Genomic DNA, 114,043 nt, shown 5'->3' on the forward strand with positions numbered 1-114,043 from the left:
TCGGCAGCCAGAAGCTGGACAGCGCGCAGCCGTTCATCACCGAGACCAACCACGGTGTGCTCAGCTACATGGTGATCAGCAACCAGAAGTTCTGGAACAGCATGCCGTACCCGGTGCGCACCCAGCTGGAAAGCATCATCGAAGAGGTCACCGTCGAGGTGAACAAGGACGCCGAGGCGCTGAACCAGAAGGAACGTGACCATGTGGTGGCCAACGGCAAGGCGCGCATCATCGCCCTGACGCCGGCCGAGCGAGATGCCTGGCGCGCCGCCATGCAGCCGCTGTGGAAGCAGTTCGAAGGCGAGATCGGCACCGATGTGCTGCGCGCCGCCCAGGTGGTGAACCGCAAGCACTGATCTGCGGCAGGCTTGTGGCGATCTCGCGGGATAGCCACAAGCCTTGCGGGTGTTTCTTCGCGCGCCAATACGGGAAAATAGGCCGGTTCTTGAAAAGGGAGCGGACGATGACCGCCAGCGAAGAGAAGTTCACCCGCCAGACCCTGGTGGAAGTGCAGACGCTCACCCCGAGCCTGTTCACACTGCGCACCACCCGCGACAGCGGCTACCGCTTCCGCGCCGGGCAGTTCGCCCGCCTGGGCGTGTACAAGCCCAGCGGCAGCATCGTCTGGCGCGCCTACTCGATGGTCTCCGCGCCCCACGACGACTTCCTCGAGTTCTTCTCCATCGTCGTTCCCGGCGGCGAGTTCACCAGCGAGCTCAGCCGACTGCGCGTGGGCGACCAATTGCTGGTGGACCGTCAGGCTTTCGGTTTTCTCACCATCGACCGCTTCCCCGATGGCCGCGATCTCTGGCTGCTGTCCACCGGCACCGGCCTGGCGCCTTTCCTGTCGATCCTGCAGGACTTCGAAGTGTGGGAGCGCTTCGAGACCATCAAGCTGGTCTATAGCGCTCGCGAGGAGAAGGAACTGGCCTACCGCGACCTGATCGCCAGCTTCGGCGCGATGGAGCACCTGGCCGAACATATCCACAAGCTGCAGTTCATCCCGGTGGTCACCCGCGAGCAGGTGCCCGGCTGCCTGAACGCGCGGATCACCACGCTGATCGAGAACGGCGAGCTGGAACGCGCCGCCGGGCTGGAACTCACCCCGGAACATTCGCGGGTGATGCTCTGCGGCAACCCGCAGATGATCGAGGACACCCGCGCCGTGCTGAAGGCCCGTGGCATGAGCCTGGCGCTGACGCGCAAGCCCGGCCAGATCGCCGTGGAAAACTATTGGTAAGTGTCGCTCGATAGATTTTGAAAAAATTGTCCGCTTAGGGCGCCCGGCCTTTGCCCTTAGGATAGGCGTCCGTTTCCCCTTTTTCGGACCTCGATGGACAGTCAAAGTACGAAGCCGACCCCGGTGCCTACCCCCGTAGAGCCCGTGATCGGCGAACCTCCCCCGGCACCCGCGCTCGCGGATGCTGCTTCCCGGCCTGCCATGGCGCGCACCCAGCGAGGTGAGTCGGCATGGAATGGCTGATGGACCCCACGGCCTGGCTTGGCCTGCTCACCCTGATCCTGCTCGAGCTGGTGCTCGGCATCGATAACCTGGTCTTCATCGCGATCCTCGCGGACAAGCTGCCACCGCACCTGCGCGACCGCGCGCGGCTGATCGGCCTGTCGCTGGCGCTGCTGATGCGCCTGGGCCTGCTGGCGAGCATTTCCTGGCTGGTCACGCTCACCGAGCCGTTGATCGAGGTGCTCGGCAAGAGCTTCTCCGGCCGCGACCTGATCATGCTGTTCGGCGGCCTGTTCCTGCTGTTCAAGGCGACCCTGGAGCTGCATGAGCGGCTGGAAGGCCGTGTGCACACTTCCAATGGCAAGCGCGTCTATGCCGCCTTCTGGCCGGTAGTGGCGCAGATCGTGGTGCTGGACGCGGTGTTCTCCCTCGACGCGGTGATCACCGCCGTGGGCATGGTCGACCAGCTGGAAGTGATGATGATCGCGGTCATCTTCTCCATCGGCCTGATGATGGTCGCCAGCAAGCCGCTGACGCGCTTCGTCAACGAACACCCGACAGTGATCATGCTGTGCCTGGGCTTCCTGTTGATGATCGGCTTCAACTTGACCGCCGAAGGCCTGGGCTTCCACATCCCGAAAGGCTACCTGTACGCCGCCATCGGTTTCAGCCTGCTGATCGAGATGGCCAACCAACTGGTGCGCTGGAAGCGCCAGAAGAGCCAGCGCGGTCAGCGCGGCCTGCGCCAGCGCACCGCCCACGCCGTGCTGCGCCTGATGGGCGGCAAGGTGGATGCCGACGAGGTGGGCGAGGAAATTGCCGACCTGGTGGGCCCGGACGATGGCACCGACGCGCCGTTCGACCGCCGCGAGCGGGTGATGATCAGCGGCGTGCTGGGGTTGGCCGAGCGTCCGGTGAAGGCCGTGATGATCGACCGCCAGCGCGTGCATCGCGTAGACGTCGCCGACAGCCCGGAGAACATCCGTCGCGCGCTGCTGGAGTCGCCGTACTCGCGCCTGCTGGTGATCCGCGAAGGCAACATCGACGAGCCGCTGGGCTATGTGCACAAGAAGGAGCTGTTCTCTGCCCTGCTGCAGGGCCGCGAGCTGGACATCCTGCCGCTGCTGCGCGAGCCGCTGAGCCTGCCGGACAGCAGCACAGTGCTGGGCGCACTGGAACAGATGCGCGAGGCCTCGACCCACCTGGCCTTCGTGGTCAACGAGTTCGGCGGCTTCGAAGGCATGCTGAGCATGACTGACGTGCTGGAAGCCATCGCCGGCGAGCTGCCCGATGCCAGCGAAGTCTCCGGCACCGACATCGAGGCGGATGCCGCCGGTTACCGGGTGGACGGTGCGGTGACGCTGAGCGCGCTGGCCGAACGAGTCGGCTTCCACGCCCGCCCGACGGCGGAATACCAGACCCTCGGCGGTCTGGCGCTCAAGCACCTTGGCCGTTTGCCGGCCAAGGGCGACACGCTGGAGCTGGGCGGCTGGCGCCTGGAAGTGACGGACGTCAGCGAGCGGCGCATCGGCCGCGTGCTGCTGACGCCGCCAGCCTGACCCGGCTGATGATCAGCGATCTGCTCAGGGAGCGCGGTTGTTCTGCTGCTTGAGCAGGTCGCGGATCTCGGTCAGCAGGGTTTCCTCGGGGGTCGGCACCGGCGGAGCGCTTGGCTCAACGGCTTCTTCGCGCTTGAGGCGGTTGATCGCCTTGATGCCCATGAAGATGGCGAAGGCGACGATGATGAAGTCCAGGCAGGTCTGAAGGAACTTGCCGTAGGCCAGGACCACCGCAGGCACATCGCCCTCGGCGGCCTTGAGCGTGATCGCCAGGTCGGAGAAGTCCACGCCGCCGATCAGCAGGCCGATGGGCGGCATGATCACGTCGCCGACGAAGGACGAGACGATCTTGCCGAAGGCGGCGCCGATGATGATACCCACGGCCATGTCGACCACGTTGCCCTTGACGGCGAAGGCCTTGAATTCGCTAAGCAGACTCATGCACAGACTCCTTGTTACGCAATAGAGGGGGACAGGCGCAGTTTAGCGGCCTGTCGTCGTCTGAACACCCCGGAGGTGTCCAATTCACACCGTATGACCGGCGGCGCTGGGCGGGTTCACAACCTGGTCTAGGCTTACCGGGCAACCCATCCACGCCCACGCACCCACAGAAGGAGGCCCGCCATGCCGCTCGAGCATCATCCGCTGTCCCGCGAATTTCCCGAGCAGAAGGCCCTGATGACCCGCCTGCACGGGAAAGACGCCAATTTCACCCGCATGGCCGCCAGCTATGAGGAGCTGGACAAGAAGATCTATGACATCGAGGACGGCCGCGAAGCGATGGACGACCTCGCCCTCAACTCCCTCAAGCTGCAACGCGTGACTCTGAAGGACGAGATTGCCGACCTGCTCAAGCGATCCGGTTGAGCTTGACCAGAGTCAAGGGTGTTGGGCGGAGCGAGGCGTAGGCTCCTGTCATCCTTTTCCAACCGGTGCCACCGCCATGCGTAAATCCATTTCGTCCTCTGGCAAGTCCGTCACCAAACCCTCCAAGCGTAACGTCGAAGCCCTGCGAGCCCAGGAGCGGCTGGTGCGCATGAAGTTGCAGTACGAATTGCTGGACCAGCGCATCGGGCGTGTGGAGGAGGGCATCGAACGCCCCGACTGCACCCTGGCCTCGCTGCTGATGCGTCGCGAGAGCCTCAAGCACGACATGGAAAGCCAGTACCGCCGCCTGGCGGGCTGAAGCGCTCCGCCCGATTGGCTTATGATGCGGGCTTTGTCTTTGACGGAGTCCGCCCATGGCCAAGGCCAAGCGCATGTACGGCTGCACCGAGTGCGGCGCCACCTATCCCAAATGGGCCGGGCAATGCCCTGACTGCGGCGCCTGGAACACGCTGGTCGAGACCGTCATCGACACCACGCCCACCGGTGGCTCCGGCAGCAGTAACTCCGGCCGTGGCGGTTGGGCCGGCCAGCAGGCCAACATCAAGACCCTCGCCGAAGTCAGCGTCGAGGAAATGCCGCGCTTTTCCACTGCCTCGGCGGAACTGGACCGTGCCCTTGGCGGCGGCCTGGTCGACGGCTCGGTGGTGCTGATCGGCGGCGACCCCGGTATCGGCAAGTCCACCATCCTTCTGCAAACCCTCTGCAACATCGCCACGCGCCTGCCGGCGCTCTATGTCACCGGCGAGGAATCCCAGCAGCAGGTCGCCATGCGCGCCCGCCGCCTGGGCCTGCCCGAAGACAAGCTCAAGGTCATGACCGAGACCTGCATCGAGACCATCATCGCCACGGCGCGCCAGGAGCAGCCCAAAGTGATGGTGATCGATTCGATTCAGACCATCTTCACCGAACAGCTGCAATCCGCGCCCGGCGGCGTCGCCCAGGTGCGCGAGAGCGCGGCCCTTCTGGTGCGCTTCGCCAAGCAGAGCGGCACGGCAATCTTCCTGGTCGGCCACGTCACCAAGGAAGGCTCGCTGGCTGGCCCGCGCGTGCTGGAACACATGGTCGACACCGTGCTGTATTTCGAGGGCGAATCCGACGGCCGCCTGCGCCTGCTGAGGGCGGTGAAGAATCGCTTTGGCGCGGTGAACGAGTTGGGCGTTTTCGCCATGACCGACCGCGGGCTGAAGGAAGTGTCCAACCCTTCGGCGATTTTCCTGACCCGCGCCCAGGAATCGGTGCCGGGCAGCGTGGTCATGGCCACCTGGGAAGGTTCGCGGCCAATGCTGGTGGAGGTACAGGCGCTGGTCGACACCAGCCACCTGGCCAACCCGCGCCGGGTGACCCTGGGCCTGGACCAGAACCGCCTGGCCATGCTGCTGGCGGTCCTGCACCGGCACGGCGGTATCCCGACCTACGACCAGGACGTGTTCCTCAACGTGGTCGGCGGGGTTAAGGTGCTGGAAACGGCATCGGACCTGGCGCTGATGGCGGCGGTGATGTCCAGCCTGCGCAACCGGCCGCTGGATCACCAGTTGCTGGTGTTCGGCGAGGTCGGTCTGTCCGGCGAGGTGCGCCCGGTACCCAGTGGTCAGGAGCGTCTGAAGGAAGCCGCCAAGCACGGCTTCAAGCGCGCCATCGTGCCCAAGGGCAACGCGCCGAAGGAGTCACCACCCGGCCTGCAGGTAGTCGCTGTAACGCGCCTGGAGCAGGCACTGGATGCGTTGTTCGAATAGATTCGCTTCAGCGTTGGTGATAGGCGATCGCGGACAAAGTCCGCTCCTACGAAAATTCCAACCTTGGTGTAGGAGCGGACTCCGTCCGCGATCGCGCGACGTTGGCACGGTCGTTCAATGCTCGCTGAGCAACGTCAACTCACGCTCCAACAGCGATTCGTCCCCCAGGTTCAGCTCCACCAGGCGGCGCAGGTGGCTGATGGAGTCCAGGTCGATATGCCGGCAATTGAAGCCCAGCAGGCCCTCGCGCTCCCAGGCGAGGTCGGCCTCCATATAGACGTTGACGTCGAAACCCAGGTAGATGCGTACCTGCACAGGTTCCTGCGCAACGATGTTCCAGTGTTCCGGGCGTTGCACCAGCAGCCCCTGGAGGGACAGGTCCAGCAGCGTCACCTTCCAGCGCAGGTCGCCCTGGCTGATCTCGGTGCCGGCGTCGAAGGCGATGCGCTGGAAGCGCCGGCGCTCGTCGTGATCGTCAGTCATGTCGTGGCTCTCCGGCCGTTTCTGCTTCGCCTCACTATAGACGCAAGCCCTTACTGACGCGTCGTACACCAATTGCTGACGTTTCGTCCGTCAGACGCCGCCCGCGCGGGTTTGACAGTCAGCGCACCCTCGCCAAAGCTCCATGTGCGTTTAACCACTACAACTGCGGAGTGCAGAGCATGGACAATAAACTCATCAAGGGTCTGATCTTTGGGGTTATCAGCGTTGCCAGCCTGGCAGCGCACGCGGACGAAGCCGGCCAGAGCGGCAAGGGTTGCGGCTGGGGCAACATGGTCTTCGACGGTCAACGAGGCCTGTTCCCGCACCTGCTGGCCACCACCACCAACGGCACCTCGGGTAACGCCACCTTCGGCCTGACCTCCGGTACCAACGGTTGCGACGCCAGCCAGCGCATCACTTACGGCGGCCGCTCGATCTTCGCCATGAACGGCATGCTCGACAACATCGCCGAGAACATGGCGCAGGGGCATGGCGAGGCACTGGATGCCTACGCTGTGCTACTGGGCATCCCGGCACAGGATCGCGCGCACTTCGCTCAAGTCACCCAGCAGCATTTCGGGGAGATCTTCGCTTCCAAGGACGCCACCGGCGAGCAGGTGCTGAACAACACCCTGGCGGTGATGAGCCGCGATCAGGTACTGGCGCAGTACGCCAAGCAACCGGCCTGATCCCTCCGTGCACCACCCAAGGCCCGCCTTTCGGCGGGTCTTTTCATTTCCTGACTCCAGGGTCGGAACGCGTTGACCTCCGGCAATAAGCGCGTAACCGCTCTAGACTAAGGTCGTATGAATGGGTCGCTGGAAAAGACTAGAATTTTTCTGCGAATTCTCGCCTTCAAACTGTCGGAAGCCTCGCTATGAACAATAACAACAGCCTGCTACGTCACCTCGCCTGGCTGGCGGTGGCGATAGTCGGTGCATTTGCCTTGGGAGTCGTGGCACTACGTCGCGGCGAAGCCATCAACGCACTGTGGATCGTCGTCGCGGCGGTTGCCATTTACCTGGTCGCCTACCGCTACTACAGCCTGTTCATCGCCACCAAGGTGATGCAGCTGGACGCCAATCGAGCGACCCCAGCGGTCCTCAACAACGACGGCCTGGACTACGTCCCGACCAACAAGCACATCCTCTTCGGTCACCACTTCGCTGCCATCGCCGGCGCCGGCCCGCTGGTCGGCCCCGTACTGGCCGCGCAGATGGGCTACCTGCCCGGCACGCTCTGGCTGATCGCCGGCGTGGTGCTGGCCGGCGCCGTGCAGGATTTCATGGTTCTGTTCATCTCCAGCCGCCGCAACGGGCGTTCGCTGGGTGAGCTGGTCCGTGAGGAAATGGGGCAGGTGGCGGGGACCATCGCTCTGTTCGGCGCGTTCCTGATCATGATCATCATCCTCGCGGTGCTCGCGCTGATCGTGGTGAAGGCCCTGGCCGAAAGCCCGTGGGGCATGTTCACCGTGCTGGCGACCATCCCGATCGCGCTGTTCATGGGCGTGTACATGCGCTACATCCGCCCGGGCCGCATCGGCGAGATCTCGGTGGTGGGCATCGTGCTGCTGCTGGGCTCCATCTGGCTCGGTGGCCAGATTGCCGCCAGCCCCGAGTGGGCCCCGGTGTTCACCTTCCATGGCGTGCAGATCGTCTGGATGCTGATCGCTTACGGCGCCATCGCCTCGGTGCTGCCGGTCTGGCTGCTGCTGGCGCCACGTGACTACCTGTCGACCTTCCTCAAGATCGGCACCATCATCGCCCTGGCCATCGGCATCGTGATCGTCTCGCCGGAGCTGAAGATGCCGGCCCTGACCCAGTTCACCGACGGCACCGGCCCGGTGTGGAAGGGCGGCCTGTTCCCGTTCCTGTTCATCACCATCGCCTGTGGCGCCGTGTCCGGCTTCCACGCGCTGATCTCCTCGGGCACCACGCCCAAGCTGCTCAACCGTGAGCCTGACGCCCGCTACATCGGCTACGGCGGCATGCTGATGGAATCCTTCGTGGCCATCATGGCGATGGTCGCCGCCTCGGTCATCGAGCCGGGCATCTACTTCGCCATGAACAGCCCGCCGGCCGTGGTCGGCACCGACGTCACCGCGGTGGCTGCGACCGTCAGCAGCTGGGGCTTCACCATCACTCCGGAAGTGCTGGCCCAGACCGCCAAGGACATCGGCGAGACCACCATCCTGGCCCGTGCCGGTGGTGCGCCGACCCTCGCCGTGGGCATCGCGCACATCCTTCACCAGGTGCTGCCGGGTGAGAACACCATGGCCTTCTGGTACCACTTCGCGATCCTCTTCGAGGCGCTGTTCATCCTCACCGCGGTGGACGCCGGCACCCGTGCCGGGCGCTTCATGCTGCAGGACCTGCTGGGCAACTTCGTCCCGGCACTGAAGAAGACCGAATCCTGGACCGCCAATATCGTCGGCACCGGCGGCTGCGTCGCGCTGTGGGGCTGGCTGCTGTACCAGGGCGTGGTCGATCCGCTGGGTGGCATCAACACGCTGTGGCCGCTGTTCGGCATCTCCAACCAGATGCTCGCCGGTATCGCGCTGATGCTCGCCACCGTTGTGCTGATCAAGATGAAGCGCCAGCAGTACGTCTGGGTGACCGCGCTGCCGGCCGCCTGGCTGCTGATCTGTACCACCACCGCCGGCCTGATCAAGCTGTTCGACAGCAACCCGGCCGTGGGCTTCATCGCCCTGGGCAAGAAGTACTCCGCCGGCCTGGACGCCGGGCAGATCATCGCCCCGGCCAAGGACATCGGCCAGATGCAGCACGTGATGATGAACGCCTACATCAACGCCGGCCTCACCGTGCTGTTCCTGCTGGTGGTGTTCAGCGTGCTGGTGTACGCCATCAAGGTAGGCGCCAGCGCCTGGACCAAGAAGGAGCGCACCGACAAGGAAGCCCCGTTCCAGCCGATCCCGGACGCGTAACGGAGGTTACATGTTCAACGACCTCAGCCGCATGGGTAAGTATCTCGGGCAGGCCGCGCGCATGCTGGTCGGCATGCCCGATTACGACACCTACGTTCAGCACATGCAGAACAAGCACCCGGACAAGACTCCGATGACCTATGAGGAGTTCTTCCGCGAGCGCCAGGAAGCGCGCTACGGCGGCGGCAAGGGAAGGCCGATCCGCTGCTGCTGATCGCACGGATGGGTGTATAACGGACGGGCCGCGAGCGATCGCGGCCCGTTTTCTTTTCCGATTGCCTGGATGTTCCCATGACCGATTCCGCAAGCGTGCCGCAGATTCCGGTGACTGTTCTCACCGGTTTCCTCGGGGCCGGCAAGACCACCCTGCTCAAGTACATCCTCAAGGCCGAGCACGGCCTGAAGATCGCCGTGATCGAGAACGAATTCAGCGAGACGCCCATCGACGCTCAATTGCTCGGTAACGATGCAGTGCAGGTGACGACGCTGTCCAACGGCTGCGTCTGCTGCACCATCAATAGCGACCTCGAGCGTGCGCTCTATGTCCTGCTGGAGCGACGCGACAACGGCGAGCTGGATTTCGACCGCCTGGTGATCGAGTGTACCGGCCTGGCCGACCCGGCGCCGGTAGCGCAGACCTTCTTCGTCGACGAGACCCTGCGCGAGCGCTACCTGCTCGACGGCATCATCACCCTGGTGGACGCCGCCAACGCCGACCGTCACCTGCAGGAAGCCATCGCCCAGGCCCAGGTGGGCTTCGGCGACCGCATCCTGGTGAGCAAGCGCGACCTAGTGTCGCCGGAGCAATACGACGCCCTGGTCGAGCGCCTGCAGCGCATCAATCGGCGCGCCGAAATCCACGCGGTGGAGCACGGCGCCATCGAACTGGAACGCCTGCTCGACGTTCGCGGTTTCAACCTCAACGCCGACGTTGGCCTGCGCCCGTTGCTGCGCCCGGTGCGCCCGACGGCGGATACCACCGACCGCATCACCACCCTGGTGCTGCGCAGCGGCAACCCGCTGGATATCGAACGCCTGAGCGAGTTCATGGACGACCTGCTGCAATGGCACGGCAACTCGCTGCTGCGCTACAAGGGCGTGCTGAACATCGCCGGCGAGGAGCGCCGCCTGGTGTTCCAGGGCGTGCTGCGGCTCTATGGGTTCGACTGGGACACCGAGTGGAAGGGCAACGAGCAGCGCGAGAGTGTGATTGTCTTCATCGGTGACAACCTGCCCGAAGAGGAAATCCGCCGGGGCTTCGATCGCATCACGGGCGGCCCGACTGCCTGAATGAAAACGCCCGGCTAATGCCGGGCGTTTTGTTTGGCTCCTCGTAGGAGCGAGCTTGCTCGCGAACCAGCGCCCCGGCTGCCTCCAATTTCCAATGCTCGCGCCGTACAGTCCCCTCTCCCTTCAGGGGGAGGGCCAGGGAGGGGGAAAGGAGTCGAGGCCCTGGGGGACAGGCTTGCCCTGCAGCCCTCTCTCCAACCCTCTCCCTGAAGGGAGAGGGGGCCGCCCGGTGCGGTGACGGGCTTCGGCGTCAGCTGGGAGCTTCTGTTCGCGAGCAAGCTCGCTCCTACACAAAAGCGGCATGGCGTTGCTCAGCCACCAATCAGATGCTTGAGCGGGTGATAGTCCGCCTTCAGGTTCCCCGCCGCCTTGATGATCGCCTGCTCGATGGCGTTCAGGTGCATGCAGGTCAGCTCGATGGCCGCCGCCTGGTTGCCTGCTTCGATGTACTCGATCAACTTCTGGTGCTCGTTGCCGCGGCAGGTTTCGTGCTGGTCGTCGTCCAGGGTGGTGGCGTAGAGCGAGGCGCGCTCGATCAGCTTGCGGAAGAAATCCAGCAGCACCGGATTGTGCAGCGCTGCCGCGAGCTTGAGATGGAACTCGCCGAGCAGATGGACGAATCGCGCATGGTCGTGGTCATGGGTCGCCTCTTCCAGAGCCACGTGGTCACGCAGGTCCTGGATGATCGCGCTGTCCGCGCGCCGGCAGAGTTCGCTGACGATGCCGATCTCGATCAGCCGCCGCGTTTCGAACAGCGAGCGGATTTCCTCGTCGCTGGGTAACGACACCCACGCACCCTTGTTGAGCGCGCTGGACACCAGCCCATCCGCTTCCAGATGTTTCAGCGCCGCGCGCACCGAAGTGCGGCTGACCTTGAACAAATCCGCCAATGCCGCCTCGCCGAGCTTCATGCCCGGGCGCAGGCTGCGCTTGCTGATCGCCTCGTAAACCCCTTGGTAGACGCGTTCCACCGTGGATTCGGGGTGCTTCTCCGTCATGAGCGACTCCGCCTCTTGCTTGACCCTTCAAAGGATGCCGCAAAACCGTCCGTGCAAAACCAGTTGCAGAAGAAAAATACATCAGCTATTTCTAGATTGCATTCAAATATTGCATACAAAAACAAGAGGAATGCACCAAAATGAATCACTCGTCGTCAGTCGAGGTGCGTCGGGTCAGCAAGCGCTACACCGATGATCCCAACGTCGCTCCCGCCCTCAACGAAGTGTCGGTCGACATCGCCCACAACGAATTCTTCACCCTGCTGGGGCCGTCCGGCTGCGGCAAGACCACGCTGTTGCGCAGCATTGCCGGGTTCGAGAACGTCACCTCCGGCGACATCCTCGTCGGCGGCGAACGGGTCAACGACCTGCCTCCCTACCGCCGCCGCATCAACACGGTGTTCCAGAGCTACGCCCTGTTCCCGCACATGTCGGTGAGCGAGAACATCGCCTTCGGCCTGGAGATGCAGGGCCTGCAGCGCTCGGAGATTCCGAAGCGGGTGAAGGAAATGCTCGCGCTGGTGCAGATGGAACACCTCGCTCGACGCAAGCCTGCCGAGCTGTCCGGCGGCCAGCAGCAACGCGTGGCGTTGGCCCGCGCGCTGGCGCCCAAGCCATCAGTGCTGCTGCTCGATGAACCGCTGTCCGCGCTGGACCTGAAGCTGCGCAAGGAAATGCAGGTCGAGCTCAAGCGTGTGCAGGAAGAGGCGGGCATCACCTTCATCTTCGTCACCCACGACCAGGAAGAAGCGCTGACCCTGTCCGACCGCATCGCCGTGATGTCTCATGGCAACATCATGCAGATCGGCACGCCCAACGAGATCTATGAACGCCCGACGCATCGCTTCGTCGCGCAGTTCATCGGTGACATCAATTTCCTCCCCGGGCAGATGCGCCAGGGCGGCTTCCACCCCAACGCCATGGCCGCAGAGATTCCCTGTGAGCTACCGGCAGGTCTGAGCAGCGCCAGCGTGCAACTGGCCTTCCGCCCGGAGCGCTCCAAGCTGGTCGACCCGTCGCAGCCCCACCACCTGCGCGCGGTGATCGAGACGGTGATGTACGTCGGCACCGCCACGCTTTACCGCTGCCGCCTGCCCGACGCCTCGCAGATCACCCTGCGCGAGAGCAACGAGGGCGGCCGCGCCCGCGACGTCGGCGAGGCCGTGGCGGTGCACCTGCCGCCGCAGGCCTGCCTGCTGATGGAGGCCTGAGATGAAGGAGTCGCCCACCACCCGCCGCCTGTTGCTGCTCAGCCCGGTGGCGCTGACGCTGCTCGGTCTGATCGCCATACCGCTGGCGATCATGGGCTACATCAGCCTGCTGCCGCGCAACCTCTACGGCGGCGTCGACTGGCACGCCGACTGGCAGATCCAGAGCTACGTGCAGCTGTTCTTCCAGGAAGACTTCGACGGCAACCTGGAGCTCAACTGGGTCTACGCCCAGGCACTCCTGCGCTCGCTGTTCCAGGCCGGCGGCACCACGCTGCTGTGCTTCCTCTTCGGCTTCCCGGTGGCGCTGTGGATGACCAGCCTAAGCGAGCGTTCGCGCAACCTCATGGTGCTGCTGATCACCATCCCGTTCTGGACCAACCTGCTGATCCGCAACTACGCCTGGCTGATCATCCTGCGCGAGCACGGCTGGATCGCGCAGACGGTCAACGCGCTGTTCCCCCAGGCCGGCGGCATCACCCTGCTGTACAACGACTTCGCGGTCTGCGTCGGCCTGGTCTACAGCTTCCTGCCGTTCATGATCCTGCCGATCTACTCGACCCTGGAGAAGCTCGACTGGCGCCTGGTCGAGGCCGCCTACGACCTCGGCGCCAACCGCTGGAAGGCACTGCGCCGGGTGATCCTGCCGCTGTCCATGCCCGGTGTGATCGCCGGCTCGCTGCTGGTGTTCGTGCCAAGCCTGGGCGCCTTCATCACCCCCGCCATCCTCGGCGGCGGCAAGACGCTGATGATCGGCAACCTGATCCAGCAGCAGTTCGGCACCGCGCGCAACTGGCCGCTGGGCGGTTCGCTGTCGTTCCTGTTGCTGGCGATCATGCTGCTCGCGCTGATCGCGTTCGCCCTCTATAGCCGCCGCGCCGCCAAGGCCGTCCACCTGGGAGCTTGCGCATGATCGCCCAGCACCTGAAGAAACTCCCCGGCACCCGCGAGACCAGCCTGCTGGTGCTGGCTTACCTGTACCTGCCGATCTTCGTGTTGATCGCCTACAGCTTCAACGCTAACCGTTCGGCCACGGTGTGGACCGAATTCTCCTTCGCCTGGTACGGCAAGATCGTCGCCAACCCGTCGATCCAGGCGGCGGCGTTCAACTCGCTGGTGGTGGCGGGCTTCGCTACCGTGCTGTCCACGGCGATCGCCCTGGCGGCGGCGCTGGCGACCTCGCGGCCGTTCTACGGGCGGCGGATGGTGGAGGGCGGGATCAACCTGCCGCTGATCCTGCCGGAGATCGTCATCGCGGTGGCCACGCTGCTGCTGTTCATGTCGCTGGGCATCAAGCTCGGCCTGATGACGGTGATCGTCGCCCACGTCGGCTTCTGCATTCCCTTCGCCTACCTGCCGATCCGCGCGCGCCTGAACGACCTCGACAAGAGCTTGCTGGAAGCCGCCGGCGATTTGTATGCCAGCCCCTACCAGGTGTTCCGCCGGGTGACGCTGCCGCTGTTGTGGCCGGCGGTGCTGTCCGGCGCGGTGCTGGCGTTCGTGGTCAGCCTCGACGACTTCATCATGACCTTCTTCGTCGCCGGCCCCGGTTCGACGACGCTGCCGGTCTACATCTTCTCGGCCATCAAGGCCGGGGTGACGCCCGAGATCAATGCCATCTCGACCCTCATGCTGGTGATTTCCATCGTCCTCGTGGTGCTGTCGTACTGGCTCGGCCAGCGCGGCAAACCGGACGCTTGATAACGACTGCCGACCCTGACCTTTAGCTTTTCGGAGAGCCCTATGAAGTTGAATGCCCTGCGTCACGGCCTTGCCGGTTTGTCCCTCGCCCTGCTGGCCGCGGGCGTCGCCCAGGCCGAGGAGCCCAAGCAGCTGTTCTTCTACAACTGGACCGACTACTACCCGGTGGAACTGCTGGCCAAGTTCGAGAAGGAGACCGGCATCAAGGTCACCATGGACGGCTACGACAGCAACGAAACCCTGCTGGCGAAACTGCAGGCCGGCGGTGCGGCATACGACGTGATCGTGCCGTCGCATTCGATCATGCAGACGCTGATCAACCAGGACCTATTGCTGGAAATCGACACGCCCAAGCTGGCCAACTTCCAGTTCGTCAAACCAGCCTTCCGCGATCCCGCATTCGACCCTGGCCGCAAGTACTCGGCGCCCTACCTGTGGGGCACCACCGGCTTCTCCTACGACAGCGCGCGGGTGCCGGGCGGCAAGCTGGATGACTCGTGGAAGGAGTTCTTCGAGCCGCGTCCGGAGCTGCAAGGGCAGGTCGCCGCGCTCGACACGCCGAGCAGTCTGATCAACGCCGCCGCGCACTACCTGAATGTCGACGAGTGCACCGAGAACCCGCAGGACGCGAAGAAGATTCTCGAGCTGCTGCAGAAGCAGAAACCCTTCCTGAAGATGTACAGCTCGGACAACACCGTGGACCGCATGGCCTCCGGCGAAGTCGTGCTGATGCAGAACTGGAACGGCTCCACCGCGCGCGCCACGTTGCAGAAGAGCACCATCGAGTACGTCTACCCGCGCGAAGGCGTGGCGTCCTTCCAGGACAACTTCGCCGTGCCGAAAAGCGCGCCGCACCCGGAGAACGCCAAGGTCTTCATCAACTGGATGATGAAACCGGAAAACGCCGCCGCAGTGACCAACGCCATCGCCTATTCCAACGGCATCCAGGCCGACCAGTTGCTCGACGCCAAGTGGAAGGTCATGGACGCCATCAACATGCCCGAGGAATACGCACAGCGCCTGCGCCTGGAAAAGGAATGCAGCAACAAGTCCCGCGAGCTGCAGGACCGCATCTGGTCCAAGCTCAAGGGCTGACGTTTTTCGTAGGAGCGAGCTTGCTCGCGAACCGCTTGATGCCGGCGTCAGGGCGGAATCCGTTCGCGAGCAAGCTCGCTCCTACAGGTTTGAACCCGGAGCACGCGTCGACGAGCTCATTGGCGGATAACCGCAAGTGGTTATCCGCCCTACGTTTTCAACAAGATCGAGGTCCCCATGACCGACAGCTACTGGCTGCGCAACATCCGTCCGGCGGGCAACGCCGCGGAAGACTTCCTCATTCATGATGGCCGTATCGCCGAGCGCCGCCCGGCGAGCGGTTCCGACATCCAGCCGGGCGAGATTGACGGCGCCGGCCAATTGCTCGTGCCGCCGCTGGTGGAAAGCCACTGCCACCTGGACAAGACCCTCTGGGGCCAACCCTGGCGCCCCAACAGCGCCGGCCCCACGCTCAAGGACTACATCGCCAACGAGCGCCGCGTGCTGCGCGAGATCGAAGCACCGATCTCCGAGCGTGCCGGCGCGCTGCTGGAGCAGTGCATCGCCCGTGGTTCGCTGACCTTCCGCTGCCACGTCGACATCGACCCCGAACTGGGCCTGCGCCACGTCGTCGCCATGCAGGCGCTGCGCGAGCGTTACGCCGACCTGATCGACATGGAGTTCGTGGTCTTTCCGCAGACCGGCCTGGTCAGCCGCCCTGGCACCGCCGAGCTGATGCGCGAGGCCATGCAGCTGGGTGTTGAAAATGTCGGCGGGCTCGATCCTTGCGGCATCGACGACGATCCCATCGCCCAGCTGGATATCGTCTTCGCCCTGGCCGTGGAATTCGGTCGCGGAGTGGACATCCACCTGCACGACAAGGGCGAACTCGGTCTCTGGCAGATCGCCCGTATCGCCGATTACACCGAGCATCACGGCCTGCAAGGCAAGGTCATGATCAGCCACGCCTACTGCCTGGGCATGGCGCCCTGGGAGCAGGTCGAGCCGCTCGCCGAGCGACTCTCCGAGTTGGGCATTTCACTGATGAGCTCCGCCCCGGCCGATACGCCGGTGCCGCCGTTCCTCGCCCTGCGCGAAGCCGGTGTGAACCTGTGCCTGGGCAGCGACGGCATCCGTGATGCCTGGTCGCCCATGGGTAATGGCGACATGCTCGAACGCGCCATGCTGCTGGCCTTCCGTTTCGACCTGTGCAAGGACGAAGACCTTGCCGCCGCGTTTGGCGCCGCCACCGTCAACGGCGCCCGCGCTCTGGGTCGCGAGCCTGCGCGCATTGAAGTCGGCGCGCCGGCAGACTTCCTCCTGCTGCCGGTCGAGACTGTCGGTGAAGCCGTGGTCGCGCGCCCGGCGCAGCGCCAGGTATTCAAGGCTGGCAGGCTGATCGCCGAGCACGGTCGCCTCGTGGAGTCGCGTTTGTGAGTGCTCCACGCATCGGCCTGAAAGCCAGCTTCGTGGTCGGCTTCGATGGCAGCCAGCATGTGCTGTGGCGCCACGGCGAAGTGGTGTTCGAAGGCGGGAAAGTCCTGTTTGTCGGGCGCGGCTTTCCGGGCGACGTCAGTCAGTGGATCGACTATGGCCACGCGTTGATCGGGCCCGGTTTCATCGATCTGGATGCGCTCGGCGACCTCGACTCCACCGTGCTCACCCTGGACAACGGCGCGGAGTGGAACATGGGCCGCGTCTGGTCCGAGGACTATCTGCGCGCTGGTCCGAGCGAGTGCTACAGCCCGGACGAAGAGCTGTTCAAGTACCGCTATGCCTTCACCCAGCTGATTCGCAACGGCATCACCACCGCCATGCCTATCACCTCGATGTACTACCGGCGCTGGGCCGAGTACTACGACGAATTCGCCGGGGTCGCTGCGCTTTCCGGCGAGCTCGGTCTACGCACCTATCTCGGCCCCTGCTACATGAGCGGCATGACCTATGCCCGCGCCGATGGCAGCCCCGCACAGCACTGGGACGAAGCTGCCGGCCTTTCCGGACTGCAGGAAGCCGAGCGCTTCTTCCGTGACTTCGACGGTGCCCACGACGGTCTGGTGCGCGGTGCGCTGTTGCCGGACCGCATCGAAACCTGCACACCCGCGCTGCTGGAGCGCACCGCCGCCGTACAGCGCGAACTGAACGCACCCCTGCGCCTGCACTGCTGCCAGTCGCGCTACGAAGTGGAGCTGGTGCGCCGCCTGCGCGACACGTCCTCGCTGCAGTTGCTCGACCGCTATGGCCTGCTCAACCCGCGCAGCGTGCTGCCGCACGGCATCCTGCATAGCGGCGAACACGAACTGCAGCGCCTCGCCGATACCGGCGCGAGCCTCGTACATTGCCCCGTTGTGTTCGCTCGCGAAGGCGATGCGCTGGACTCCTTCGGCGCTTACCGCGCACGCGGTATCAACCTCGCCATGGGCACCGACACCTTCCCGGCGGACATGCTCGACAACCTGCGCCAGGGCCTGAACATCGCGCGGGTGAAGGAGGGCGATGCCGAGCACACGCGCATGCTCGATCTCTACAACGCCGCGACACTCGGCGGCGCCCAGGCGCTGGGCCGCGATGATCTTGGCCGCCTCGCCGTCGGCGCCCGCGCAGACATCACGGTGTTCCGCCTCGGTGCATTCCACCAGGGGCCATTCTTCGATCCGCTGAAGAACCTGTTCACCGCCGGCCGCGGCGACGACTGCATTGCCAGTTTCATCGACGGCCGCAGCGTCATGCAGGACGGCCAAGTGATCGGTGCCGACTACGCCGACCTGCAACGCCGCGCTGACGCACTGTTCCAGAAGCAGATGCAGCACCACGCCGAGCGCGCTTTCGGCAACTCTCCGTGGCGCACGCTGTTCCATTCCGCGATTCCCTTTGCCGACTCGTACAGTGCCGATGCACCGCTGCTCGACGCGCACGCACCGTCGGCCTACTGAAGGACCACCCCATGCTCAGCTTCGACTTCCAGCAGCTGTCCGCCCGCGAGAAATACAAGATCCTCATCGGCAGCGTGGTGCCGCGCCCCATTGCCCTGGTCACTACCATCGACGCCGAAGGCCGCGCCAACGCCGCGCCCTTCAGCTTCTTCAATGCGCTCTCGGCCGACCCGCCGATCCTCGCCCTGGGCGTGGAGAACTACAGCGACCTGAGCCCGAAGGACACCACGCTGAACATCCGTAACAACCAGGAATTCACCGTGAACATCGTCTCCGACGCGCTGGTGGAAGCCATGAACGTCTGCGCCGTGCCGTTCGAGCCGGGCTTCGACGAACTGGTCGCCGCCGGCCTCACCGCCATCCCCGGCACCCGCGTCGGCTGCCCGCGCATCGGCGAGGCGCCGGTGGCGCTGGAGTGCCGGCGGATGATGGCGCTGTCCATCGGCCAGTCGCGGGAAATCATCCTTGGCGAAGTGCTGATGGCCCACGTGCGCGACGACCTGATTGACCCGGCGACGCTCTACATCGACCAACTCGGCCTCGACGCCATCGGCCGCATGGGCGGGCACGGCTATGCGCGCACACGGGAGTATTTCGACCTGCCGACGCGTTCGCTGAAGCAATGGATGGAGCAGAAAGGTGGTGGTGAGCGCCAATGGTCGGGAGGAAAAGTTCAGGCCTGACATTTCCTTGCGGGCACGCTGGGAATTCAGGGGTGTGGCTGGATGCCGCACACATTCGATGAGGTAACTGAGCCTTAAGGTTTCATTAAATTTCAGTAAATTCGTTGATATTGATCTTATCTTTCTGGTTTTCTGGCGATCATCGGTGAACGACAGATTCCCCGAAAACGTGCTTCCAAGGCTGAATTATGCGCTTCATGAAATATTTGCCGACGAACGCACAGTAATTTTCCCTACCTGTGAGCGTTTTCCGCAGCTTATCATTGTGCCATCAGTGGGAATTTTCCTACTTTTCCATCGTTATTTTGATGCTTCACGAAACTGTCACATTGATGTGGCGCGCTTCGCTGTTTTCGGGACGTAAGGGACTGCTTGACTGAAAACCCCCCTCCGCCTACGCCTGGTCGTCAACACCTGGGCGCCTCTCGAATCGGTTTAGCAAAATGGTGATCAGCAGCTTTGTTGCGGATCGTCATGCACGAGCTTTTGCCACCTTGTTCCTGTCTTGTCCGTCCGGCCTCCCGGGGGGCGTCCGCAAGCTTGGGTACAGGCCAGGGCAACAAGCAGAGGTACATCTGCTTTGGCATTTGCAGAAGGATTTCGGCGCGTTTTGCGCTGAGGAAAATGGGGTGTCTCCGCCAATCTGCTGAGGGTCGTGCGGGAAACTTTGCCTTGAGTTCGACAACTCCGGAGCGCGCGAATGCGCTTTCTACTGGAGCGGGATCGCTCGGCCTTGAAAAAGTGTGAGGGTGTGTTGTGCGTTTGCAGCTAGGGGGAGGAAACGATATCTGGTCCGCTATCCAGATATCGGTAGAGCGAGCGCGCCTCGGACTGAAGTCCGAGTCGACAAGGACGCGCCTGGGCTTCGCCTGGTGGCTGATCGAGCCGCTGATCCTTCTCGTGATCTATTACACCGTGTTCGGCCATCTGCTGCGTATCCAGGTGGAGAACTTCGCCGTGTTCCTGATCATCGGCGTCACGTTCTGGACCTGGTTCAACAAGAGCGTGATGAACTGCACCGATGCCATCTACGAGAAGAAACACATTCTCGAGCATTGCAGGGTCGACCCGCTGATATTCCCGCTGACCTCGATCTTCAAGGATCTGGTCAAGGAGTCGCTGGTGGTCGCTCTGCTCCTGGGGCTGCTGTGCGCCATCGGCTTTACGCCGTCCTGGTTGTGGTTGTACCTGCCGCTGATCATGTTCGTGCAGATGATCATCACGGCCGGCTGCGGCGTCTTCGTCGCGGGCCTGACGCCATTCCTGCCGGATGTGCGCATCCTGATTTCCTCCGGGCTGCAGTTCCTGATGTTCGGATCGGGTGTGTTCTATTCCAAGGACAACATCCCGCCGCAGTTCCATCTCCTGCTGGATCTCAATCCGCTGGCGCTGCTGCTTTCGCAGTATCGCGAGGTGCTGATGTACGGTCGCGCGCCCGTCCTCGGGGATATCTTCGCTCTCTTCTGCGGCGCGCTGGCGCTGTTCGTGCTGGCCGTCCTGTTCGTTGCCGGCAACCGCAATTCCTATGCCATGGCGTTGAGCAAATGACCGAGGTTGCCGCACTGACAGTCGACTGCCTGTCGCTGAACTTCCGCAACGGCCTGCGCCTGTTTTCCCGTCGCCAGACCATGGTGCTGCAGGACATCTCCTTCTCGGTCGCGCGTGGCGAGACCTTTGGCGTGGTGGGCGGCAATGGCGCCGGCAAGAGCACCCTGCTGCGCGTACTGGCGGGAATCTACCAGCCGACGCATGGGCGCCTGGTTTCCTCGGTTGCGAGCGTCTCGCTGCTCAACCTGCAGCTGGGTTTCGACGACAACCTGGACGCGCGCGACAACATCGTGCTCAGCGGCATGCTGATGGGCATGAGCCGCAGACGCATGCGCGAGCTGACCGCCGAGATTCTCGACTACGCCGAACTGGGCGGCTCGGCCGGGCTGCCGGTGCGCAGTTATTCCACGGGGATGCGTGCCCGCCTGGGCTTCGCCATTTCCAAGTATTCGCGTCCCGACGTGATCCTGCTGGACGAGGTCCTGAGCGTCGGTGACGGGCATTTCCGCGAAAAGGCCGAGGCCACCATGCGCGAGATGCTTCAGGGCAATCAGACCGTGGTGTTCGTATCCCACGATTCAGGCCGTATCAGAGAGATGTGCAGTCGAGTGTGCTGGTTGAAGGACGGGCGCGTGCAGATGCTCGGCCCGGCCAACGAAGTCATGGACGCATACGACGAATTCATCCTGCGCAAGTGAAGGAAAAGCAGATGCTCAACATAGTAGTTCCTATGGCCGGCGCCGGTAGCCGTTTCGCGGTCGCAGGATACAAGGATCCCAAGCCGCTGATTCCGGTGCATGGCGTGCCGATGATCAAGGTGGTGATCGACAACCTCACGCCGGCTTGCGAGCACCGCTTCATCTTTATCTGCCAGGCGGCGCACGTAGAAGCCTATGGTCTGCAGGAGAAGCTGCAGGCCTGGGCGCCGGGCTGCGCCATCGTCGAGCTCGACGGCCTCACCGAAGGCGCCGCCTGCACGGTGTACGCCGCCAAGGAACTGATCAACGCCGATGACCCGGTGATGATCGCCAACAGCGACCAGTACGTGGACATCGACATCAATGACTACCTGCGCTCCATGGAAGAGCAGCAGGCGGACGGCCTGATCATGACGATGAAGGCGGATGACCCGAAATGGTCCTTCGTCGGCTTCGACGAGGCGGGTCGCATCGACCGTGTCATCGAGAAGGAAGTGATTTCCGACGAAGCCACCGTGGGCATCTACAACTTCCGCAGCGGCCGCGAGCTGATCGCCGCGATCGAATCCATGTTCGACAAGAACCTGCGGGTGAACGGCGAATTCTACGTAGCGCCGGCCTACAACGAGATGATCGGCGACGACGCCCGCGTCGTGCACTACAGCATCGGTTCCGAAGGCGCTGGCATGTATGGCCTGGGCATTCCCGCGGACCTCGACCTGTTCCTTGGCCTGTCGGTCAGCCAGACAGCCACGGCGGGTCGCTGATCATGCAGATCATCAGTCATCGCGGTTACTGGCTGGAGCGGTCCGAGCGCAACCTCAAGGTCGCCTTCGATCGCTCCTTCGACCTGGGATTCGGCACCGAGACCGACGTGCGCGACGTCGCTGGCCGGCTCGTCATTTCCCATGACATGCCCAACGGCGAAGAGATGTCCCTGGACGACCTGCTGCGGATCATGGCCGGGCGCAACCTGCCGCTGGCGATGAACATCAAGGCCGATGGCCTCTGCGAGCCGCTCAAGGCGATGTTCGAGGCCCACGGCCATAGCAACTGGTTCGTATTCGACATGGCGGTGCCGGACATGCGCAGCTACCTCACCAGCGGCGTCTGCACCTATACGCGTCTGAGCGAGGTCGAGCCGGTCCCCGCGTGGCTGAAAGAATCCGATGGCATCTGGCTGGATAGCTTCGGCCGCGAGTGGTACTCGCGAGACCAGCTGGCCGAGTTGCTGGCCGGTGGCAAGCAAGTCTGCGTCGTCTCCTCCGAGTTGCATGGTCGCGAGCAACTGCCGCTGTGGCAGCTGCTGGCCGAATTCCAGGGTGCTGCGAATCTGACGCTGTGTACCGATCTGCCCGAATCCGCTCGCTCTTTCTTCAAGGAATGAACTCATGATCAAAGCTGTGATTTTCGACATGGATGGTGTGCTGATCGAAGCGAAGGATTGGCACTACGAGGCTTTGAACAAGGCGCTCAACCTGTTTGGCCACACCATCAGCCGTCATGACCACCTGACCACCTACGACGGGCTGCCGACCTCGCGCAAGCTCAACATGCTCAGCGTCGAGCATGACCTGCCGGTGGAACTGCACAACTTCATCAACGAGATGAAGCAGGCGTACACGATGGAAATCGTCTACTCGCAGTGCAAGCCCACCTTCAATCACCAGTACGCCCTGTCCTCGCTGAAGAACCGTGGCTACAAGCTGGCCGTGGCTTCCAACTCCATCCGCAACACCGTCGAGGTGATGATGGACAAGGCCCGCCTGGACCAGTACCTGGACCTGAAGCTGTCCAACGAGGACGTCAAGAGTCCCAAGCCCGCACCGGACATCTACACCAAGGCTATCCAATCCTTCGGCCTGTCGCCCGATGAGTGCCTGATCGTCGAGGACAACGAGAACGGCATTCGTGCCGCTCGCGCTTCGGGAGCCCATGTGCTGGTCGTCGAGGACGTGGCCGACGTCAACCTGGACAACATCACCCGCCGCATCGAGCAGATCGAAGCACAGCGGCAAGAGCGGCTGGAGGCCTGATCATGCGTAAACTGAACATCGTACTGCTCGCCGGTGGCGAAGGTGCCTCGGTGAAGGCCGAAAGCAGCTACCCCGATTACCTCTCCGAGCGTGACGGCATTCCTCTGATCCAGCACCTGGTGGAGAACTGCCTCGCCCTTGAGCCCGCGCGCATCATCTGCATGCTGCCCAAGGACGACGTCAGCAAGTACCACCTGCGCAACATGCTGCAGCAGATGACCCCGGTCGCCTCCGTACAGGCTGTCCAGGCACTGACCATGGGTGCGGCCTGCACCGCGCTGCTGGCAGCGGAAAGCATCGACAACGATGACGAGCTGCTGATCATCAACTGCAACGAGCTGCTCGACGGTTCGCTTCGCGACATCATCGGCGGCTTCCGCAACGACCAGTGCGACGCTGGCGTGGTGGTCTTCAAGTCCCTGCACCCGCGTTATTCCTTCGTGCGCATGAATGCCGAGGGCTACGTCACCGAGGCAGCCGAGAAGAACCCGATCAGCAACCACGCGGTGGCGGGTCTGTACTGGTTCGACCGTGGCGCGGTGTTCGTCGAGGCGGTGAAGGAAATGATCCGCAAGGACGCCAAGGTGAATGATGTCTTCTACATCGCTCCGGCGCTCAATGAGCTGGTGCTGCTGCACAAGAAGATCGGCACCTTCCGTGTCGAGCCCAGCCAGTACCATCCGCTGAAGAACACCCATCAGCTGCACGCGTTCGAAACAGTAGGTGCCCGATGAATTCCGCCAACCTGAAGGACATGGTCAAGGGCTGGTTCGTCGGTGGTTTCACCCCCACGGCATTCAGTACCCAGGCCTGCGAAGTCGCGGTCAAGCCCTATCAGGAGGGTGATGCCGAGGCCGCGCATTACCACAAGATCGCCACCGAGGTGACCCTGGTGCTCTCCGGTGAAGTGGAAATGTGCGGCAAGACCTGGGGCGCCGGCGAGATCATCGTACTGGAGCCGGGCGATATCACCGCCTTCAAGGCGCTTTCCGATGCCGTCACCGTAGTGGTGAAGATTCCTGGTGCACTGAACGACAAGTATCTCGTAGAAGCATGAAGACGATTCAGCTCCAACATGACGCGAAGCTGGGCTATCTGCTGCCCAAGCAGCTTCGCGCCATTCCCGCCGATCTGGACGTTACGCAAGACTGCCAGCAGTTGATCTCCTTCCGGGCTTTCAAGGACCGCAGCCCGAACGTCACGGTCAAGAAGGTGCATGCCGCGAAACGGCCGCTGGATATCTATGGGGCTGGCTCGTATTGCTTCTATGGGCTGCAGAGCGACTCGCCACTGGCGCCATTGCTGTTATGGGATGCGGCGCATTTCCTGGAGGTCGGGAAGACCCTGACGCTGGTCGAGGATGTGCCGCAGGAAAGCTATCTGGATCGCGATTACTTCACTGGGGCGCTGACCTGCGTCGAGCGCAGCCCGACCCGTGTCACCTACCGGAAAGTGGCCCGGTTGCCGGCAGAGGCCGATGATGACCTCGATAGCTGGACCTTTGGCCTGCCGGTCGGCCCGGAAGATGCCACCGTGCTCAACGCCGTCGTGCAGCGCATTCTCGAACTGGATATCCCTAACAAGGAAATCCTGCTCTGCGGTACACCCGGCAAGAACTTCCGCTACTTCGATCAAGTGCGCATCGTCGGTGAGGACATTACCGCGCCTCCCGTGCAGATCTGCAAAAAGAAGAATCGCCTGGCCCAGGAGGCTCGCTACAACAACCTGGTGATCCTGCACGACCGCGTGTTCCTGCCCAGTCATTTCGGCGAGATGGTTCGTCGCTTCGGCCCCCGTTATCCGCTGATGACGCTGCAGAGCCTGTTCTTCGATAACCGCGTCTGCCTGTACCCGCGTCGCTATTCCGATCTGGGCATGTCAGTGAGTGAAATGGGCGGCGGCATCAAAGGTCTGCATCGCACCAGTCAGAGCGCCGTCACTGTCGCACCGTCCACCTTCACCGAACTCGAGCGCTCGGGCTTCTGCTTCGCCAATCCGATCCGCTACAACAACGATATTTCCTACCCTACCGGCAGCCTCTATATCTGTCGCAAGGAGGTTTGGAAGTGTTGCCCACTCGATGAGTCGCTGTTGTGGGTCGAGTACGAAGATATCGAGCACGGCATCCGCAGTTCGAAACTCGGTGTTCCCACTCGCGTGAATCCGTATGGCATCACGCAGACGGTGACCTCGCGAGCAGTACTGGGATCCACGGCTTTCATCGAGACTGCCAATGGTTCGATCAAGTCTGCATCGCCCAACAATCTTTCGCTGTTGCCGAAGAAGCCCCTGCTGCGCATGACCACCGCCGCCGCACTGGCCAGGCTTCAGCAATTCGCCAGCAAGTACGTTACTGACGAAACGGCTGCCGCTATTCCCACCGGGCTGAAGGAAATCAAAGCGCGGCGCTGGGTCGGACTGATCAGTACGCTGATACGGCATTCGTCGTTCCGTAATGACTTGGCTTCGGTCAGGCAGTTCATCATTGATTTCGAAAAGCTGGTGCTGCTCGATCAGTTACCGGACGGCCTGCGCTTGGAGTATGAACAGCGGTTCCTCAAGGACCCTGCAGATGCCAAGCACAACTTCATCGTCGATTGCTGGCCTATCCGCAGCATGATCAAGCAGCGCACGGTGCAGACCTGGTTCTTCGAGAGCCCGCAGGAGTACTTCCACAATCGCTCCCTGTCTCTGCCGGGGGTGTTGTTGTCCGCCTTGTCGCTGTACCGGAACAACGGGAAGTTCTTCTACTTCACCAGCTTCAGGGAGTGCTTGCGCAGCATCCACAACTCGACGCCCTTTGATCGTTATGCCAGGACCGAACCGTGAACGTATTTGTAGTCGCTCGTGACGCTGGTCCGACGAATACCCGTGAGCTGGTGCAGATGCTGGACGCCATCCAGACGGAAAGTGCAGCCAGAAGCAGCATCGTTGCCGTGGACAGCTTCTACAACCTGCCGGTTGCCTCGGGGAGCGAGGGCGAATGCAGGGCCTTCCAGCTGGATGACTTCGTGCATGCGAAGGGCAGCATCACCGATGGCAAGGTCATTCTCGACACCAACCGAATTGCCGAACAGGTCGGTTCTGCCGATCAGGGCTGGCTGGTTGTCGACTTCGGTCAGCACCGACTTGAGACCGGCCAGGACTTCATCGCCAAGCTGGCGGCCTGCTTCTACATGTTGCCGCCAGCGCAGCAGCGGAAGCTGGCCTTCAGGGTCGCGCGCGTGCAGCTGCCGCTTTATCTGCGGGCCAGCAACGCGGCGTTTAATGTTCTGCCCGAAACACGAGGGGAGTCGTCTGGCTCGCTGCAGACCAACATGCTGTTCCTTTCTGCGGGCACCGAGAAATTCGTCGAGCGCCTTCCGCTGTTCAAGTTGCCCTTCGCGATGGTGCGTGCACTGGCAAGATTCGCCATGCGTCGACTCAGCAGGCGAAACGGGATCTAAGCGAGTACAGAAATGGAAAATATAGGACGCAGATCATTCGTTTCCGGGCTGTTGATTCTTTCCGGTGGACTTGCGGGCCACGCGATCACCAAGGTCGTGAGCAATGCCGATGCCCGTCGCTTCGATCCGCATAATTTCGTCCTGAGAAACCAGCATCTGAATCTTCAGCTTGTTTCCCAGGAGATGTTGCTCAAGATCCTTTCGCGAAAAGTCACCGAGGCCGATCGCATGGCGCTGATGGGGCAACTGATCAACCCCAACCGTCATCTCTTCGTTGCTGACGCCGCATCACGCCAGCACGGTGTTCCCGGCTTCTTCCGAGTTTCAGAATAAACATGTTTGTCGATACCCTGATCATCGGTAATGGTTTCGCTGGCCGCGCAGTTGCCAGCGAACTGGATGGCGACGTGCTGATTGTCGAGCGCGGCGAGAAGTTCAATATTTTCGAACGGCGCCAGGCCTTCGATCAGCGTTTGAAGCGGGAGGGGGTTGATCGCCATTTCGCCAAGATTCGTGATGCGTATGCCTCGGCCCTTCCGTTCAACAAGCCCGAAAAGATCGGCAAGGACTGTTGGTCGGAGTACATCCTGGTCGATGGAGGCTGCTCGAATCACTGGGGTGGCTTGAGCTTCCGGCTCAGCGAGAACGTCTTTGCCGACCGCGCAGGTGTTTTCGCCTGGCCGTTCAGCATGGCTGAGATGAAACCCTTCTATGACAAGGCCGAGGGACTGCTGCGCATCTGCGCCGACCCGCAGGACCCCGACGGGCGTAATGCACGTGCGGCCATCAAGGGCGTCAGCAAATGGCGGAAGGAACTCGAACCGTACTTCCCCGCCGCCTACATCGGCGCTCAGTCGCACAACCTCACCGGAGATAACTCCAATGGCCAGGGTTCCTGCATGGGGGCCGGGGATTGCGAGCTTTGTCCGATGGACGCCAAGACTCGGTCCCTGCATCTGCGCACCGATACCCGTGTACTCAATGGGGTAATGGTCGACTCCCTGCGCTTCGAGAATGGCAAGGCTGTGGAGGCGTTGTGCACGACGGAGTCGGGGCCGCTCAGCATCGGCTTCAATCGCTTGGTCGTGGCTGCCCATGGTGTCGAATCGATGAAGCTGCTGCTGCGCAGCAATTTGCCGGAGAGTACCCCGGCGCATCTGATGGGGCACCACTATCAGGATCACGCGATTGCCCAGGTCACCTGCATCCTGCCGGGGTCGACATTGCCTTACCACGAGCTCAGCACGGCTGCGCAGATTGTCATTCCGGAGTTGTCGGGCGAGCTTGAGGGGGTCGAGTACACCACCTTGGGGTTGATGACACCGGTAGGTGATTGGGCCCTGAGCAATGCGATTGATCTGGAAAAGATCAACCAATGGGAGCTGGAGGGAGCCATTCGTGGTGTCGGATCGACGCTGGCGCTCTTCATCCTGCTGGAAATTCCGCCGGAGTGGGATGTCGCCATTGGTTACAAGGACGGCAAGATCTCGCTCGATAGCTCGGCCTATCACCGCAAGAAGGGCGTGTATGACCGGGTCGTGGAGGAGATCTATACCAAGATCGCGGCCGCCGGAGCCATCCCGCTCAAGTCGGGGGAGACAAGGCATTACAACAACTGGTTTGGCACCCACCATCTGGTCGGGACGCTCGGCATGGGCAACGGGCCGCGTACCGTGGTCGATCCCGAGTTCAAGTTGCGCGGTGCGGACAATGTGTATGTCGTCGGCTCGGCGGTGTTCCCCCGTTGCGGTTCGCGCAACCCCACGGTCACTGTCGTTGCGCTGAGCTTGATGCTGGCTGACAAGCTCAACGGGAAAGTATGAGTATCACCTCCCGGCAACTGACCGTTCTGCTCCAGGGGCCGTTGTCCGACCGCGGGGTGGATATTGCTGGGCGCGCCATCGAGTCGGTGCGCCGTTGCCTGCCCGAAGCACAGGTCGTGTTGTCGACGACCGATCTGGGCCATCGGTCGGCCTACGACGGCGTAGTGTTCGTTGCTGATGGCTCTGCTTCGCACTTCGATGATGTCAATGGCAACGTCAATAACGTCAACAAGCTGATCTCGACCATGACCAATGGTCTGAAGCTGGTCGAGCGCGACTATTGCCTGAAGTTGCGAACGGACCATGTGATGCATAGCGACGCTGTGCTGTCGCGCATGGGGAATGGAGCCGACGCTGAGTTGTTCGACGAGCGCATCGGGGTTTCCAACCTTTTCCTGCGCAACCCCTGCAAGGTGCCCTACCTGTTCCATCTGACCGACACCGTACAGTTCGGGCGCACGCAGGATCTTCGCAAACTCTGGGATGTCAGCCAGCTGTCGGAGAGTTTCGTTCTCAGAGCGGCGGGGCCGCGGACCAACCCGCTAGGGACATTCCAGGGCTACACCTCTTTCCGACTCTTGCCGGAACAGGCGCTGTTTCTGCACTTTGCCCAGCGCAATGGCCTCGATCTCGATCTGGAGCATATCTCCCATACCAGCTTCCGGTTGTTCAGCGCCTGGGAAGATCTGCTGGTGGACAATTTCGAGCTCCACGACTGGCAGAACCTCGGCATCGAACCACCTGGCCGCTTTCTCAGCGCCCCCTACATTCCAGGCTCGGTGATGACTGAAGAGGACCAGCAGGTGTTGCGCACGCAACGCTCCTCGCTGCAGAAGGCGCTTCGTTACTCGGACCTGCTGATCAACAAGTATCTTCTGTGCTGGTTTCGTCCGCGCTGGCTGGTATCGGTTGCGTCGCTCCTGCTTTTTTCGCTTTCGTCCGGAGCGGCGCGTGCGGTCAGGGACTTCTATCGCCGCGTGAATGGTGCGGGGCGGGCGTGATGTTTTTCGGTTCGGGAAGCGCTCATCCCCCTTGCGCGTCGGCAGTCGTGCAGCAGCCATCCTGTGCAAGCGGGATGGGATCGCGATGAAGGTCCTGCATTTCTACAAGACCTTCGGTCTCGAACAATACGGCGGTGTCGAAATGTTCATTCGACACCTGACCCACGCCACCGCGATCCAGGGCTGCCAGAATACTGTGCTGTCGCTCGCGAAAGAGCCGATGAAGCCGGTTACAACATCCAGTTTCCGTCTGGTCCAGGCCAGGCAGGATCTGCATATCGCGTCGACTGGATTTTCCTGGTCCTCGCTGGGCGCGTTTGCGCGCCTGGCTGAGCAGGCCGATGTCATTCACTACCATTTCCCATGGCCTTTCATGGATCTCGTCCACCTCCTCAAGGGGCTGGGCAAGCCGAGCGTGGTGACCTACCACTCCGACATCGTCCGGCAGAAGGTGCTGTTGCAGCTCTATCGTCCGCTGATGCGGGCCTTCCTGGGGCGGGTGGATTCGATTGCGGCCACCAGCCCTAATTACCTGGAGAGCTCCTCCGTTCTGAAGCGCTACGAGGACAAGGCCTGTGCGATTCCCATCGGACTGGAGCAGGACCTTTATCCACGCCCGGACGTCACCGAGGTCGCTCGATTGCACCGCCAGTTCGGCGAGCGCTTTTTCCTCTTCGTGGGCGTGCTGCGCTACTACAAGGGCCTGCACTACCTGCTCGAAGCGATGAGGTCAGCTCCCTGGCCACTGCTGATCGTCGGTGCCGGACCGATGGAGCAGGAACTCATGCAGATGGCCAAAGAGCAAGGTCTGCAAAACGTGCATTTCCTGGGGCAGGTCAGCGAGCAGGCGAAGATCGACTTGATGTGGGCCTGCTACAGCGTGATCTTCCCCTCGCACCTGCGCTCCGAAGCTTTTGGCATCGGCTTGCTCGAAGGCGCGATGATGGGCAAACCGCTGATTTGCAGCGAGATCGGTACCGGAACCAGCTTCATCAATCAGCATGAGGAAACTGGAATCGTCGTGCCGCCAGCGGATGCCGCCGCATTGCGCCATGCCATGCAAACGCTGTGGGACGACCCTGCTCTAGCGGAGCGCTATGGACGTGCCGCACGGGAACGGTTCCTGAGCACCTTCACCGCCAGGGGGATGGGGGAGGCTTATAGCCAGCTCTATACCCGGGTGGCTGGCTGACAGGCTGACCGAAAGAAAAACGCCCGGCATCCTGCCGGGCGTTTTCATTTCACTCCAACACTTACTGCTGATGCAGCTTCCACGCATCCCCGTGGGGTGCGGTGCCCTTGTCGTAGGGGCGGAACAGGGTCATGTAGGCCAGGCCCAGCACGATCACGATGCCGCCCACCAGGATGATCCCGTAGTTCAGGTACCAGGGCGCATCCGGCGTGCGCGGCCAGGACATGTTGATGATCGCCAGCACGCCGTAGGTCAGCGCCAGGATGTTCACGATCCAGCCCCAGTTGCCCAGGGTGAAGGCACCGCTCGGCTTCCAGCCACGCAGGCGGGCGAACAGGGCGCCGCCGACGATCATCTGGAACGACAGGTAGATGCCGATGGCGGCGAAGCTCACCACCATGGCGATGGCATTCTGCAGATAGAAGCCGGCACAGACGATCACGCTGGGGATCACGCCGCAGGCGATCAGCGCCGCGACCGGCACGTGGGTGTTGGGCGACAGCCGCTTGAGCAGGCCGCTGCCCATCACCATTTCGTCGCGGGCGTAGGAGTAGAGCAGGCGGCTGGCGGCGGCCTGCAGGCTGAGCACGCAGGAGACGAAGGAGACGATGATCACGGCCATCACCAGGCGCGCACCGGTCACGCCGAAGGCGTTATCGAGGATGGTGGTCATCGGGTCCTTGTCGGCGCCGGAGATCACTGCCTGCATGTCCGGTACCGCGAGGATAAGTGCCAGGGCGGCGAAGATGGCTGCGCCGCCGCCGATCCAGATGGTCATGCGCATGGCCTTGGGAATGCGCCGGCTGGGGTTCGGGGTTTCCTCGGCGACGTCACCGCAGGCCTCGAAGCCGTAGTAGAGGAACATCCCCGCCAGCGAGGCGGTGAGGAAGGCCGGCCAGTAGCTGCCGTCGATGCGGATGTCGAAGGTGTTGAACAGCACCGAGAACGGCTGGTGACGCTCGAAGATCAGCAGGTAGGTGCCGATCACCAGCGCACCGAGCAGCTCGCAGATGAAGCCAAACATTGCCACGCGGGCCAGCAGCTTGGTGCCGGACAGGTTGAGCAGGGTGGCGATCACCGTCAGCGCCAGGGCGACGAAGGTGTTGGTCACCGGTGTCGACTCGAAGCCGAGCAGGGTGGCGATGTACGGCCCGGCGCCCAGGGCCACGGCGGCGATGGTCACGCACAGCGACACCGAGTAGATCCAGCCAACCATCCACGCCCAGCGCTTGCCCACCAGGCGCCGTGCCCAGGGATAGACGCCGCCGGAGATGGGGAATTGCGAGACGACTTCGCAGAAGATCAGGCACACCAGCATCTGCCCGATGCCCACCAGCAGGTAGGACCAGAACATCGGAGGTCCGCCGGCGGCCAGGCACAGGCCGAACAGGGTGTACACGCCGACCACCGGCGAGAGGTAGGTGAAGCCCAGGGCGAAGTTCTGCCAGAGGGTCATGCTGCGTTCGAAATTGGAGGTGTAGCCCAGCGCGCGGAGTTGCTCCGCGTCGCGGTCCAGGGCGGCGCCTGGCTGGATCGAGCTGTTCATCGTGGATGTCCTGTTTGAGGTTTTCGCGTCGGCAGCCAATCGGGTGCAACGGAAAGCGTTGTTGTTATTGTTCGGCACGCGGCATCGGCCGCGCGCCGTCTTGCTCCAAACCTCTCGTGCTGCGGATCGCGTTACAGCTTGATCCAGGTCGCCTTCAGCTCGGTGTACTTGTCGAAGGCGTGCAGCGACTTGTCACGCCCGTTGCCCGACTGCTTGAAGCCGCCGAAAGGCGCGGTCATGTCACCGCCGTCGTACATGTTCACCCACACGCTGCCGGCGCGCAGGGCACGGGCGGTGAGGTGGGCCTTGGAGATGTCGCGGGTCCACACTGCCGCTGCCAGCCCGTACGGGGTGTCGTTGGCGATGCGGATGGCTTCCTCGGTGTCCTCGAACTCGATGACCGAGAGTACCGGGCCGAAGATTTCCTCGCGGGCGATCTTCATCGCGTTGCTCACGCCGTCGAACAGAGTCGGCTCGACGTAGGTGCCACCGGTTTCCTCCAGCACGCGTTTGCCGCCGGTGAGAATCTTCGCGCCTTCGTCCTGGCCGGCCTGGATGTAGCCCAGCACCTGCTCCAGTTGGCGACTATCGACCAGGGCGCCGACGTTGGTTTCCGGGTCCAGCGGGTGGCCGGCTTTCCAGCCTTTGAGCGCCTCGACCACCAGCGGCAGGAATTTCGCCTTGATCGACTTCTGCACCAGCAGGCGTGAGCCGGCGGTGCACACTTCGCCCTGGTTGAAGGCGATGGCGGCGGCAGCAGCTTCGGCGGCGGCCTGCAGGTCCGAAGCGTCCTCGAAGACGATGTTCGGGCTCTTGCCGCCGGCTTCCAGCCAGACGCGCTTCATGTTCGATTCGCCGGCATAGACCATCAGCTGCTTGGCGATCTTGGTGGAACCGGTGAACACCGCGGTATCGACGTCCATGTGCAGAGCCAGGGCTTTGCCGACGGTGTGGCCGTAACCGGGCAGCACGTTCAGCACGCCGGCCGGCAGGCCCGCGTCAATGGCCAGCTGGGCGATGCGGATGGCGGTGAGCGGCGAGCGCTCCGACGGCTTGAGGATCACCGAGTTGCCGGTGGCCAGGGCCGGGCCAAGTTTCCAGGCGGCCATCATCAGCGGGAAATTCCACGGCACGATGGCGGCGACCACACCCACCGGCTCGCGGGTGACCAGGCCGAGTTGGTCGTGGGAGGTGGCGGCCACTTCGTCGTAGACCTTGTCGATGGCCTCGCCGCTCCAGCGCAGGGAGTCGGCGGCGCCTGGCAGGTCGACGTTCAGCGAGTCGCCGATCGGCTTGCCCATGTCCAGGGTTTCCAGCAGCGCCAGCTCCTCGGCGTGCTCTTCAAGCAGGGCGGCGAAGCGGATCATCACGGCCTTGCGGGTAGCCGGCGCTTCACGCGACCAGACGCCGGAGTCAAAGGTGGCGCGGGCGCTCTGCACGGCACGCTCGGCATCGGCTTCATCGCAGCTGGCAACCTTGGCCAGCAGACGGCCGTCCACCGGGCTGATGCAATCGAAAGTGTCGCCGGAGACGGCGGCGAGGTACTCGCCCTGGATGAAGGCGCGGCCCTCGATCTTCAGGGTCTTGGCGCGGGCTTCCCATTCGGCGCGGGTTGGCTGGCTCATGCGTATCGCTCCTCGTTCTTGCTGTTGTTGGCGGGGGACGGCTGGTGGGCCGTCTCTGGCAAATACATTTGAAACCATATCTTAAGATTTTGCGGTTGCCAATACGGGTCGAAAAACGAGCGTTTCAGAGCGCTTTTCGTAGCGAAATACCTTGCTGAAAGTGCGGAAAGCGATTTAAAAATATGGAGACATAGTTTTGAGCGAAGCTGCTGTCAGCCTGCAGATAGACTTCGTCATCACCGCCAGAACAGGAACTTTTCGCGCAGGAAGCGTCCGCCACGAGCGCCCCCTCGCACTGCCGCCTATGAACGAATTCAGGAAAGTCCGCCCCGCCAGCTTCATGCGCCTGCGCCAGGAAGGGCGCACCGAGGAAGTCGCGCGCCGTCTGGTGGAGATGGTCGATCTCGGCCTCTACGCCGAGGGCGAGCAACTCCCCAGCGAAAGCGAGTTGGCCATGCAGTTCGGCGTCGCCACCGTGACCCTGCGCGATGCACTGGCGGAGCTGCGCGAGCGCGGCGTGATCGAGACCCGCCGCGGGCGCAACGGCGGCAGCTTCGTCTGCTCACCGCAGCACACTTCGGAAGAGGCGCTGCTCGGTCAACTGCGCCAGATGAGTGCACTGGAGCTGCGCGACCTGGGTGACGAACACGTCGCGATCGCCGGCGCCGCTGCGCGCTTGGCTGCCCAGCGCTCCACGTCGGACGAGCAGGCGCGCATCGCCCAGTACCTCGATGCGCTGGCCAGCGCCACCACGCGTCAGGAACAGCGCCGCGCCGATGCGCGCTTCCACATCGAGATTGCTGTCGCCGCCCAGTCTGTGCGGCTCACCCACGCGGAGACGCGCCTGCAGGCAGAAATTGGCGAATGGCTGTGGTTGGCGGTGGAAGGCTTTCCGGGAGCCGCGACCATCGAGCAGGAACACCGCGCCATTCTCGAAGCCATCAGCGCTGGCGATTCGAATCTCGCCGGTGCTTTGGCGGAGGCCCATGTCACCCGTGGCATCAAGCGCCTGATCTACCTGCGGCTTAGCCTGTTGGCAGACGACGGCTGAGTGGCACAGCGCTTGCTGTCTTCCCGGCGGGTGCATTCGAGCGTGTGCAGTGATTCACCGAGCAGATACAAAGGGCCGCTCTGGCCCGAGCGATAACAAGAACAGTGAGGCCACCGGTCATGTCCAGCGAACAACCCACGGATGAACTCCAGTGCTGCGCCCAGCGTATCGACGCTTCCATCCGTAACGTTTTCCAGCGTCTCGACGAGCTGGCCGGCGAGGTCGTGGCGATCTGGCGCGAGCTGGCCGAGGAGGGCAGGCGGCCGTCGTCGAAGGATCTCGGCGCACTGCGTCCGCGCATCCAGCATGACCTCACCGATGACGGTACGCGCCTGCACGGCACTGGCGTGGTCATCGAGCCGGGCGAGCTGGCCGACCAGGATATGTACCTGGAATGGTGGTACCACGGCCGTGGCGACAAGGTTGTTCCCATGAGCCTGAACTTCAACCGGCGCAGCGAAAGCTTCTACAACTACCTCAACATGCCGTGGTTCTCCCGGCCGCGCGCCAGCGGCCAGCCCTCGGTGGTCGGGCCCTTCGTCGACCTCTACGGCACCGACCTCTACATCCTCGCCTTCTCCGTACCGATCCAGGTGGATGGCCGCTTCATCGGCGTCGCCGCCGCGGATATTGCCCTGCATGAGTTCGAAGGCGTACTGCTGGGCAGCCTGATGCAGATGGGGCACGAGGCCCTGGTGGTCAACGGCGAGGGGCGCGTGGTCGCCGCCAACACCGCCAACTGGTTCACCGGCGACCTCGCTCGGCGCACGCTGGGGCGCGATGCGCAGGGGCGCGAACAGGAGCTGGCAGCGTCCTTCTCGCACTGGGCGGTCATTGAACGACCGCTGAACCGTCGCCTGGCTGGTGCGGCCTGAGGCTGCCAAACGCCGCGCAATTGGCTAGGCTAGGGCGGTTCCCAACCTGACGGAAACCGCCATGAGCCAGTCGCTCGACACACTGCCCGACTTCGAACCGCTGAGTGCCGTGGATGCTCGCGTACTCGGATGCCTGATCGAAAAGCAGCTCACCACTCCCGAAGCCTACCCGCTCACCCTCAATGCCCTGGTCACTGCCTGCAACCAGAAGACCAGCCGCGACCCGGTGATGAACCTGACTCCCGGCCAGGTCGGCCAATCCCTGCGCCACCTCGAAGGCCGCGAGATGACCCGCCTGGTGATGGGCAGTCGTGCGGACCGCTGGGAGCAGCGGCTGGACAAGGCGCTGGAACTGGTCAAGCCGCAGGTTATCCTGCTCGGCCTGCTGTTCCTGCGCGGTCCGCAGACGCTCAACGAACTGCTCACTCGCAGCCAGCGCATGCATGACTTCGACGACACCGAGGAAGTCCGCCACCAGCTCGAACGGCTCGCCGGCCGCGGCATGGCCATGCAGCTGGAACGCCTGGGTGGTCAGCGCGAAGACCGTTATATGCATTTGCTGGGCACCGAGGAAGACCGCGAGGCCGCCATCGCCGCCACCGGCAGCCGTGCCTCTGGAGAGCGCAGCGACGGCGGTGGTCATGACGAAGGGCGACTGGTCGAGCTGGAAGGCCGTATTGCGGCTCTCGAAGAGCGTCTCGCCCTGCTGGAGCTGGGCGTCTCGCGCGACTGATGCGATGCACCGCGCAGGTGGACCCAGGTCAATCTGCGCGACGCTAATCCAGCGTTAAGATTTGCCGCCGATAGTTAGGCTTGACCCTTGCTGCACCCGGAGCTTTCTCATGAGTCATAAACCTTCCCAGGCCCAGCTGAATGCAGTGCTTAGCCAGCTCACGGAAAGCGACTTCAAATCCATCAGCGATCTGAGCGGGCCGCGCGAAGCCAATCTCTTCGCCATACGTGAACTGTTTCGCCAGGGGCTGATCAAGGGTGTGCTGATTGACGACCCGTTCGGTGCCGAAGACAATGATGGCCCATTGCTGTGCAATGCCGAACGGTTGCGTCTGCGGAAGCCTTGTGCCCAAACGGTAGGGGAAGAGCATGCCGAGTTGCTGATGCCGCGGCTGGGGCTCCTCACGCTCTAGGCAAATCGGGGGCAAGAAAAAAGGCGCTGGGCTCGAGGCTCAGCGCCTTTTTCTTTGGACTTGGTGGAGCCGGGGGGATTTGAACCCGTTTTTTACCCTGGTCTTTAATGGTGTTCCTTGGCCTGTGCTAAGGAATCCAGCAAGTATAGAAAGGTGTTCCGGCCATTAGCAGCTATTAGTGGCAAGTGATTTCGACATTTTTTCGACTCCCAGAGCAGGACAATCTTGCGGGGCTGAGTGCACGGGCGTCTTGATCGCATCAGGTGCCTCCTTCGCAATTGTAGGCGTCCTCGCACCGTACATAGAGGGATCGATCAGGGCCATCTTAGCACTCCAGCATGTGCGAATGACGGTCAATTGCATTTGAGCTCAATCGTCTTTAGCGGTGAGTGGCTAAGTGCCATTGCCTAGGGTGACCTGTTGCGGTACCTTCTTGCAACCATCAGTTTATTGAACTTAATTGCAAACGGATTTCATATGTTTGATGACTACGAATTTAAGGATACCGATTCTCGAATTAAAGTAAAGTTCTCGCAAAAGCGAGACGAGCCAATGTACCCCTGGGAAATTGCATCATTTCTTAATAAGTTCAATACGGTATATTATAAATTTGAGCTTTTAAATTCGATTTGCTCGGCACTGATTCATGGAATAAAGCCTGAGGATATTTTTATCTTTGATCACTCGCTGCCTTTGTATCAGAGGTATTCCGAGATGGATCTAATTAGTGAGCCTCAAGCAGCAAAGCTTTTCTATCCGATTGGCCTTCCGACCCCTCTTGTACCTAGTGTCAAGGTATATGAGTTCAATTGCCTTTATCGTATCTTCAAGGATTTAAACTCATTATTAAAAAGGAAGCATGTTCAGCCTTTAAGGCTTTCTACTTTAAGCTTCCTGTATGAAGAGCTTCAAAGCTTTGGTTTAAATGTTGCCGAGCAGCAACTAATATCTCGGGTCCTCGGGCAGGCGGAAAAGAGCCATGAAGCTGCTCTTAAGAGAAATGAAAAGAAAGAAAAGATATCTCAGGAAGATATTGATAAGGCGCTCGGTCGTTATTGGAAATATAAGGGTCAAATATTCTCCGATGTTGAGGCAATAGAAAAGCTGAGTGGTGAGCAGCTTGTCGATTTGATTACAACGGGCGGAAGAGAAAGCAGGCGCCTAACCAAAGTTACTTTATCTTTCTTTGAGCACTTTGAGAAGACAACCCGCCCTCTCGTTTGCGCTAGGGTGGGTGATAATAAATTCAGGGTCTTGGGTAGATCTCTAATTAATAAGTTAGAGCAGACAGGTCTTGAATTAAAAGAAATAAAAAGAAATAGTCCTCTAGCAGCCTTCTTTGAAGGTGGCGTGGCGATATATCAGGCAATTCAGCAGGAGCGGCGAGCAAAAGAGATTCATGAAGTCGAAATGAAGCTAAAACATACTGAATTAGAGTTGGCGGAAGCTAAGCTTCAAGCGCAAAAGATGGAGAATTTAGGTCTGGAGCTAAAGGTTGTTGAGCAGCTTGAGGATATAGTTAAGAAAACGGACATTATAGCGGTTAGGCAGCTGCCTCCTTCATTTGTTCAGCTTCAATTAATAAAGGCTTACGGGATCCAGCATTCTAATGCAAGTAATGTCCTGCATAACCAAGGTCTTACATTGGATGGCGAGTCTATAAAGGTTGTTGATGTTAGTGCTTGATTGTGATTTTTAGTAGTTTTTAGGCTATCTAGATTAAGGTTCCTATGGTGAGCAAGTTTGATCGATGGATAAAGCCCGAGCAGACCAGCTGGGCTCTATGGCAGTTCAATGACTACGAGTCACAATTAAATAATATGTACTGGTCGTCTGTCGCGCTTGAGAGCTTCGCCTTATACCATGTTAGGAGACAAGCGTCGGGAGATGTCCGGCCTACTTTGAAGGCGACAGGCCCAGACGCCAATCGCTTTGACTCTGAGAAGGAATCTTTTCTAAAACATACTCGAGATATGGGGAACTGGAAACGAGCTAGCTTTATTATGGCTGCTACGGGTGCAATGGAAAGTCACTTTCAGCGCGTTGTGTTGACAGCTCTCAAGTCCGATCCAGCCTTGCTTTATGGGAGAACTAAAGCGATTGATGGAGTTGAATGGCTTAAGGTCGGGATAGATGTTGATTACTCCGAAATTCTGGTGTCTATAACTAAGGGTGCTTGGGAGTCGCGCTATTCCAAGATAAAAGGATTGTTTGGTGAGATACCGGATATTAGAGATAATATTGCCGAGTTGGATAAGGTGAGGATTTTTAGGAATGGAGTTGGGCATGCGTTCGGTCGTGACTTGGACGACGAGCCAGATCTATTGTCGCGCAATATTGAGGAGATTAATGGGCTTTCGGAGGAGAGGTTTAAAAAATGGCTCGGAAAACTCTCTGGGATAACGAGAACCTTTGATAAACATCTCGTAGCCAATCATATAGGTGACTTCGAATCTTTGCTCTATCTTCATAACTACCTGTTGACTGAGAGTGTTAGTGGCTTAGGTGGTCGTCCATTTGCGAAAAAGTTTAAAACTCGAATAACTCAGGATATTGGAAGTAATCGTTCAATTGATTACTATGAGGAGATGATTAAATACTATAGGGGTGTCTGAGGGTGTGAAGGTGGAATGTCAGCTCTGTGTGCATCCGTTGAGTCGAGAATGAAGCCTGTTCTCTTTGTGGTTCTAAGGAGCTTTCGGTGATTAATATACTCTGTCTTTCCGTGATTATATAGTTCCGAAGTAATCAGATCTCGCACGCTTCGAACCTTTTTTGAGTGTTACGCTCTGTAGGATTGTTCTTGTACTGCTGCCACCAGAACTGGCATTGGGATGATTTGAAGCGTCTTTCCTGTTCCGCTCGGGCTTGCTTAGCCTGCAATTGAGCAAGCTGTTCAGCGTGGCGTAGTTCTCTTACTTCCTCCTCCGCTGCAATACGCTGCTGCATCTCTGCCTGTGCACGCCTAGTGTCCTGCTCGGCGTGGTCCATGGCCTGCTGCATATAGGCGGCTGCCTCGCTGAAGGCGGCCTTAATGCGCTGTTCCTGGATGTAGTCGTAGAGAAGTTTCCCACCCCACAGACCGCCGACGATGATGGTGGCGGCCAGAATGATGGCGTGGCTGGGATCCATGGGAGTGTGGGCGTGGCGAGGTGGCGCGGCTCTCCGGCCTCGACGCTCATTGCGATCGTCGATTTCCTCATCCATGTCGAAACTCAGGCTTTTGAGTTGTTCGTCAGTCTCGCGCTTTTCCATGCACGTCTCGTCCCTGCTTCCTGAAAGGCTGTCTGATCACGAGAGCGTCAGACCTGGCCTCTTCTTTTTCCACTATCTTTCGTCCGCTGGAGCGCCATGCGTACCAGCGTTTGCTCACTTCAGTGGTGAGCGTCATCCCGCGCCTTGATTGGCCAAATTTTGATTCGCGTCTTCGTAGTCGGGACTGGTCTGCCCCACCTCTGGCATCACTTCGCCTGTCAGCAACCACCAACGGAACTGCGGGAAAACCTTTGCAATCGCGAGAATTTCCTCCTCCTTGATTTCCCTGTTCTTGGACGGGTTCTTCAGATTGCTCCAGGTGTAGCGGCTAATGCCGGTCAGTTCCTCCAGCTTAGGCAGCCGGATATCGGACCACGACAAAATGGTTATGACGCGCTGTTTGATCATTACTTATTCATCTAAATAGACTCTAGTCAAATTGACTTGAGCTGAATATGCTTCATTTCAGCTAGAGTCAATCTGACTTTAGCTGTTGCCAGTATTGACCAGCATAGTGCAGCAAAGGCCATGAATGTAGAAGGACTCAACCCGTCTCAAAAAGACCTTTCTAGCCCGCCTCCGGTGATGCCCTGGAGGGAGTTCGCCGACTGGATTCGCATGGGCGACCGTCATGACGTTGTCTGGGGTTGGATTCGCAACGGCTATATCCCTCACGAGAAGGTCGGCAAGCACGTGTTGGTCAACGTCGCGTTGTTCACCAGCCAGCTTATGGAAAAGGAGATGCCCCTATGAGCGAACACCAATCGAGCCCCGACATTTGCACCATCCCCGCCTTCGCCGAAATGTGCGGCGTGAATGATGAAGAGGCTGAGGAGTGGGTGCGTAACGGCACCATCCCCAGCACCACCATGGGGGAAATTCAGGTGGTGAACATGGTCCGTTTCCGCGCTGAACTGCTCAGTGGCAAAGAGAATTTCGAAGCGGGGGACTACAGCAATGACTAGCACCCGTGTCTCCTTCGCTACCGAAAGCGCCCTGACCTATCTGGGGCAAACCGTCCTCTTCGAATTGGTATGGGAACAAGACCCCGAGCCGCTCTGGTGTCTGCTTCATGTTGTCGGCGTCGTCCTGGCACTCGAAGGCGTACACAGCGATCCCTACTTCCTCGTCGTCGCGGCAAACGGCGAGGGGCACTACCCGAACGAGTTGTTCTGGTCAGACATTCGCACGATCCGGGTGATGCGACACCGCGACCGGCATGGTTCCGGCAACGTACTGGACCGCATCGCCCACCCTAACGATCCGCGCTCAAGGGCCGCGCTCCCGGCTCGTCGGAACAGCCCTACCGTTCCGGCGAACGGAAGCACGGGCGCAGCGAACCCTTGAACGCAAGCCCGCCACCAGCCTCGGCCGGTGAGCGTGGGGCAGCTTCTCCGCCCCGCGCTCCCGAGCCCTCGGCGGCAAGAGCGGGATGACAAGGGCAGAGCCCTTGGTGTTCTTAACGTGAGCGGAACTCATGCATAGCGCGCTGCAAAGTGCGGTTATTGGATAGTGTTGGATTGTGCTTTATCCGGCACGACATTTTCTCAGGTCCGGTTTCTTCCCCGCTTTCTGTGTTGTGATGACCACAGCGGCGCGCCCCAGAGCCCCGTTCCAAAGTCTCTCAATTTCACCATTTCCGAACGCTGAATCACCGGCGCGAGCGCCTGCATTCCAGCGACGGGCACGCTCATGCCCAGGAAATGCAAATGAGGAAAACGCGATGAGCCTAGAGGAACTGATCAACGTCGTTGCTCTCGTGCTGATGACTTACCTCCTCGACGGCGGCGCCCAGCTCATTCAACCCGAAATCCCTGCCTGCTGGTTCAGTCCGGCTCAGCTGGAGTGCTGGACGTTCGCCGCGACGCCGGCCGGGAGCGCCAGGCACGAGCGGTAGGCCGAAGGCGCGGCGACGTCCCTGTAACACGTCTAACAAAACACATTCCGAAATGGACATTAATGGATAACGTTGGAGAATTCAGATGGCAAAGTTCAGTGATCAGCGTCGACTGCTAGTCCAGCCTGACGGTCAAATCATCGAGTCACCGCGTGGCCGCCTTTTCATCGACGCCTACACGGCGAAAATGACCGACCTCTCCGGCGTGCGCGTTTTGCGCTGCGGCGTGGATACCGTCCGCCAGTTGTACAACGGACTGATTCGCCCCGAAGTCATCGCGCTATTCGACTCCCAGGAACCTATCGTTGAGTTCGCTGGTTACGAATGGTCCAAGGGGCGTATTGGGCGCGACTCCGGGTATCAGTTCCGCCTGCAGAACGCAGACCTCGGCCTGATCCTGCTGATCAAGAATCACAACATGAAGCTGGAGAGCATCGGTTCTCACCTCAAGATTGAGGTTTCGCCGCATGCGATTGATGGCGTGGCTCCGAAGGCGCTCCAGGGACTCATGGACTCCCTCGCCGCGGCTGTGATGACTCACTGCGAACCTAACCAGTGCGCCGTCCACATCGCCCTGGATGTGCAGGGCTGGACTCCGAAAGAGAACATCGTGGATCGCATGTACTGCCGATCCAATCGGGTACGCCAGATCAGCGGCATCGACCGCATCGAATTCAACGGTAACGCCTCGGTTTACGGACGCGGTGAAACCTACATGTTCGGCTCGCCGACAGGCATCCAACTGGCGGTTTACAACAAGTCGCTACAGGCCCGCGCTACCGACAAGCTCGACTACTGGAACGCCGTCTGGTCCACCCACAACGGCAATCCGTTTGGTGACAGCGACGCAGCCTACAACCCCAAGCAGCCTGTTTGGCGCATCGAGTTTCGTTATCACCACACCATCATCAATCAGTTCGCTCAGGGCTCCGTGAAGGCCTCTGGCGGCGTGATTGGTACCCGGACCTACGAAGGTATCTCCCAGCACCTCGATCACCTCTGGGTGTACGGCTGCGAGGCTTACAGGCTGCTTGGTCTGCGTACTCAGCATGACCCGTTCTGGACACTGATCATGCAAGACGTGAAGGTCCAGGTAGAGGCCGATCCGCTCATTGAACGTGTCGAGTATCGGCGCTATCGCAAGACGGCCATGGGCTTCTCCGGCAAGAACTGCGAGATGTTCCTGGGCCAGTTCATCAGCCTCATTGCACGCGAGCGTATCCCCGCAAAAAAGGCGATTGAGTCCGCCTACAGCCTCGAATTCTGGCACGTGATTGAAGACCACTACTTAGCGAAGGGCTGGACTCGGCGGGACCTCGAAAAGCACATCAAGAACCTGATCTCAGACCGCTATTTGCGAAGGGGATATGCCGTCTGATGAGCATCACCAAGCTCGATGATGGCCGGTGGTTCGTCGACGTCGAACCGATCAAGGGGAAGCGCTTCCGCAGGCGATTCAAGACAAAGGGAGAGGCTCAACGCTTCGAAGCCACGGTTAGGCAGAAGTGCATCGAGAACCCTGCTTGGAGCATCAAGCCCAAGGATCGCCGCAGACTCACGGAGCTGGTGCAGCTCTGGTACGACCTGCACGGCCATTCACTGCGTGATGCGCCTCGGCGGCTATCAAAGATGCTGCAATTGGCTGTTCGATTAGGCGACCCAGTAGCGACGGCCCTGGATGCGTCTTTGTATGCGAGCTTGCGGCGGAAGCGGCTGGAAGAGGGGATATCAGGGAAGACCTTGAACAACGAGCTGGGCTACGTCCGTGCGGTGTTCAACGAGCTGAAAGACTTGAAGCAGATCGACTACGACAACCCGCTGGCCGGGGTGAAGCTGCTCAAGCTGCAAGAGCGAGAACTGTCGTGGCTGACGACTGAGCAGATCGGCGAGCTTCTCGAATCCATTCGCAGCCGTTGCGACAACCCGCATACCGAGCTGGTGACGCTGCTCTGCCTGGCTACCGGTGCTCGATGGTCAGAGGCTGAAAAGCTCCCCGCGCAACGGCTCCAGGACAACATCGTGACTTATGCCGGAACCAAGTCAGGGAAGGTTCGCCACGTACCGATTCCACCAGAGCTGGCTGACCGGGTAAGGGCGCACTGGCGGATGCATGGCCCGTTCACGTCCTGCATCACGTCCTTCCGCCGCGCCCTGGAGCGCACCACGATTCAATTGCCTCAAGGCCAAGCCAGCCACGCTCTCCGGCACACCTTTGCGAGTCACTTCATGATGAATGGTGGAAACATCCTCACGCTCCAGAAGATCCTGGGGCATTCGACCCTGACGATGACCATGCGATACGCACATCTTTCGCCTGATCATCTGCAGGACGCTATTCGATTTGGGCCGCTATTTGCTGTCAGCGAAAGTCAGGCCAGACCATTCGTTGCGCATACTCCTTGATTCGAAAGATCGCATCCGGGCCTCCGATGTCCTGGTACTCGAACGGCTTTCTTCCGACTGCCGTTAGGTCAAACCGCATGTCACCGAATTCATAAACTCGCGCATAGCGTGGGTCAGTAATGTTCCATTTAGGCTCGGCGATGTCGTGAGCAAAGGCGTTTCGGATTTGATATACGACGGCGGAAAAGTTGTTGGTCTCGCTCTGGAAATCTTGTCCTAAGGCTATGCCTGCCTCTTCACGGCATCTGTTGAGAGTGATAGCGGCCGCGCCAAATGCGATAACCAAATTGTTCTCTAGGGCTAGGATCAAATCGTTGTGACTGTTCAGCACTTTGTCTGGCAAGACAAAAATTGAGCTTCCGCCATCCGTGTACGTGATCGGGCGATCTAGAACATCAAGGTCAAGGTTTCCTTCACAGGCATAGTTGTGGAGCTTCCATGCGAAGGCGAGCTGTCTAAACGCGGTGTCCAAGAAATTCATAGCGCAGGTCTTCTGGGGCTTTTGATCGTAGCCTAGCGCTACTTTCGACGCTTTTTCGACAGTCTGGCTGGAAAACGAAAAAGCCCCTGAGATTCACTAGGAAAATCAGGGGCTTATCGTTTGCGTTTGGTGGAGCCGGGGGGATTTGAACCCCCGTCCGCCAGTTCTCCGCTGTCGGTTCTACATGCTTAGCCATCTCTACTAGGTTAACTCCTCGCGGCCCGAGTGGCAGGGCGCTTGGAGCGAGCTGTATGAGTTTTAGCCGTTACGTCTACAGCGAACTTGGCGGCGATCCTGTTCTATATGACAGACCTAATCTTCGGGTTTACAGGCATCCCCTAGGGTCTGCTAGCGGCACTTAGGCTGCTAGGGCGTAGTTGTCGTCGTTGGCAACTATAAAGTTGTGGCAGCTGATTTACGAGAACTGTCACCTACTCGGCATGCCCCTAGAGTTTTGTTACCGGCGTCGAATCCTAATCGGCCCCAAAACCTTTCAAGGTCGGGACTGATTCTACGGGAAAGCCGCCCCGATAGCCACCGGGGCGGTGTAAAGGCTTGTCAGGCCAGGAATTTCAGGACGGCTTCGGCCACGGCCTCGGAGGATGCGGGGTTCTGACCGGTGATCAGGCCGCGGTCGACTTCGACGTGGCTCTGCCAGTCCGGGCCCTTGCTGTAGCGGGCGCCGTTGGCCTTGAGCATGTCCTGGACGAGGAAGGGCACGACGTCGGTGAGGCCGACGGCTTCCTCTTCGCTGTTGGAAAAGCCCGTAACGTGGCGGCCTTGTACCAGCGGTTGGCCGTCCAGCCCGCGAGGATGGCGGAACACGGCCGGTGCGTGGCAGACGGCGGAAACGGTCTTGCCGCTGGAATGGAAGGCTTCGATCAGGGCCACTGAGGCGCGGTCCTCGGCCAGGTCCCAGAGGGGACCGTGGCCGCCGGGGTAGAAGACGGCATCGAAGTCGTCGGCCTTCACCTCGCTGAGCTTCACGGTGCTGGCCAGCGCGGCCTGGGCTGCGCTGTCCTGGCGGAAGCGCAGGGTGGCCGGGGTCTGTGCGTCTTCCTCGTCGCTCTTGGGATCCAGCGGTGGCTGGCCACCCTTGGGCGAGGCCAGCGTCAGGCTGGCGCCGGCATCCTTGAACACGTAGTAGGGCGCGGCGAACTCCTCGAGCCAGAACCCGGTTTTCTTGCCGGTGTTGCCGAGCTGGTCGTGGGAGGTCAGGACTACCAGGATTTTCATGCTCACTCCTTCGGCGTATCGCTAGTCGTGCGGCTGCCGCCGAAGCGGCAGCCCGGACTGTCAGTGTAGGCAATGAGCCGCGCGCGTCAGCGCGACAGGGTGACACCCAGATAGGCGGCATACAGCACGCCGTTGAGCAGCAGCACCCAGACCGGCAATCCACTGCTGCGCTGGGCGTTGAGCCGCAGCCAGAACGCGGCGCCCAGCGTGATCAGCACGCCGGTGAGGACCTCGATGCGGGGCTGCCAGGGCGTGAGCAGGATGCCGATGGCGGGCAGCAGGGTGCCCTGGAAGACCATGGCACCGCTGATGTTGCCGAAGGCCAGGGTGTCGCGGCCGCGGCGCACCCAGAGGATGCTGTTGATCTTCTCCGGCAGCTCCGTGGCGATGGGGATGATCAGCAGCGACAGCAGCAGCGCGGAGAGGCCCAGCAGGTGCGACAGGCCTTCCACTCCATGGATGAAGCCTTTCGCGCCCAGCACCAGCAGCGCCAGACCCAGCAACAGCTGGAGCAGGATGGTGGCGAGGTTGGTCGGCAGGCCGATGCGCGACAGGTACATGTGGTGGTCGGCTTCGGTGCCATGGCCGTCGTCCACCAGGCTCCGCGATGCACGCAGGGTCAGGGTGATGTAGGCGACGTAGGTGAGTACCAGCAGCACGCTGAGGGCGATGCGCACGGAGCGCAATTCCGCCGGCACGAACATGGCGATGGTGGCGAAGCTGAAGGCGACCAGGAAGAAGTTCAGGTCACGCTGCAGGCCGCTGCGTTCCGGGCGGATGCGTCCGAGCAGGCCGCGGGCGCGCCAGGCGAAGCAGGCCATCAGGCAGGTGGAGAGGGTAGAGAGCATCAGCGGTGCGCCGAGGATGGCGCCGACGCCCACTTCCTCGTTGAGCGTGATGTTGCTGGTGCCGGCGAACAGGGCCAGCAGCGGGATCAGGGTCTCCGGCAGCGCGGTGCCGACGGCGGCGAACAGCGAGCCGGTGACGCCCTCGGAAATCCCTAAGCGTTCGCCGAAGTGTTCCAGCGCATTGGTGAAGAGTTCGGCGGCGACCAGGATCACCAGCAGCATGCCGAGTAGTTCGAGGATGAAGGTCAGCATGTGCGCAGCTCCAGACAGGTGGAGCGAAGAATGGGGTGGTGCATCACGGTGAAGCTCCCGGCCGGTGTAGTACCCATGACCACGCATCTCCCCGGCCGTTGCGGAGATCACGTGGTCAAAGGTCTTGCCAGGCAAAGCTGCTGACGACGCCATGGCCTGCGGGCCAAGTGTGTTGACGTCGCCCCCGTTCGCGGAACGGTCGGCTACTCCCCAATGACGCCGCGCATTTTAGCGGATCGGCCGCGCAGCTCAACCCATGGCTTACCAGGTATCGATCAGTGGGCGTTTTTTCCCCTGGCGTTGCGCCGGACGTGGCGTAGAAGCCAGCCCGCGCAGCAGCCAGCGGCGGGTGTCGGCCGGGTCGATGACGTCGTCGATCTCCAGGTAGCTCGCCATGTTCAGCCCCTTGCCGTTGCGGTAGGCCGCGGCGACCAGTTTGTCGAACAGCGCCTGGCGCTGCTGTGCATCTTCCACGGCGGCCAGCTCCTTGGCGTAGCCGAGGCGGATCGCGCCTTCCAGGCCCATGGCACCGAATTCGCCGCTGGGCCAGGCCACGGTGAACAGCGCCGCGTGGAAGCTGCCGGCGGCCATGGCTTGCGCGCCGAGGCCGTAGCCCTTGCGCAGCACGACGGTGAAGAAGGGCACCGTAAGGCTGGCGGCGGTAACGAACATGCGCGAAACATGGCGCACGGTGCCGGTCTTCTCCGCTTCCGGGCCGACCATGAAGCCGGGGGTATCGCATAGGGAAATGATCGGCAGGTCGAAGGCGTCGCACAGCTGCATGAAGCGTGCGGCCTTGTCGCCGGCTTCGGCATCGATGGCGCCACCCAGGTGCATGGGGTTGTTGGCGATCAGGCCGAAGGGCTTGCCTTCGACGCGCACCAGTGCGGTGATCATGCCGGCGGCGAAGCCACGGCGCAGCTCCAGCACCGAGCCGCTGTCCGCCAGTTGTTCGATGACCTGGCGGATGTCGTAGGCGCGCAGACGATTTTCCGGCACCGCATGGCGCAGCAAACGCTGGTCGGCGCACTGCCAATCGGCGGTGTCGCCCTGGAAGTAGGCAAGATACTGGCGGGCGATGCGGGTGGCTTCGGCTTCGTCTTCCACCAGCACGTCGATCACGCCGTTGGCGCTCTGTACGTCGCTGGGGCCGACTTCCTCGGGGGCGAATCTGCCCAGGCCGCCGCCTTCGATCATGGCCGGGCCGGCCATGCCCAGGCTGGTATCGCGGGTGGCGATGATCACGTCGCAGCAACCGAGCAGCGCGGCGTTGCCGGCGAAGCAGCGACCGGAGACCACGCCCACCAGCGGCACCAGCCCGGAGAGCCGGGCGAGGCCGACGAAGCTCATGTTGTCCAGCCCGGCCACGCCGACGAAATCGGTGTCGCCCGGGCGCCCGCCGCCGCCTTCGGCGTAGAGCACCAGGGGGATGCGCCATTGCTCGGCAAGGTGCAGCATGCGGTCGGTCTTCTTGTGGTTCATCACGCCCTGGGTGCCGGCGAACACGGTGTAGTCGTAGGCCAGGACCAGGCAGCGGGCTTTCTCGTCGCCGAACTGCGCGGCGTTGATGCTGCCCAGGCCGCTGACCAGGCCGTCGGCCGGGCTGCTGGTGATCAGTTCCTCGACGCTGCGACGCCGCCGCTGTGCCGCGATGGCCAGTGCGCCGTACTCGATGAAGCTGCCGTCATCCAGCAGGTCGGCGAGGTTCTCGCGGGTCGTGCGCTTGCCGATCCGGTGGCGCTTGGCGACGGCGTCCGGGCGGCGCTCGTCGAGGCCGATGGCGTGGCGCTCGATGACTTCGGCGAGGTCGGCGCGGATGGCGTCCAGGTCAATGGCGGCCTCGCTCTGGTTGTCCTGCGCCTGGATGTCGGCCGGCTCGACAAACAGCAGCGCGTCGCCTTCGCCGAGGCTGTCGCCGGGCGTAGTGGCCAGGCTGTGGACGATGCCGCTGGCGCTGGCCTTCACCTCGAACTCCATCTTCATCGCTTCGACCACTGCGATGGTCTGGCCCTGGGCGACGGCGTCGCCAGGCGCCACGTTCAGGCTGACGAGAACACCTGCACTGGGCGTCGCCAGCGGAACGCAGCCGGTGGGGGCTTCGCTGGCGCGCTGGGCTTGCGGCGCAGCGCTGGCGTGGCTGAAGAAGCGGTGCGGGTGGGCGTGGTCCTGCGCACCGAGCAGCGCCGGCAGGTGTTCTTCGATGTAGCGCGTGGTGACCTGATTGTCTGCCACCGCCGGCTGGCGCAGCAGATTGAGCAGCAGCGGGATATTGCTCGCCACGCCCTCCAGGCGGAATTCGCAGAGCGCACGGTAGGCGCGCTGCACCAGCTGTGGATAACCGCTGTTGCCGTGGACGATCAGCTTGGCCAGCAGCGAGTCGTAGCCGGCGCTGTTGCGGTAGCCGGCATAACCGTAGCCGTCCACGCGCAGGCCGGGGCCGCTAGGCGGCTCGTAAGCGCTGAGGGTGCCGCAGGCCAGATGCGGCGTGCCATCGCTGGCGAGGCTTTCCAGGTTGATCCGCAGTTGCAGGGCGTGGCCGCGTGGCGCGGGTATTTCGGTCTGGGTCAGGTTCAGGTCAGCCAGGCTGGCGCCGGCGGCGATGCGCAGTTGCACCTGCACCAGGTCGATGCCGGTCACCGCCTCGGTGACGGTGTGCTCCACCTGAAGGCGCGGGTTGGCTTCCATGAAGACGAAGTCACCGCTGTCTTCGTCCAGCAGGAACTCGAAGGTGCCCAGGCCTCGGTAGTTCACCGCCTCGGCCAGGCGCACGGCGGCGGCGAGGATGGCGCCGCGCAGGCGTGGGTGGAGGTTGGGGCTGGGGGCGATTTCCAGCAGCTTCTGGTGGCGCCGTTGCAGGGTGCAGTCGCGTTCCCCGAGATGGCTGACGGAGCGGCCGTCGCCGATGACTTGCACCTCGATATGCCGGGCGCGCTGGATCAGCCGCTCGACGTAGAGGCGATCATCGCCGAACGCCGCGCGGGCCTCGGCCTGGCAGCGGGCGTAGGCTTCGGCGATGTCCTCGGCGCGGCTCACGGCGCGCATGCCGCGTCCACCGCCGCCGGCCAGTGCCTTGATCATCATTCCGGCGCCTGCGGGCAGCTCGCGGAAGAAGCGCTCGGCGTCCTCCTGCGAGGTGGCGCGATTGCTGCCGGCGGCCAGCGCAACACCATGGTCACGAGCCAGATCGCGGGCGCGGGCCTTGTCACCGAACACATCCAGTACTTCGGCGGCGGGGCCGACGAAGGTCAGGCCGGCGGCTTCGCAGCGGCGGGCGAATTCGGCGTTCTCGGAAAGGAAGCCGTAGCCCGGGTGCACGGCGTCGCAGCCGTGCGCCAGGGCGATATCAACGACCTGCTGCTGGTCGAGGTAGGCACTGGCGCCGCGCCCTTTCAAGGCCACAGCCTCATCGGCCTGGCGCGTGTGCAGTGAGGCGACGTCGTCTTCGGCGTAGATCGCCAGGCTGTGGATGCCCAGTTCTGCAGCGGCGCGGGCGATACGGATGGCGATCTCGCCACGGTTGGCGATGAGCAGGCGGGACACAGGCATGGCGATTCCGGTTGTGATTCTTGTGATCGGGAATCGCTACATCTTAGGCGTGTGAGGGGGCCGCGGAATCAACTGCGGGGCTGCGAATGCCAGAGGCTTCGCGGGCCTTATGAGCGGCGACCGACTGGATAGCCGGCCGCCGCGCCGGGCATCACCCGTTGGCTCCCCCATCGCCGCTGTTTTTCTTCAGCAGCTGCAGCGCTTTTTCGGTGTGCGCGATGCACTCCTTGGTGTTGCCGGCGGCTTGCGCCTTGGCAGCCTGTTCCTGCAGGCGCATGGCCTGTTCCTGGGCCTGGGTGTTGTTGGTGGTGGTTTTCACCGCGTCATCGAGCTTCTGGATATTGTCGCTGCACAGATCGGCGGCAAAGGCCGGCGATGCCAGCAGGGCGGCGGTAATGAGCAGGGCGGCACGTTTCATGGCAGTACTCCTGTCAAATGTGACCGGTGGTAGCGGACCGTCCGAGCGGACCGTACAGGGTGGACTGCGGTTTTTTTCGCTGCGTTCAGGTTTATTGGCCGACGTTGGTCGGGAGTTCGACGCAGACGCCCAAGCCCGCACCTTCCAGGCCTTCGTGCAGGGAAATACGCCCGTGGTGGATTTCCACGATGCGCTTGACGATGGGCAGCCCCAGCCCGCTGCCGTGGCTGCTGGCAACGTTCGGGCTGCGGTAGAAGCGGGTGAAGATCGCCGCCTGTTCGGCGGGTGCCACGCCGGGGCCGTTGTCGCGCACCCACAATGTCACCTGGCGATCGTCGGTCTCCAGAGTGACGGCAACGCGGCCGCCTTCAGGGGTGTAGCGCAGGGCGTTGCCGACGAGGTTGGTGAGCATCAGCCCCAGCCATGCGGCGACGCCTTTCAGGGTCGCACTCTGGCTATCGAGGGTCAGTTCGATCTGCTTGTCGATAGCCTGCGGCGCGAGATCAGCGATGGTGTCTTCGGCCAGCAGGCGCAGGTCAACCGGGGCGAATATCTCGTGGAGCTCTTCGGCGTCGAGCCTTGCCAGCAGGAGTATCTGTTCCATCAGCGCACTGATCCGCTCGACACTGCGGCTGACCTGCTGGAGACCATGGGCGTGGGCGGCCGGGTCGGAGGAGCGCAGCGCCACCTGGGCGTGGGTTCGCAAGCTGGCCAATGGCGTGCGGATTTCGTGGGCGGCATCGCTGGTCAGCCGGCGTTCGGCCTCCATCGCCGAGTTCAGGCGCTCCAGCAGCAGGTTCAGTTCGTTGACCAGGCTGTGCACTTCCACCGGCGCCCGGCTCAGCGCCAGCGGGTGCAGGCTGTGGGCGCTGCGTTGGTGCACCTGCTCGATCAGGCTGCGCAGTGGCGCAAGGCCCTGGCGCACGCCGAACCACACCAGGACAGCAAACAGCGGCAGAGCCAGCAGCAGCGGGAAGAGGGCACTGAAGAGCAGCAGGTGCAGGGTCTTGTGGCGGTAATGCAGGTCTTCGAAGACCCAGATGCGAACTTCATCGGTACCTGAGGTGGCCATCTGCAGCACGCGCCAGTTAACCCCGCCGCTGAGCAGGTCAGAGAACCCCGGAGGCTGGGCCTCGATGCCCTTGGGCGGTTTGTGGATGGCCAGCAGCGGTTGGCCGCGGTACCAGATGGCATAACCGAGCGTGGCTTCGCGGCGTATCAGCGGCAGCCCTTCGATGGCTTTGCGGCTGCGCGCGAGGATTTCCATGGCGTCGCTGGATTGCGGGTCGATGGCGTCGGCGATGTCTACCAGGCTCAGGGCGGCCTGGCCGAAGTCGATCATGTCCTGGTCGTAGAGACGGTTCACCTGCTCGCGCGTCAGGTGGTAGGTGAACAGGCCGGCCACCAGCCAGAGCAGCGAGACGCCACCGATCAGCATCAGTAGCAGGCGGCGGCTGATGGAGCCGGCGCGGCGCACGGTGCCGCTCAAGATTGCGTCGCGCTGTCGGGGCGGTCGATGCCGTAGCCGATACCGCGCACGGTGCGGATCAGGCTGTTGCCCAGCTTGCGCCGCAGGTGATGGATGTGGACTTCGATGGCGTTGCTTTCCAGATCGCCGTCCCAGCCGTAGAGCGCTTCCACCAGTCGCGCACGGGACAGCACCTTGCCGCGTTGCTCCAACAGGAGGCGTAGCAGTGCATATTCGCGCGGAGCCAGGTCCACCGGTGCACCCGCCAGGCTGACCTGGTGGGTGGCCGGGTCCAGTGAGAGCTCACCATGTTTCAGCAGCGGCGCGGCGCGCCCGGTATGGCGGCGGGTGAGGGCGCGGACGCGGGCGAGCAGCTCGTCGAGGTCGAAGGGTTTGGTCAGATAGTCGTCGGCGCCGGCGTCCAGGCCTGCGACGCGATCGGCCACCTTGTCGCGGGCGGTGAGGATCAGGACCGGCGTCAGATCGCCGCGCCGGCGCAGGCTGCGCAGCACCTCCAGGCCGTCCTTGCGCGGCAGGCCGAGGTCGAGCACCAGCAGGTCGAACTCGTCGGTTTCCAGGGCCTGTTCGGCGGCGACACCGTCGTTCACCCAGTCCACAGTGTCGCCTTCCAGCCCCAGCCCCGCGCGAATGCCATCGCCCAGCAACTGGTCGTCTTCCGCTAACAGGATTCTCATCTTCGCTCCCTTATCGCGCAGCGCCGCGGCGGCCATCCCGAGCAGGATAGCCGCCGCGGCGGGTTTGCGGCAGAGGGTGGCAGCGCTCGCTTAACGTGAAGTTAAGGGGCGAACCAGCAGGAGCGTGCTTGCACGCGAAAATCCGTCGGCCGTGTCGGCGTCAGGCGGTTCGCGAGCAAGCTCGCTCCTACGAAAAGCATGTGGCTCCTGATGTGGATAGAACCTACGTTCTTGCGCGGGTCACGCGGTCGACCAGGTAAACCACGCCGCGATAGTCGATGCCGCCATGGGCGGACAGGCCGATCTCGCAGGTGCGGCTGGTGGAGACGCCTTCCTCGCAGTACTGCACCGCGTCCTTGAGCGTGCGCAGCGAGTGGGCGTTGAGCTCGGGCGTAGTGAAGCCCTTGTCACCGGCGAAGCCACAGCAGTGGATGCCCTCGGGAATCACCACTTCGCGGGTGCAGCGTTTCACCAGATCGATCAGCGCCTGGCTTTCGCCCAGGTGCTGGGTGCTGCAGGTGACATGCACGGCCACCGGCTTGTCCTGCGGCTGGAAGTCCAGGCGCCCGACCAGGTGGGTGCGGATGAACTTCACCGGGTCGTAGATCTTCAGTCGGTCATCGGCCAGCTCCTGCACCAGGCGCAGGGTGCAGGGGCTGGTGTCGCAGTAGATCGGGTCGAGGCCGCCACGGCTGGCGCGCAGCAGTTCGGCGAGCAGTTCGTCGCGCTTGGCGTCGGCTTGGCTCTTGTAGCCCTTGGAGGCGAAAGGCTGGCCGCAGCAGAGGTTGTCGGCGTTGTCCGGGAAGACCACCTGATAGCCGGCTTTCTCCAGCAACTGACGGGTCTTGTCGATCAGCGGCATCTGCTCCTCGTCCGCCGCCGCCGGACCCATGGCACGGGACACGCAGGCGGTCAGGTAGACCACGCGTGGGCGGCTGTCATCGACTGTGCGCGGCGACGGTGCGAGGCGCACCGGCTGCGGCATTGCTGGCGTCCACTGCGGTACACGGCCCTTGCTGGCGTGGCTGATGGAGGCACTGAGGCGGGCCAGGCGAGGCGCACCGAGCAGCATGCGCGCACCGTTGGTCGCATGCAGCATGAACTTCGCGCCCTTCATGGCGGTTGAGAAGTTGCGCGCCAGCCAGGTGGCGGTGCCGGCGTGATGCGCTTCTTCGCCACGCAACTTCTTGATCAGCTCGCCGGTGTTGATGTTCACCGGGCAGCGCTGGGCGCACAGGCCGGTGGCGGCGCAGGTGTCGATGCCCTGGTACTGGTAGTCGCGCTCCAGTTCGGTGGTGTCGATGCCGGCGCGGCGCTTGGCCTGGATGTCGCGCCACATGACAATGCGCTGGCGCGGGCTCAGGGTCAGCCCCTTGGACGGGCAGACCGGCTCGCAGAAGCCGCATTCGATGCACTTGTCGACGATCTCGTCGGCGGCGGGCAGGGGCTTGAGGTTCTTCAGGTGCAGCTGCGGGTCGTCGGTCAGCACCACGCCGGGGTTGAGGATGCCGGTCGGGTCGAGCAGGCGCTTCAACTGCCACATCAGCTGGTAGGCGTCGTGGCCCCATTCCAACTCGACGAAGGGCGCCATGTTGCGCCCGGTGCCGTGTTCGGCCTTGAGCGAGCCGCCGTACTCCACGGCGACCAGGTGCGCGACGTCGTCCATGAAGGCCGAGTAGCGCGCGATCTGTTCCGGCGATTCGAAACCCTGGGTGAAGACGAAGTGCAGGTTCCCTTCCAGCGCGTGGCCGAACAGGATGGCTTCGTCGTAGCCGTGCTTGTCGAACAGCGCGATCAGGCGGTTCACGCCCTCGGCGAGCTGTTCGACGGGGAAGGTGACGTCCTCGATGATCACCGTGGTGCCAGTCTCACGTACTGCGCCGACGGCCGGGAAGGTGTCCTTGCGAATGCGCCAGAGCTGGTTGTAGACCACCGGGTCTTCGCTGAAATCGACCTGTTTTTCTACCGGGTAATCGGTGAGGGAGGCGCTGATCTGCGTGAGTTGTTCGTGCAGCAGCGATTGGGTCGCCGCGCGGGATTCGATGAGCAGTGCGCAGGCGCCTTCAGACAAGCTCTTCACCCACGCCGGCATGCCCAGCATGTTCTCCACCGAGCGCAGGCTGCGGCGGTCTAGCAGTTCCACGGCGGAGACCGGCTGCTGCTTGAGCACGGTCACGGCCTTGCAGCAGGCCTCCACGTCGGGGAAGACGATCAGCGCGCTGGCCTTGTGTGGGTGGTCCGGCACGGTGTCGTAGGTCACCGCACTGATGAAGCCCAGTGTGCCTTCGGAGCCGACCATCAGGTGGGTGAGGATATCCAGCGGCTCGTCGTAATCCACCAGCGCATTCAGGGACAGCCCGGTGGTGTTCTTCAGCCGGTACTTGTGGCGGATCTTCGCGGCCAGCTCGGTGTTGGCGCGGGTCTGCCGGCCCAGTTCGGCGAGTTGCTCGAGCAGCGCGCCGTGGCTTTCGCGGAAGGCGGCGATGCTTCCGGGCAACTCGCTGTCCAGCAGGGTGCCATCGGCCAGCAGCAGGCGCATGCCGGCAAGCGTGTGATAGCTGTTCTGCGCGGTGCCGCAGCACATGCCGCTGGCATTGTTGGCGACGATGCCGCCGATCTTGCAGGCGTTGATCGAAGCTGGGTCCGGGCCGATCTTGCGGCCGAAAGGTGCCAGCCAGGCGTTGGCCTGGGCGCCGATGACGCCAGGCTGCAGGCGTATCTGCGTACCGCCTTCGCGAATGTCGCGGCCGTTCCAGTTGTCGCCCAGCACCAGCAGCACCGAGTCGCTCACGGCCTGGCCGGAGAGGCTGGTGCCAGCGGCGCGGAAGGTCACTGCGACCTGATGGGCGTGGGCGGATTTGAGCAGCGTGGCGACTTCATCCTCGCTCTCGACGCGGATCACCAGCTTGGGGATCAGCCGATAGAAGCTGGCATCGGTACCGAAGGCCAGGGTCGAGAGCGGGTCGTCGAAGCGGCGTTCGCGGGGGATCAGGTGTTCTACCGTGTCGAGGAAGGCGGCGGGGAGGCTCATGGCGGCTCCATTCATCATCGGTGAGCGTGGGCCGCTGGACGGCCCATCGGTGTTCTTTTGGATTCGAACGCACCAAGGTGTGCGTTCACTTGTAGGAGCGAGCTTGCTCGCGAACCGGGTGGGCACGGGGCTGGCAGGTTCGCGAGCAAGCTCGCTCCTACAGGAAAAGCTGTTATCGACCGAATTCGCGCACCAGCGAATCACGGCTGATGTCGCCGATGGACTTGGTGCCGGTCAGCACCATGGCCACGCGCATTTCCCTTTCGAACAGGTCCAGCAAATTCTTCACGCCGGCTTCGCCGTGGGTGGCCAGGGCATAGAGGAAGGCACGGCCGATGAGCACCGTGTCGGCGCCCAGGGCGATCATGCGCACCACGTCCAGGCCGTTGCGGATGCCGGAGTCGGCGAGGATCTTCAGGTCGCCCTTCACGGCGTCGGCGATTGCCGGCAGGGCGCGAGCGCTGGAGAGCACGCCGTCGAGTTGGCGCCCTCCGTGGTTGGAGACGACGATGCCGTCGGCGCCGAATTTCACAGCGTCCCTGGCGTCCTCCGGGTCGAGGATGCCCTTGATGATCATCGGGCCGTCCCAGAATTCACGAATCCACTCCAGGTCCTTCCAGGAAATCGACGGGTCGAAGTTGGCGCCCAGCCAGCCGATGTAGTCGGCAAGGCCGGTGGGGTTGCCGCGGTACTTGGAGATGTTGCCCAGGTCGTGGGGCTTGCCCAGCAGGCCGACGTCCAGCGCCCACGCCGGATGGGTCATGGCCTGCCAGACACGGCGCAGTGGCGCGTTCGGCCCGCTCATGCCGGAGTGGGCGTCGCGGTAGCGGGCGCCGGGCACAGGCATGTCGACGGTGAACACCAGCGTCTTCACGCCGGCCGCCTTGGCACGCTCCAGGGCGTTGCGCATGAAGCCGCGATCCTTGAGCACATACAACTGGAACCACATGGGCCGGTCGATGGCCGGGGCGACTTCCTCGATGGGGCAGACCGACACCGTGGACAGGGTGAAGGGAATGCCTTTCGCGGCGGCTGCACGGGCTGCCTGTACTTCTCCGCGCCGGGCGTACATGCCGGTGAGGCCGACGGGAGCCAGGGCGATGGGCATGCTCAACGTCTCGTCGAACAGCTTCGTCTCAAGGCTCAGTTCGGACATGTTCTTCAGCACGCGCTGGCGCAGGGCGATGTTGGCCAGGTCGTCGACGTTGTTGCGCAGGGTGCGCTCGGCGTAGGCGCCGCCGTCGGCGTAGTGGAAGAGGAACGGTGGCAGCTTGCGTTGGGCTGCGGCGCGGTAGTCGGTAGAGGCAGAGATGATCATGGGCGTCTCATCGTAGAGGGGCTTGTCGAGGCCGCCGTGCTGGCGTTGGTGACCTCGAAAGACCTTAGCTGCTTTGTACGGATCTCCGCGCCGAAGCGCGGAGCCGAGTTTGCCTTAGTGCACGAGCATGCCGGTGAAGATGTAGGCCTGCGCGAGGGTGATCAGACCCACCATGGCGGCGAACATCAGGCTGTGCTTGAGCGTGAAGCGGAACAGGTCGGACTCCTTGCCGACCATGCCGGTGGCGGCGCAGGCCACGGCGATGGACTGCGGGGAGATCATCTTGCCGGTCACGCCACCGCTGGTGTTGGCTGCGACCAGAAGGGTGTCGTTGACGCCGATCTGGTGTGCGGTGGTGGCCTGCAGGGAGCTGAACAGCGCGTTGGAGGACGTGTCCGAACCGGTGGGAATACGCCCAGCCAGCCGAGGAACGGCGAGAAGAACGGGAACGCTGCGCCGGTGCCGGCCAGGACCAGCGCCAGGGTGGTGGACATGCCCGAGTAGTTGGTGACGAAGGCGAAGGCCAGCACCATGCCAATGGAAAGAATCGGCCACTTCAGCTCAAGCAGGGTCTCCTTGAAGGTGGTCAGACCAGTTTTAGCGGTGATCCGCAGAACAAGCATCGAGATCACGGCGGAGAGGAAGATCGCGGTGCCGGTGGCGGAGATCGGGTCCAACTTGAACACGGCGGCAATCGGCGTCGGGTTGGCGACGATGGGGGCGGTCTTCACCACCAGCTGGTCCAGGTGCGGGATGGAGAAGTTGAACACCAGGCTGTACAGCGCGCCGCCCGGCGCGAACAGCGCCTTGAACGGCTTCAGGGTCCAGAGGGTGACCAGTACGGTCAGCACCAGGAAGGGCGACCAGGCCTTGAGGATTTCGCCGAAGCTGTAGGGCGACGGTTCGGCACTGCGAGCGCCGTTGCCGTTGCCCATGACCGCCGCGCCACCTGCGGTGGCGACCACTGCACGCTCGCTCGCCGGCTGCCAGACCTTGAGGAACAGGGTCAGGGAAATCAGGCTGACCAGCGCGGAGGTGATGTCCGGCAGCTCCGGGCCGATGAAGTTGGAGGTGAAGTACTGGGTGATGGCGAAGCTGCCGCCGGCGACCAGCGCGGCCGGCCAGGTTTCCTTCACGCCCTTGAAACCGTCCATCATGAACACCAGCCAGAACGGCACGAGGATCGACAGGAACGGCAGTTGGCGGCCGGTCATGGCGCCGATCTTGAAGGCGTCGATACCGGTGACCTGGCCGGCCACGATGATCGGGATGCCCAGGGCGCCGAAGGCCACCGGCGCAGTGTTGGCGATCAGGCACAGGCCGGCGGCGTACAGCGGGTTGAAGCCCAGGCCGACGAGCAGGGCGGCAGTGATTGCCACCGGCGCGCCGAAGCCCGCCGCGCCTTCAAGGAAGGCGCCGAAGGAGAAGCCGATCAGCAGCACCTGCAGGCGCTGGTCGCCGGTGATCGACAGCACCGAGCTGCGGATCACCTCGAACTGGCCGCTTTTGACCGTGAGTTTGTAAAGGAATACCGCCGCGACGATGATCCAGGCGATCGGCCACAGGCCGTAGGCGAAGCCATAGCCGGCGGCAGCAAAGGCCATATCGGCGGGCATGCCGAAGGCGGCGATGGCGATGATGATCGAGAGGGCGAGGGTGATGCTGCCGGCGACGTGGCCCTTGAGGCGGAACACGGCGAGGGCGAGGAAGAAGAACACGATCGGGATGACGGCGACCAGCGCGGACAGGCCGAGGCTGCCGAGCGGGGTATAGATCTGCTGCCAGGTTTGCATCTGTGTTGGCTCCCTAATTGTTTTTGGGTGGAGGGCCTGGTTGCCGGTCGGGCGATTCCGGTGCGCTTGTGGCGCGTGGGCAGACGGTCGACTGATCGCGGCTTATGTTTTTGTGAACCTGTTGTCGTGCAATCCGACTTTCGGTAAATTGGTAAGACCAATTTACAAAGGCGAGCGCTCAGGGTAAAAGCCCTGCTGGCGGCGTGTCAATTTGCTGCTCTGCGACTTTTGTCGAGGGCGCTCGGGAACGTGCGCTGGTCTTGTTGCCGGCGGCGCCACTGGGTAGGCTGCCGCGCGCTATGCAGAGCACGCCTGGAGCGCGGCGCAGAGTGAGAGAGCGAGGGAGTTCACGAAGATGAGTTTTGGTCAGGTCAAGCAGCGCCGTTTGTCGGACGACATCGTCGAGCGGCTGGAAGCGATGATCCTCGAGGGCACTCTCAAGGCCGGCGAGCGCTTGCCCGCCGAGCGCGTGCTGGCCGAGCAGTTCGGTGTGTCGCGGCCCTCACTGCGCGAGGCGATCCAGAAGCTTGGCGCCAAGGGCCTGCTGGTCAGCCGCCAGGGTGGGGGCAACTATGTCAGCGAGGGGTTGGGCTCGATGTTCAGCGATCCCCTGCTGCACCTGCTGGAAAGCAACCCGGAGGCGCAGCGCGATCTGCTGGAGTTCCGGCATACCCTCGAAGGCTCCTGCGCCTATTACGCAGCGCAGCGCGCGACCGAGGTGGACCATCAGCGCCTGAAGCAGGCGTTCGATGCCTTGCAGGATTGCTACCAGCGTGTTGGAAAGGTGAGCCGTGCGGAAGAAGGCGCGGCGGACGCAGCCTTCCACCTGGCCATCGCCGAGGCCAGCCACAACGCTGTGCTGCTGCACACCATCCGCGGGCTGTTCGACCTGCTCAAGCGCAACGTGGTGACCAACATCGGCGGGATGTACGCGCAACGCGACGAAACCCGCGAGCAGCTGATGCGCCAGCACCGCGAGTTGTACGAGGCGATTATCGGCGGGCACGCGGAAGCGGCGCGGGAGATTTCCCAGCGACACATCGACTACGTGCAGGAAGTGCTGGCCGAGGTGCAGGCGAAAGAGTTGCGTCTGCAGCGGGCGCAGCGTCGCCAGGGCGCGGTGGACGCCTGATCCGCAACACGCCCTCGCAGGAGGGCGCGTGGGGGCTCAGTCGTCCTTGCCGTGACGAATGGCGCGCTGGATCTCCCGGTCGGAGTCGCGCTCCTTCTCGGTGCCGCGCTTGTCGTACTCTTTCTTGCCCTTGGCCAGTGCGATCTCGCACTTGATCAGGTGCTTCTTCCAGTACATCGACAGTGCGACGCAGGCGTAGCCTTTCTGCTGCACGGCACCGAACAGCTTGCCCAGCTCGCGCTTGTGCAGCAGCAGCTTGCGCGTGCGCACCGGGTCGGCGATGACGTGAGTGCTGGCAGTGGTCAGCGGCGTGATGTGGCTGCCCAGCAGCCAGGCCTCGCCATCCTTGAGCAGCACGTAGCTGTCCACCAGCTGCGCCTTGCCGGCGCGCAGGCTTTTCACTTCCCAGCCGGCCAGGGCGACGCCAGCCTCGAAGCGCTGCTCGATGAAGTAGTCGTGCAGAGCCTTCTTGTTCTGCGCGATGGTCCCCGAAGGGTGTTTCTTCTGTTTAGCCATAGGCCGCGCATTATAGGGAGTCACTCGCCGCGCCGCTATCGGGACAGCATGCGACGGCATGCAAGCTTGAGGGTGCGTGGCTAATCTCGGAGAATGCGCGCTGTTTTTTTGATCAGAGGGCGATGCTGTCCGGTCAGATGTCGGTCAGATGCCCCACAACACAAAGCGAGAAATCTATGAGCACGCATATCCAGCGTTCGGCCCTGCTGCCCTATCCGGCGAAGGCGCTGTACGACCTGGTCAACGATGTGGCGCGCTACCCGGAGTTCCTGCCCTGGTGTTCGGCTTCCACCGTGCTTGCGGAAAGCGATACCGCCATGCGCGCCGAGCTGACCGTGGCCAAGGGCAGCATTACCCAGCGCTTCACCACCCGTAACGTGCTGGTACCGGGGCAGAGCATCGAGATGAACCTCGAGGAGGGGCCGTTCACCCAGCTGCATGGCGTATGGACCTTCAAGGCGCTGGGCGACAAGGCCTGCAAGATTTCCCTGGATCTGACCTTCGACTACGCCGGAGCGCTGGTGAAAGCCACGCTCGGCCCGCTATTCACCCAGGCAGCGAACACCATGGTCGACGCCTTCTGCCAGCGTGCCAAGCAACTGCATGGTTGAATCCGCGAGCATCGCTATCGAGGTGGTCTACGCCTTGCCGGAAAAGCAGATGCTGCTGCGCCTGAGTGTTCCCCGTGGTACTCGGATGCGCGAGGCGGTGGCGCTGTCGGGTATTTCCGCTCATTTTCCCGATCTGGATGTGCAGAGCTGTCCGCTGGGCATCTTCGGCAAGGTGGTGGCCAGGCCCGACGAGCGTGTGCTGGAGGAGGGGGAGCGGGTGGAAATCTATCGCCCGCTGATCGCCGATCCCAAGGAAGTGCGCAAGCAGCGCGCGGCGAGAGCCAGGGCGGCGCGCGGTTGAATCTCCGGTAATAAAATCACAGGCAACAAAAAGCCCGGCATTGGCCGGGCTTTTTCGTTGGCGCGAATCCCTTACTGCGGATTCTTGTCCAGCGGTTCCGGAGTCGGGATCGGTACGGTTTCCACCTGATCGACTTCCTTCTGGATCTGCTCTTCCACGGAGCCGGGCTTGGCCGGTTGCTCCTTGGGTTGCTCGGGCTGCTGCTGAGGCGCTTCCGGGGCCAGTGGCGGGGTGACGCCGTCCTTGCCGAGGATCGACTCATCACGGCTGACGCCGGGCATGAAGTCGCCGTTGAGGCCGACCAGCTGGTCGTTCTGGCCGAAATACAGGCTCATCCGCTCCTGCTGGCGCTGACCGCCGCCGGGCTGGATGCTGTACAGGTAATCCCAGCGATTGGGGTGGAAAGTATCCACGATCAACGGGTTGCCCATGATAAACCGCACTTGGCGTCGGGTCATTCCGGGCTTCAACTGGTCTATCATATCCTGCGTTACAACGTTGCCCTGCTGGATATCGATCTTGTAGACCCCCGGGAACGAGCAACCGGCGAGTGCGGCGAGTCCCAGCCCGAAAGCGAGACTGGTCAGCATGAGCTTGGCGTTTTGCATCAAGGGGTGACTTCCACTATCTTGGCTGAGCGACGAAATCCCGATCATACCTGTATTGAGGGGTGCTGCGAAGCATTCCGCGGCGAGAAAGCACACATGGTTGAAAATAGCGAACTGCGCAAAGCCGGACTCAAGGTCACGCTGCCGCGCGTCAAGATCCTCCAGATGCTCGACTCCGCCGAGCAGCGCCACATGAGCGCAGAGGATGTTTACAAAGCGCTGATGGAGGCGGGTGAAGACGTCGGTCTGGCCACCGTCTACCGCGTCCTGACCCAGTTCGAAGCCGCCGGCCTGGTGGTGCGCCACAACTTCGACGGCGGCCATGCCGTCTTCGAGCTGGCCGATAGCGGTCACCATGACCACATGGTCTGCGTCGATACCGGCGAAGTCATCGAGTTCATGGACTCGGAAATCGAGAAACGCCAGAAGGAGATCGTCAAGGAGCGCGGCTTCGAGCTCGTCGATCACAACCTGGTGCTCTACGTGCGCAAGAAGAAGTAAGCGTACGCAGATGCAGGAACGGCGACCCTCGGGTCGCCGTTTTCGTTTATGCGGTTCTTTTGTAGGAGCGAGCTTGCTCGCGAACAAGTTTCCCGGTTGCCTCAGTGCCAAGCGGTTCGCGAGCAAGCTCGCTCCTACAAAGAGGACCAAGGTGCTTGGGAATGATCAGCCTTGTACGGCGGAGTCCACCATCTTGCGTGCGTGGGCCAGGGATTCCTTGGTCAGGTCGACGCCGCCGAGCATGCGGGCGACTTCCTCGATGCGTTCGGCCTTCTTCAGGTTGGCCACGGCGGTACGGGTTTCGCTGGTGTCGCGGTCCTTGTGCACGAACAGGTGCTGGTGGCCCTGGGCCGCTACCTGCGGCAGGTGGGTGACGGTCAGCACCTGGCCGCGATCACCGAGGCGGCGCAACAGCTGGCCGACCACTTCGGCGGTAGGGCCGCCGATGCCGACGTCCACTTCGTCGAAGACCAGCGTGGGGATGCGCGAGGTCTGGGCGGTGATCACCTGGATCGCCAGGCTGATGCGCGACAATTCGCCGCCCGAAGCGACCTTGGCCAGGCCTTTCATCGGCTGGCCGGGGTTGGCGCTGACCAGGAACTCCAGTTGCTCCAGGCCATTCATCTGCGGCTCGTCGGAGGCGGCGTCGCGCAACTCGATGGCGAAACGGCCGCCGGGCATGCCCAGGCGCTGTATTTCAACTTCCACGGCCTTGGCCAGTTTCGGGGCTGCGCCGCGGCGAATCTGGCTGAGCTCGTCGGCCTTCTCCTGATAGTGGCGGGCGTAGGCGGCGAGTTCGTCGCCCAGGCGTTCCACGGCCTCGTCGTCGGCGTTCAGTGCCTCCAGTTCGTCCAGCAGGCGCTGCTGCAGGTCCTGTAGTTCGTGGGGCTGCACACGGTGCTTGCGCGCGAGGCTATAGATGGCGTCCATGCGCTCTTCCAGTTGCTGCAGGCGCAGAGGGTCGGCGTCGAAGTGGTCGACGAAGCGATTCAGTTCGCCGATGGCTTCCTCTACCTGGATTTGAGCACTGGACAGCAGGTTCACCGCCTCGCTCAGCGCGGCCGGCTGGCTCTGGAAGGCGGTGAGGCGGTTGAGACTGGAGGTCAGCGCGGAGAGGACATTGCCAGCGTCGTTTTCGCTGCACAGTTCAACCACCTGGCGGCAGGCGGCGATCAGGCTGCCGGCGTTGCTCTGGGTCTTGTGTTCGGCTTCCAGCGTCTCCAGTTCGTTGTCACCCAGGCCGAGATTCTCCAGCTCTTCCAGCTGATAGCTGAGCAACTGGTGACGAGCACGCTGTTCGTCGCCATTGCGCGAGAGGCGGTCCAGCTCCTGGCGAGTCTGCTTCCAGCGCTGCGCGGCGAGGTGGACCTGGCGGGCGAGGTCCTGGCTGCCGGCGTATTCATCGAGCAGGCGGCGGTGAGTATCGGCCTTGAGTAACGACTGGTGCTCATGCTGGCTGTGGATGTCGATAAGCAGCTCACCCAGGTGCTTGAGGTCGCCCAGCGGGCAGGGGCTGCCATTGATATAGGCGCGCGAGCGGCCTTCGGCGGTGATGACTCGGCGCAGGATGCAAGGTCCGTCGTGCTCCAGGTCGCGCTCGGCCAGCCAGTCGCGGGCTTCGGCAATCGCGCTGACATCGAAACTGGCGAGAATGTCTGCCTTGTCGGAGCCGGGGCGCACCACGCCGCTGTCGGCGCGGTCGCCGAGGGCGAGGCCGAGGGCGTCGAGCATGATCGACTTGCCGGCGCCCGTCTCGCCGGTGATCACGGTCATGCCGGCGGCGAGCTCGAGATCGAGGTGCTCGACGATGGCGTAATTGTGAACGGACAGATGAACCAGCATGGGCGGCGGCTCCGCAGATAGGTCTGTTTATTTATACAGTATTTTTTGCGGCTGGCAATTCTCCCTCGTCGCCTGCTGGCTGGTCCTTGAGGTCAAAGCCCTTGAAGTAAAAAAAACGCACCCCATATACACGGCAGAGCCGCGGACCATTGGGTTCGCCTTGTTTTCAAAGGCTTATTTTCTTTTTAGGAGAGTGGCATGTCTGACGAACAACAGACTCAGGATTCCCAGTTCAACGAGCAGCCCGAAGCCGGCGCTACCGGGGACCTGAACGCCCGCGTGCTGGAACTGGAAGAACAGGTAGCCGCGGCGAAGGATCAGAGCCTGCGCGCCGTTGCTGAACTGCAGAACGTCCGCCGCCGTGCCGAACAGGACGTGGAAAAGGCGCACAAGTTCGCCCTGGAGAAATTCGCCGGCGACCTGCTGCCGATCGTCGATACCCTCGAGCGCGCGCTGGAGATGTCGAACCCGGAAGACGAGGCGATCAAACCGATGCGCGAAGGCATCGAGCTGACGCTGAAGATGTTCCACGACACGCTGGTGCGCTACCACCTCGAGCCGGTCGACCCGCACGGCGAGCCGTTCAACCCTGAGCACCACCAGGCCATGGCCATGGAAGAGAGCATCCGCCTCGAGCCGGGCAGCGTGGTCAAGGTGTTCCAGAAGGGTTATCTGCTCAACGGTCGCTTGCTGCGTCCGGCCATGGTCGTGGTCAGCAAGGCACCGGAACAAACTCCGCCTTCGATCGACGAGAAGGCTTGAAATCCACCACCCGGTCCCCATCTGGGTAATCAACCGAGCCAAAGACCCGCAACAGGGTCAGCGCGGAATCTAATTTCTGGAGAGTGAAATATGGGCAAAATCATTGGTATCGACCTGGGGACCACCAACTCCTGTGTGTCCATCCTGGAGAACGGTAACGTCAAGGTCATCGAGAACGCCGAAGGCGCTCGTACCACCCCGTCGATCATCGGCTACGCCAACGACGGCGAAATCCTGGTAGGTCAGCCGGCCAAGCGCCAGGCTGTGACCAACCCGACCAACACCCTGTACGCCGTCAAGCGCCTGATCGGCCGTCGTTTCGAAGAAGACGTCGTACAGAAAGACATCAAGATGGTCCCGTACAAGATCGTCAAGGCTGACAACGGCGACGCGTGGGTCGAGGCCAAGGGCCAGAAGATGGCTCCGCCGCAGGTCTCCGCTGAAGTCCTGAAGAAGATGAAGAAGACCGCCGAGGATTACCTGGGCGAGCCGGTCACCGAAGCGGTCATCACCGTTCCGGCCTACTTCAACGACAGCCAGCGTCAGGCCACCAAGGACGCCGGCCGCATCGCCGGCCTGGACGTCAAGCGCATCATCAACGAGCCGACCGCGGCCGCGCTGGCCTACGGCCTGGACAAGGCCAAGGGTGACCACACCATCATCGTCTACGACCTGGGCGGCGGTACCTTCGACGTTTCCGTGATCGAGATCGCGGAAGTCGACGGCGAGCACCAGTTCGAAGTACTGGCCACCAACGGTGACACCTTCCTCGGTGGTGAAGACTTCGACCTGCGCCTGATCGACTACCTCGTCGAGGAATTCAAGAAAGAATCCGGCATGGACCTCAAGGGCGACCCGCTGGCCATGCAGCGCCTGAAGGAAGCTGCCGAGAAGGCCAAGATCGAGCTGTCCTCGACCCAGCAGACCGACGTCAACCTGCCGTACGTCACCGCTGACGCCTCCGGCCCGAAACACCTGAACGTCAAGGTTTCCCGCGCCAAGCTGGAATCCCTGGTGGAAGACCTGGTCACCCGCACCATCGAGCCGTGCCGCGTTGCGCTGAAAGACGCAGGCCTGGACGTGTCGAAGATCGACGAAGTGATCCTGGTCGGCGGCCAGACCCGCATGCCGCTGGTGCAGAAGACCGTTGCCGAGTTCTTCGGCAAGGAAGCGCGCAAGGACGTCAACCCGGACGAAGCCGTTGCCATGGGTGCTGCGATTCAGGGCGCCGTGCTGGCCGGCGACGTGAAGGACGTGCTGCTGCTCGACGTCACCCCGCTGACCCTGGGTATCGAAACCCTCGGTGGCGTGATGACCGCGCTGATCGACAAGAACACCACCATCCCGACCAAGAAGTCGCAGGTGTTCTCCACTGCCGATGACAACCAGGGCGCCGTGACCATCCATGTTCTGCAGGGCGAGCGCAAGCAGGCCGGGCAGAACAAGTCGCTGGGCAAGTTCGACCTGGCCGACATCCCGCCGGCTCCGCGCGGCGTGCCGCAGATCGAAGTGACCTTCGATATCGACGCCAACGGCATCCTGCATGTCGGCGCGAAGGACAAGGCCACCGGCAAGCAGCAGTCCATCGTGATCAAGGCTTCCTCCGGTCTGTCCGAGGACGAGATCCAGCAGATGGTCCGCGACGCCGAGGCGAATGCCGAGGAAGACCGCAAGTTCGAGGAACTGGCCGCTGCCCGCAACCAGGGTGACGCGCTGGTCCATGCGACTCGCAAGATGGTCACCGAGGCCGGCGACAAGGCCACTGCCGAGGAGAAGGCTGCCATCGAGAAGGCTCTCGGCGAGCTGGAAGTTGCCGTGAAGGGCGACGACAAGGCCGAGATCGAAGCGAAGATGAATGCGCTGTCCCAGGCATCCACCCCGCTGGCGCAGAAGATGTACGCCGAACAGCCGCAGCCGGGCGCTGCCGCTCAGGGCGAGGCCGCTGACGACAAGGCTGGCGACGATGTCGTCGACGCCGAGTTCGAAGAGGTCAAGGAGAACAAGTAAGCCGCGTGCTTGCTTCCGCTCCGGCGCACCGACCAGCGTGTCGGTGCGCATGAAACGTCACGCGGGGGCTTGCTCCCGCGTTGGCGTGTCTGGGGGAACGGTTTTCAGAGTGCAGGAAAGTTATGGCCAAACGTGATTTTTACGAGGTACTGGGTGTCGAGCGCGGCGCCAGCGAAGCGGACCTGAAAAAGGCCTATCGCCGGCTCGCCATGAAGTTCCACCCGGACCGCAATCCCGGCGACAAGGAGGCCGAGGATAAATTCAAGGAGGCCAACGAGGCGTACGAGGTCCTGTCCGACGCCAGCAAGCGCGCGGCTTACGATCAGTACGGCCATGCCGGTGTCGACCCGCAGATGGGTGGCGGCGGTGCGGGCTTTGGTGGGGCGAGCTTCTCGGACATCTTCGGTGATGTCTTCAGCGACTTCTTCGGTGGCGCTGGCGGCCGCGGTGGTTCCCGTGGCGGCCCGGCCCGTGGCGCCGACTTGCGCTATACCCTCGATCTGGACCTGGAAGACGCGGTTCGCGGCACTACCGTGACCATCCGCGTTCCGACCCTGGTCGGCTGCAAGACTTGTAGCGGCAGCGGCGCCAAGCCCGGCACCACGCCGGTCACCTGTACCACTTGCGGTGGTATCGGCCAGGTGCGCATGCAGCAGGGCTTCTTCTCGGTGCAGCAGACCTGCCCGCGCTGCCATGGCAGCGGCAAGATGATCACCGACCCTTGTGGCTCCTGCCACGGCCAGGGTCGTGTGGAAGAGCACAAGACCCTGTCGGTGAAAGTCCCGGCTGGTGTCGATACCGGTGATCGCATCCGCCTGACCGGCGAAGGCGAGGCCGGCGCCCATGGTGGTCCGGCGGGCGACCTGTACGTGGTGGTGAACGTGCGCGAGCACGACATCTTCCAGCGCGACGGCAAGCACCTGTACTGTGAAGTACCGATCAGCTTTGCCGATGCTGCCCTGGGTGGCGAGCTGGAAGTGCCGACCCTGGATGGTCGCGTGAAGCTGAAGATTCCCGAAGGCACCCAGACCGGCAAGCTGTTCCGTCTGCGCGGCAAGGGCGTTGCCCCGGTGCGCGGCGGCGGTGCCGGCGACCTGATGTGTCGCGTGGTGGTGGAGACGCCGGTGCAGCTGGACAAGCGTCAGCGCGAGCTGCTCGAAGAGTTCCGTGGCACCCTGCAGGGCAACTCTTCCAACTCGCCCAAGGCCAGTGGCTGGTTCGAGGGCATGAAGCGCTTCTTCGACGATCTATGATGCAGGGCCCCGGCGGTGCGAATCGCCCGGGGCCTTTTTAGCTTGGAGCTGTTTTATATGCGACGTATAGCCGTAATGGGCGCCGCCGGGCGCATGGGCAAGACCCTGATCGAGGCCGTGCAGCAGACCGGCGGCAGCGCTGGCCTGACTGCGGCGGTGGACCGCCCGGACAGCACCCTGGTGGGCGCCGACGCGGGCGAACTGGCCGGCTTGGGCCGTATCGGTGTGCCGTTGTCGGGCGATCTTGCCAAGGTGGTCGACGAGTTCGATGTGCTGATCGACTTCACCCACCCGACCGTGACCCTGAAGAACCTGGAAGTCTGCCGCAAGGCCGGCAAGGCCATGGTCATCGGCACCACGGGCTTCTCCGCGGCGGAGAAGGAACTGCTCAACGAAGCGGCGAAAGACATCCCGATCGTCTTCGCAGCCAACTACAGCGTCGGCGTGAACCTCTGCCTGAAGCTGCTCGACACCGCCGCTCGCGTGCTGGGTGACGATGTCGATATCGAGATTCTCGAAGCGCATCATCGCCACAAGGTCGACGCACCGTCCGGCACTGCGCTGCGCATGGGTGAAGTGGTCGCCAACGCGCTGGGTCGTGATCTGGAGAAAGTGGCTGTCTATGGTCGTGAAGGCCAGACCGGTGCACGTCCGCGCGAGACCATCGGCTTTGCCACTGTGCGTGCCGGCGATGTGGTGGGCGACCACACCGTGCTGTTCGCCGCGGACGGCGAGCGCGTGGAGATTACCCACAAGGCCTCGAGCCGCATGACCTTCGCGCGTGGCGCTGTGCGTGCTGCGCAATGGCTGGAAGGGCAGGCCAATGGCCTGTACGACATGCAGGACGTACTCGGCCTTCGCTGAGCGGCATGGCCGTACGTCGTGCAAAAGGTGGACCATGATGTCGCATTTCTGTAAACTACAGCTTTAGTGTGTCCACTAAAAGTAGCGCAGCATGATCACATAAAAAGCGGGATGACTTCTTCTGATGTCATCCCGCTTTTTTACAATCTGCGCACGCCCAGCCAGGCTTGAACTACGGGAGGTCTTCTTGACTAAGCCAGCCATACTTGCACTTGCCGACGGCAGCGTTTTTCGCGGTGAAGCCATCGGCGCCGACGGCCAGACCGTCGGAGAGGTGGTGTTCAACACCGCCATGACCGGCTACCAGGAAATCCTTACCGATCCTTCCTACGCCCAACAGATCGTTACCCTGACCTACCCGCACATCGGCAACACCGGCACTACGCCCGAAGATGCCGAGTCGAACAAGGTCTGGGCCGCCGGCCTGATCATTCGCGACCTGCCGCTGCTCTCCAGCAGCTGGCGCGACAAGCAGTCCCTGCCGGATTACCTGAAAGAGAACGGCACCGTTGCCATCGCCGGCATCGACACCCGCCGCCTGACCCGCATCCTGCGCGAGAAGGGTTCGCAGAACGGCTGCATCCTGGTCGGCGACGACGCCACCGAGGAAAAAGCTCTCGAACTGGCACGCGGCTTCCCGGGCCTGAAGGGCATGGACCTGGCGAAAGTCGTGTCCTCCACCGAGAAGTACGAGTGGCGCTCCAGCGTCTGGAACCTGGAAACCGACAGCCACCCGGAAATCGCCGCCGCCGACCTGCCGTACCACGTGGTCGCCTATGACTTCGGCGTGAAGCTGAACATCCTGCGCATGCTGGTCGCCCGTGGCTGCCGCCTGACCGTGGTGCCGGCGCAGACTCCGGCGAGCGAAGTGCTGGCCCTGAATCCGGACGGCATCTTCCTCTCCAACGGCCCCGGTGACCCCGCTCCGTGCGACTACGCCATCCAGGCCATCCGCGAGTTCCTCGACACCGAGACGCCGATCTTCGGCATCTGCCTGGGTCACCAGCTGCTGGCCCTGGCCTCCGGCGCCCAGACCGTGAAGATGGGCCATGGTCACCATGGCGCCAACCACCCGGTGCAGGACCTGGATTCGGGCGTGGTGATGATCACCAGCCAGAACCACGGTTTCGCCGTGGATGAAGCGAGCATGCCGTCCAATCTGCGTGCCACCCACAAGTCGCTGTTCGATGGCACCCTGCAGGGCGTCGAGCGCACCGACAAGGTGGCCTTCAGCTTCCAGGGTCACCCGGAAGCCAGCCCCGGTCCGCACGATGTAGCACCGCTGTTCGACCGCTTCATCGCGGCGATGGCCGAGCGCCGCTGAGACTGAGCTCGAAGAGGGAAAGAAGATGATGCCGACCCTGGGAATCACCGACCTCTGGACCTACGTCCTGGGTACGTTGTTCATCGTCCTGCTGCCGGGGCCGAACTCGCTGTTCGTCCTCGCCACCGCCGCCCAGCGCGGCGTGGCCTCGGGTTACCGGGCGGCGAGCGCGGTGTTCCTGGGCGATGCGATCCTGATGTTCCTGTCGGCGCTGGGTATCGCCTCGGTCCTCAAGGCCGAGCCGATGCTGTTCCTGGGCCTGAAGTATGTCGGCGCCGCCTACCTGTTCTATCTGGGTATCGGCATGCTCCGCGGAGGCTGGCAGAAGCTGCGCCAGCCGCTGGATGCGGCCGCCGCGCCGGCCGGGGAAGTGGACGTCAACCAGCCGTTCCGCAAGGCGCTGCTGCTGAGCCTGTCCAACCCCAAGGCGATCCTCTTCTTCATCTCCTTCTTCATCCAGTTCGTCGACCCGGGTTACGCCTATCCCGGCCTGTCGTTCCTGGTACTGGGCACGATCCTCGAGATCATCAGCGCCCTGTACCTCAGCTTCCTGATTTTCTCCGGTGTGCGTCTGGCGGCCTGGTTCCGTCGGCGGCAACGGCTGGCTGCCGGCGCCTCGAGTGGCGTCGGCGCCCTGTTCGTCGGCTTTGGCGTGAAGCTGGCCAGCGCAACCCTTTCCTGAAATTTGCAACGAGAGTCCCATGCCCAAGCGTACAGACATCAAGAGCATCCTGATCCTCGGCGCCGGCCCGATCGTCATCGGCCAGGCCTGCGAGTTCGACTACTCCGGCGCACAGGCCTGCAAGGCCCTGAAGGAAGAAGGCTTCCGTGTCATCCTGGTGAACTCCAACCCGGCCACCATCATGACCGACCCGGCCATGGCCGACGCCACCTACATCGAGCCGATCAAGTGGCAGACCGTCGCCAAGATCATCGAGAAGGAGCGCCCTGACGCGCTGCTGCCGACCATGGGCGGCCAGACCGCTCTGAACTGCGCCCTGGACCTGGAGCGCCACGGCGTGCTCGAGCAGTTCGGCGTTGAAATGATCGGCGCCAACGCCGACACCATCGACAAGGCCGAAGACCGTTCGCGCTTCGACAAGGCCATGCGCGACATCGGCCTGGCCTGCCCGCGCTCGGGTATCGCCCACACCATGGAAGAAGCCTACGGCGTGCTGGAGAAGGTCAACTTCCCGTGCATCATCCGTCCGTCCTTCACCATGGGCGGCACCGGCGGCGGCATCGCCTACAACCGCGAAGAATTCGAAGAGATCTGCACCCGTGGTCTGGACCTGTCGCCGACCAATGAGCTGCTGATCGACGAATCGCTGATCGGCTGGAAGGAATACGAGATGGAGGTTGTCCGCGACAAGAAGGACAACTGCATCATCGTCTGCGCCATCGAGAACTTCGACCCGATGGGCGTGCACACCGGTGACTCCATCACCGTCGCGCCGGCACAGACCCTGACCGACAAGGAATACCAGATCATGCGCAACGCCTCGTTGGCGGTGCTGCGTGAGATCGGCGTGGAAACCGGCGGCTCCAACGTGCAGTTCGGCATCTGCCCGAACACCGGCCGCATGGTCGTGATCGAGATGAACCCGCGCGTTTCGCGTTCCTCGGCGCTGGCTTCCAAGGCCACCGGCTTCCCGATCGCCAAGATCGCCGCCAAGCTGGCTGTCGGCTACACCCTCGACGAGCTGCAGAACGACATCACCGGCGGCCGCACCCCAGCGTCCTTCGAGCCGGCGATCGACTACGTCGTCACCAAGATCCCGCGTTTCGCCTTCGAGAAATTCCCGAAAGCCGACGCCCGCCTGACCACCCAGATGAAATCCGTGGGCGAAGTCATGGCCATCGGCCGCACGTTCCAGGAGTCCGTGCAGAAAGCCCTGCGCGGCCTGGAAGTCGGCGCCACCGGTTTCGATCCCAAGCTCGACCTGAGCAACCCGGAAGCCGAAAGCATCCTCAAGCGCGAGCTGACCGTGCCCAATGCCGACCGCATCTGGTACGTCGCCGACGCCTTCCGCGCCGGCAAGAGCATCGCCGAAGTCTTCGACCTGACCCGCATCGACGAGTGGTTCCTGGTGCAGATCGAAGACCTGATCAAGGACGAGGAGCGTGTGAAGACCCTGGGTCTGTCCGCCATCGACCGCGACCTGATGCTCAAGCTCAAGCGCAAGGGCTTCTCCGATGCGCGCCTGGCCACCTTGCTGGGTGTGACCGAGAAGAACCTGCGCAACCATCGCCACAAGCTCAAGGTGCTGCCGGTCTACAAGCGCGTGGACACCTGCGCCGCTGAATTCGCCACCGACACTGCTTACATGTACTCGACCTACGAGGAAGAGTGCGAAGCCAATCCGTCGACTCGCGACAAGATCATGATCCTGGGCGGCGGTCCGAACCGTATCGGCCAGGGCATCGAGTTCGACTACTGCTGCGTACACGCTGCGCTGGCCATGCGTGAAGACGGTTACGAGACCATCATGGTCAACTGCAACCCGGAAACCGTTTCCACCGACTACGACACGTCCGATCGCCTGTACTTCGAGCCGGTGACCCTGGAGGACGTGCTGGAAATCGTCCGCGTCGAGCAGCCCAAGGGCGTCATCGTGCAGTACGGCGGCCAGACCCCGCTGAAACTCTGTCGCGCCCTGGAAGAAGCCGGCGTGCCGATCATCGGCACCAGCCCGGACGCCATCGACCGTGCCGAAGACCGCGAGCGCTTCCAGCAGATGGTCCAGCGCCTGAATCTGCGCCAGCCGGCCAACGCCACCGCGCGCAGCGAAGACCAGGCCCTGGAGCTGTCCAAGAACATCGGCTACCCGATGGTGGTGCGCCCGTCCTACGTGCTGGGCGGCCGCGCGATGGAAATCGTCTACCAGGAAGAAGAGCTCAAGCGCTACATGCGTGAGGCCGTGAAGGTTTCCAATGACAGTCCGGTGCTGCTGGATCGCTTCCTGAACTGCGCCATCGAAGTCGACATCGATGCGGTGTGCGACGGCGAGACCGTGGTGATCGGCGCGATCATGCAGCACATCGAGCAGGCTGGCGTGCACTCCGGGGACTCCGCGTGCTCGCTGCCGCCGTACTCGCTGCCGCAGCACATCCAGGACGAGATCCGCGAGCAGGTCAAGAAAATGGCCCTGGAGCTCGGCGTGGTCGGCCTGATGAACGTGCAGATGGCCGTTCAGGGTGAAGACATCTACGTGATCGAGGTGAACCCGCGCGCTTCCCGTACCGTGCCGTTCGTCTCCAAGTGCATCGGCGAGTCGCTGGCGAAAGTTGCGGCCCGCGTCATGGCTGGCAAGTCCCTGGCCGAAGTCGGCTTCACCCAGGAGGTGATCCCGCCGTACTATAGCGTCAAGGAAGCGGTGTTCCCGTTCGCCAAGTTCCCCGGCGTCGACCCGATCCTCGGCCCGGAGATGAAGTCCACTGGCGAGGTGATGGGTGTCGGTGACAGCTTCGGTGAGGCATTCGCCAAGGCCCAGCTGGGCGCCAGCGAAATCCTGCCGAACGCCGGTTGCGCCTTCATCAGCGTCCGCGAGGACGACAAGCCTCAAGCCGTTCAGGTCGCTCGTGATCTGGTGGCACTGGGCTTCGAAGTGGTTGCCACTGCTGGCACTGCCAAGGTGATCGAAGCTGCCGGCCTGCCGGTACGCCGCGTGAACAAGGTGACCGAGGGCCGCCCTCATGTGGTCGACATGATCAAGAATGACGAAGTCACCCTGATCATCAATACCACCGAAGGTCGTCAGTCCATCGCTGACTCTTACTCCATCCGTCGTAACGCCCTGCAGCACAAGATCTACTGCACCACCACCATCGCGGCGGGTCAGGCGATCTGTGAGGCGCTCAAGTTCGGTCCCGAGAAGACCGTTCGCCGTCTGCAGGATCTCCATGCAGGAATCAACGCATGAGCAAATTTCCAATGACCGTCCAGGGCGCTCGCGCCCTGGAAGAAGAACTGAAATACCTGAAGACCGTTCTGCGCCCGCAGATCACCCAGGCCATCGCCGAAGCGCGTGAGCTGGGTGACCTCAAGGAAAACGCCGAATACCACGCCGCCCGTGAGCAGCAGGGCATGTCCGAGGCTCGCATCCGCGACATCGAGGCCAAGCTGTCCAACGCGCAGATCATCGACGTGACCACCATTCCGCACAGCGGCAAGGTGATCTTCGGTACTACCGTGGATATCGCCAACGTCGAAACCGACGAGACGGTGACCTACCAGATCGTCGGTGACGACGAGGCGGACATCAAGAACAGCAAGATCTCCGTCAACTCGCCGATCGCCCGTGCGCTGATCGGCAAGACCGAAGGCGATGCTGTTCTGGTGAAGACTCCGGGCGGCGATGTCGAGTACGAGATCGTTGAAGTCCGCCACGCCTGATCGGCAATCCCTGAGCGCAGGCGCCATCAGTTGGCTGCTGGCCCAGACATTCTGGGTTGGCGGCCTTTGGCTGCTTCAGTTCGTGGTGCTGCCGGCGTTGGACAAGATCGGCCTCGCGCCGCTGCTGGTGGAGTCCGTCGCTGACGCGCTGAAGCCGCTGCTGCTGGGGTTTGCAGGTTTCTGTGCTGTGCTGCAGGGGCTGTTGCTCTGGCAGGCGCGCGGCGCCGTCGCCTTCCTGCGGGAGGTGCGCGGACAGTTGTTGCTGGCGGTGCTTGGCATGACGCTGACTTTCTTCGTCGTGCGCCAATTCGTGCCGGATGCCCAGCGCTGGTTCTGGTTCAACTATCTGGTGGTGGCGCTATTCGGCCTGCTGCTGGTGCTGCAACCGGTGCCGGGACGGGACGAGCGGGCCTGACGCAGCGGAGCCTTGCCGGCTCCGCGTTGCCGGTCTTGACTGTCAGAGGCCGCTGAAGCGGCTGATGTTCGACAGGTTCTTGTTCGGCTTCGGATTGCGGCGATAGATCAGTGCCATCTTGCCGATGGTCTGAACCAGTTCGCAGCTGCCGTTCTGGCAAAGTTCGTCGATCAGCGCGCGACGGTCGTCGCGTTCGGTGATGCGGAACTGCACCTTGATCAGTTCATGATCGTTGAGCGCGCGCTCAAGCTCGGCCATCACACCTTCCGAAAGACCGTTTTCAGCAACGGTCAATACGGGTTTCAGGTGATGCCCGATAGATTTGAACTGCTTTTTCTGCTCCTGAGAGAGCGCCATAATCTGACCCCTGGTAAAAAAGGCGGATATTCTACCCGAGTTTCGGTACTACCGGGATGCCGCTCAGACGAGGTAATACGTGGCCCGTTCCAAGACTAGCCATCGCTGGCTGAAAGAACATTTCGACGATCCGTACGTGAAGATGGCACAGCGTGACGGTTATCGCTCGCGTGCCAGCTACAAGCTGCTGGAAATTCAGGAGAAGGATCGCATCCTGCGCCCCGGCATGACCGTGGTCGACCTCGGCGCGGCGCCAGGTGGCTGGTCGCAGGTCACCAGTCGGGTGATCGGTGACAAGGGTACGCTGATCGCCTCGGACATCCTGCCGATGGACAGCATCCCGGATGTCACCTTCATCCAGGGTGACTTCACCGAGGACGGAGTCTTCGCCCAGTTGCTCGAGGCCATCGGAGAAAATCCGGTAGACCTTGTGATTTCCGATATGGCCCCCAATATGAGTGGACTGCCCGCCGTGGACATGCCCCGTGCAATGTTCCTCTGCGAGCTGGCCCTGGACCTGTGCACCCGTGTGCTGCGTCCGGGGGGCGATTTCCTGATCAAGATTTTCCAGGGTGAGGGTTTCGACGCTTACCACAAGCAGGTTCGCGAGAACTTCGAGAAGGTGCAGATGCGCAAGCCGCTGTCGTCCCGCGACCGTTCGCGGGAGCAGTATCTGCTCGCACGAGGCTTTCGCGGCGCCTAGACTGGAATGATTGCGCAGGCTTCTGGTCTATGCCTTGCAGGTTTTGCTTGTACCGGTGAAAGCCGGGGTTCATAAAGGGTTACAGACGGCGCCTGCCTGGCGGCGGGCGTTGTGTAGTAATTTTGGCCGGAAGGAGTCTGGCCGTCGTGAGAAGCGGTTTCCAGGGCGGAGCCGGCTTCAGAGGGTAGTCAATTGAACGACATGGCAAAGAACCTGATTCTGTGGCTGATCATCGCGGCGGTACTCGTCACCGTGATGAACAACTTCTCCAGCCCGAGCGAGCCGCAGACGCTCAACTATTCGGACTTCATCCAGCAGGTGAAGGACGGCAAGGTCGAGCGCGTGACCGTGGACGGCGCGGTCATCACTGGCAAGCGCCAGGACGGTGACACCTTCAAGACCATCCGCCCGGCCATTGCGGACAATGGTTTGATCGGCGACCTGGTCAACAACAACGTCGTTGTTGAAGGCAAGCAGCCCGAGCAGCAGAGCATCTGGACCCAGCTCCTGGTGGCCAGCTTCCCGATCCTGGTGATCATCGCCGTCTTCATGTTCTTCATGCGCCAGATGCAGGGCGGCGGCGGTGGCCGCGGCGGCCCGATGAGCTTCGGCAAGAGCAAGGCGCGCCTGCTATCGGAAGACCAGGTGAAGACCACCTTCGCCGACGTCGCCGGTTGCGACGAGGCCAAGGAAGAAGTCAGCGAGCTGGTGGAGTTCCTCCGCGATCCGGGCAAATTCCAGCGCCTGGGCGGTCGTATCCCGCGCGGCGTGCTGATGGTCGGCCCGCCCGGCACCGGTAAGACCCTGCTCGCCAAGGCCATCGCCGGCGAAGCCAAGGTGCCGTTCTTCACCATTTCCGGTTCGGACTTCGTGGAAATGTTCGTCGGCGTGGGCGCCTCGCGCGTTCGCGACATGTTCGACCAGGCCAAGAAGCACGCACCCTGCATCATCTTCATCGACGAGATCGACGCCGTCGGTCGCCATCGTGGCGCCGGTCTGGGTGGCGGTCACGACGAGCGCGAACAGACCCTCAACCAGTTGCTGGTGGAGATGGACGGCTTCGAGATGAATGACGGCATCATCGTCATCGCCGCGACCAACCGTCCGGACGTGCTCGATCCCGCGCTGCTGCGTCCGGGCCGCTTCGACCGCCAGGTGGTGGTTGGCCTGCCGGATATCCGTGGCCGTGAGCAGATTCTCAAAGTGCACATGCGCAAGGTCCCGCTGGGCGACAACGTCGAGCCGGGCGTGATCGCGCGCGGTACGCCGGGCTTCTCCGGTGCCGACCTGGCCAACCTGGTCAACGAGGCCTCGCTGTTCGCTGCTCGTTCCAACAAGCGCATCGTCGATATGCGCGAGTTCGAACTGGCCAAGGACAAGATCATGATGGGCGCCGAGCGCAAGACCATGGTCATGTCCGAGAAGGAGAAGAAGAACACCGCGTTCCACGAGGCCGGTCACGCTATCGTTGGCCGCCTGGTTCCGGAACACGATCCGGTCTACAAGGTTTCCATCATTCCGCGCGGCCGCGCCTTGGGCGTGACCATGTTCCTGCCGGAAGAGGATCGTTACAGCCTCTCCAAGCGCGCTCTGGAAAGCCAGATCTGCTCGCTGTTCGGTGGCCGTATCGCCGAAGAGATGACCCTGGGCTTCGAAGGTGTCACCACTGGTGCCTCCAACGACATCATGCGGGCCACCCAACTGGCGCGAAACATGGTGACCAAGTGGGGCCTGTCGGAAAAGCTCGGTCCGCTGATGTACGCGGAAGAAGAGGGCGAGGTCTTCCTTGGTCGTAGCGCCGGCGGCCAGCACTCCAATATCTCGGGTGAGACTGCCAAGCTGATCGACCAGGAAGTGCGCCGCATCATCGACGACTGCTACGGCACCGCCAAGCGCCTGCTGGAAGAGAGTCGCGACAAGCTCGACATGATGGCTGACGCGCTGATGAAGTACGAAACCATCGATGCCGATCAGATCGACGACATCATGGCTGGCCGCACGCCGCGCGAGCCGCGTGACTGGCAGGGTGGCAACTCCGGCTCTTCCGGCAACGCTGCTGCGCCCCGCGACGAGGGTCGCCAGGAAAACCCCATTGGCGGGCCCGCCGGCGAACACTGAGAGCACTGAATGAGTTCGTTGTACCACCCGACCCGGTTGCCTTGCGGCAACCGGGTTCTTGATTTAAGCCGCCCGCACGTCATGGGCATCCTCAATGTCACTCCCGATTCCTTCTCCGACGGTGGGCGCTTCAGTCGGCACGATGCTGCGTTGCGCCATGCGGCGGAGATGGTCGCGGCCGGAGCCACGCTGATCGATATCGGCGGCGAGTCGACCCGTCCCGGCGCCCGCGTGGTTTCGCCCACCGAGGAGCTGGAGCGTGTCGCGCCGGTGGTCGAGGCCATTGCCCGCGAGCTGGATGTAGTGATCTCGGTGGATACCTCCACCCCGGCGGTTATGCGTGAAACCGCTCGTCTCGGGGCTGGGCTGATCAACGACGTGCGCTCCCTGCAGCGTGATGGGGCCCTGGATGCCGCTGTCGACACGGGGCTTCCGGTTTGCCTGATGCATATGCGCGGCGAGCCGGGGAACATGCAGGACGATCCGCGTTATCCGGATATCCTCCAGGAGGTCCGTGACTTCCTCCAGGAGCGCATCGCCGTCTGCGAAGCCGTGGGCATTGCCCGGGAGCGGATCGTCATCGATCCTGGCTTCGGTTTTGCCAAGACTCAGCGTCACAACCTGAATCTGTTCCGGCAGATGGAGGGCCTGATGTCGATGGGCTGTCCATTGCTGGTCGGTGTCTCGCGCAAGAGCATGGTCGGGCGCGCGCTCGGCCGTGACGTAGGTGAGCGTCTTTACGGCAGCCTGGCCCTTGCGGCGCTGGCGGTCGCCAAGGGAGCCAGCATTATCCGTGTCCATGATGTTGCCGAGACGGTGGATGTGGTTCGAATGATTCACGCAGTGGAAAGTGCAACAGAAGAGGGGATGCCCGCATGAGCAGGAAGTATTTTGGTACCGATGGAATTCGCGGACGCGTAGGCACTCCGCCGATCACGCCAGACTTTGTGCTCAAGCTGGGTTGGGCCGTAGGCATGGCCTTCCGTCAGCAGGGCAAGTGTCGCGTGCTGGTGGGCAAGGACACGCGGATTTCCGGCTACATGTTCGAGTCCGCGCTGGAGGCTGGCTTGTCCGCCGCCGGTGCCGACGTGATGCTGCTCGGCCCCATGCCGACCCCGGGTATCGCCTATCTGACTCGTACCTTCCACGCCGAGGCGGGTATCGTCATCAGTGCCTCGCACAATCCGCATGACGACAATGGCATCAAGTTCTTCTCCGGCCAGGGCACCAAGCTGCCGGACGAGGTGGAGCTGATCATCGAGGAGCTTCTCGATGCGCCGATGACGGTCGTCGAGTCCTCCCGCCTGGGCAAGGTCTCGCGGATCAACGATGCCGCCGGCCGCTACATCGAGTTCTGCAAGAGCAGCGTGCCATCGAACACCAGTTTTGCCGGTCTGCGTATCGCGCTCGATTGCGCCCATGGTGCGACCTACAAGATCGCTCCCAATGTATTCCGGGAGCTGGGTGCTGAAGTGTTCGTCATCGGTGCGGAGCCCAACGGCCTGAACATCAATGACAAGTGCGGCTCCACCCACATGGGGGCGCTGCAGGAGGCCGTGCTGGCCCACCACGCGGATATCGGTATCGCCTTCGACGGCGACGGCGACCGGGTGATGTTGGTCGATCACACCGGTACCATCGTCGATGGCGACGAGATCCTCTACCTCATTGCGCGGGACATGCTCGATCGCGGCAAGCTGCACGGTGGCGTGGTAGGGACTCTGATGAGCAACCTGGGCCTGGAGTTGGCTCTGCAGGATCTGCACATTCCCTTTGCCCGCGCCAAGGTAGGGGACCGCTACGTGATGTCCGAGTTGCAGTCGCGCAACTGGCAACTGGGTGGAGAGAATTCCGGTCATGTGGTCTGCTGCCAGCACACCACGACCGGCGATGCGATCATCGCCGCGCTGCAGGTGCTGATGGCGCTGAAAACCCGAGGTCAGAACCTGGCTGAGGCGCGCATGGGTATTCGCAAGTGCCCGCAAGTGCTGATCAACGTACGCTTTGCTGGTGGCGGGGTGGACCCGTTGGAGCATCCGGCGGTGAAGGAAGCCTGCGCCAAGGTGACCGAAGAGATGGCCGGCCGTGGTCGCGTGCTGCTGCGCAAATCCGGCACCGAGCCATTGGTGCGGGTGATGGTCGAGGGCGACGAGGAGGCACGCGTGCGCGCCTATGCCGAGCAGCTGGCAAAAGTGGTTACAGAGGTATGTGCTTGATTTCTCTTGTCAGTTCCAAAAGCGTCGAGTAATATCTGCGCCCACTTTGCTCAGCGAGGTACAGCATGCGTCGACCCTTGGTGGCCGGTAATTGGAAAATGCACGGTACCCGCTCCAGCGTAACGGAGCTGATCAAAGGCCTGCGTCAACTGGCTCTTCCCACGGGTGTCGATGTGGCGGTGTTTCCGCCTTGTCTGTACATCAATCAGGTCGTTCAAGGTCTAGATGGAAAGGCGGTTGCCGTCGGTGCGCAGAATTGCGCGGTTGAGCCGATGCAGGGCGCCCTTACGGGCGAGATCGCAGCCAGCCAGCTGGCGGACGCGAGCTGTTCCCTGGTGCTGGTTGGTCACTCCGAGCGTCGCCTGATCCTGGGTGAAAGCGACGGTGCGATCAGTCGCAAGTTTGCGGCGGTGCAATCGTGTGGCCTGGTTCCAATCCTGTGCGTGGGTGAGACCCGCGAGCAGCGTGAGGCGGGCAAGACTCTTGAGGTTGTCGGGCGCCAGTTGGGCTCGGTGATCGAAGATCTCGGTGTCGGGGCTTTCTCCCGCGCCGTTGTGGCTTACGAGCCGGTGTGGGCGATTGGGACGGGGCTGACCGCTTCTCCCGAGCAGGCCCAGGAAGTACATGCGGCGATTCGTGCGCAGATCTCGGCGGAAAACGCAGAGGTGGCTCGCGGCCTTCGTCTCCTGTACGGCGGCAGTGTCAAGGCTGCCAACGCTGTCGAGCTTTTCGGCATGCCGGATATCGATGGGGGGCTCATTGGTGGAGCTTCCCTGAATGCAGATGAGTTCGGTGCGATCTGTCGCGCCGCAGGAAACTGAAGATGCTGGAAACAGTTGTAATCGTGATTCACCTGCTGATGGCGCTGGGTCTGGTTGTGCTGGTCCTGCTTCAGCAAGGCAAGGGTGCCGACGCCGGTGCGTCGTTCGGTGCTGGCGCTTCGGGTACTGTGTTTGGTAGTCAGGGTTCTGCTACCTTCCTGAGTCGTTTCACTGCTGTGCTGGCTGCAGTTTTTTTTATTACCAGCTTGGGTTTAGCGTATTTTGCTAAAGAAAAAGCTGATATGATTCGTCACGCTGGGCTTCCTGATCCGGCAGTGATGGAGCAGAAGCAGGAACAAGCTCCGGCAGCGAGTGACGTGCCGGGCGCGCAAGGGCAGCCTCAAGCCCCTGCAGGCGGTAACGGCGACGTTCCGGCGGCTCCTGAACAGAAGTAAGCAGGCAAGAGTTTTTGCCGAGGTGGTGGAATTGGTAGACACGCTACCTTGAGGTGGTAGTGGCCATAGGCTGTAGGGGTTCGAGTCCCCTCCTCGGTACCATATACGAAAGGGCCCGCAGTGCGGGCCTTGTCGTTTCGGAGTTTCGGTTGACCTTCAAGGGACTCAACCGTATAATTTCGCACCAGCTTTGACGCGGGATGGAGCAGTCTGGTAGCTCGTCGGGCTCATAACCCGAAGGTCGTTGGTTCAAATCCAGCTCCCGCAACCAGTTTGGCAGAGCCCCTTTTCAGGGGCTTTTTGCTAGCTGGACAGTCCGCGCCGCCAGATCAGGGCGGTCCTTAAGGGATGGGCGTTTCGCCCATTTTTTGTTTCTACAGCATACGCGAGGCGATCAGGTGTCGAGCAAGCTAGAACAGTTGCAGGCCTTGTTGGCCCCTGTAGTAGAAGCGCTCGGCTATGAGTGCTGGGGCCTGGAGTACATTTCCCAAGGTCGTCATTCCCTGCTCCGGGTCTATATCGATCGTGCCGAAGGCATCCTGGTCGATGACTGCGAAATCGTCAGTCGTCAGATCAGTGGCATCCTCGACGTGGAAGACCCGATCAGTGGCGAGTACACCCTGGAGGTGTCGTCGCCCGGCATGGATCGGCCGCTCTTCACGCTCGAACAGTTCGCCCGTTACGTCGGCGAGCAGGTGAAGATCAAGCTGCGCACGCCCTTCGAACGGCGGCGTAATTTCCAGGGCATTCTCCGTGGTGTGGAGGAGCAGGATGTGGTGGTCCTGGTGGACGACCATGAATACCTGCTGCCGGTCGACTCGATCGACAAGGCCAACATCATTCCCCGATTTGAGTGAGCCGCCAGAGCGCGGATTCCAATGGATTGAAAGGCGAGGCGTACGATGAGCAAAGAAGTACTGCTGGTTGTTGAGTCGGTATCCAACGAGAAGGGTGTACCGCCTGGCGTGATTTTCGAAGCGCTGGAGCTGGCTCTGGCAACCGCGACCAAAAAGCGTTTCGAGGACGAGGTTGATCTGCGCGTGGAAATCAACCGCGCCAACGGCAACTACGAAACCTTCCGTCGCTGGACCATCGTCGAAGACGAGGATTACTCCAATCCGGCGTCTGAGCTGACCGTCGAAGACGTGCAGGAAGAGCACCCCGGCATGAAGGCCGGTGAAGTCATCGAAGAGAAGATCGAGTCCATCGAGTTCGGCCGTATCGCTGCACAGACTGCCAAGCAGGTCATCGTGCAGAAGGTTCGCGAAGCCGAGCGCGCTCAAGTGGTCGACGCCTACCGCGAGAAGGTCAACGAGATCATCTCCGGCACCGTCAAGAAGGTCACCCGCGACAACGTGATCGTCGACCTGGGCAACAACGCCGAAGCGTTGCTGGCCCGCGACCAGATCATCCCGCGTGAAACCTTCCGCGTCGGCACCCGCGTGCGTGCCCTGCTGAAGGAAATCCGCAGCGAGAACCGCGGCCCTCAGCTGATCCTGTCGCGTACCGCGCCGGAAATGCTGATCGAGCTGTTCCGCATCGAAGTACCGGAAATCGCCGAGCAATTGATCGACGTGATGGCCGCCGCCCGTGACCCGGGTTCGCGCGCCAAGATCGCCGTTCGCTCCAAGGACAAGCGTATCGACCCGCAGGGCGCCTGCATCGGTATGCGTGGCTCCCGCGTCCAGGCCGTCTCCGGCGAACTGGGTGGCGAGCGTGTGGATATCGTCCTTTGGGATGACAACCCCGCGCAGTTCGTGATCAATGCCATGGCCCCGGCCGAAGTGGCGGCGATTATCGTCGACGAAGATACCCACACCATGGATATCGCCGTTGCCGAAGACAACCTGGCCCAGGCCATTGGCCGTAGTGGCCAGAACGTACGTCTGGCCAGCCAGCTCACCGGCTGGACCCTGAACGTGATGACCGAGGCCGATATCCAGGCCAAACAGCAGGCTGAAACTGGCGACATCCTGCAGCGCTTTGTCGACGAGCTGGATGTCGACGAAGAGCTCGCCCAGGTACTGGTGGAGGAAGGCTTCACCACCCTGGAAGAAATCGCCTACGTACCGATGGAAGAGATGCTCAGCATCGACGGCTTCGACGAAGACATCGTCAACGAGCTGCGCTCGCGCGCCAAGGATCGCCTGCTGACCAAAGCCATCGCCACTGAAGAAAAACTTGCCGACGCACAACCTGCCGAAGACCTGCTCAGCCTCGATGGCATGACCAAAGAGCTGGCCGTAGACCTGGCGCTGCGCGGTGTAACCACCCGTGAAGATCTTGCCGAGCAATCGATTGACGATCTGCTCGACATCGACGGCATGGACGAAGAGCGTGCTGGCAAGTTGATCATGGCCGCCCGGGCCCATTGGTTCGAGTAAGCATTCGCGGCCTGAGGAGAGAAGTGCATGACGCAAGTCACGGTGAAAGAACTGGCCAAGACGGTCGATACGCCGGTGGAGCGCCTGCTGCTGCAGATGCGCGAAGCGGGTCTGCCCCATAACAATGCCGAGCAGGTGGTGACCGACAGCGAGAAGCAAGCGCTGCTGGCCCACCTGAAAGGCAGCCACGGTGATCGCGCGGATGAGCCGCGCAAGATCACCCTGCAACGCAAGACCACTTCGACCATTCGGGTCGCTGGCAGCAAGACCGTCAGCGTCGAGGTTCGAAAGAAGAAAACCTACGTCAAGCGTGATCCCGAAGAGCTTGAGGCCGAGCGCCAGCGCGAGCTGGAAGAGCAGCGTGCCGCTGAAGAGGCTGTGCGTCTGAAGGCCGAGGAAGAGGCTCGTCAGCGCGTCGCCGAGGAAGAGGCCCGCCGCCAGGCGGATGCCGCTCGCCAGGCTCCTGCCTCTACGCCTGCCGCTGCTGCGGTTGCTGCCGACGCCCCGCGCGCCGCTGCTCCTGCTCCGGCTGCGCCGGGCGCTGCTGCTCCTGCTGCGGATGACCGCAAGAAGGAAGAGCCGCGTCGTGTGCCCAAGCGTGACGAGGAAGACGAGCGCCGCGATCGCAAGCATGCCCAGCATCGCCCGTCGATCAAGGAAAAGGAAAAGACCACCGCGCCGCGCGTCGTGCGCAGTGGTGGTGACGACGACGACAGCTTTGGCCGTCGCGGCGGTGGCCGTGGCAAGGGCAAGCTGAAGAAGCGTAACCAGCACGGGTTCCAGAGCCCGACAGGACCGATTGTGCGTGAAGTGAATATCGGCGAGACCATCACCGTGGGCGATCTCGCTGCCCAGATGTCGGTGAAGGGAGCCGAGGTCGTCAAGTTCATGTTCAAGATGGGCACCCCGGTGACCATCAACCAGGTACTCGACCAGGAAACCGCCCAGCTGATCGCCGAAGAACTCGGCCACAAGGTCAAGCTGGTCAGCGAGAACGCCCTGGAAGAGCAGCTGGCCGAATCCCTGAAATTCGAAGGTGAGGCTGTATCCCGCGCGCCGGTCGTGACCGTCATGGGCCACGTCGACCACGGCAAGACCTCGCTGCTCGACTACATCCGTCGTGCGAAGGTTGCAGCGGGCGAAGCCGGCGGCATCACTCAGCACATCGGCGCCTACCACGTGGAAACCGATCGCGGCATGGTCACCTTCCTCGACACCCCAGGCCACGCCGCGTTCACCGCGATGCGTGCCCGTGGTGCCCAGGCGACCGACATCGTCATCCTCGTGGTGGCAGCGGACGACGGCGTGATGCCGCAGACCCAGGAAGCCGTGCAGCACGCGAAAGCGGCTGGCGTGCCGATCGTGGTTGCGGTGAACAAGATCGACAAGCCCGACGCCAACCCGGACAACATCAAGAACGGCCTGGCCGCTCTGGATGTGATCCCGGAAGAGTGGGGCGGCGATGCTCCGTACGTTCACGTTTCCGCGAAGCTGGGTACCGGCGTCGACGAGCTGCTCGAAGCCGTACTGCTGCAGGCTGAAGTACTCGAACTCAAAGCCACTCCGTCGGCCCCGGGCCGTGGCGTGGTGGTCGAGTCCCGTCTGGACAAGGGCCGTGGCCCGGTAGCCACCGTGCTGGTTCAGGACGGCACCCTGCGTCAGGGCGACATGGTGTTGGTCGGCGTCAACTACGGCCGCGTCCGTGCGATGCTCGACGAGAACGGCAAGCCGATCAAGGAAGCCGGTCCGTCGATTCCGGTCGAGATCCTCGGCCTGGACGGCACCCCGGATGCCGGTGACGAGATGACCGTGGTCGCCGACGAGAAGAAGGCCCGCGAAGTCGCTTTGTTCCGTCAGGGTAAGTTCCGCGAAGTGAAACTGGCTCGTGCCCACGCCGGCAAGCTGGAAAACATCTTCGAGAACATGGGCCAGGAAGAGAAGAAGACCCTCAACATCGTCCTCAAGTCCGATGTCCGTGGTTCGCTGGAAGCCCTGCAGGGCTCGCTCAGTGGTCTGGGCAACGACGAGGTGCAGGTTCGCGTGGTCGGTGGCGGCGTCGGTGGTATCACCGAGTCCGATGCCAACCTGGCGCTGGCCTCCAACGCGGTGCTGTTCGGCTTCAACGTCCGTGCTGATGCTGGTGCGCGCAAGATCGTCGAGTCCGAAGGCCTCGACATGCGTTACTACAACGTGATCTACGACATCATCGAAGACGTCAAGAAAGCCCTGACCGGCATGCTCGGCAGCGATGTTCGCGAGAACATCCTGGGTATCGCCGAAGTGCGTGACGTGTTCCGTTCGCCGAAGTTCGGCGCGGTCGCCGGCTGCATGGTCACCGAGGGTCTGGTGCACCGCAACCGTCCGATCCGTGTACTGCGTGACGACGTGGTCATCTTCGAAGGCGAGCTGGAATCCCTGCGTCGCTTCAAGGATGACGTCGCTGAAGTTCGTGCCGGCATGGAATGCGGTATTGGCGTGAAGAGCTACAACGACGTCCGCGTCGGCGACAAGATCGAAGTGTTCGAGAAGGTCGAAGTCGCTCGTACTCTGTAAGGGTATTCGAGCGTGAACGCAGCGCCCGGGCCAGCTTAACAGCTGCCCCGGGCGTTTGCCGCTTATACGGATTCGCCTTCAACCGTATGACGTCGTTGGGAAGCCTTGCCGTGCTGGAGCACTGTCTTCGTCTTCCCGCCTAGTCATCCGGTCGAATTCAAACCCGTAATTGATGCTGGAGCCTCACGGCTCGGGTAAGCAGGTTAGGAAAATGGCCAAAGAGTACAGCCGTACCCAGCGTATCGGCGACCAGATGCAGCGCGAACTGGCGTTGCTGATCCAGCGTGAAATCAAGGACCCCCGTCTGGGCCTGGTGACCATCACCGGCGTCGACGTGGCGCGTGACCTGTCCCATGCCAAGGTGTACGTCACCGTGATGGGCCAGGACGACAACGCCGAGGTGGTGAAGCAGAACACCAGCATCCTCAACGATGCGGCAGGTTTCCTGCGTATGCAGCTGGGCAAGGCGATGAAGCTGCGCACCGTGCCGCAACTGCACTTCAGCTATGACGCCAGTATCCGCCGTGGTGCCGAACTGTCGGCGCTGATCGAGCGCGCAGTGGCAGCCGATCGCCGTCATGGCGGCGATTCCGAGGAGTGACGCGTGGCCCAGGTGAAACGCATTCGCCGTGCGGTCAACGGTGTGCTGATTCTCGACAAGCCGCGCGGCATGAGTTCCAACCAGGCCCTGCAGAAGGTGCGCTGGCTGCTCAATGCCGAGAAGGCCGGTCATACCGGCAGCCTCGACCCGCTGGCCACTGGTGTCCTGCCGCTGTGCTTCGGCGAGGCGACCAAGTTCTCCCAGTACCTGCTCGATGCCGACAAGGCCTACGAGACCGTCGCCCAACTGGGCGTTACCACCACCACCGGCGATGCCGAGGGTGAGGTCCTTGAGCAGCGCGAGGTGACCATTGGTCGGGACGCCATCGAAGCCATGCTGCCGCGTTTCCGTGGCGACATAGAGCAGGTGCCGCCGATGTACTCGGCCCTGAAGAAGGACGGCCAGCCGTTGTACAAGCTGGCTCGTGCAGGAGAGGTAGTGGAGCGCGAGGCGCGTTCTGTTACTATTGCGCGCCTGGATTTGCTCGCCTTCGAGTCGCCCTGTGCGACGCTGGCCGTTTCCTGCAGCAAGGGCACCTACATTCGCACCCTGGTCGAAGATCTCGGCCGCGAACTCGGGTGTGGTGCACATGTTGCCGCCTTGCGCCGGACCCAGGCCGGACCTTTCCAGCTGAACCAGTCGGTGACGCTGGAGGAGCTCGAGAAAGTCCATGCCGAGGGTGGCAATGAAGCCCTCGACCGTTTCCTGCTGCCAGTGGATGCTGGCCTGGAACACTGGCCGCTGTTGCAGCTCTCCGAGCACAGCGCCTATTACTGGCTGCATGGCCAGCCAGTACGCGCTCCCGAGATGCCAAAGTTCGGTATGCTGCGGGTGCAGGATCATGAAGGTCGCTTCATCGGAATCGGTGAAGTGGTCGAAGACGGGCGCCTGGCGCCGCGTCGACTGATTCGGTCGTAAGGCCGAAACCGAGGGTGGCTGTCAGCAGGCACGGTCACTCCTCTCATTATGAACACAGGGAGAAGTCCCTGGCCTGTTACCTCAGAGGAAGCCCCATCATGGCACTGAGCGTCCAAGAAAAAGCCCAGATCGTTAACGAGTACAAGCAAGCTGAAGGCGACACCGGTTCCCCGGAAGTGCAGGTTGCACTGCTGTCCGCCAACATCAACAAGCTGCAGGACCACTTCAAGGCCAACGGCAAAGACCACCACTCCCGTCGTGGCCTGATCCGTATGGTTAACCAGCGTCGTAAGCTGCTGGACTACCTGAAGGGCAAGGATACCTCTCGTTACAGCGCCCTGATCGGTCGCCTGGGCCTGCGTCGCTAAGACGGCAAGCCTGAAGTGGGAAGCTGGGAGTCCGGGGTCGATGAGTGGTGTATACCGCTCATCGGCTCTGGCTCCCGGCTTTCTCGCTTTTATAGGGAATGAATTCGGGTCCGACTCCCGGCATTTCCACAATTTCCCCCAAGGCAACTAAAGCGAAGGTAGAGAAACCGTGAACCCGGTAATCAAGAAATTCCAGTTCGGTCAATCGACCGTAACCCTCGAGACTGGCCGCATTGCCCGCCAGGCCACCGGTGCTGTCCTGGTCACCATGGACGACGTCACCGTGCTCTGCACCGTCGTCGGCGCCAAGCAGGCCGACCCGAGCAAGAGCTTCTTCCCGCTCTCCGTGCACTACCAGGAGAAGACCTACGCAGCCGGCCGCATCCCCGGTGGCTTCTTCAAGCGTGAAGGCCGTCCTTCCGAGAAGGAAACCCTGACCTCGCGCCTGATCGACCGCCCGATCCGCCCGCTGTTCCCGGAAGGCTTCATGAACGAAGTGCAGGTCGTCTGCACCGTCGTTTCCACCAACAAGAAGTCCGATCCGGACATCGCTGCCATGATCGGCACCTCCGCTGCCCTGGCGATCTCCGGCATTCCGTTCGCCGGCCCGATCGGCGCAGCCCGTGTTGGCTTCCACCCGGAAATCGGCTACATCCTCAACCCGACCTACGAGCAGCAGCAGAGCTCCAGCCTCGACATGGTCGTGGCCGGTACCTCCGACGCCGTGCTGATGGTTGAATCCGAAGCCGACGAGCTGACCGAAGACCAGATGCTCGGCGCTGTGCTCTACGCACACGAAGAGTTCCAGTCGGTCATCCGCGCCGTTGCCGAACTGGCTACCGAAGCCGGCAAGCCGACCTGGAACTGGTCCGCTCCGGTCGAAAACACCGCCCTGGTCAACACCATCAAGGCCGAGTTCGGTGCTGCCATCTCCGAAGCCTACACCGTCACCATCAAGCAGGACCGTTACGCGGCCCTGGGCGCCCTGCGCGACGAGATCGTTGCCAAGTTCGCCGGTGAAGGCGAAGGCCAGTTCCCGGCCGCTGAGGTCAAAGAGGTGTTCGGTCTGCTCGAATACCGCACCGTTCGCGAAAACATCGTCAACGGCAAGCCGCGTATCGATGGCCGCGACACCCGCACCGTTCGCCCGCTGCGTATTGAAGTCGGCGTACTGGGCAAGACCCACGGCTCGGCGCTTTTCACCCGTGGCGAAACCCAGGCTCTGGTCGTTGCCACCCTCGGCACCGCCCGTGACGCCCAGCTGCTCGATACCCTCGAAGGCGAGCGCAAAGACCCCTTCATGCTGCACTACAACTTCCCGCCGTTCTCGGTGGGCGAGTGTGGCCGCATGGGCAGCGCGGGCCGTCGTGAAATCGGCCACGGCCGTCTGGCACGTCGCAGCGTCGCTGCCATGCTGCCGACCCAGGACGAGTTCCCCTACACCATTCGCGTGGTTTCCGAGATCACCGAGTCCAACGGTTCCAGTTCCATGGCTTCGGTCTGCGGTGCTTCCCTGGCGCTGATGGACGCCGGTGTTCCGGTCAAGGCGCCGGTTGCCGGTATCGCCATGGGCCTGGTGAAGGAAGGTGACAAGTTCGCCATCCTGACCGACATCCTGGGTGACGAAGACCACCTGGGCGACATGGACTTCAAGGTTGCCGGTACCGACAAGGGCGTGACCGCCCTGCAGATGGACATCAAGATCAACGGCATCACCGAAGAGATCATGGAGATCGCCCTGGGCCAGGCTCTGGAAGCTCGCCTGAATATCCTCGGCCAGATGAACCAGATCATTGCCGCTCCGCGTGCAGAGCTGTCGGAAAACGCTCCGACCATGATCCAGATGAAGATCGACACCGACAAGATCCGCGACGTCATCGGCAAGGGCGGCGCCACCATTCGCAGCATCTGCGAAGAGACCAAGGCTTCGATCGACATCGAAGACGACGGCAGCGTGAAGATCTACGGCGAAACCAAGGAAGCTGCCGAGGCCGCCAAGCAGCGCGTCCTGGGCATCACCGCGGAAGCCGAGATCGGCAAGATCTACGTCGGCAAGGTCGAGCGCATCGTGGACTTCGGTGCCTTCGTCAACATCCTGCCGGGCAAGGACGGTCTGGTGCACATCTCGCAGATCAGCGACAAGCGCATCGACAAGGTCACCGACGTTCTGCAGGAAGGCCAGGAAGTCAAAGTCCTGGTTCTGGACGTGGACAACCGCGGCCGCATCAAGCTGTCCATCAAGGACGTAGCCGCTGCTGAAGCCTCTGGCGTATAAGCAAACGGTGAAATGAAAGAGGGCCCCTTGCGGGCCCTCTTTTTTTGCCTTGAGAATGCGCTATTCGCCGATCTCGCTCCAAGGATGCCCCGAGATGGACAAGCGTTACTGTCACTACCACAGTGCCCAGCCCGCGACCTGGCATTGCCAGCCTTGTGAACGCCATTACGGCGACTGCTGCATTCCGCTCAATGCCGACGCGCCGGAGTATGCGCCGTCGTGTCCGTTGTGCCGGGGCCATCTGCGCTACCTTGGCGCGGCGAATACCGCACAGCCTTTCTGGGAGCGCTTGCCTAAGTTCTTTGCCTACGGCTTCCAAGCCGGGCCGTTGGCCTTCTGTGCCTTGCTGGCACTGGCCTGCGTGTTCATGCCACCGATGTTCGTGCTGTGGATCGCCCTGTTCAGTGTGGCGACCAAATACCTGCATAGCGTGATCGAAACGGCAAGTTTTGGCGGCCAGGAAGCTCCAGGCCTGCTCGAAGCCTTCAGCGCCGACAGCCTGCGGACATTCTTCCAGCAACTGGCGGTATTCCTGATCGCCCTGGTGCTGCTGTGGCTGGCTGCCGACTTCCATAGCGAAGCGATCTACTGGGCTGCGAACATCGGCATCATGCTGGTACTGCCGGCGAGCATCATCCGGCTGTCCCTGGACAAGAGCCTGGGGGCCGCGCTCAGCCCCAGCGAAGTGGGGCAGGTGATCGCGGCCATGGGCTGGCGCTACCTGATCCTCTGCGTGTTCCTGTTCATCCTCTGGCAGTCGCCCACTTATGTTGCCTGGCTCCTCTCCAATGGGCTGCCGCGGGTGGTGATGGTCCCGGTGGTGGCAGGCCTGACGGGTTATTTCGCCGTGGTGATGTGCGCCATGATGGGCTATGCCGTGTTCCAGTATCAGGGCGAGCTGGGCTACGTCTCCGCCGGGGAGGACGCCCCGGCCGGCTTCGCCGCGCCGGAATGGCACCGCCGCAAGGCACTGGCCGAGGCGGAGGTACGAGTCAAGGAGGGGCAGGCCGGCGCGGCGCTGGAGATCCTCGTCGCGGCGCTTCGCGAAGGGCGCCAGGACCTCAAGCTGAACGAGCGCTATCACCAGTTGCTGTTCGCCCTGAACGAGCGTGCGGAATGCCTGAACCACCTGCCGCATTACCTGGGCCTGGCCAGCCGGCTCAACCCGCAGCTGGCTGCCAGCGCCTTCCTCAATGCCCGGCAACTGCAGGCGGACTACCTGCCCGAGGACCCGAGCGTCTGCGAACGCATTGCCGAGGTGCTGATCGAGCGCCACAAGGCCCGCGAGGGGCTGAGCCTGCTGCGCAACCTGCACAAGCGCTACCCGGAGTACCCCGGTATTCCCCGCGCCTACCTGATGGCGGCACGGGCGTTTTCGGAGGAGCTGGGGCAGGTCGAACCCGCCCAGCAGTTGCTGGCTTTCATTCGCCAGCGTTATCCGGCGTTCGAGCAGATGGGCGAGGTGGTGCAGCTTGAGGCCGTGCTGGCGAAGTTGGGCAGGAGCTCAGGCACCTGATCGTGCAACCTGCATGGAGCGCAGCGGCAGACTTTGCAAACTGCAAGCGGCCACTGTTTGGTCTTTGTCTATAAGTTATTGATTAATAAGGTTTTTACTGGAATGGAAAAGCTGGCACAGGGCTTGCGATAGTCCTAGTGCAACTGCAGCCAGGAACGGGCCGCAGTTTTCCAATAATTCAGGAGAAACCGCCATGAAACGTTTCAACAAACTGGCCCTTGCCGCTGCCACCGCAACCGCTCTGAGCTTCTCGTTCGCCAACTCGGTGTTCGCCCAGCCGACGACTCTGGCCGCCAATGACACCGTCCAGAAAACTGAAGAGGCGGTTTCCGACACCTGGATCACCAGCAAGGTGAAATCCAGCCTGATCGCCAACAAGGACATCAGCGGTACCAACATCAAGGTCGAAACCAACAAAGGTGTGGTTTCCCTGTCCGGTAACGTGAAAACCGACGCCGAGAAGGAACTGGCCGTACAGACCGCCAAAGGCATCAAAGGCGTGACCGCTGTATCCGCCGATGGACTGAAGTCGGTCGAGTAAGGCCAGGCCCTTTTCCCACCGATCGCTAGAGGAGGATCGCCATGAACACTGACGTCATCAAAGGCAAGTGGAAGCAGCTGTCCGGCACGCTCAAGGAGAAGTGGGGCAAGCTCACTGACGACGACCTGCAGGCGGCGGACGGACACGCCGAGTACCTGGTAGGCAAACTGCAGGAGCGCTACGGCTGGACCCGCGAAAAAGCGGAAGAGGAAGTCCGCGACTTCAGCCGCCGTCTGTAGCGCCCACACCCAGGGATGACCCAAGCCTCGCCGGCACGCCGGCGGGGCTTTTTCATGGGTGGGATCAGGGTGCCAGGTGTTGCTGGTAGATCGTCAGTTGGCGCGTCGGATCTGCTTCCGGGTAGTGCTGGCGGAGGAAACGCGACAGCTCGCGGACCGCCTGCAGGTCTCCCTTCTGGCCGACCTGCTTGGCCAGTTGCAGGGTCAGGCCCGGCAGCAGTTCGGGCCGTTGTGCGGAGCGCGTCAGGCGGCGCCAGCTGCTCAGTGCTTGCACGGACTCGTTGCGTTGCAGCAGCTTGCGCAGCAGGTGCAATTGAATGGTGGGATGGGCGAGCAGCCCGGTATCGCTGGCGGCACTTTCTTCAGCCAGCCTGCGCAGCAGCGCGTCGGCTGACGGCGAGGGCGGTAGGGCAAACAACTGCTTGAGGGTTTCGCTCATCAAGCCCCGGTCCTGCCTTCCCTTGGCTACGCCGTACAGGCGTTCGACCAGCAACGGTTGGTCCGGAAACTGCCGCAGCAGCTCCGCACCCCGTGCCGCGGCCTGGTCGAGGGCAAAGCGGCCGATCTGCTCATCCAGCGACGCCAGGGCGCGCTTGAAAGGAGCCTCGGGGTCTTCTTTCGCCAGGTACGCCTCGTCGACCGGCATCCGCCCCAGTCTGCGTGGCAGCCAGACGGCGAGGAAGCCGGAGACCAGCCCACCGATGTGCGCGTAGTAGTTCACATGATCGGCGGCACGCACCAGCCCGAACAGTTCCTTGCCCAGCCACAGCGGCAGGATCCACAGCGCTGGTGCCTTCAGGTAGCCCATCAGCGGCCCGAGCCAGTAGAAGAACTGGATGCGCCGCAGGCCATAGACGCCGATGTACATGCCCATCAGGCCGGAGATGGCGCCGGAGGCGCCGATGCCCGGCACCCAGGACGGATCCAGCGCCCACCACAGCAGGCCCGAGCAGAGGCCACTGAACAGGTAGAGGCCCAGGTACAGGGCGCGCCCCAGGGCGGCTTCCAGAGCGAAGCCGAAGATGAACAGGAACACCATGTTGCCGGCCAGGTGCCAGAAGCTGCCATGAAGGAACATCGAGCCGAACAGACCCTGGACGGTGAACCGCTCGGGGATGAAGCCGAAGCGCAGACTGCTGGTCTGGTCGCGGGCGGCTTCGGCTTTCAGGCGCGCGGCCTGCCAGGCGCTGTCCTGTTGGAAGGCAGGTAATTCACGCAGCTCGTGGCCGAACTCCAGGTCCGAGAGAACGAGCCAGGCCAGCTGCTGACGCGGCAGGGCCTCCAGGGCGCGCTGCTGGTCGGCTTCCAGGCGGTCGCGGCGCTCCAGCGAGGCGCTGAACAAGGGGCGCTCATGACCGAGCAGGTCCTGGTCGAGATAGACGCGCACGGCCTCTTCGCGCCGGGCGCTGTCGCCCCCCTGGTAGCCGAAGTAGATCAGGACGTTGATGACGATGAGCAGCAGCGTGATGACCGGAGGCTTCTTCCAGTCCAGCGGATGCTCGGCGGGGACGATGACCATGGCGACCGGTCCTTGGCGCAAGTGGCGTGAGTGGCGGCGAGACTAGCACCTCGCCAGCACGGCTGTCAGTTGCCGCTGCGCTTGCTCTGGATGTCGCTCAGCCGGTTACCCTCGAAGCGGACGAAATACAACATGCCGCTCCAGGGGCCGTAGATCCATTCTTCCACGGCCACTTCCATGGATTCGCCGTAGCGAGGGCCAGGCACCTGCTTGTAGCCCAGGAAGGAACGGCTGACCGGCTCGCCGCAGCGGCTGAGCACGTCGCTGGTGACATCGCCGGTGCTGATGAGTTTGCTATTGCAGCGCAAGCTGGCGGCCTGAGCGTCCAGGGCAATGACGCTGAGCGGTAACACAAGTGCGGCCAGGCGCAGAACGAAGGGGGTCTTCAATTGCGTTTGAACTCGATGCTTTTGAGTTTGTTGGCCTCGAAAGTGAGGATATAGCTGGTGCCGTTGCGCGGACCGTATACCCACTCCTCGACCCGGTATTCGCGATGGTCGTAGCCGCTGAGGGTGTAGCCGACTTCATCGCGGTGATCCGGTGCGCCGCACTTCTGTTCGACTTCCCAGGCGCGGTCGCCGGCGTTGATCAGGGAGCTACCGCAGCGCATGCTTTCCGCCTGGGCGCCCGCCGCGCAAAGCAGCAGGGCGCAGGACATCCAGGTCAGGGCTTTCATCGAACGACTCCTTACTCGCTATCGAGGTGAAGCTGGGTGGCCACGTTGCCACCATTCTCCGCTTCGCCGAAGCTGACGTCGATGAGGTAGATGCGGTCGTCGCCCAGGCCGCCCTTGCTGACCAGATAGTCCTTGATCTGGGTCGCGCGCTCCTGACCGAGCTTGCGCAGCAGCAACTGGCTGTCGCTCCAGGAGTCGAGCACGGCCTGGCGCATCTTCGCCGAACGCTCGTCCTTGCTCAGATCCTGCCATTCCGCTGGCGGCTGTTTCTTCAGACGCGCGCGGTAGACACCTTCAAGCAGGATCGGCTGCAGGTCCTCGGGGACTTCCAGCTGGCTGGCATCACTGGGCACCTTGTCGCCGCGACGCTGCAACATGCTGTAGTAGTTCTTCTGGTATTCCTGGTTCAGGCGCTTGCCGGCCAGCAATGGGCCGTCGCTGGCTGCTGCGGCGACGCCTTCGACTTCCAGCTTCAGCGCAGGGCGCTGTTTGAGGGCGCCGACCAGTTTGTCGAGGTTGCCCTGGGCGGCGGAATCCAGTTCGCTGGAGCCGGGCGCGAAGGTCACGCTGCCCAGGTCCTCGTCGCCGCCGCCGGCGAGCCCGGCAATGAATTTGAAGGGCGCCTGCACCGCGCGTACCACCAGGTTGCGCAGGGTCTGCCAGACGATGGGCATGACGCTGAACTGAGGGTTGTTCAGGTCGCCTTCCACCGGCAACTGGATATCGATGTTGCCGTTGGCGTCCTTGAGCAGAGCGATTGCCAGTTTCACCGGCAGGTCCACGGCGTCGGGGCTGTCGACCTTCTCGCCCAGTTGCAGGTGCTCCACCAGCACCTTGTTGTCGGCCTTGAGCTTGCCCTGGGTGATCTGGTAGTGCAGGTCCAGGTTCAGCCGGCCCTTGCGGATGCGGTAGCCGGCGAACTTGCCGGAGTAGGGCGTCAGGGTGGTCAGCTCGACGCGCTTGAAGCTGGTGGCGATGTCCAGCTTCTCCAGCGGCGAGAAGGGGTTGAGGCTGCCCTTGATGGTGACCGGCGCGTACTTGTCGACCTTGCCCTTCACGTCTACCGAGGCGGGGGTCGGATTGCGGTTGTCGATGGTGCCGATCTCGCCGCCCAGTTGCTGGATGGCGGTGGCGAAGTCCGGGCGCAGGGTCAGGTCGGCGAAGTTGGCCGAACCATTATTGATCTTCACCCCGCCGATGCGGATGCCCAGCGGCTTGCTGTTGCCACTGCCGCCTTTGTTCGCGGAGGACGCTGCGGATTCCGGTTGCGCGATGATCAGCTCGCTGACGTTGGTGCTGCGGTCCTCGTTGATGATGAAGCGCGCGTAGGGCTCTTCCAGTGACACCGTCTGGATCACCAGGCTGTCGCCATGCTTGTAGGCCAGGCCGTCGAGGGTCAGCTTGGTCCATTTGACGAAGTCGCGGCTCTTGATGGTGTCCAGGGTGTGCAACTGGGTGACCTGGGCGCTGCCGTTGACACTGAAAGCCAGCGGCTCTGTGCCCTTGAGGTCGACATCGAGGTCACTGGACAGCAGGCCGCTGCGCAGTTCCAGGCGGATGAACGGATCGATGTAGGCCTGGGCAACGCGCAGGTCGATGTCGCGTGTGGAGACCTTGAGCTTCGCGCTGACCGGGTTGGGGATGACCTGGCCGCTGGCCTCGATCTGGCCGCGGGGGCCGAGGCCGGTCTTGAGCTTGAGTTGCAGGGGGGAGGTCAGGCCGCTGTCGAGGTTCTGCAGGTCAAGGTCCAGCGGGCCGACTTCGAGATTCACCGGCTTGCTCGGTGCACGATCGGCCAGGTGGGCCTTGTAGCCGCGCAATTGGGTGTCGCGCAGGACCACGTGCCAGGTCTTCTTCGGTTCAGCCGGTGCGTCGGGCCGGGCATCTGCGGGCCGGGACTCGGTAGCGGCCACGGCTGCTGGCGGAGCCTTGGTGGCATCGGTGGGCTTGCCCTGTGCTTTGTCCGCAGCCGCGGGGGGGGCCACGGCCGTCTGTTGTTCCTTGGTGGCCTGCGTGGGGGGCGTTTGCAACTGGCCGGCGACAGTCTCGCCGGACGCCGCCTTGGCTTCGCTGGCGGGCTTCTGCTCGGGAGCGGCCTGTGCCTGCGGAGTCGGTTCCTCGGGGCGCTTGTAGGGTTTGAAGTCGGCGAAGAGCTTCTGCCAGTCCAGCTGCCCGTCCTTCTCCCGCGCAGCCCAGGCTTCCAGGCCCTGGCTGCGGATCTGGCCAACGATCACTTCCTGCTTGGCGAGGTCCAGCGTGGTTTCGGCGACATCCAGGGTGGCGAGCTTGGCCAGCGGCTTGCCATCCGGCGATGCCAGGTCGAGGTCGCGCAACTTGATGGCCGCCTTGTCCAGCATCAGCTGGGTGTCTTTCGACAGGTCCAGGTGGTAGTCGGAGGCGACGCTGAGGATGCCGTTGTTCAGGTTGAGCGGAGCGTTGTCACGCACATAGGGCCACCAGGCCTTCAGCGGCACGCCGTCCAGAGTGAAGCTGCCCTTGGAGGTGAAGGGCACGATGCTCAGGTCGCCTTTCCAGTCCAGCTTGCCGCCGTGCGGGCCGGTGGCGACCAGGGTCATTTCGGCGCCGTCGTCGGGCAGCGTGCTGAGGTTGTGCAGCTCGAACCCCAGGGGGTCGAAGACAAACTCCACCGGCTCGCTCGGGCGGCGGTCGAGGAAGTGCAGGCTGCCCTCGGCCAGGCGAATGCGGTCGATGCGCAGCGGGAAGGGATCGCTCGGTTCCGCCGGCGGAGGAGTCGGTTCGCTGGGGGGCAGCTTGAACAGCTTGGTGAGATTCAGCGTGCCGTTCTCGGCGAACAGCAACTCGGTGTGCGGTGCATCCAGTTCGACATCCGCCAGGTGCAACTGGCGCTTCCACAGGCTATCGAGTTCGAGGTTGGCGTAGAGGCGGCGGAAACGTACCTGTTCCTGCCCCTCATCGCCCAGGTGCAATCCCCAGAGGGTGAGCTCCAGGCTGAAGGGATTGAATTCGATGCGCTCCAGGCGCGCCGGGCCGGTCGAGTATTGAGCCAGTTGTTGGTTGGCTACACGCAGGCCGATGCCGGGAAGAATGAGAAAACCCAGCAGGCAGTAGAGGGAGACCAGCAACAAGACCGCGCCGATGGCGCGTTTCAATCCTTTGGGCATGGCGAGAGTCGTTTCCGTCGTGACGTGCAGAACCAGTATGGCACGGCTGGGATGGTTCGATTCGAAAGTCGCCTTCGGACGCGGTTTTCAGTGATGTCTGTCAGTCGTTCAAGCGATTGGTGCGGGCGAACTCAACGAGATCCACGAGGCTTTCAAGGTTCAGCTTCTCGAGAATACGCGTCTTGTAGGTGCTGACGGTCTTCTGGCTGAGGAAGAGTTCCTCGGCGATGTCCTTGTTGCTCATGCCTCTCACCAGGCTGCGCAGTACCACCAGTTCGCGCGGCGTCAGGCTGGCCACCGGGTCGGCGTTCTTGTCGATGCTCAGAGACTTTTCCGGGAAGCAGCGATAGCCCGAGACCAGCATGCGAGCGGCGTTGAGAATGGCGCTGGTGTCCTTGTTCTTGCTGACGAATCCATGCGCACCCGCGGCTTCGACCTTGCTCGAATACAGACGTTCATCCTGCGAGCTCAAGACCAGCAGGCGGATGTTCTCGTCGAAGATGTGGATACGCGCCAGCAGGTCGAGGCCATCCATCCCTGGCAGGTTGAGGTCCAGTATCACGAGGTCCGGACGTTCCTTGCGGACTGCGTCCAGGCCTCCATGGCCATCGGCCGCCTCGCGTGCTACTTCGAACTGCGGATCCTGTTCGAGCAGCGAACGGATCGCCAAGCGCATCGCGGGGTGATCCTCGATCAGCACCACACGTTTCTTCATGGTTGACTCCCTGAGTCCAAATGATTGCGCGCATTGATCTTGAAGATAGACCAGTTGTTCAAGCACCTACGGAATATTCCTATGCGTAGGACCGAAAGCATGCGGAAAATCAACTTGGGAGGGCATGGGCCTGCAAGCGTGCGTGGAGACTTGCTGTGCAGACGGAATTCTGCTCAGCAAGCCCCGATAGATCAGCGCTGCAGCGCCAGCGCCACGCCTTGGCCGCCGCCGATACAGAGCGTCGCGAGGCCCTTTTTCGCGTCGCGGCGGAGCATCTCGTGCAGCAGGGTGACCAGTACGCGGCAGCCTGATGCGCCGATTGGGTGGCCGAGGGCGATGGCGCCGCCGTTGACGTTCACCTTCGAGGCATCCCAGCCCAGTTCCTTGCCCACCGACAATGCCTGGGCGGCGAACGCCTCGTTGGCCTCGATCAGGTCCAGGTCGGCCAACTGCCAGCCGGCTTTCTCCAGGCAGCGGCGGGTAGCCGAGACCGGGCCGATGCCCATGATGGCCGGGTCGACACCGGCGTTGGCGTAAGCAGCAATGCGGGCCAGGACCGGCAGGCCCAGTTCTGCAGCCTTGGCCGCACTCATCAGCAACACGGCGGCCGCACCGTCATTGAGGGTTGAAGCATTGCCGGCGGTGACGCTGCCGTCCTTCCTGAACGCTGGTTTGAGCTTGGCCAGGGATTCTGCGGTAGTGCCGGCGCGGGGCTGCTCGTCGGTGTCGAAGCGCAGTGCTTCGCCCTTGCGCTGGGGGATCTCGATGGCGGTGATTTCGGCCTTGAAGCGGCCCGCTTCGATGGCGTCGGCGGCCTTGCGTTGCGATTCGGCGGCGAAGGCGTCCTGGGCCTCCCGGCTGATGCCGTACTTCTCCACCAGGTTTTCGGCGGTGATGCCCATGTGGTAGTCGTTGAAGGCATCCCACAGGCCGTCCTGAATCATGCTGTCGACCAGTTTGGCGTGGCCCATGCGCAGGCCGGTGCGGGCGCCAGGCATGACGTAGGGGGCGAGGCTCATGCTTTCCTGGCCGCCGGCGATGACGACATCGGCGTCACCACAGCGGATGGCCTGGGCAGCCAGGTGCAGGGCCTTGAGCCCGGAGCCGCAGACCTTGTTCACCGTCATCGCAGGCACCGTGTTGGGCAGGCCTGCGGCAATGGAAGCCTGGCGCGCCGGGTTCTGGCCGGCACCGGCGGTCAGTGTCTGGCCGAGGATGACTTCATCCACCCGGGCCGGATCCAGGCCGGTCTGTTGCAGCAGGCTGCGAATCACCGCGGCGCCCAGTTCATGGGCCGGCAATGTGGCGAGCGAACCCTGGAAGCTGCCGATGGCGGTACGGGTGGCAGCGACGATGACGACTTCTTGCATGACGCGAATCCTCTGGCTGGCGCGGCAACGGCCGCAGCGAAGGAGCATGGTTGCACGCTCGCCGCCGGCTCACCACCCTCCGAACCGAGTGGTCACGTTTCAGCGCAGAGGGGGCAGCCCCATGCGTCGGCGCGCGCGGTGCAGCGAACCGTTGCGTACCGCCCAGCGCAACAGCGGCACGCTGCGCTTCACGCTGGAACGGATCAGCTGGCGCTGCAGGCTGCCGAGGCTCAGACCGAGCTGGTCAGTTGCCCACTCTGGGAGCAGGTCGATGCCGGCGCGCATCATCAGCATGCCGAAGGGCTTGGCGAGGAAGCTGGGGGCGGGGGCGTTGAAGAGCACGCTGACCACTTCTCGGGTGCGTTCGTCGTAGCGAAGCTGTGGGCGCATGCGTTGCAGGTAGGCAGCAACCTCCACCCGCGAGCGCGGGACATTGCGTGCACCGAGGCGCTCGGCGATCAGGGCTATCTCGTCGTAGTAGCGGTCCTGTTCTTCGCCGGAAAGATTCGGGTTCAGGTAGCGCAGGTGCGACGCGAGGAAGCAGCTGACTTCGGCGACGTGCACCCAGGTGAGCAGGTCCGGGTCGCTGGCCGCATAGGGTGTGCCGTCGGGAAGGGTGCCGTGGACGCCATCGTGGATGCGGCGCACGCGCTCGATCAGCTTCTCGGCGTCACCGCGCGAACCATAGGTGGTGGCGGAGATGAACTGCCCGGTGCGGCGCAGGCGGCCGAGCATGTCGGCGCGGAAGTTGGAGTGGTCCCAGACGCCACCGAGTGCGGCCGGATGGAGCATCTGCAGGAGCAGGGCGCTGATGCCGCCAATGAGCATCGAACTGAAATCACCATGGACTTTCCAGCTGATGGATTCCGGCCCGAACAGGCCGGGGTCGCCCTTGGGCGACTCGAAGTCGACCCCGCCCAGGGCGAGGCCGGTCAGGCTGAGTACCTGGCTTTCGATATGACGGCGAACGGTTTCCATTGCGGCGGACAGGCCTCAGGGCAAGGACGACAGGTCTGTTGCATAAACCTAGCATCTTTGCGCCCTCGGCCTGTAGCGCAGGTCAACGGTTGAGGCGGTTGTCGATCAGCCCCTGGACCACGCTGGGGTCGGCCAGGGTCGAGGTGTCGCCGAGGTTTTCCAGTTCGTTGCAGGCGATCTTGCGCAGGATGCGCCGCATGATCTTGCCCGAGCGCGTCTTGGGCAGGCCCGGCGCCCACTGCAGCATTTCCGGCTTGGCGAAGCTGCCGATCTCCTTGCTCACCAGGGCCAGCAGTTCCTGCTTGAGTGCGTCGCTGGGCTCGATGCCGTTCATGGTGGTGACGAAGGCGTAGATGCCCTGGCCCTTGAGGTCGTGCGGATAGCCGACGACAGCAGCCTCGGCGACCGAGTCATGCAGCACCAGCGCGCTCTCCACCTCGGCGGTGCCGATGCGATGGCCGGAGACGTTGATCACGTCGTCCACGCGGCCGGTGATCCAGTAGTAGCCATCCTCGTCGCGGCGGGCGCCGTCGCCGGTGAAGTAGTAGCCGGGGTAGGGCTTGAAGTAGGTATCGATCATCCGCTGGTGATCACCGTAGACACTGCGGATCTGGCTGGGCCAGCTGGCTTTCACGGCGAGTACGCCGGAGCCGGGACCATCGATTTCCTTGCCCTGCTCATCCAGCAGCACCGGTTGCACGCCGAAGAAGGGGCGGGTCGCCGAGCCGGGCTTGAGGTCGGTGGCGCCGGGCAGCGGAGTGATCAGGATGCTGCCGGTTTCGGTCTGCCACCAGGTGTCGACGATGGGGCAGCGCTTCTCGCCTACCACGTTGTAGTACCACTCCCAGGCTTCCGGGTTGATCGGCTCGCCCACTGAACCGAGCAGGCGCAGGCTGCTGCGATCGGTCTTCTGCACCGGAGCCTCGCCCTCGCGCATCAGCGCGCGGATGGCGGTGGGTGCGGTGTAGAAGATATTCACCTGGTGCTTGTCGATCACCTGCCAGAAGCGCGAGGCGTCCGGATAGTTCGGCACGCCTTCGAACATCAGTGTGGTGGCGCCATTGGCCAGCGGGCCGTAGACGATGTAGCTGTGCCCGGTGACCCAGCCCACGTCCGCGGTGCACCAGTAGATGTCGCCGTCGTGGTAGTCGAACACGTACTTGTGGGTCATCGCCGCGCCCAGCAGGTAGCCGCCGGTGGTGTGCAGCACGCCCTTGGGTTTGCCGGTCGAGCCGGAGGTGTAGAGGATGAACAGCGGGTCCTCTGCATCCATCGGCTCCGGTGCGCAGTCCTCGCTGGCCTCGCGCAGGGCCTCGTGGTACCAGAGGTCGCGGCCTTCGACCCACGGGATCTCGCCCTGGGTGCGCTCGACCACGACCACGGTGGACACGTTCGGGCAGTCCGCCAGGGCTTTTTCCACGTTTTTCTTCAGCGGGATGTACTTGCCGCCGCGCACGCCTTCGTCGGCGGTGATCACGGCGCGGCAATCGGCATCGTTGATGCGGTCACGCAGGGCGTCCGGGGAGAAACCGCCGAACACCACCGAGTGGATCGCGCCGATCCGCGCGCAGGCCAGCATGGCGTAGGCGGCTTCGGGGATCATCGGCATGTAGATGCAGACCCGGTCGCCTTTCCCGACACCGCGGCTCTTGAGCACATTGGCCAGGCGGCAGACATGGCTGTGCAGCTTGCGGTAGGTGATGTTGGCGGATTCGGTCGGGTTGTCGCCTTCCCAGATGATGGCGACCTGCTCGGCGCGCTGTTCGAGATGGCGGTCGATGCAGTTGTAGGTGACGTTGAGCTGGCCGCCCTTGAACCAGGTGGCCTGGCCCTTCGCCAGATCGCCGTGGTGCACCGAGTGCCAGGGCTTGAACCAGTCGAGGAAGGCCTTGGCCTGCTCGCCCCAGAAGGCTTCCGGGTCGTTTACCGACTGCTGGTAAAGGCGCTGGTAGGCGTCATTGTCGAGGTAGGCACGCTTGCGTACGGCCTCCGGCACGGGGTGAAGGCTGATCTCGTACATGGGGAATCCTTGTTGTTGTTGAGCCGAGATGCCCTCAAGGGTGCATGCAAGGCCTGGCGGGTTCAAGGGTTGTCCATGTTGTTTCGACGCGCCAGGGCGGGGGAACGTTCCGGCGGCGGATGTCCCTTGCGCTTGCAGGCGGGGTGGCGGCGTGGTGTGGCGTTGGCCGGCGAGGCGGCAGGAGCGGGAGCGGTGCTGTGTTGCCCGTCGATTGCCGGGCAGGAGGGAAGCTGGACGCGCAGGGGCGCATCCAGCTGTTTTCGTCAGCCGCGGTGACGGCCGCGGAAGAAGTCGATCAGGCCCTGGGTGGAGCCGTCCTCGGCGGCGCTTTCCTCGCTGCCGACCAGGCGGCCGTAGACCGCCTTGCCCAGCTCCTTGCCCAGTTCCACGCCCCACTGGTCGAAGGCGTTGATGCCCCAGAGGATGCTTTGCACGTAGACCTTGTGCTCGTACATCGCGATCAGCGCGCCCAGGCGGCGGGCGCTGATGCGCTCCAGCACCAGGGTGTTGCTCGGGCGGTTGCCCGGGATCACCTTGTGCGGCGCCAGGCGCTGCACTTCGGCCTCGTCCACGCCCTTGGCGCGCAGTTCGGCCTCGGCTTCGGCGCGGCTTTTGCCGACCATCAGAGCCTGGCTCTGTGACAGGCAGTTGGCGTACAGCCACTGGTGGTGGTCGGCCACCGGGTTGTAGCTGGACACCGGGACAATGAAGTCGGCCGGGATCAGGTGGGTGCCCTGGTGCAGCAACTGGTGGTAAGCGTGCTGGCCGTTGCAGCCCACGCCGCCCCAGATCACCGGGCCGGTGCCGGCGGACACCGGGGTGCCGTCCTGGCGCACGCTCTTGCCGTTGGACTCCATGTCCAGCTGCTGCAGGTGGTCGGTGATATTCCGCAGGTAGTAGTCGTAGGGCAGGATCGCATGGCTGCGCGCGCCCCAGAAGTCGCCATACCAGACGCCGAGCAGGCCTAGCAGCACCGGGATGTTCTTCTCGAACGGCGCGGTGAGGAAGTGCTGGTCCATGCTGTAGGCGCCGGACAGCAGCTCCTTGAAGTTGTTGATGCCCACCGACATGGCGATTGGCAGGCCGATGGCCGACCACAGCGAGTAACGGCCACCGACCCAGTCCCACATCGGGAAGACGTTTTCCGGGCGAATGCCGAAGGCGGAAGCGGCTTCCTTGTTGCTGGAAACGGCGATGAAGTGGCGGTACAGCTCCGCCTCGCTGCCTCCCTGGGCCAGGTACCAGGCGCGGGCAGCCTGGGCGTTCTTCAGTGTTTCCAGGGTGCCGAAGGACTTCGACGAGACGATGAACAGCGTGGTCTCGGCGTTGAGCTTGGCGGTCATCTCGCGGAATTCGCTGCCGTCGATGTTCGCCAGGTAGTGGCAACGCACGCCTTTCTGGGCGAAGGGTAGCAGCGCTTCGGAGACCAGCTGCGGGCCCAGGAAGGAGCCACCGATGCCGATGTTCACCACGTCAGTGATCGGCCTCTCGGTGTAGCCGCGCCACAGGCCGTTGTGCACGGCGGCGACCAGTTCGGTCATCTGGTGCAGCACGCGGTGCACCTCGGGCATCACATCGTTGCCGTCTACCAGCACCTTGTCGCCGATAGGACGGCGCAGCGCGGTGTGCAGCACCGGGCGGCGCTCGGAGGCATTGATCACCTCTCCGCGGAACATGGACTGGATGGCCTCGCCCAGCTTGGCTTCCTCGGCGAGCTTCACCAGCAGGTCGAGAGTGTCCTGGCGGATCAGGTTCTTCGAGAAGTCGAGGAACAGGCCGCAGGCGCTGAGGGAGAAGCGCTTGAAGCGCTCCGGGTCCTCGGCGAACGCCTCGCGCATGGTGAAGTTCTGCAGATCCTGGCGATGTGCGGCCAACGCCTGCCAGCTCGCCAGTTTGGTGGCATCCAGCGGGGTGAGGTGGTGTTCCATGACGTACCTTCGGGTGAGACGTGCGTGTTTGAGCTTGAGGCTTTCGAACGGAAAAGATGCCCGGTGGTTCCAGGCATCGCTTCTTCGGATCAGGCGAGCTGGACCGGGATCGCGTTGCTGGTATGGCTCAGCTCGTTACCGGGAGCCATGTACAGCATGCGCGGCTTGTAGTCTTCCAGCTCGGCATCGCTGAACTGAGCGTACGCGCAGATGATCACCCGGTCACCCACCTTGGCCTTGTGAGCGGCGGCGCCGTTGACGGAAATCATCCTCGAACCTTCTTCGCCACGGATGGCGTAGGTGGTGAAGCGTTCGCCGTTGTCGACGTTGTAGATCTGGATCTGTTCGTACTCGCGGATTCCGGCGAGATCGAGCCATTCGCCGTCGATGGCGCAGGAGCCTTCATAGTCGAGCACGGCGTGGGTGACTTCGGCGCGGTGCAGTTTGGCTTTGAGCATGATGCTCTGCATGACGTGGCTCCTGTTTTTCTTCTGGTCGAGGAGAGCGGGGCGAGTATGCCCGAGCACCCGAAGTCGCTCAAGGCCGCGGTTGGCGCGGCTTCGAGGCGAAAATTCGGGTGTCGGGCGGGGAATCAGTCGATGTGGAAGGCGAGGTTGTCGATCAGCCGGGTGGTGCCGAGGAAGGCGGCGACCAGGATCACCAGCTGATGGTCTTGCGCGCTGGCCGGGTGCAGGCCGGCGGGCTCACGGGCCTCCAGGTAATCGATGCGCAGGCCGGCGTCCTCGATCTGCCGGCGACCTTCGGCCAGCAGGGCGGGGAAGTCACGCTCGCCCTGGCGAATGCGCTCGGCGAGTTGCTTCAGAGTGCGCTGCAGCACCGGCGCGACGGCGCGTTGCTCTTCGGTCAGGTAACCGTTGCGGGAGGACAGCGCCAGACCATCCTCCGCACGCACGGTCGGCTCGCCGAAGATCTGGATCGGCAGGTTCAGGTCACGCACCAGCTTGCGGATTACCGCCAACTGCTGGAAGTCCTTCTCGCCGAACAGCGCCATGTCGGGCTGGACCATGTTGAACAGCTTGCAGACCACAGTGGCGACGCCGTCGAAGTGGCCCGGTCGGCTGCCGCCGCACAGGCCTTCGGATACGCCGGTCACATGCAAGCGGGTCTGGCCGTCCATGCCGTCCGGGTACATCTCCTCGACGGTGGGGGCGAACAGCAGATGGCAGCCGGCGCTGAGCAGCTTCTCCTGGTCGGCGGCGAGGGTGCGCGGGTACTTGTCCAGGTCTTCGCTGGGGCCGAACTGCAGCGGGTTGACGAAGATGCTGGCGACCACGAAATCGGCGCGCTGGCTGGCCTTGGTCACCAGCGCGGCGTGGCCGGCGTGCAGGTTGCCCATGGTAGGCACCAGCGCGATGCGCTTGCCTTCGCTACGGGCGCGCGCCACAGCGGCACGCAGCTCGCGGACTGTCTTGACTGTGTTCATCAGGCGAAACCGTGCTCCGGGCCAGGGAAGGTACCGTCCTTCACGGCCTTCACATAGGCAGCGAAAGCGGACTGGATATCGGGCTGGCCTTCGAGGAAGTTCTTCACGAACTTCGGCGAACGACCGGACAACGACAGGCCGAGCATGTCATGCATCACCAGCACCTGGCCGTCGGTGCCGGCGCCAGCGCCGATACCGATGACCGGGATCTTCACGGCTTCGGTGATTTCCTTCGCCAGGGCGGACGGCACGCACTCCAGCAGCAATACAGCAGCGCCGGCCTGCTCCAGGGCAATGGCGTCGGCGCGCAACTGGCGCGCCTGGTTTTCCTGGCGGCCCTGGACCTTGAAGCCGCCGAACAGGTTGACGGCCTGCGGGGTGAGGCCCAGGTGTGCGCAAACGGGGATGCCCATCTGGGCCAGGCGAACGATCGGCTCGGCGAGCCAGGAGCCGCCTTCGAGCTTGACCATATGGGCGCCGGCCTGCATCACCTTGACCGAGTCGCGCAGCAACTGGTCCAGGGAAGTGCCGGATTCGAACGGCAGGTCGGTGACGATCAGTGCGCCCTTGTTACCGCGTTTGACTGCGGCGGTGTGGTAGGCCATGTCTTCGACGGTCACCGGCAGCGTACTGTCGTGACCTTGCAGCACCATACCCAGGGAGTCACCGATCAGCAGCATTTCGGCACCGGCCAGGCTGGCGGTGTGGGCGAAAGTGGCATCGTAGGAGGTCAGCATCGCGATCTTTTCGCCGCTTTGCTTGAGACCTTGCAGGGTGGTCAGGGTGACATCAGGCATGAAAGTGTCCTCGGTTCTGCGCCGGGCAGGGGCAAACGGGGCCCTATAGTCCGGATCGAAAAAGGCGAAGTCAATTGCAGGTGTTACCGGACTGTTACGGCGTTACTGTCAGTGCGCCCCACGCCTGGGGCGCAGCATGCCTCAGGACAGGCGCTCGAGGCCGCAGAACGGACAGGCGGCGAGCAGCTCGGGCAGGGTACGACCGTCGGGGAAACGCAGTTGCGGGGCCAGGTCTGCCAGCGGGTAGAGCACGAAGGCGCGGGCGTGCATGTGGTAGTGCGGGACGGTGAGGCGCGGCTCGTCGATCACCCGGTCACCGAACAGCAGGATATCGAGATCGAGGGTGCGTGGTCCCCAGCGCTCGTCCTTGCGTACGCGCCCTTGTTCCAGCTCGATGGTCTGCAGCGCATCCAGCAGGGCGAGTGGGTCCAGGTCGGTATCCAGCGCGGCCACGGCATTGACGTAGCGTGGCTGGTCCGGCGGGCCCAGCGGATCGCTGGCGTACAGCGGGGAAACCACCGCTACCTTGCTGGCGGGAATCTGCGCCATGGCCTTCAGTGCGGCTTCCAGCTGCTGGCGCGGCTCGGCGAGATTGCTGCCGAGCCCGATGTACACGCGCTCGCTCATTCGCTGCTGGTGCCTTCGGTGCGTGGGCCGCGGCGGCGGCGGTTGTTGCCGCCACGCCGGCGCTTGCGCGGAGCTGCGCCGGCTTCTTCCTGCTGGCTGGCCAGGTTGCGGATCATGCCGCGACGCTCGCCATCGCTGGCTTCCTGGTAGTCGGTCCACCAGTCGCCGAGACCTCCGGTTTCCTCGCCGGCGCTCTCGCGCAGCAGGAGGAAGTCGTAGCCGGCGCGGAAACGCGGGTTCTCCAGCAGCAGATCGGCCTTCTTGCCCTGACGACGCGGCAGGCGCTCCTGCATGTCCCAGATCTCGCGGATCGGGATGGTGAAACGCTTGGGCACCGCGGTGCGGCGGCACTGTTCGAGGATCAGTTCGTGGGCGGCTTCCTGCATCGCCGGGATCGGCGGCATGCCGCGGTCCTGGAGTTTCAGCACGCGGGCAGGCAGGGCCGGCCAGAGCAGCGCGGCAAACAGGAAGGCCGGGGTGACCGGCTTGCCCAGGCGAATGCGCTCGTCGGTGTTGGCCAGGGCCTGGCGCATCAGCTTGCCGGCGTATTCCGGGTCATCCTTCAGCGCCTTGGCGCTCGCCGGAAACAGCGGAGCGAACAGGTCGTATTCGTTGAGCAATTCGAAGGTGCGCTCGGCCTTGCCGCTGAGGAGCAGTTTGAGCACCTCGTCGAACAGGCGCGCGGACGGAATCTCGTTGAGCAGCGGGGCGAGACGGCGGATCGGCGCAGCGCTGTGCTTCTCGATCTCGAAGTCCAGTTTGGCGGCGAACCGCACCGCGCGCAGCATGCGCACAGGGTCTTCAAGGTAACGCTGCTCCGGGTCGCCGATCAGGCGGATCAGGCGGTTGCGGATATCGCGCACGCCATGGGCGTAATCGAGGATGCGCTCGCCGGTAACGTCGAAGTACAGGGCGTTGATGGTGAAGTCGCGGCGCTGAGCATCGTCTTCCAGGGTGCCGTAGACGTTGTCACGCAGGATGCGGCCGGCTTCGTTGCGGGAAGCATGGGCGTTATCGGTGTCGTCGTCTTCGGTGACCGGATGGTTGGCGCGGAAGGTGGCGACCTCGATGATCTCGCGTCCGAAGTGGACATGGACCAGCTTGAAGCGGCGACCAATCACCCGCGCGTTGCGGAATTCGGCGCGCACCTGCTCGGGGGTGGCGCTGGTGGCCACGTCGAAGTCCTTGGGCGGGATGCCCAGCAGCGGGTCACGTACACCGCCGCCGACGATGTACGCCTGGTAGCCGGCCTTGGTCAGGCGCTCTACGACGTTCACCGCGTTCCTGCTGAACTGTTCCCGCCGCAGCGAGTGCTGATGATTGCCAACGACTTCCGGAGTAGTGCGGACAGCGCGCGGACGGCGCAGTGGGGATCGGATGGACTGGATCAGCTTTTTCAGCATGTGTGCACTATCGGGAATAGGTGTATGGATGGCATACGCAGGTCTCGGCAAGCCGCCTGATTACGGCGTTTCCTGGAGGATAGCGGGTGTCTGCCGCTGCCTTGAAACAAATGGCAGCAAATCGAATGCCGTCTGCGCCGCGGCGATTCTAGCATTGTGGGATGGGATGATGAAGAAAACTGGGGAAAGGGACTTGCGGGGAGAAGGGGAGAGGGTGTAGCAAAAGCTACTGGGGGAGCCGAGGCTCCCCCCCAAATAGGTGCGTGCTTTGTTTTTATTATGATTACCGGGCTTGTTGTTTTTGTTTGTAGACCCGACCCTCGAAGCTACCTGCTTCGGGGAACCTTCCACACTTGGAAGGTGTTCAATAGCAAACGGATTGCTTTGGTCGCTGAGTGAGCAATGATCTTGCGATCCAACCAGTTTTGCGTGCTGTCTCAAGACAGTTTTATTCTTCTTGACTGGTTGCGGGATTGATCCCGACGGCTACCCTTCTCCAAAAGAATCAGTTAGCTGCGCCTCCGCGATTTTGTTTTTGTTGTGCTGGAGTCGTTTCGTCTTGTTCTTATTTTGAGTGGTCGTGCTTGTTATTGTTGTTGTACCAATAACAAAGCAGATGCCGTGCCAACTTTTGCGAATCCTTATTTTTCAAGGGTTTGCGAGGATTCACCTCCGAATGGCAGGCACAAAAAAGCCGGGTTTTCGTTACCGATGAACCCGGCTTTGTTACGGAGCATGTCTCCGGTAACAGTGTGGTGACCTGTTACGAGTCCGCCGCGGCACCCGATTTGCGGCGTGGGATACCCAGGCGCTGGCGTCGTTCCCACAGGCACTTGCGGCTGATGCCCAGCTTGCGGGCCAGCTCGGTCTCGGTCATGTGGTCCTGGTGTTCGAGGACGAAGTGCTGGAAGTAGTCCTCCAGCGACAGATCCTCGGTGGGCTCGTGGGCGCTGGCGCTGCCGTTGGTTGGGCGCAGGTCGCCGTCATCGCCGAAGTCGTCTTCCAGGTCATCCAGTTCTATGTCGATGCCCAGAAGGTCGGCGGGGATTTCCTGCCCTTCGCTGAGGATCACCGCACGCTCGATGGCGTTCTCCAGCTCGCGCACGTTGCCCGGCCAGGGGTAGTGACGGATGGCCTGCTCGGCCTCATGGGAGAAGCTCAGCGCCGGGCGCCCCATCCGGGAGCACTGGCGCGCCAGGAAGGAGCGCGCGATTTCCATCACGTCCGGGCCGCGTTCACGCAGCGGTGGCAATTTCAGCGAGATGACGTGGAGACGGTAATAGAGGTCTTCGCGGAACTGGCCGGTCTTGGCCAGCATCTTCAGGTCACGGTGGGTGGCGGCGATCAGGCGCACATCGACCTTCTGCGACTGCACCGAGCCGACGCGGCGGATTTCACCTTCCTGCAATACGCGCAGCAGGCGTGCCTGGGCTTCCAGCGGCAGTTCGCCGATCTCGTCGAGGAACAGGGTGCCTCCATCGGCAGCCTCCACCAGGCCCGCGCGACCCGCGCTGGCGCCGGTGAATGCGCCCTTTTCGTGGCCGAACAGTTCGGATTCGATCAGGGTTTCCGGGATCGCGGCGCAGTTCACCGAGATCAGCGGCGCCTTGGTGCGCTTGGACAGGTTGTGCAGCGCACGGGCAACCAGCTCCTTGCCGGTACCGGACTCGCCCTGGATCAGCACATTGGAATCAGTCGGCGCGACCTTGCGGATCTTGGTGTAGAGCTCCTGCATGGGCGGGCAGGAGCCGATGATGCCGATATCGCCATCCGCGGCGGCGGTGTTACCGCTGCTGCGCTCGGCGGCCTTGGCGTTACCGCGGGCTTCGGCGGGGGCGTTACGGTTCTCCTGGCGATCCTTGAGGATACGTGCCACGGCCTGGAGCATCTCGTCGTGGTCGAACGGCTTGGCGATGTAGTCCACCGCGCCCATCTTCATCGAGTCCACCGCCGAGCGCAGGCTGGCGTAGCTGGTCATGATCAGCACCGGGGTGCCCTGGGCCAGCTTGATCAGTTCGGTACCCGGTGCGCCGGGCAGGCGCAGGTCGCTGACGATCATGTCGAACGACGGAATGCTGTAGCGCTCCTGTGCCTCCTGCACCGAGCCTGCCTCGCTGACCTGGTACTGGTTCCGCTCGAGCAACCGTCGCAGGGCGGAACGGATGATGGTTTCGTCTTCGACGATGAGGATATGTGCCATGTATTCAGCTCTCTCGACGTGCTCGTTTACTGCTCGGCCGTCGGGCCAGGATGCCGCGGCAAGGTGACGCTGATGCGGGTGCCGCATTCGCGTTCCGGGTCTGCCGGGCTGTCTATGGTGATTTGCCCATAATGCTCTTCCACGATCGAATAGACCAGCGCGAGGCCCAGGCCGGTCCCTTTGCCTGGGTCCTTGGTGGTGAAGAACGGCTCGAAGAGGCGGTCGATGATCGATTTGGGTATTCCGCTGCCTTCGTCCTCGACGATCAGGTCGATGGTCTGCTCGGACGCTTCGCTGCGCACTCGGATCGCTCCGTTGGGCGGGGAGGCGTCGCGGGCGTTGGACAGCAGGTTGATCAGTACCTGCGCCAGGCGCTGGGAGTCGCCTTCCACCCAGTGTTCCGAATCGCAGAGGTTGAAGAACTGCACGTCGACGCTGCGCTTGTTCAACGAGAGCAGGCCGATGGCTTCCTGGGCGACGTCCGCCAGGCATACCGGCTCGGCCGCGACCTGCTTGCCGCCGGCGTGGGCGAAGCTCATCAGTGATTGCACGATGCGCGAGACGCGCTTGGTCTGCTCGAGGATCTGCCCGCTGATCTCGGTCAGTTCGCTATCGCCTTCGCGCTCTTCCCGCAGATTCTGCGCCAGGCAGGCGATACCGGTGATGGGGTTGCCGATCTCGTGGGCGACGCCGGCGGCCAGGCGACCGATGGAAGCCAGGCGTTCGGAGTGGATCAGTTTGTCTTCCAGGGACTGGGTTTCGGTGAGGTCTTCCACCAGCAGTACCAGGCCGCTGTTACCGGGCGCGAGAGGTTCCTCGATCGCCGCCTTGTGCAGGTTCAGCCAGCGGGTCTGGCCCTCGATGGACAGGCGCTGCTTGTGCAGGTGCTCGTCCGGTGCATCGATGAAGCCTTCCAGCAGCCCGCGCCACGGGTCGGGCAGGGCAGCCAGGCGGGAGCCGACCACGCGTTGCGCGCTGACGCCGGTGAGGTCCTCGATGGCGCGGTTCCACATGAGGATTTCCTGGTCCTTGGCCAGCGAGCAGACGCCCATCGGCAGGTCCTGCAGGGTCTGGCGGTGGTAGCGGCGCAGGGTATCCAGCTCGGCGGCAAGGCCGGTGAGCCGGGAGTGGTAGTCCTCCAG

The 114,043-nt window shown here is 62.8% G+C and carries 107 protein-coding genes, 2 tRNA genes, 1 other RNA gene, 1 pseudogene and 1 riboswitch (2 of these 112 only partly in view); of the genes and pseudogenes, 73 read left to right on the top strand and 38 right to left on the bottom strand.

Translation table 11 applies throughout. From position 1 onward, the window contains the following. From G4G71_RS06930 to G4G71_RS06940, 3 genes are all read left to right on the top strand, one after another. On the top strand, positions 1–356 hold the final stretch of the coding sequence (locus G4G71_RS06930; protein WP_169936415.1) for a TRAP transporter substrate-binding protein. It extends 637 nt beyond the left edge of the window; 356 of the gene's 993 nt are visible here — the last part of the coding sequence; the start codon falls outside the window, past its left edge; it ends in the stop codon at positions 354–356. A 107-nt stretch (positions 357–463) separates the two neighbouring features. Next, positions 464–1,240 carry a ferredoxin--NADP reductase gene (locus G4G71_RS06935; RefSeq protein ID WP_169936417.1) on the top strand — a complete coding sequence of 259 codons (777 nt, stop codon included), beginning with the start codon at positions 464–466 and terminating at the stop codon, positions 1,238–1,240. A gap of 230 nt (positions 1,241–1,470) precedes the next feature. After that, positions 1,471–3,021: a TerC family protein gene (locus tag G4G71_RS06940; RefSeq protein ID WP_169936418.1), complete on the top strand. Its 1,551-nt coding sequence runs from the start codon at positions 1,471–1,473 to the stop codon at positions 3,019–3,021. A 24-nt stretch (positions 3,022–3,045) separates the two neighbouring features. Here G4G71_RS06940 and mscL read toward each other — a convergent pair whose 3' ends face one another. Further along, positions 3,046–3,462 carry a large-conductance mechanosensitive channel protein MscL gene (mscL, locus tag G4G71_RS06945; RefSeq protein WP_138524579.1) on the bottom strand — a complete coding sequence of 139 codons (417 nt, stop codon included), beginning with the start codon at positions 3,460–3,462 and terminating at the stop codon, positions 3,046–3,048. 183 nt (positions 3,463–3,645) lie between these two features. Here mscL and G4G71_RS06950 point away from each other — a divergent pair, with 183 nt between their 5' ends. From G4G71_RS06950 to radA, 3 genes are all read left to right on the top strand, one after another. Beyond that, positions 3,646–3,888 (top strand): HP1242/YdcH family protein, encoded by a 243-nt coding sequence (locus G4G71_RS06950; RefSeq protein WP_054906513.1) that lies wholly within the window; start codon positions 3,646–3,648, stop codon positions 3,886–3,888. A gap of 76 nt (positions 3,889–3,964) precedes the next feature. Next, complete coding sequence (locus tag G4G71_RS06955) at positions 3,965–4,207, top strand: hypothetical protein (RefSeq protein WP_169936420.1); 243 nt, start codon at positions 3,965–3,967, stop codon at positions 4,205–4,207. 55 nt (positions 4,208–4,262) lie between these two features. After that, positions 4,263–5,642 (top strand): DNA repair protein RadA, encoded by a 1,380-nt coding sequence (gene radA, locus G4G71_RS06960; RefSeq protein ID WP_169936422.1) that lies wholly within the window; start codon positions 4,263–4,265, stop codon positions 5,640–5,642. A gap of 114 nt (positions 5,643–5,756) precedes the next feature. Here the strand turns inward: radA and G4G71_RS06965 are convergent, their stop codons facing one another. After that, a complete protein-coding gene (locus G4G71_RS06965) occupies positions 5,757–6,125 on the bottom strand; it encodes a PilZ domain-containing protein (RefSeq protein WP_054906515.1) in 369 nt (122 codons plus the stop codon). 179 nt (positions 6,126–6,304) lie between these two features. On the opposite strand from G4G71_RS06965, the gene G4G71_RS06970 reads away from it, so the two are divergent. From G4G71_RS06970 to yjiA, 4 genes are all read left to right on the top strand, one after another. Then, entirely contained in the window at positions 6,305–6,814 is a 510-nt protein-coding gene (locus G4G71_RS06970; RefSeq protein WP_169936424.1) for a DUF3015 domain-containing protein, read from the top strand. A 188-nt stretch (positions 6,815–7,002) separates the two neighbouring features. Beyond that, positions 7,003–9,069: a carbon starvation CstA family protein gene (locus G4G71_RS06975; protein WP_169936426.1), complete on the top strand. Its 2,067-nt coding sequence runs from the start codon at positions 7,003–7,005 to the stop codon at positions 9,067–9,069. 10 nt (positions 9,070–9,079) lie between these two features. Next, positions 9,080–9,283: a YbdD/YjiX family protein gene (locus G4G71_RS06980; RefSeq protein ID WP_015478970.1), complete on the top strand. Its 204-nt coding sequence runs from the start codon at positions 9,080–9,082 to the stop codon at positions 9,281–9,283. A gap of 77 nt (positions 9,284–9,360) precedes the next feature. Next, on the top strand, positions 9,361–10,359 hold the full coding sequence (gene yjiA / locus G4G71_RS06985; protein WP_169936428.1) for a GTPase: 999 nt from the start codon (positions 9,361–9,363) through the stop codon (positions 10,357–10,359). 311 nt (positions 10,360–10,670) lie between these two features. Here yjiA and G4G71_RS06990 read toward each other — a convergent pair whose 3' ends face one another. Continuing rightward, positions 10,671–11,357 carry a GntR family transcriptional regulator gene (locus G4G71_RS06990; protein WP_169936430.1) on the bottom strand — a complete coding sequence of 229 codons (687 nt, stop codon included), beginning with the start codon at positions 11,355–11,357 and terminating at the stop codon, positions 10,671–10,673. A gap of 140 nt (positions 11,358–11,497) precedes the next feature. Here G4G71_RS06990 and G4G71_RS06995 point away from each other — a divergent pair, with 140 nt between their 5' ends. From G4G71_RS06995 to G4G71_RS07090, 20 genes are all read left to right on the top strand, one after another. Continuing rightward, positions 11,498–12,568 (top strand): ABC transporter ATP-binding protein, encoded by a 1,071-nt coding sequence (locus tag G4G71_RS06995; RefSeq protein WP_045216629.1) that lies wholly within the window; start codon positions 11,498–11,500, stop codon positions 12,566–12,568. A gap of 1 nt (position 12,569) precedes the next feature. Further along, positions 12,570–13,478 carry an ABC transporter permease gene (locus G4G71_RS07000; protein WP_169936432.1) on the top strand — a complete coding sequence of 303 codons (909 nt, stop codon included), beginning with the start codon at positions 12,570–12,572 and terminating at the stop codon, positions 13,476–13,478. Next, a complete protein-coding gene (locus tag G4G71_RS07005; RefSeq protein ID WP_045216633.1) occupies positions 13,475–14,266 on the top strand; it encodes an ABC transporter permease in 792 nt (263 codons plus the stop codon). Before G4G71_RS07000 ends, G4G71_RS07005 begins: the two co-directional genes overlap by 4 nt. Positions 14,267–14,308: 42 nt before the next feature. Further along, positions 14,309–15,361, top strand: coding sequence for an extracellular solute-binding protein (locus G4G71_RS07010; RefSeq protein ID WP_169936434.1), 1,053 nt, complete (start codon positions 14,309–14,311; stop codon positions 15,359–15,361). 177 nt (positions 15,362–15,538) lie between these two features. Then, on the top strand, positions 15,539–16,738 hold the full coding sequence (locus G4G71_RS07015) for an amidohydrolase family protein (RefSeq protein WP_169936436.1): 1,200 nt from the start codon (positions 15,539–15,541) through the stop codon (positions 16,736–16,738). Next, on the top strand, positions 16,735–18,234 hold the full coding sequence (locus G4G71_RS07020; RefSeq protein WP_169936438.1) for an amidohydrolase family protein: 1,500 nt from the start codon (positions 16,735–16,737) through the stop codon (positions 18,232–18,234). Before G4G71_RS07015 ends, G4G71_RS07020 begins: the two co-directional genes overlap by 4 nt. An 11-nt stretch (positions 18,235–18,245) precedes the next feature. Continuing rightward, on the top strand, positions 18,246–18,917 hold the full coding sequence (locus G4G71_RS07025; protein WP_169936440.1) for a flavin reductase family protein: 672 nt from the start codon (positions 18,246–18,248) through the stop codon (positions 18,915–18,917). A 756-nt stretch (positions 18,918–19,673) separates the two neighbouring features. Then, positions 19,674–20,465, top strand: coding sequence for an ABC transporter permease (locus G4G71_RS07030; RefSeq protein WP_169936442.1), 792 nt, complete (start codon positions 19,674–19,676; stop codon positions 20,463–20,465). Next, positions 20,462–21,163 carry an ABC transporter ATP-binding protein gene (locus G4G71_RS07035; protein WP_169936444.1) on the top strand — a complete coding sequence of 234 codons (702 nt, stop codon included), beginning with the start codon at positions 20,462–20,464 and terminating at the stop codon, positions 21,161–21,163. Before G4G71_RS07030 ends, G4G71_RS07035 begins: the two co-directional genes overlap by 4 nt. An 11-nt stretch (positions 21,164–21,174) precedes the next feature. Further along, the gene (locus G4G71_RS07040) at positions 21,175–21,930 is read left to right on the top strand and encodes a glycosyltransferase family 2 protein (protein ID WP_169936445.1); all 756 of its coding nucleotides are present in this window, start codon (positions 21,175–21,177) and stop codon (positions 21,928–21,930) included. Positions 21,931–21,932: 2 nt separating this feature from the next. Next, entirely contained in the window at positions 21,933–22,550 is a 618-nt protein-coding gene (locus G4G71_RS07045; RefSeq protein WP_169936447.1) for a PI-PLC domain-containing protein, read from the top strand. A gap of 4 nt (positions 22,551–22,554) precedes the next feature. Then, on the top strand, positions 22,555–23,199 hold the full coding sequence (locus G4G71_RS07050; protein WP_038803369.1) for an HAD family hydrolase: 645 nt from the start codon (positions 22,555–22,557) through the stop codon (positions 23,197–23,199). Positions 23,200–23,201: 2 nt separating this feature from the next. Next, a complete protein-coding gene (locus G4G71_RS07055; protein WP_169936448.1) occupies positions 23,202–23,933 on the top strand; it encodes a glycosyltransferase family 2 protein in 732 nt (243 codons plus the stop codon). Continuing rightward, positions 23,930–24,256: a cupin domain-containing protein gene (locus G4G71_RS07060; RefSeq protein WP_045216658.1), complete on the top strand. Its 327-nt coding sequence runs from the start codon at positions 23,930–23,932 to the stop codon at positions 24,254–24,256. The genes G4G71_RS07055 and G4G71_RS07060 overlap by 4 nt, the downstream gene beginning before the upstream one ends. Beyond that, on the top strand, positions 24,253–26,028 hold the full coding sequence (locus G4G71_RS07065; protein WP_169936450.1) for a hypothetical protein: 1,776 nt from the start codon (positions 24,253–24,255) through the stop codon (positions 26,026–26,028). The genes G4G71_RS07060 and G4G71_RS07065 overlap by 4 nt, the downstream gene beginning before the upstream one ends. After that, entirely contained in the window at positions 26,025–26,645 is a 621-nt protein-coding gene (locus G4G71_RS07070; protein WP_169936452.1) for a hypothetical protein, read from the top strand. The genes G4G71_RS07065 and G4G71_RS07070 overlap by 4 nt, the downstream gene beginning before the upstream one ends. A gap of 12 nt (positions 26,646–26,657) precedes the next feature. Then, the gene (locus G4G71_RS07075) at positions 26,658–26,978 is read left to right on the top strand and encodes a hypothetical protein (RefSeq protein WP_169936453.1); all 321 of its coding nucleotides are present in this window, start codon (positions 26,658–26,660) and stop codon (positions 26,976–26,978) included. Between the two features lie 2 nt (positions 26,979–26,980). After that, positions 26,981–28,468 (top strand): GMC oxidoreductase, encoded by a 1,488-nt coding sequence (locus G4G71_RS07080; protein WP_169936455.1) that lies wholly within the window; start codon positions 26,981–26,983, stop codon positions 28,466–28,468. Beyond that, positions 28,465–29,469: a WavE lipopolysaccharide synthesis family protein gene (locus G4G71_RS07085; protein WP_169936457.1), complete on the top strand. Its 1,005-nt coding sequence runs from the start codon at positions 28,465–28,467 to the stop codon at positions 29,467–29,469. The genes G4G71_RS07080 and G4G71_RS07085 overlap by 4 nt, the downstream gene beginning before the upstream one ends. An 85-nt stretch (positions 29,470–29,554) precedes the next feature. Further along, positions 29,555–30,661 carry a glycosyltransferase gene (locus G4G71_RS07090; protein ID WP_169936459.1) on the top strand — a complete coding sequence of 369 codons (1,107 nt, stop codon included), beginning with the start codon at positions 29,555–29,557 and terminating at the stop codon, positions 30,659–30,661. 61 nt (positions 30,662–30,722) lie between these two features. Here the strand turns inward: G4G71_RS07090 and G4G71_RS07095 are convergent, their stop codons facing one another. Continuing rightward, on the bottom strand, positions 30,723–32,207 hold the full coding sequence (locus G4G71_RS07095) for an APC family permease (RefSeq protein ID WP_054909070.1): 1,485 nt from the start codon (positions 32,205–32,207) through the stop codon (positions 30,723–30,725). A 131-nt stretch (positions 32,208–32,338) separates the two neighbouring features. Continuing rightward, a complete protein-coding gene (locus G4G71_RS07100) occupies positions 32,339–33,832 on the bottom strand; it encodes an aldehyde dehydrogenase (RefSeq protein ID WP_169936461.1) in 1,494 nt (497 codons plus the stop codon). A gap of 304 nt (positions 33,833–34,136) precedes the next feature. Between G4G71_RS07100 and G4G71_RS07105 the strand changes: the two genes are divergently transcribed. From G4G71_RS07105 to G4G71_RS07130, 6 genes are all read left to right on the top strand, one after another. Beyond that, the gene (locus G4G71_RS07105) at positions 34,137–34,883 is read left to right on the top strand and encodes a FadR/GntR family transcriptional regulator (protein WP_240964886.1); all 747 of its coding nucleotides are present in this window, start codon (positions 34,137–34,139) and stop codon (positions 34,881–34,883) included. A 119-nt stretch (positions 34,884–35,002) separates the two neighbouring features. Then, positions 35,003–35,758: a cache domain-containing protein gene (locus tag G4G71_RS07110; protein WP_169936463.1), complete on the top strand. Its 756-nt coding sequence runs from the start codon at positions 35,003–35,005 to the stop codon at positions 35,756–35,758. 61 nt (positions 35,759–35,819) lie between these two features. After that, positions 35,820–36,491: a YceH family protein gene (locus G4G71_RS07115; protein ID WP_169936465.1), complete on the top strand. Its 672-nt coding sequence runs from the start codon at positions 35,820–35,822 to the stop codon at positions 36,489–36,491. A 109-nt stretch (positions 36,492–36,600) separates the two neighbouring features. Then, positions 36,601–36,903: a hypothetical protein gene (locus tag G4G71_RS07120; protein ID WP_169936467.1), complete on the top strand. Its 303-nt coding sequence runs from the start codon at positions 36,601–36,603 to the stop codon at positions 36,901–36,903. A 477-nt stretch (positions 36,904–37,380) separates the two neighbouring features. Beyond that, positions 37,381–38,589, top strand: coding sequence for a hypothetical protein (locus tag G4G71_RS07125; protein WP_169936469.1), 1,209 nt, complete (start codon positions 37,381–37,383; stop codon positions 38,587–38,589). 47 nt (positions 38,590–38,636) lie between these two features. Then, positions 38,637–39,518 (top strand): hypothetical protein, encoded by an 882-nt coding sequence (locus tag G4G71_RS07130; protein WP_169936471.1) that lies wholly within the window; start codon positions 38,637–38,639, stop codon positions 39,516–39,518. Between the two features lie 133 nt (positions 39,519–39,651). Here the strand turns inward: G4G71_RS07130 and G4G71_RS07135 are convergent, their stop codons facing one another. Both G4G71_RS07135 and G4G71_RS07140 read right to left on the bottom strand, forming a co-directional pair. After that, on the bottom strand, positions 39,652–40,158 hold the full coding sequence (locus G4G71_RS07135) for a hypothetical protein (RefSeq protein WP_169936473.1): 507 nt from the start codon (positions 40,156–40,158) through the stop codon (positions 39,652–39,654). A gap of 132 nt (positions 40,159–40,290) precedes the next feature. Then, entirely contained in the window at positions 40,291–40,566 is a 276-nt protein-coding gene (locus G4G71_RS07140) for a hypothetical protein (RefSeq protein ID WP_033998342.1), read from the bottom strand. A 120-nt stretch (positions 40,567–40,686) separates the two neighbouring features. Between G4G71_RS07140 and G4G71_RS07145 the strand changes: the two genes are divergently transcribed. From G4G71_RS07145 to G4G71_RS07170, 6 genes are all read left to right on the top strand, one after another. Beyond that, positions 40,687–40,911, top strand: coding sequence for a hypothetical protein (locus G4G71_RS07145; RefSeq protein WP_081520179.1), 225 nt, complete (start codon positions 40,687–40,689; stop codon positions 40,909–40,911). Continuing rightward, entirely contained in the window at positions 40,908–41,123 is a 216-nt protein-coding gene (locus G4G71_RS07150) for a hypothetical protein (RefSeq protein ID WP_169936475.1), read from the top strand. Before G4G71_RS07145 ends, G4G71_RS07150 begins: the two co-directional genes overlap by 4 nt. Further along, the gene (locus tag G4G71_RS07155) at positions 41,116–41,505 is read left to right on the top strand and encodes a hypothetical protein (RefSeq protein WP_169936477.1); all 390 of its coding nucleotides are present in this window, start codon (positions 41,116–41,118) and stop codon (positions 41,503–41,505) included. Before G4G71_RS07150 ends, G4G71_RS07155 begins: the two co-directional genes overlap by 8 nt. Before the next feature lie 376 nt (positions 41,506–41,881). Continuing rightward, complete coding sequence (locus tag G4G71_RS07160; RefSeq protein WP_169936479.1) at positions 41,882–42,055, top strand: hypothetical protein; 174 nt, start codon at positions 41,882–41,884, stop codon at positions 42,053–42,055. An 85-nt stretch (positions 42,056–42,140) separates the two neighbouring features. Further along, the gene (locus tag G4G71_RS07165; protein WP_023087751.1) at positions 42,141–43,433 is read left to right on the top strand and encodes a hypothetical protein; all 1,293 of its coding nucleotides are present in this window, start codon (positions 42,141–42,143) and stop codon (positions 43,431–43,433) included. Next, entirely contained in the window at positions 43,433–44,458 is a 1,026-nt protein-coding gene (locus G4G71_RS07170; protein WP_169936481.1) for a phage integrase, read from the top strand. Before G4G71_RS07165 ends, G4G71_RS07170 begins: the two co-directional genes overlap by 1 nt. On the opposite strand, the gene G4G71_RS07175 is transcribed toward G4G71_RS07170, so the two are convergent. From G4G71_RS07175 to G4G71_RS07225, 11 genes and pseudogenes are all read right to left on the bottom strand, one after another. Further along, on the bottom strand, positions 44,415–44,939 hold the full coding sequence (locus G4G71_RS07175) for a hypothetical protein (RefSeq protein ID WP_169936483.1): 525 nt from the start codon (positions 44,937–44,939) through the stop codon (positions 44,415–44,417). The genes G4G71_RS07170 and G4G71_RS07175 overlap by 44 nt on opposite strands. A gap of 127 nt (positions 44,940–45,066) precedes the next feature. Next, positions 45,067–45,424: a transfer-messenger RNA gene (gene ssrA, locus G4G71_RS07180) on the bottom strand. Positions 45,425–45,497: 73 nt separating this feature from the next. Beyond that, positions 45,498–46,175: a type 1 glutamine amidotransferase domain-containing protein gene (locus G4G71_RS07185; RefSeq protein WP_169936485.1), complete on the bottom strand. Its 678-nt coding sequence runs from the start codon at positions 46,173–46,175 to the stop codon at positions 45,498–45,500. A gap of 86 nt (positions 46,176–46,261) precedes the next feature. Continuing rightward, a complete protein-coding gene (locus G4G71_RS07190; RefSeq protein WP_054911202.1) occupies positions 46,262–47,275 on the bottom strand; it encodes a sodium:calcium antiporter in 1,014 nt (337 codons plus the stop codon). A gap of 51 nt (positions 47,276–47,326) precedes the next feature. After that, a riboswitch (yybP-ykoY riboswitch) is annotated at positions 47,327–47,499 on the bottom strand. A 37-nt stretch (positions 47,500–47,536) separates the two neighbouring features. After that, positions 47,537–50,821 (bottom strand): carboxyl transferase domain-containing protein, encoded by a 3,285-nt coding sequence (locus G4G71_RS07195; RefSeq protein ID WP_169936487.1) that lies wholly within the window; start codon positions 50,819–50,821, stop codon positions 47,537–47,539. Between the two features lie 151 nt (positions 50,822–50,972). Continuing rightward, positions 50,973–51,239, bottom strand: coding sequence for a hypothetical protein (locus G4G71_RS07200; RefSeq protein ID WP_054911204.1), 267 nt, complete (start codon positions 51,237–51,239; stop codon positions 50,973–50,975). Positions 51,240–51,330: 91 nt separating this feature from the next. Continuing rightward, positions 51,331–52,677: a sensor histidine kinase gene (locus G4G71_RS07205; RefSeq protein ID WP_169942540.1), complete on the bottom strand. Its 1,347-nt coding sequence runs from the start codon at positions 52,675–52,677 to the stop codon at positions 51,331–51,333. 47 nt (positions 52,678–52,724) lie between these two features. Then, on the bottom strand, positions 52,725–53,402 hold the full coding sequence (locus G4G71_RS07210) for a response regulator (RefSeq protein WP_169936489.1): 678 nt from the start codon (positions 53,400–53,402) through the stop codon (positions 52,725–52,727). Between the two features lie 223 nt (positions 53,403–53,625). Then, the gene (locus tag G4G71_RS07215) at positions 53,626–56,433 is read right to left on the bottom strand and encodes an FAD-binding and (Fe-S)-binding domain-containing protein (RefSeq protein ID WP_169936491.1); all 2,808 of its coding nucleotides are present in this window, start codon (positions 56,431–56,433) and stop codon (positions 53,626–53,628) included. 172 nt (positions 56,434–56,605) lie between these two features. Then, the gene (gene lldD, locus G4G71_RS07220) at positions 56,606–57,751 is read right to left on the bottom strand and encodes an FMN-dependent L-lactate dehydrogenase LldD (protein WP_169936493.1); all 1,146 of its coding nucleotides are present in this window, start codon (positions 57,749–57,751) and stop codon (positions 56,606–56,608) included. A gap of 114 nt (positions 57,752–57,865) precedes the next feature. Beyond that, a pseudogene (locus tag G4G71_RS07225) lies at positions 57,866–59,544 on the bottom strand (lactate permease LctP family transporter). A 355-nt stretch (positions 59,545–59,899) separates the two neighbouring features. On the opposite strand from G4G71_RS07225, the gene G4G71_RS07230 reads away from it, so the two are divergent. Then, on the top strand, positions 59,900–60,676 hold the full coding sequence (locus G4G71_RS07230) for an FCD domain-containing protein (RefSeq protein WP_045216708.1): 777 nt from the start codon (positions 59,900–59,902) through the stop codon (positions 60,674–60,676). 36 nt (positions 60,677–60,712) lie between these two features. Here the strand turns inward: G4G71_RS07230 and smpB are convergent, their stop codons facing one another. After that, positions 60,713–61,192, bottom strand: a complete 480-nt coding sequence (smpB, locus tag G4G71_RS07235; RefSeq protein WP_017518965.1) for an SsrA-binding protein SmpB — start codon at positions 61,190–61,192, stop codon at positions 60,713–60,715. 176 nt (positions 61,193–61,368) lie between these two features. Between smpB and G4G71_RS07240 the strand changes: the two genes are divergently transcribed. Both G4G71_RS07240 and G4G71_RS07245 read left to right on the top strand, forming a co-directional pair. Next, positions 61,369–61,803, top strand: a complete 435-nt coding sequence (locus G4G71_RS07240) for a type II toxin-antitoxin system RatA family toxin (protein WP_024765305.1) — start codon at positions 61,369–61,371, stop codon at positions 61,801–61,803. Next, the gene (locus tag G4G71_RS07245; protein WP_169936495.1) at positions 61,796–62,104 is read left to right on the top strand and encodes an RnfH family protein; all 309 of its coding nucleotides are present in this window, start codon (positions 61,796–61,798) and stop codon (positions 62,102–62,104) included. Before G4G71_RS07240 ends, G4G71_RS07245 begins: the two co-directional genes overlap by 8 nt. Before the next feature lie 71 nt (positions 62,105–62,175). Here the strand turns inward: G4G71_RS07245 and G4G71_RS07250 are convergent, their stop codons facing one another. Next, complete coding sequence (locus G4G71_RS07250) at positions 62,176–62,712, bottom strand: outer membrane protein assembly factor BamE (RefSeq protein WP_024765307.1); 537 nt, start codon at positions 62,710–62,712, stop codon at positions 62,176–62,178. Between the two features lie 96 nt (positions 62,713–62,808). Here G4G71_RS07250 and fur point away from each other — a divergent pair, with 96 nt between their 5' ends. Then, positions 62,809–63,213 (top strand): ferric iron uptake transcriptional regulator, encoded by a 405-nt coding sequence (gene fur, locus G4G71_RS07255; protein ID WP_009613072.1) that lies wholly within the window; start codon positions 62,809–62,811, stop codon positions 63,211–63,213. Positions 63,214–63,378: 165 nt separating this feature from the next. Here fur and recN read toward each other — a convergent pair whose 3' ends face one another. Further along, complete coding sequence (gene recN / locus G4G71_RS07260) at positions 63,379–65,055, bottom strand: DNA repair protein RecN (RefSeq protein ID WP_169936497.1); 1,677 nt, start codon at positions 65,053–65,055, stop codon at positions 63,379–63,381. 198 nt (positions 65,056–65,253) lie between these two features. Between recN and grpE the strand changes: the two genes are divergently transcribed. The 9 genes from grpE to G4G71_RS07305 all read left to right on the top strand — a co-directional run bounded on the left by grpE (position 65,254) and on the right by G4G71_RS07305 (position 76,076). Then, entirely contained in the window at positions 65,254–65,817 is a 564-nt protein-coding gene (grpE, locus tag G4G71_RS07265) for a nucleotide exchange factor GrpE (protein WP_169936499.1), read from the top strand. Between the two features lie 90 nt (positions 65,818–65,907). After that, positions 65,908–67,824 carry a molecular chaperone DnaK gene (gene dnaK, locus G4G71_RS07270; protein ID WP_045216722.1) on the top strand — a complete coding sequence of 639 codons (1,917 nt, stop codon included), beginning with the start codon at positions 65,908–65,910 and terminating at the stop codon, positions 67,822–67,824. A 122-nt stretch (positions 67,825–67,946) separates the two neighbouring features. Further along, the gene (gene dnaJ / locus G4G71_RS07275; RefSeq protein ID WP_045216723.1) at positions 67,947–69,077 is read left to right on the top strand and encodes a molecular chaperone DnaJ; all 1,131 of its coding nucleotides are present in this window, start codon (positions 67,947–67,949) and stop codon (positions 69,075–69,077) included. A gap of 57 nt (positions 69,078–69,134) precedes the next feature. Next, positions 69,135–69,941, top strand: coding sequence for a 4-hydroxy-tetrahydrodipicolinate reductase (gene dapB, locus G4G71_RS07280; RefSeq protein WP_045216726.1), 807 nt, complete (start codon positions 69,135–69,137; stop codon positions 69,939–69,941). A 187-nt stretch (positions 69,942–70,128) separates the two neighbouring features. After that, positions 70,129–71,265 carry a glutamine-hydrolyzing carbamoyl-phosphate synthase small subunit gene (gene carA, locus G4G71_RS07285; protein WP_169936500.1) on the top strand — a complete coding sequence of 379 codons (1,137 nt, stop codon included), beginning with the start codon at positions 70,129–70,131 and terminating at the stop codon, positions 71,263–71,265. Positions 71,266–71,293: 28 nt separating this feature from the next. Next, positions 71,294–71,947 carry a leucine efflux protein LeuE gene (gene leuE, locus G4G71_RS07290; protein WP_169942542.1) on the top strand — a complete coding sequence of 218 codons (654 nt, stop codon included), beginning with the start codon at positions 71,294–71,296 and terminating at the stop codon, positions 71,945–71,947. A gap of 19 nt (positions 71,948–71,966) precedes the next feature. Beyond that, on the top strand, positions 71,967–75,188 hold the full coding sequence (gene carB, locus G4G71_RS07295; RefSeq protein ID WP_169936501.1) for a carbamoyl-phosphate synthase large subunit: 3,222 nt from the start codon (positions 71,967–71,969) through the stop codon (positions 75,186–75,188). Then, positions 75,185–75,661 (top strand): transcription elongation factor GreA, encoded by a 477-nt coding sequence (greA, locus tag G4G71_RS07300; RefSeq protein ID WP_017518953.1) that lies wholly within the window; start codon positions 75,185–75,187, stop codon positions 75,659–75,661. Before carB ends, greA begins: the two co-directional genes overlap by 4 nt. Positions 75,662–75,671: 10 nt before the next feature. Next, positions 75,672–76,076, top strand: a complete 405-nt coding sequence (locus tag G4G71_RS07305) for a DUF4149 domain-containing protein (protein WP_169942544.1) — start codon at positions 75,672–75,674, stop codon at positions 76,074–76,076. 42 nt (positions 76,077–76,118) lie between these two features. Here G4G71_RS07305 and G4G71_RS07310 read toward each other — a convergent pair whose 3' ends face one another. Next, positions 76,119–76,433, bottom strand: a complete 315-nt coding sequence (locus G4G71_RS07310) for a YhbY family RNA-binding protein (RefSeq protein ID WP_024765315.1) — start codon at positions 76,431–76,433, stop codon at positions 76,119–76,121. Between the two features lie 79 nt (positions 76,434–76,512). Between G4G71_RS07310 and rlmE the strand changes: the two genes are divergently transcribed. The 18 genes from rlmE to G4G71_RS07400 all read left to right on the top strand — a co-directional run bounded on the left by rlmE (position 76,513) and on the right by G4G71_RS07400 (position 94,081). Then, positions 76,513–77,136: a 23S rRNA (uridine(2552)-2'-O)-methyltransferase RlmE gene (rlmE, locus tag G4G71_RS07315; RefSeq protein WP_169936502.1), complete on the top strand. Its 624-nt coding sequence runs from the start codon at positions 76,513–76,515 to the stop codon at positions 77,134–77,136. A gap of 201 nt (positions 77,137–77,337) precedes the next feature. Beyond that, a complete protein-coding gene (gene ftsH / locus G4G71_RS07320) occupies positions 77,338–79,254 on the top strand; it encodes an ATP-dependent zinc metalloprotease FtsH (RefSeq protein ID WP_169942546.1) in 1,917 nt (638 codons plus the stop codon). 9 nt (positions 79,255–79,263) lie between these two features. Then, positions 79,264–80,133, top strand: coding sequence for a dihydropteroate synthase (gene folP / locus G4G71_RS07325; RefSeq protein ID WP_169936503.1), 870 nt, complete (start codon positions 79,264–79,266; stop codon positions 80,131–80,133). Continuing rightward, a complete protein-coding gene (glmM, locus tag G4G71_RS07330) occupies positions 80,130–81,470 on the top strand; it encodes a phosphoglucosamine mutase (RefSeq protein WP_169936504.1) in 1,341 nt (446 codons plus the stop codon). Before folP ends, glmM begins: the two co-directional genes overlap by 4 nt. A gap of 65 nt (positions 81,471–81,535) precedes the next feature. Next, complete coding sequence (tpiA, locus tag G4G71_RS07335; protein ID WP_169936505.1) at positions 81,536–82,291, top strand: triose-phosphate isomerase; 756 nt, start codon at positions 81,536–81,538, stop codon at positions 82,289–82,291. Positions 82,292–82,293: 2 nt separating this feature from the next. Further along, positions 82,294–82,686: a preprotein translocase subunit SecG gene (gene secG / locus G4G71_RS07340; protein ID WP_081520701.1), complete on the top strand. Its 393-nt coding sequence runs from the start codon at positions 82,294–82,296 to the stop codon at positions 82,684–82,686. A 16-nt stretch (positions 82,687–82,702) separates the two neighbouring features. After that, positions 82,703–82,788 (top strand) — tRNA-Leu (locus G4G71_RS07345). A 92-nt stretch (positions 82,789–82,880) separates the two neighbouring features. Next, positions 82,881–82,957: transfer RNA gene (locus G4G71_RS07350), tRNA-Met, on the top strand. A gap of 127 nt (positions 82,958–83,084) precedes the next feature. Continuing rightward, positions 83,085–83,543 (top strand): ribosome maturation factor RimP, encoded by a 459-nt coding sequence (gene rimP / locus G4G71_RS07355; RefSeq protein WP_045216751.1) that lies wholly within the window; start codon positions 83,085–83,087, stop codon positions 83,541–83,543. A gap of 45 nt (positions 83,544–83,588) precedes the next feature. Next, on the top strand, positions 83,589–85,070 hold the full coding sequence (gene nusA, locus G4G71_RS07360) for a transcription termination factor NusA (protein ID WP_017518943.1): 1,482 nt from the start codon (positions 83,589–83,591) through the stop codon (positions 85,068–85,070). Between the two features lie 27 nt (positions 85,071–85,097). Then, a complete protein-coding gene (gene infB / locus G4G71_RS07365) occupies positions 85,098–87,623 on the top strand; it encodes a translation initiation factor IF-2 (protein ID WP_169936506.1) in 2,526 nt (841 codons plus the stop codon). Positions 87,624–87,834: 211 nt separating this feature from the next. Beyond that, a complete protein-coding gene (gene rbfA / locus G4G71_RS07370; RefSeq protein WP_169936507.1) occupies positions 87,835–88,224 on the top strand; it encodes a 30S ribosome-binding factor RbfA in 390 nt (129 codons plus the stop codon). A 3-nt stretch (positions 88,225–88,227) separates the two neighbouring features. Continuing rightward, positions 88,228–89,142, top strand: coding sequence for a tRNA pseudouridine(55) synthase TruB (gene truB, locus G4G71_RS07375; RefSeq protein WP_169936508.1), 915 nt, complete (start codon positions 88,228–88,230; stop codon positions 89,140–89,142). Between the two features lie 98 nt (positions 89,143–89,240). Then, positions 89,241–89,510: a 30S ribosomal protein S15 gene (rpsO, locus tag G4G71_RS07380; protein WP_045216763.1), complete on the top strand. Its 270-nt coding sequence runs from the start codon at positions 89,241–89,243 to the stop codon at positions 89,508–89,510. Between the two features lie 169 nt (positions 89,511–89,679). Continuing rightward, positions 89,680–91,785 (top strand): polyribonucleotide nucleotidyltransferase, encoded by a 2,106-nt coding sequence (pnp, locus tag G4G71_RS07385; RefSeq protein WP_169936509.1) that lies wholly within the window; start codon positions 89,680–89,682, stop codon positions 91,783–91,785. Positions 91,786–91,879: 94 nt separating this feature from the next. Then, entirely contained in the window at positions 91,880–93,301 is a 1,422-nt protein-coding gene (locus G4G71_RS07390) for a DUF4013 domain-containing protein (RefSeq protein ID WP_169936510.1), read from the top strand. 193 nt (positions 93,302–93,494) lie between these two features. After that, positions 93,495–93,842 (top strand): BON domain-containing protein, encoded by a 348-nt coding sequence (locus G4G71_RS07395; RefSeq protein ID WP_054910616.1) that lies wholly within the window; start codon positions 93,495–93,497, stop codon positions 93,840–93,842. Between the two features lie 41 nt (positions 93,843–93,883). After that, positions 93,884–94,081, top strand: a complete 198-nt coding sequence (locus tag G4G71_RS07400; protein WP_054910617.1) for a CsbD family protein — start codon at positions 93,884–93,886, stop codon at positions 94,079–94,081. A gap of 64 nt (positions 94,082–94,145) precedes the next feature. On the opposite strand, the gene G4G71_RS07405 is transcribed toward G4G71_RS07400, so the two are convergent. The 16 genes from G4G71_RS07405 to G4G71_RS07480 form a co-directional block, all read right to left on the bottom strand. Further along, positions 94,146–95,600, bottom strand: a complete 1,455-nt coding sequence (locus tag G4G71_RS07405) for a rhomboid family intramembrane serine protease (RefSeq protein WP_169936511.1) — start codon at positions 95,598–95,600, stop codon at positions 94,146–94,148. A 65-nt stretch (positions 95,601–95,665) separates the two neighbouring features. Next, positions 95,666–95,989 (bottom strand): DUF2845 domain-containing protein, encoded by a 324-nt coding sequence (locus G4G71_RS07410; RefSeq protein WP_169936512.1) that lies wholly within the window; start codon positions 95,987–95,989, stop codon positions 95,666–95,668. Beyond that, positions 95,986–96,276, bottom strand: a complete 291-nt coding sequence (locus tag G4G71_RS07415; RefSeq protein WP_024765334.1) for a DUF2845 domain-containing protein — start codon at positions 96,274–96,276, stop codon at positions 95,986–95,988. Before G4G71_RS07415 ends, G4G71_RS07410 begins: the two co-directional genes overlap by 4 nt. An 11-nt stretch (positions 96,277–96,287) precedes the next feature. Beyond that, positions 96,288–99,419: a DUF748 domain-containing protein gene (locus tag G4G71_RS07420; RefSeq protein ID WP_169936513.1), complete on the bottom strand. Its 3,132-nt coding sequence runs from the start codon at positions 99,417–99,419 to the stop codon at positions 96,288–96,290. Positions 99,420–99,519: 100 nt separating this feature from the next. Continuing rightward, positions 99,520–100,134: a response regulator transcription factor gene (locus G4G71_RS07425; protein WP_024765336.1), complete on the bottom strand. Its 615-nt coding sequence runs from the start codon at positions 100,132–100,134 to the stop codon at positions 99,520–99,522. Positions 100,135–100,325: 191 nt separating this feature from the next. After that, positions 100,326–101,504, bottom strand: a complete 1,179-nt coding sequence (locus tag G4G71_RS07430; protein ID WP_169936514.1) for an acetyl-CoA C-acetyltransferase — start codon at positions 101,502–101,504, stop codon at positions 100,326–100,328. A gap of 99 nt (positions 101,505–101,603) precedes the next feature. After that, positions 101,604–102,482 (bottom strand): oxygenase MpaB family protein, encoded by an 879-nt coding sequence (locus tag G4G71_RS07435; protein ID WP_169936515.1) that lies wholly within the window; start codon positions 102,480–102,482, stop codon positions 101,604–101,606. Between the two features lie 82 nt (positions 102,483–102,564). Continuing rightward, positions 102,565–104,502, bottom strand: a complete 1,938-nt coding sequence (gene acs, locus G4G71_RS07440) for an acetate--CoA ligase (RefSeq protein WP_169936516.1) — start codon at positions 104,500–104,502, stop codon at positions 102,565–102,567. 263 nt (positions 104,503–104,765) lie between these two features. Then, complete coding sequence (pgi, locus tag G4G71_RS07445) at positions 104,766–106,430, bottom strand: glucose-6-phosphate isomerase (protein WP_169936517.1); 1,665 nt, start codon at positions 106,428–106,430, stop codon at positions 104,766–104,768. A gap of 89 nt (positions 106,431–106,519) precedes the next feature. Next, positions 106,520–106,900 carry an aspartate 1-decarboxylase gene (gene panD / locus G4G71_RS07450; RefSeq protein WP_169936518.1) on the bottom strand — a complete coding sequence of 127 codons (381 nt, stop codon included), beginning with the start codon at positions 106,898–106,900 and terminating at the stop codon, positions 106,520–106,522. Positions 106,901–107,022: 122 nt separating this feature from the next. Further along, positions 107,023–107,874 carry a pantoate--beta-alanine ligase gene (gene panC, locus G4G71_RS07455; protein WP_054910794.1) on the bottom strand — a complete coding sequence of 284 codons (852 nt, stop codon included), beginning with the start codon at positions 107,872–107,874 and terminating at the stop codon, positions 107,023–107,025. Then, on the bottom strand, positions 107,874–108,671 hold the full coding sequence (gene panB / locus G4G71_RS07460) for a 3-methyl-2-oxobutanoate hydroxymethyltransferase (RefSeq protein WP_054910795.1): 798 nt from the start codon (positions 108,669–108,671) through the stop codon (positions 107,874–107,876). Before panB ends, panC begins: the two co-directional genes overlap by 1 nt. A 141-nt stretch (positions 108,672–108,812) precedes the next feature. Continuing rightward, positions 108,813–109,298 (bottom strand): 2-amino-4-hydroxy-6-hydroxymethyldihydropteridine diphosphokinase, encoded by a 486-nt coding sequence (gene folK, locus G4G71_RS07465; RefSeq protein WP_169936519.1) that lies wholly within the window; start codon positions 109,296–109,298, stop codon positions 108,813–108,815. Continuing rightward, positions 109,295–110,701 carry a polynucleotide adenylyltransferase PcnB gene (locus G4G71_RS07470; RefSeq protein ID WP_169936520.1) on the bottom strand — a complete coding sequence of 469 codons (1,407 nt, stop codon included), beginning with the start codon at positions 110,699–110,701 and terminating at the stop codon, positions 109,295–109,297. The genes folK and G4G71_RS07470 overlap by 4 nt, the downstream gene beginning before the upstream one ends. 763 nt (positions 110,702–111,464) lie before the next feature. Then, entirely contained in the window at positions 111,465–112,901 is a 1,437-nt protein-coding gene (locus tag G4G71_RS07475) for a sigma-54-dependent transcriptional regulator (RefSeq protein WP_169936521.1), read from the bottom strand. A gap of 26 nt (positions 112,902–112,927) precedes the next feature. After that, positions 112,928–114,043, bottom strand: the 3' end of a protein-coding gene (locus G4G71_RS07480) for a sensor histidine kinase (RefSeq protein WP_169936523.1). It continues 1,836 nt past the right edge of the window; 1,116 of the gene's 2,952 nt are visible here — the last part of the coding sequence; its start codon lies beyond the right edge, outside the window — the gene reads right to left on this strand; its stop codon occupies positions 112,928–112,930.

Source organism: Pseudomonas multiresinivorans (assembly GCF_012971725.1).
Taxonomy (GTDB): Bacteria; Pseudomonadota; Gammaproteobacteria; order Pseudomonadales; family Pseudomonadaceae; genus Pseudomonas; species Pseudomonas multiresinivorans.

Bases quoted from the DNA above. Each gene is read 5' to 3' on its own strand.
- G4G71_RS06935 (WP_169936417.1), top strand. From the start codon at position 464: ATGACCGCCAGCGAAGAGAAGTTCACCCGCCAGACCCTGGTGGAAGTG.
- G4G71_RS06940 (WP_169936418.1), top strand. From the start codon at position 1,471: ATGGAATGGCTGATGGACCCCACGGCCTGGCTTGGCCTGCTCACCCTG.
- mscL (WP_138524579.1), bottom strand. From the start codon at position 3,462: ATGAGTCTGCTTAGCGAATTCAAGGCCTTCGCCGTCAAGGGCAACGTG.
- G4G71_RS06950 (WP_054906513.1), top strand. From the start codon at position 3,646: ATGCCGCTCGAGCATCATCCGCTGTCCCGCGAATTTCCCGAGCAGAAG.
- G4G71_RS06955 (WP_169936420.1), top strand. From the start codon at position 3,965: ATGCGTAAATCCATTTCGTCCTCTGGCAAGTCCGTCACCAAACCCTCC.
- radA (WP_169936422.1), top strand. From the start codon at position 4,263: ATGGCCAAGGCCAAGCGCATGTACGGCTGCACCGAGTGCGGCGCCACC.
- G4G71_RS06965 (WP_054906515.1), bottom strand. From the start codon at position 6,125: ATGACTGACGATCACGACGAGCGCCGGCGCTTCCAGCGCATCGCCTTC.
- G4G71_RS06970 (WP_169936424.1), top strand. From the start codon at position 6,305: ATGGACAATAAACTCATCAAGGGTCTGATCTTTGGGGTTATCAGCGTT.
- G4G71_RS06975 (WP_169936426.1), top strand. From the start codon at position 7,003: ATGAACAATAACAACAGCCTGCTACGTCACCTCGCCTGGCTGGCGGTG.
- G4G71_RS06980 (WP_015478970.1), top strand. From the start codon at position 9,080: ATGTTCAACGACCTCAGCCGCATGGGTAAGTATCTCGGGCAGGCCGCG.
- yjiA (WP_169936428.1), top strand. From the start codon at position 9,361: ATGACCGATTCCGCAAGCGTGCCGCAGATTCCGGTGACTGTTCTCACC.
- G4G71_RS06990 (WP_169936430.1), bottom strand. From the start codon at position 11,357: ATGACGGAGAAGCACCCCGAATCCACGGTGGAACGCGTCTACCAAGGG.
- G4G71_RS06995 (WP_045216629.1), top strand. From the start codon at position 11,498: ATGAATCACTCGTCGTCAGTCGAGGTGCGTCGGGTCAGCAAGCGCTAC.
- G4G71_RS07000 (WP_169936432.1), top strand. From the start codon at position 12,570: ATGAAGGAGTCGCCCACCACCCGCCGCCTGTTGCTGCTCAGCCCGGTG.
- G4G71_RS07005 (WP_045216633.1), top strand. From the start codon at position 13,475: ATGATCGCCCAGCACCTGAAGAAACTCCCCGGCACCCGCGAGACCAGC.
- G4G71_RS07010 (WP_169936434.1), top strand. From the start codon at position 14,309: ATGAAGTTGAATGCCCTGCGTCACGGCCTTGCCGGTTTGTCCCTCGCC.
- G4G71_RS07015 (WP_169936436.1), top strand. From the start codon at position 15,539: ATGACCGACAGCTACTGGCTGCGCAACATCCGTCCGGCGGGCAACGCC.
- G4G71_RS07025 (WP_169936440.1), top strand. From the start codon at position 18,246: ATGCTCAGCTTCGACTTCCAGCAGCTGTCCGCCCGCGAGAAATACAAG.
- G4G71_RS07035 (WP_169936444.1), top strand. From the start codon at position 20,462: ATGACCGAGGTTGCCGCACTGACAGTCGACTGCCTGTCGCTGAACTTC.
- G4G71_RS07040 (WP_169936445.1), top strand. From the start codon at position 21,175: ATGCTCAACATAGTAGTTCCTATGGCCGGCGCCGGTAGCCGTTTCGCG.
- G4G71_RS07045 (WP_169936447.1), top strand. From the start codon at position 21,933: ATGCAGATCATCAGTCATCGCGGTTACTGGCTGGAGCGGTCCGAGCGC.
- G4G71_RS07050 (WP_038803369.1), top strand. From the start codon at position 22,555: ATGATCAAAGCTGTGATTTTCGACATGGATGGTGTGCTGATCGAAGCG.
- G4G71_RS07055 (WP_169936448.1), top strand. From the start codon at position 23,202: ATGCGTAAACTGAACATCGTACTGCTCGCCGGTGGCGAAGGTGCCTCG.
- G4G71_RS07060 (WP_045216658.1), top strand. From the start codon at position 23,930: ATGAATTCCGCCAACCTGAAGGACATGGTCAAGGGCTGGTTCGTCGGT.
- G4G71_RS07065 (WP_169936450.1), top strand. From the start codon at position 24,253: ATGAAGACGATTCAGCTCCAACATGACGCGAAGCTGGGCTATCTGCTG.
- G4G71_RS07075 (WP_169936453.1), top strand. From the start codon at position 26,658: ATGGAAAATATAGGACGCAGATCATTCGTTTCCGGGCTGTTGATTCTT.
- G4G71_RS07080 (WP_169936455.1), top strand. From the start codon at position 26,981: ATGTTTGTCGATACCCTGATCATCGGTAATGGTTTCGCTGGCCGCGCA.
- G4G71_RS07085 (WP_169936457.1), top strand. From the start codon at position 28,465: ATGAGTATCACCTCCCGGCAACTGACCGTTCTGCTCCAGGGGCCGTTG.
- G4G71_RS07090 (WP_169936459.1), top strand. From the start codon at position 29,555: ATGAAGGTCCTGCATTTCTACAAGACCTTCGGTCTCGAACAATACGGC.
- G4G71_RS07095 (WP_054909070.1), bottom strand. From the start codon at position 32,207: ATGAACAGCTCGATCCAGCCAGGCGCCGCCCTGGACCGCGACGCGGAG.
- G4G71_RS07100 (WP_169936461.1), bottom strand. From the start codon at position 33,832: ATGAGCCAGCCAACCCGCGCCGAATGGGAAGCCCGCGCCAAGACCCTG.
- G4G71_RS07105 (WP_240964886.1), top strand. From the start codon at position 34,137: ATGAACGAATTCAGGAAAGTCCGCCCCGCCAGCTTCATGCGCCTGCGC.
- G4G71_RS07110 (WP_169936463.1), top strand. From the start codon at position 35,003: ATGTCCAGCGAACAACCCACGGATGAACTCCAGTGCTGCGCCCAGCGT.
- G4G71_RS07115 (WP_169936465.1), top strand. From the start codon at position 35,820: ATGAGCCAGTCGCTCGACACACTGCCCGACTTCGAACCGCTGAGTGCC.
- G4G71_RS07120 (WP_169936467.1), top strand. From the start codon at position 36,601: ATGAGTCATAAACCTTCCCAGGCCCAGCTGAATGCAGTGCTTAGCCAG.
- G4G71_RS07125 (WP_169936469.1), top strand. From the start codon at position 37,381: ATGTTTGATGACTACGAATTTAAGGATACCGATTCTCGAATTAAAGTA.
- G4G71_RS07135 (WP_169936473.1), bottom strand. From the start codon at position 40,158: ATGGAAAAGCGCGAGACTGACGAACAACTCAAAAGCCTGAGTTTCGAC.
- G4G71_RS07140 (WP_033998342.1), bottom strand. From the start codon at position 40,566: ATGATCAAACAGCGCGTCATAACCATTTTGTCGTGGTCCGATATCCGG.
- G4G71_RS07145 (WP_081520179.1), top strand. From the start codon at position 40,687: ATGAATGTAGAAGGACTCAACCCGTCTCAAAAAGACCTTTCTAGCCCG.
- G4G71_RS07150 (WP_169936475.1), top strand. From the start codon at position 40,908: ATGAGCGAACACCAATCGAGCCCCGACATTTGCACCATCCCCGCCTTC.
- G4G71_RS07155 (WP_169936477.1), top strand. From the start codon at position 41,116: ATGACTAGCACCCGTGTCTCCTTCGCTACCGAAAGCGCCCTGACCTAT.
- G4G71_RS07160 (WP_169936479.1), top strand. From the start codon at position 41,882: ATGAGCCTAGAGGAACTGATCAACGTCGTTGCTCTCGTGCTGATGACT.
- G4G71_RS07165 (WP_023087751.1), top strand. From the start codon at position 42,141: ATGGCAAAGTTCAGTGATCAGCGTCGACTGCTAGTCCAGCCTGACGGT.
- G4G71_RS07170 (WP_169936481.1), top strand. From the start codon at position 43,433: ATGAGCATCACCAAGCTCGATGATGGCCGGTGGTTCGTCGACGTCGAA.
- G4G71_RS07175 (WP_169936483.1), bottom strand. From the start codon at position 44,939: ATGAATTTCTTGGACACCGCGTTTAGACAGCTCGCCTTCGCATGGAAG.
- G4G71_RS07185 (WP_169936485.1), bottom strand. From the start codon at position 46,175: ATGAAAATCCTGGTAGTCCTGACCTCCCACGACCAGCTCGGCAACACC.
- G4G71_RS07190 (WP_054911202.1), bottom strand. From the start codon at position 47,275: ATGCTGACCTTCATCCTCGAACTACTCGGCATGCTGCTGGTGATCCTG.
- G4G71_RS07195 (WP_169936487.1), bottom strand. From the start codon at position 50,821: ATGCCTGTGTCCCGCCTGCTCATCGCCAACCGTGGCGAGATCGCCATC.
- G4G71_RS07200 (WP_054911204.1), bottom strand. From the start codon at position 51,239: ATGAAACGTGCCGCCCTGCTCATTACCGCCGCCCTGCTGGCATCGCCG.
- G4G71_RS07205 (WP_169942540.1), bottom strand. From the start codon at position 52,677: ATGCTGATCGGTGGCGTCTCGCTGCTCTGGCTGGTGGCCGGCCTGTTC.
- G4G71_RS07210 (WP_169936489.1), bottom strand. From the start codon at position 53,402: ATGAGAATCCTGTTAGCGGAAGACGACCAGTTGCTGGGCGATGGCATT.
- G4G71_RS07215 (WP_169936491.1), bottom strand. From the start codon at position 56,433: ATGAGCCTCCCCGCCGCCTTCCTCGACACGGTAGAACACCTGATCCCC.
- lldD (WP_169936493.1), bottom strand. From the start codon at position 57,751: ATGATCATCTCTGCCTCTACCGACTACCGCGCCGCAGCCCAACGCAAG.
- G4G71_RS07230 (WP_045216708.1), top strand. From the start codon at position 59,900: ATGAGTTTTGGTCAGGTCAAGCAGCGCCGTTTGTCGGACGACATCGTC.
- smpB (WP_017518965.1), bottom strand. From the start codon at position 61,192: ATGGCTAAACAGAAGAAACACCCTTCGGGGACCATCGCGCAGAACAAG.
- G4G71_RS07240 (WP_024765305.1), top strand. From the start codon at position 61,369: ATGAGCACGCATATCCAGCGTTCGGCCCTGCTGCCCTATCCGGCGAAG.
- G4G71_RS07245 (WP_169936495.1), top strand. From the start codon at position 61,796: ATGGTTGAATCCGCGAGCATCGCTATCGAGGTGGTCTACGCCTTGCCG.
- G4G71_RS07250 (WP_024765307.1), bottom strand. From the start codon at position 62,712: ATGCAAAACGCCAAGCTCATGCTGACCAGTCTCGCTTTCGGGCTGGGA.
- fur (WP_009613072.1), top strand. From the start codon at position 62,809: ATGGTTGAAAATAGCGAACTGCGCAAAGCCGGACTCAAGGTCACGCTG.
- recN (WP_169936497.1), bottom strand. From the start codon at position 65,055: ATGCTGGTTCATCTGTCCGTTCACAATTACGCCATCGTCGAGCACCTC.
- grpE (WP_169936499.1), top strand. From the start codon at position 65,254: ATGTCTGACGAACAACAGACTCAGGATTCCCAGTTCAACGAGCAGCCC.
- dnaK (WP_045216722.1), top strand. From the start codon at position 65,908: ATGGGCAAAATCATTGGTATCGACCTGGGGACCACCAACTCCTGTGTG.
- dnaJ (WP_045216723.1), top strand. From the start codon at position 67,947: ATGGCCAAACGTGATTTTTACGAGGTACTGGGTGTCGAGCGCGGCGCC.
- dapB (WP_045216726.1), top strand. From the start codon at position 69,135: ATGCGACGTATAGCCGTAATGGGCGCCGCCGGGCGCATGGGCAAGACC.
- leuE (WP_169942542.1), top strand. From the start codon at position 71,294: ATGCCGACCCTGGGAATCACCGACCTCTGGACCTACGTCCTGGGTACG.
- carB (WP_169936501.1), top strand. From the start codon at position 71,967: ATGCCCAAGCGTACAGACATCAAGAGCATCCTGATCCTCGGCGCCGGC.
- greA (WP_017518953.1), top strand. From the start codon at position 75,185: ATGAGCAAATTTCCAATGACCGTCCAGGGCGCTCGCGCCCTGGAAGAA.
- G4G71_RS07310 (WP_024765315.1), bottom strand. From the start codon at position 76,433: ATGGCGCTCTCTCAGGAGCAGAAAAAGCAGTTCAAATCTATCGGGCAT.
- ftsH (WP_169942546.1), top strand. From the start codon at position 77,338: ATGGCAAAGAACCTGATTCTGTGGCTGATCATCGCGGCGGTACTCGTC.
- folP (WP_169936503.1), top strand. From the start codon at position 79,264: ATGAGTTCGTTGTACCACCCGACCCGGTTGCCTTGCGGCAACCGGGTT.
- glmM (WP_169936504.1), top strand. From the start codon at position 80,130: ATGAGCAGGAAGTATTTTGGTACCGATGGAATTCGCGGACGCGTAGGC.
- tpiA (WP_169936505.1), top strand. From the start codon at position 81,536: ATGCGTCGACCCTTGGTGGCCGGTAATTGGAAAATGCACGGTACCCGC.
- secG (WP_081520701.1), top strand. From the start codon at position 82,294: ATGCTGGAAACAGTTGTAATCGTGATTCACCTGCTGATGGCGCTGGGT.
- nusA (WP_017518943.1), top strand. From the start codon at position 83,589: ATGAGCAAAGAAGTACTGCTGGTTGTTGAGTCGGTATCCAACGAGAAG.
- infB (WP_169936506.1), top strand. From the start codon at position 85,098: ATGACGCAAGTCACGGTGAAAGAACTGGCCAAGACGGTCGATACGCCG.
- rbfA (WP_169936507.1), top strand. From the start codon at position 87,835: ATGGCCAAAGAGTACAGCCGTACCCAGCGTATCGGCGACCAGATGCAG.
- rpsO (WP_045216763.1), top strand. From the start codon at position 89,241: ATGGCACTGAGCGTCCAAGAAAAAGCCCAGATCGTTAACGAGTACAAG.
- G4G71_RS07390 (WP_169936510.1), top strand. From the start codon at position 91,880: ATGGACAAGCGTTACTGTCACTACCACAGTGCCCAGCCCGCGACCTGG.
- G4G71_RS07395 (WP_054910616.1), top strand. From the start codon at position 93,495: ATGAAACGTTTCAACAAACTGGCCCTTGCCGCTGCCACCGCAACCGCT.
- G4G71_RS07400 (WP_054910617.1), top strand. From the start codon at position 93,884: ATGAACACTGACGTCATCAAAGGCAAGTGGAAGCAGCTGTCCGGCACG.
- G4G71_RS07405 (WP_169936511.1), bottom strand. From the start codon at position 95,600: ATGGTCATCGTCCCCGCCGAGCATCCGCTGGACTGGAAGAAGCCTCCG.
- G4G71_RS07415 (WP_024765334.1), bottom strand. From the start codon at position 96,276: ATGAAAGCCCTGACCTGGATGTCCTGCGCCCTGCTGCTTTGCGCGGCG.
- G4G71_RS07420 (WP_169936513.1), bottom strand. From the start codon at position 99,419: ATGCCCAAAGGATTGAAACGCGCCATCGGCGCGGTCTTGTTGCTGGTC.
- G4G71_RS07425 (WP_024765336.1), bottom strand. From the start codon at position 100,134: ATGAAGAAACGTGTGGTGCTGATCGAGGATCACCCCGCGATGCGCTTG.
- G4G71_RS07430 (WP_169936514.1), bottom strand. From the start codon at position 101,504: ATGCAAGAAGTCGTCATCGTCGCTGCCACCCGTACCGCCATCGGCAGC.
- G4G71_RS07435 (WP_169936515.1), bottom strand. From the start codon at position 102,482: ATGGAAACCGTTCGCCGTCATATCGAAAGCCAGGTACTCAGCCTGACC.
- acs (WP_169936516.1), bottom strand. From the start codon at position 104,502: ATGTACGAGATCAGCCTTCACCCCGTGCCGGAGGCCGTACGCAAGCGT.
- pgi (WP_169936517.1), bottom strand. From the start codon at position 106,430: ATGGAACACCACCTCACCCCGCTGGATGCCACCAAACTGGCGAGCTGG.
- panD (WP_169936518.1), bottom strand. From the start codon at position 106,900: ATGCAGAGCATCATGCTCAAAGCCAAACTGCACCGCGCCGAAGTCACC.
- panC (WP_054910794.1), bottom strand. From the start codon at position 107,874: ATGAACACAGTCAAGACAGTCCGCGAGCTGCGTGCCGCTGTGGCGCGC.
- panB (WP_054910795.1), bottom strand. From the start codon at position 108,671: ATGCCTGATGTCACCCTGACCACCCTGCAAGGTCTCAAGCAAAGCGGC.
- folK (WP_169936519.1), bottom strand. From the start codon at position 109,298: ATGAGCGAGCGCGTGTACATCGGGCTCGGCAGCAATCTCGCCGAGCCG.
- G4G71_RS07470 (WP_169936520.1), bottom strand. From the start codon at position 110,701: ATGCTGAAAAAGCTGATCCAGTCCATCCGATCCCCACTGCGCCGTCCG.
- G4G71_RS07475 (WP_169936521.1), bottom strand. From the start codon at position 112,901: ATGGCACATATCCTCATCGTCGAAGACGAAACCATCATCCGTTCCGCC.